Below are 115,343 nucleotides of genomic sequence, written 5' to 3' on the forward strand. Positions count from 1 at the left end.
GGGCTTATACGCTGAATATCTCGCTGATGAGATGGGGATTTATCGCACGCCTTATGAGAAATTTGGGCAGCTTACTTACGAGATGTGGCGGGCTTGCCTCTTGGTGGTAGACACGGGGATTCACGCTATGGGTTGGTCGCGCCAAGAGGTGGTAGATTATATGTCGCAAAATACCGCGCTTTCGATCCACGAGATCAATACGGAGACTGATCGTTATATCGGTTGGCCGGGGCAGGCGTTGAGTTATAAAATAGGCGAACTCAAAATACGCGAGCTACGCGAAAAAGCAAAAAACGAATTGGGAGAAGACTTTGATATACGTGCTTTTCACGAAGTGATTTTGGGTGAAGGTACGGTGACTTTACCCATTTTAGAAGAACAGGTTAATGCGTACATAAGCAAAGCAAAAGAAGCATTAGCAAAATAGAACATATAATACGTGAATTAAAGAATGGCTGTACACACTTTTGAATGTATAGATGCGCACACTTGTGGTAACCCTGTGCGTGTGGTAAAAACGGGTGGTCCTGCGTTAGCGGGTAAAACCATGAGCGAAAAACGCCAGCATTTTCTGAAAGAATATGACTGGATTCGCACCGGATTAATGTTTGAGCCGCGTGGTCACGATATGATGAGCGGGAGTATTTTGTTTCCGCCGCACGACCCGGAAAATGACTTTGCGATTCTGTTTATTGAAACCAGTGGCTGCCTTCCTATGTGCGGGCACGGCACCATAGGAACCATTACCATCGCCATTGAAGAAGGTCTTGTCATCCCTAAAACTCCCGGTAAAATCAGAATGGAAGCTCCTGCCGGATTGGTAGAGATTGAATATCAACAAACCGGTAAAAAGGTAGATTGGGTAAAACTGACCAATGTGAAAAGTTATCTGGCTGCGCGTGATTTGACGATAGATTGTGATGAGCTGGGCACCTTAAAATTTGATGTTTCTTACGGTGGGAACTATTATGCGATTGTAGATCCACAGGAGAATTTTAGTGGTGTACACGATTATAATGCTTCTAAGATCATTAGCCTGAGCAAGATTTTACGGGAAAAGATTAATGCAAAATACAAAGATCATTTTGTGCATCCTGAAAATGAAACCATACGCGACGTAAGCCACATGTTATGGACGGGTAATCCCCTAGATGCTACGTCATCAGGTCGCAATGCAGTTTTTTATGGAGATAAAGCCATCGATCGTTCGCCTTGCGGAACGGGAACTTCAGCGCGTATCGCACAATTGCATGCCAAAGGAATTATTCAGCCGCATACCGATTTTATTCACGAGAGTTTTATAGGTTCAAAATTTACAGGTCGGGTAGAAGAAGTCACCCGAGTAGGGGATTTTGAAGCAGTGATCCCGAGTATAAAAGGTTGGGCAAGAGTTTATGGTCACAATACGATGACTATTGATACTGAAGACCCTTACGCATTCGGTTTTCAAGTGTTGTAAGGGTACTAAATCAGAATATTAAATCTTATGGCGTTGCCAACAAATATGTAGCTTATGAAGTTTGTAAAATTCAGTTTATTCTTTGTTGTTGGGCTGTTGTTCAGCAGTTTTTCTGGTGTTGCGCAAGAGCAAATGACTTTAGCAGATTATGAGCAAGCAACTAGCTATACTTATGGTAATCTATGGAATAAACGAGTTTTTAATTTAAGCACTACCGTTCACGAATTTGAAGATCATTCGGGGATTTGGTTTGTGAACTATACCGAAGCAGGTAAGGAATATAAAACGCTTTCTTTCAAAGATTCAGAAGTTAAACCGCTTTTTGATCAATCAAAATTAGCAGAAGCTTTAAGTGAAATCTTAAATAAGAAACAGGATGCAGCTCAGCTTTCGGTTTCAAAAATTGAAAAGACAAATACTGGCCGAAGCTTTGATTTTGAAAATACACGCTTCACCTGGGATGGAACATCTTTAGAGGAAAGTAAAGAAAAAACTTCTAAAAATTCTCGTGATTGGCGCAATCAAATGGAGTCCACTTCGCCAGATGAAAAGTGGATCGCCTTTACCCGAGATCATAATTTATTTATTCGTGATGCTCAAACAGATGAGGAAATTCAGTTAACAACCGATGGTCAAAAAGGTTATGATTATGCGAGTAGTATTGGCTGGTTTGACATCATAGAAGGCGAAGGAACCGAGCGTCCCAAACACTTTGGCGTGCAATGGTCGCCAGACTCTAAGTATTTAGTGACACAAGTGGTAGACACGCGCAATGCAGAAAAAATGTATCTGCTGGATTACAGCATAGACAGTTTATACAAACCCAAATTATTAAGTTACTACCGCGGTTCTCCGGGAGACACGACGATGGTGACGTATAAACCGGTATTTTTTGATGTAGAAAGCCAAAAACAACTGGCAATCGATCTTCCTAAAAAAGTACACGTCAATGGGATTTGGTTGAAATTTCAAGATAAGGAGCCGCATAAAATGATCGCTTCCTATCGTTCACGCGGTTACAAAGAGCAGTTTTTAAAAGTGGTTGATCTTGATGAAGAAACCGTGCAGCCGCTTTATGAGGAATCTACCCAAACCAGTATTGATAATTTCAACTATCGCGAGATCGAAGGCTGGGATGATCTGGTGGTCCTTTCTGAACGTAGTGGATGGAAGCAGTTGTATTTAGTCAATAAAAATAGCGGGGAAATCACGCCGTTGACTAATGGTGAGTTTGTAGTAAACGACATTGTACACATCGATGAAAAGGACAAAGTGATTTACTGCTCCGCTTCGGGTGTTGATGCAACGATGAATCCGTACCATCAGAAATTGTATCGGGTTTCTCTAAAAGGAAAAATAAACGAACTAACCCCTGAAAATGCAAATCACGAGATCACATTTTTTGAGGATGCTGATTATTTTGTAGACGCGATCTCAGAGGTAGATCAACCTACAAAAACGGTATTGCGCAGCAAAAAGAATGGAAAGATCACGGCGACCCTAACTACAGCCAATACAGCACAAATTGAAGCGGAAGGCTGGCAGATGCCCGAAGTATTTACACTAACCGGTAAAGATGACAAAACACCTATTTATGGCGCCTTTTGGAAGCCGGTAAACTTCGACAGTTCAAAAAAATATCCGGTTATCGATGCGACTTATACCGGCCCACATACACAGCGTTTCCCCAAAAGTTTCAGTCAGGCGTTGAGCAATCAGGCGATGGCCAATTTAGGATTTATCGTGGTGGCTATTGATGGTCTGGGAACTGCCGGAAGGTCTAAAGCTTTTCGGGATGTTTCTTATATGAATATGGGAGATAACCTGCGCGATCACGTGAACGCGATTAAGTATTTGGGTGAAAAGTACGCCTATGTAGATGCTGAGCGTGTGGGGATTTTTGGGCATTCTGCAGGTGGTTTTGATGCGGCGCATGCGGTATTGGCTTTTCCTGATTTTTATAAAGTGGCAGTGGCGAGTAGCGGGGATCACGATTTTAGAATGGAAAAAGCCTGGTGGCCGGAGATGTATATGGGCTATCCTGTTGATGAGCGCTACGAGGAAGTGTCAAACATCACCATGGCGCCTAATTTAGAAGGCAAGTTATTGCTGGTTCATGGCGGGATCGACGATAACGTAAATCCTTCAGCGACGTTTAAATTGGCTGAAGCCTTGATCAAAGCCGATAAGCAATTTGATATGTTGATCATCCCGAGTCAGCGACACGGCTATACCGGGAAATACAATACTTATTTTCAGAAAAAAAGATGGAATTATTTCATCGAGAACTTACTAGACAAACAAACCCTTTGGGACTTTAATCTGGACTAATTATGAGCAAAAAATGTGTAATTATTGGAGGTGGAATTATAGGCTTATCTTCGGCTTATTATCTTCGAAAAGCGGGACACGAAGTAACGGTGATCGACCAAGGAAGTATGGATTCTGGCGCGTCGTACGTGAATGCAGGATATCTAACACCTAGCCATATTATTCCGTTAGCAGCTCCCGGTGTGATGCAACAAGGCATCAAATGGATGTTCAGCAGTAAGAGTCCATTGTATATTAAACCGCGCTTAAACGCCGATTTTCTCAAGTGGACGATGGCGTTCAACAATTCGTGTTCAGAAGAAAACGTTACTAAAGCCATTCCGGCGATTCGAGATATCAATTTGTTGTCCCGCGACTTGTATTCAGATATTAAAGAAGAAGAACATTTCAATTTTCAGCTTAAGAAAGACGGTTTGCTTATGCTGTGTAAAACCGAACATATGCTTGAGGAAGAGGCACACGTTTTGGCTTTAGCCAATAAAGAAGGTTTGCCGGCCCGTATGCTTTCAGCGGAAGAAGTTCAGCAAAAAATGCCTAATGCCAAATTAGATATCAAAGGTGCGGCGTTTTATGAATGTGATCATCATACCACTCCGGGCGAATTTATGGAAGAGTTTAAAACCCTTTTACAAGCCAAAGGGATCCAGTTTTTTAAGAACGAAAAAGTAACCGATTTTGATACATCAAGCGGTACCCTTTCTAATGTGAAAACCGCATCAGGTAAGACTTTTGTTGCTGACGAGGTTATTCTGGCTACAGGTGCCTGGACCGGCGAGTTGAATAAAAAATTAGGATTAAAAATCTTAATGCAGGCGGGTAAAGGCTACCGTATCAATTCTGAAAATGAAACCGGAATCACCTTACCGTCTATCTTGTGTGAAGCGAAAGTTGCGGTAACGCCTATGAATGGTTTTACACGTTTTGCGGGCACCATGGAAATCGCCGGAATCAATCATAATATTAATAGAGCTCGTGTTGAAGCGATCGCCGAGGCGGTGCCGCGGTATTTTAATAATGTGGTGATCTCTGAGCAGGAAAAAGACGAAGCCCAATGCGGTTTGAGACCGGTAACTCCAGATGGTTTGCCGTACATTGGCAGACCTTCAAAATGGAAAAACTTAACCATAGCAGCAGGTCACGCAATGATGGGATGGAGTTTAGGTCCGGGAACCGGGCTCTTAGTTTCAGAAATCATTGATGGTAAAAAAGCTTCTTTAGATTTAAGCGTTTACAATCCTGATCGTAAATTTTAAGTTGTGAAATTTGGGTAAAATAGAAAGCCTTCTCCAAAAGAGAAGGCTTTTTCATTAGGACTGTTAGAGTTTTTTTTTCAAGTAGTTTACTAAAGTAATTTACTCTGCCGCTTGTAAAAAGCATCTTGTTGCTTCTGCATCAGATCTCGAGCCATTTTCTTCTTGTAGTTGTAGAGTTCGTCTTCCTCAGTAAGGTCGCCGTAAACTTTATCATTAATCACGTTGTCTGCATCAATAAGGTTTTTACGCTGATTGGCTTTTTGCGTCGTCCACGATTTGAGTTCGCCTTCAGCATCTGCAAGTTTAAGATCGTATTCTCCTTTTGGAGAAATAAGCTTGGCAAAAATCGGTGTGGTTTCAATGGCTAGAAACAGTAAAAAGATGAAAAATGATGGGAGCCAAGGCAAGGTTTCTAAAGCGTCAATACGCGCCATTAAACCGTCAAAATTATCAATGATGGGCTGGGTTTCGGTTACTCGGGTTTCGTAATCAGCAGCTAGGTTGTCTTTCTCCAGTTCGAGTGCAGCGACCTTTTCAGCATTGGTTTGCTTCAACTGTTGCAGTTCTGCCAGAGCGGCATCGTGTTTTTCTCGTTTTTCCTGATAAACCGGACCTTTACCTAGTTTTCCGGTACCGGAAGTACCTTCGGCTTCGGTAATGTAAATGTCATAAAGCGCATTTACTTCCGATTCTTTGGTAGTGACTTCGCTTTTTAATTGTTCAATTTCGGTATCTAATGCAGCAACGGCCGGAGTAAATTGATCGGCGATCTGATTTTGATTGGCGAGGGTTAGATCGTTTTTCTGTTCTAACAACACACGATCAATTTCCTTCTCAAAAATTTTAAGCTCGAGCGGTTTTGAAATTACTACTGCGATAATCACAGCAAGAATCAATCGCGGCAAGGCTTGGAGAAATTCGTCTAAGAAATTATCCCGTTTTTTAATGGTGGAAACAATAAAGCGGTCCAAATTGAAAATGAGTAATCCCCAGACAAAGCCGAAACCTATCGCCATTGGGATCGAGTCAAAAACGGTATATAACGCATAGCCCGAAGCGATGAACGCCATTAGCGCAGTGAAAAATACGGTAGCGCCAATACCGGTATATTTATTTTGCTCGCCGGGAGCACAAGAATCTAGAAGCACATGGTCTGCTCCTGAGCAAAGAATAAAGAATTTTTTAAGCATGATATGATGATTGATGAGTGTTAAAAGTCGCGATTAGTAATTAAAATTCAAAGCAAATGGTGAAATGCTAAAACGTTGAAACGAAGGAAAGTATTGTGATAAAAAAAACTTACCCCTAGACGAGGTAAGTTTTTGATGCGACTGCGATGTGTTGAGCGCTTTAATTCTTGTCTTTGATGATCAATAAATGACTACCCTTGTTAGAATTGAACATTAAGTTATAAGCATCACTGTTCTCAATAAGTTCCTGAGCTTTTTCAGCCGAAATCTTTTTGTCGTTATAGTAAATGTTGTCTTTCGCTAAGCGTACCATTTCTTTAGGTGCAGGCGGTGGAGGTGGTGGTGCAGGAAGACCTTGTACGGTTACCTCTTCAAGACTAGAATTAGTTGCAGGCGGTGGTGGAGGCGCAGGAATAGAACCTGACTTTGGTGGTGCAGGTGCCGGTGGCGGCGGTGGCGGAACCAAACCTTTTGGATTGGCCTTATATAATGCAGTTGTTTCAAAAGCTTCTTGTAGTTTTTGCCAAAGATTAGCTGCAGGATTTGATGTTCTCACGTGTACGCTATAATTTTTCTTTTCGCTCAAGGTCCAGTTTTTACTCAAGGCATCAAGATCGTTTGCAAAAGTTTCAACGGTGGTTTCCTTTCCATTTAGATAAACATCAGAGCCTGTAACGGTGATGTTAAGGACTTTTTCAGTTTGAGCTAAATATGCTTTTATTGCCTCTTGCGAAGGTGGATTTTGAACTTGTTTATGGTCTTCATAATAAGACTGCGTCATTAGATTAACTTGGTAATAATGCGCGCCGTAATTTTTTGCATTTTTCTCAAGCTTGCTTATAAAATAATGACTGTACGCTTCAGCACTTTTTAAATCAGCATTTTTAATGCGTTTTCCGTCAACCCAAACACCGTATTGCGAAGCGTCTTTCCATTTATTTAGGTGAGAAGATGTAGGAGCTTTCTTTTCAAGGATGTGGTAGGTTGGATTTTTAGAAATGGCATCGAGGTCAGCTTGGGTGATGACTTTAGGCTTGTCGCTTTTGAAGAATGTGTCTGTTGATGTTGCAGAGGTTTGATCATTCTGATCTGTCACCTTTTCCGGTTCTTGCAGGTTTGCAGGCTTTGCCACAATTTCCTGATTAAAGAAATAGATGCAAAGCGCAAGAACGGGCACAAAGAGTGCGATACGGGCGGTCAGCTTTTTGACCGAACGGGTTTTTGATAACATAAGAATTCGTTTTTTAGTTAATGAATAATTGATCGGGCTACTTAACGCGGTGTGATGAGCACCTCCCGAATAGTTAAATAAAAGATTGGTATAATTAGTAAGATTATTATTTTGGTGTAAAGCAGCTTGATCAGCCAGAAATTCGTGATTGAGCGCCACACTTTTTTTGAGTAATATCAGTGCCGGATTGAACCAAAACACGACCTGAAGAAATTCGATAAGAAGAATATCCCAACTGTGTTTTTGAATCACGTGAGCTTGCTCGTGTTGTAAGACTTCGGCAGGAAGCGTGTTGTTTTTAAAGTCGGTCTTCGGTAGAAAAATATACTTTAGAAACGAATGCGGAACCACTTGTTCTAGCAGTAATACATTGATGTGTGAAGAAGCTTTGATGTGGTCGTTATGGCGCACCTTTTCGCGCAAGCGCAACAGATTACGCAAAAACCGGAAACCCAAAAGCAGCACACCTGCACCATAAACGAGTGCTAAACTAAGGAGTGGCCAATTTGTTGATTGGGCAGTTCGTGTGGTAATTGGAGCTTCTGTAAAAGCAGCCGGTTCAAAATGGGTCTCGGCGGCTACGGGTTGCGGTGCAACTTCCACTGTATAACTAAAACTGACCAAGGGTAATGCGATGGCTACAGCCAAAATTCCCAGTAAATAGAAGCGTTTAAAGTGGTGCGCAGCGGTTTGCTCTAGAGCTACTTTATAAAAGCCCCAAAAAACCAGAAGGCACAAGATAGATTTGATGAGGTAGGCTGCCATTACTTTTGAGATTTTAAGCGTTCATCAATCAGTTTTTTAAGTTCTTCTAATTCTTGCTGCGTCAAATCGGTTTCTTGTGTGAAGAATGAAGCAAACTGAGCGGCAGAGTCGTTGAAGAAATTTTTGATCATTCCATTGACTTGCTTTGAGAAATACTTGTTTTTCTTCACCAGCGGAAAATATTCTCGCGATCTCCCGTATTGCACATAATCTATAAAACCTTTGTCTTGCATTCGTTTGAGCAAGGTGGCCACAGTGGTAGTTGCTGGTTTTGGTTCGGGGTAGGCTTCTATGAGTTCCTTCATAAAGGCTTTATCCAATTTCCATAAAATTTGCATCAATTGTTCTTCGGCATTAGAAAGACTCATAGCTTCTACATTTTTAGAATATGTTCTACAAATGTAGAAATAAATTTTAATTCTACAAGTGTAGAGTAAAATATTTTATTGATTTACAGGGTTTTTACTTCTTGAAATTCGCAGAAGCTTAGGAAGTACAGGGGCTTGAATGCCAGAAAAGACTGATTTTATTTTGCCATTCTTAACGTAAGGGTTTAACGATTAAACGGATATTCATTGATCCAATGAAATCCGCGATTGGGTAACAGCATCTCATTTAGATCTTTTGCTTTCATCTGAATATCCAGAGAATCACGACCTAACTTTCCTTTTATATTTAAGCGATCATCATCTCGCGTAAAGGAGAAATTATCGTGCTGTTCATAATCATAGTTGTAGATTGATAGTTTTGATTGGCTGGTGTCAATTTCAAGATTTAGCCATTTTACTTCATTATTCATATACAGAATACTGCAGCGATTTTTATAATCAATGACAAAATACCGCCAGCGAGCATCATTTGTAATTAAGGGAGCCACCAGACTGTCATTGACTTTCATTTGCTGCACTTCCCAAATTCCGTAAAGTGGAGGTTTGGCTCGTTTATCGCCAAAACTACGTTCATTGGTATATCCCTGCCAAACCGAAACTCCTATAAACAAAATAACACTCGCGAGTTTAAGACCAGTTTTAATCTTTTGATACCGCTTATTTTTGATGGGATCATATTCAATAATACTAGAGGTGGCTTTGTTACGAAAGAACAGGTTATAAAGTCTTTTTCGGTCTGTGGCAATCAGAATAATAGCGATGGCTAAAAGATGCATAGAAAATAATTTTACCGGAATATCATAAGTGAAATTCATCACTACGACGTGACTCATCACTCCGGCGACAAGCAAAGCTCCTAATGTTGTAGTTCTTCGCCATATTAACAGTAAACCGCCTATAACTTCAAGCAATCCGGTGTATAGATTATAGGCTTCGCTAAAACCCATATACGTCCAAGCAAGTCCCATAGGTGAAAAACTGCCCAGTGGCTGTAATAACCGGATGAGGGATGGTTCTGGAAATTGAGTTTTGTAAACTTTTGCAAACCCGTAACTCAATAGCATCATCGCTAAAAAAATGCGTAATATGACCAGAAACCAGTAGAAAAGAGCATTGTAAGACGCTCGTTTTCGATCAGCTAGCGTCCATATAATTGTACCCAATAGCGTGATTAAAAAGTTTACAAATAAAAGCACATAAGCATAAGTAGAGTCGCCGCTACCTGTGGCAAAAAACTGTAATTCTTTTTCTACACCAAGGATGAGGTGACCTGCTAAACGCACTAGTGGTTCTGCAGGCTGAGACAAAAACTGTAAGAGAATGTAAGTTGTGAAATACAATAAAAGGAAGCGGACAAGTAATTTTTCAGAAGTATTCCAGTGAGGATGATATGCTCTAGCAAAATTCATAAAGTAATGATTTGATTGATGATAAGTTAATTTAAGACTTCTAGGTTAAAGACCAGTTCTCTTTTTTAGCGTTGCAAAGGGTAAAAATTTAGAAGAAACCTAACTTTACACCTCAATCAACAACAGTAGAATTATGAGCCTAGAACAAGACTTAAGAGACCGTAGTGGTAATGTATGTGAATTGAGTGGAAGCACCGAGGATCTTGATATTTATGCGGTTCCTAATTCGCCTGATCTACCCGAGGTGGAAACCCATATTTTTATTTCAGAAACCTGTCGCATGCAGCTTGAAGATAAAGCCGCAATAGACCCCAATCATTGGCGCTGTTTAAACGACAGTATGTGGAGCACGGTTCCGGCGGTACAAGTCGTAGCTTATCGTATGCTACACCAACTAAGAGCCGAAGGTTGGCCGCAAGATTTGCTAGATATGATGTATATGGAAGAAAGCGTAAAAGATTGGGCAAAAGCCGGAATTGCTGATGAAACGGAAACCAAAGGTTTGGTGCATCGCGACAGTAATGGTGTTGTTCTGGAAGCAGGCGATTCTGTGGTGTTGATTAAAGATCTTAAGGTGAAAGGCAGCAGTATGGTGGCTAAACAAGGTACCGCTGTACGCAGAATTTCTCTAGATCACGAAAATGAAAAATACATTGAAGGTAAAGTTGACGGACAGCAAATCGTCTTGGTGACAGATTATGTAAAGAAGATTTAGCACTTCGTTTAGTTTATTATAACATCGGGTTGGGAGCAGATATTGACGACAATCAATAGTTTGGCGGTAACTAACTAATTTCCAAATCGATGAATAATAAAAAAGAAAAACTTGCCCGAGCGGGGATGGTAGCAAAGGGTGCGGTGTATGCACTAATAGGTGTTTTAACTGCAATGGCCGCGTTTAATTTAGGCGGTTCTAAAAGTGGCAGTGATAATGCATTACAATTTCTTGCGGGGCAACCTTTTGGTCAGGTTTTATTGGGCGCTTTGGCGATTGGTTTATTTGGCTACGCGTTCTATCGTATTTATGAGGCGGTCAATGGTCCCGGAGCATCTTGGAGTGAAGCCAAAGGTTTTGTAAAACGCGCCGGTTTTATCGTAAGTGGAATTTTCTACGGTGCTTTAGGCTTTACAGCGACCAAAATGATTGTTTCCGGTAGTTCTGGATCTGGTGGTAATTCTGCGGTTTCCACCTTGATGTCAAAACCTTACGGAGCTTATGTAATTGGTTTTGTCGCGCTTTGTCTTTTAGGTAAAGCACTTTTTCAAATTTATAAAGCTTACTCGGGTAAATTTAGAGAAGACGTTAAAGAAAGCAGTCTTAGTCAAAAGGAGCGTAAAGCTTTAATTCGTGCCGGAAAAATCGGATTTACTTCAAGAGGAATTGTTTCCGGAATTTTAGCCTTTTTATTTTTCAAAGTAGCCTTAGGAAACGGAGCAGATGCCGGCGGAAAAGTGGCCGCTTTTGATTTTTTACAAGATAATTTTGGCGCTGCCGTGATGGGCATCGTAGCACTCGGTCTTGTTGCTTATGCCGTGTTTATGTTTATTCAGGCGAAATATGCACAGATTAGGATTTAAAATTCAAGGTTCAAAATTGAAAATTAAAAAACCCGTACATTATACGGGTTTTTTAGTTTAGAAATCTTATGTATTACAAGTTATTCAATGTCAGATCGAGCGCAGTCGAGATCCATTTTTATTTCAAGTCAAGGTTTAAAAGATCTGAGTGCCGAAAATTGAAAACCGACACTGATTACCGAAACCTTGCGTGAGGGATTGAGGCATTGTTGGAGCTCTTTTGCTTTTTTGCAAAAAGCGACTGCCAAAAGCCCGACCCCGCTTTTTTGCGGGGTCACGCCCAAATCTGTAGTTTACTTCTCTGCCATTTTAAGCTTGGTAAACTCGTGGTAAAAATGCGGAATCGTTTCAATGCCTTTAAAGAAATTCCATACGCCAAAATGCTCGTTAGGCGAGTGAATCGCATCGCTGTCCAGACCAAAGCCCATTAAGATTGTTTTGCTATTGAGTTCGCGCTCAAACAACGATACAATCGGGATGCTCCCGCCGCTACGTTGTGGGATAGGCGTTTTGCCAAAGGTTTTTTCGTACGCTTTCTCAGCAGCCTGATAGCCTAAACTGTCTATCGGGGTTACGTAGGCTTGTCCGCCGTGATGCGGCTTAACCTTTACGCGCACGCCTTTAGGTGCAATGCTCTCAAAATGCTTTTTGAAAAGTTCGGTGATTTCTTTCCAGTCCTGATCGGGAACCAGACGCATACTTATTTTTGCATATGCCTTACTGGCAATCACAGTTTTTGCACCTTCACCAATATAACCACCCCAAATACCATTCACATCGAGCGTAGGTCTGATGCTGTTACGTTCATTGGTGGAGTAGCCGGCTTCCCCATAAACCGAATCAATATCAAGCGCCTTCTGATAGTTTTCTAGAGAAAAAGGAGCTTCGGCCATTTTTGCACGTTCTTCGGTGCTTAGTTCTTCCACCTTATCATAAAACCCGGGAATGGTGATGTGGTTGTTCTCGTCGTGAAGTGACGCGATCATTTTGGTCAAAATATTTATAGGATTTGCCACCGCACCGCCGTAAAGTCCGCTATGTAAATCGCGGTTAGGGCCGGTAACCTCAACTTCCACATAACTGAGTCCGCGCAGGCCGGTGGTGATGCTTGGTGTATCTTTAGCGATCATTCCGGTGTCTGAAATTAGTATTACGTCGTTGGCCAGTTTTTCCTGATTGCGGGCAATAAACCAACCCAAGTTTTCGCTACCTACTTCTTCTTCGCCTTCGATCATAAACTTAACGTTACAAGGCAGGTCGTCGTTTTGCGTCATATATTCTAAAGCCTTGACGTGCATATACATCTGGCCTTTGTCATCACAGGCGCCACGGGCAAAAATAGCTCCGTCGGGATGCAGCTCTGTTTTTTTGATAACCGGCTCAAAAGGAGCGCTGTCCCACAAGTCTAATGGGTCTGGCGGTTGCACGTCATAATGCCCGTAAACCAAAACGGTAGGTAGGTTTTTATCTTTAATTAGCTCCCCATAGACAATGGGGTAACCGGGGGTTTCACAAATTTCTACAAGGTCACAACCCGCTTCTTTAAGGCGTTCTGCTACGGCGTCTGCAGTGTTGAATACGTCCTTTCTATAGGCTTTATCTGCGCTGATAGAAGGAATTTTAAGAAGCGCTATAAGTTCGTCGAGAAAACGTTTTTGATGTTTATCTACGTAAGTTTTTATGTCTTTCATATGTTTTATGTGCTTGTTTGCAAAAATACAGAATGGCTAAGGAATGATTTCCTAACAAATCTACAAAGCTTAATAAGGTCTTGAAGGTTGCTTAATAGGAGACTTCTAAAAATTATAGGAACAAAGCGTAAAAATTTATTTCAAAAATGATTTTCATATTCAAAATCTTTCCTATATTTGCACTCGCATTTTTAGAGATAAGGATGCAAGTTTTTAACGGGAGTCCTAAGTACGTTAAAAATAGTATGCAGGCGTGGTGGAATTGGTAGACACGCTAGACTTAGGATCTAGTGCCGCAAGGTGTGAGAGTTCGAGTCTCTCCGCCTGTACAAAGGAAAAACCTCTGATGAAAATCAGAGGTTTTTTTGTTTAGGATATTTTTAAAAGCTTACTGTCTGTACCTTGATTGGCGTTGTACCATCCAACCGGGATACAGCTTTGGTTTTGGACTTACCGCATCTATTTTTTCTAGATCTTCTTTGCTCAAATTGATTTCGGTAGACTTGATGTTTGATTGAAGTTGGTCTATGGTTTTTGCGCCAATGATCGTGCTGGTCACGCCTTGTTGATGGCGCACCCAAGCCAGCGCAATTTCTGCTACGGAAACCTGATGCACAGTTGCGAGTTCTTGCATCACATCAACCAAGTTAAACGCTTTGTCCTTATCAATAGGCGGAAAGTCAAAGTCGGCTCTTCGGGATCCTTTTTCACTGTTGCCTTCTCGAGAATATTTTCCGGTAAGGAAACCACCCGCTAACGGACTCCAAGGAAAAATGGCCAGATTATGATCTTGAGCCATCGGGACCAATTCGGTCTCAATATCTCTTGAAACAGCAGAATAATAATATTGCAGTCCGATGAATTTTTGCCAGCCTTTGTGCGCTGCGATGGCTTGTGCTTTAGCCACCATCCACGCCGGCCAGTTGCAAATGGCGATATAACGCACTTTTCCAGTGGCGACGATATCATTCAGCGATTGTAAAATTTGTTCTACCGGCACTTTGGCATCTACACCGTGCACATATAAAATATCAATGTGATCCAGCTGTAAACGCTTTAAACTCGCATCAACCGAATTGAAAATATGATAACGAGAAAGACCTACATCATTAGGACTTTCACTCATAGGTCCCAAAACTTTAGTAGCGACTACCACCTCATCGCGATTGATTCCTAAATCTTTTAATCCTTGTCCTAGTAATTGCTCTGATTGCCCAAAGGAATATACATTAGCCGTGTCAATAAAATTTATTCCGGCGTCAAATACTGCTTTAAGCATCTGGTTCACTTCCTTCTGAGGTACCGATGCGATTTGGCTCCACGTTCCGGCATCTACTCCGCCAAAGGTCATCGTCCCAAAACACAGCTCAGATACCATAAGACCGGTATCGCCTACATAATTAAATTTCATAAGTTTTCTTTTGTATTTAAAGTTATGCAGCCCGCAGTTGTTCTATTTTAAATTGAGGTTAAAGTTTGATGCCAACAAAAAAAGCCGGCGTTGCTGCCGACTTTTTAAATCTTAGTGTGTTGTTTATCTTAGTTTAGGTCGAGGGTTTGTTTTGGTACATTCCATCCTTCGATCTCAATTTTTGCGTCAGTATTTTTTAGTTGATCATAGCTTAGCGTGATTTTCTTTTCACCGCCGGGGGTTACAGATACATAATTATCACTAAAAAATGTGGGTAGCAAGCGCTCGCCTGTTTTAGCATCGATCAACGAAATTCTGTTAAAAAATGCTACCGGAAATTCTTCAGCAGCGGTAAGCGTTAATTCAATTTCGGTAGCTGAGATTTTCTTTGCTTTAGCTGAAAGTTGCACATTGTCCATATTTTGTAATCCGGAATAAGTTCCGTTAGCATCAGGTAGCCAGTAAAAATTATCACTCACCAATTCCTGATCTACATCAAGCAATTGAACCGATAAAAACATACCCTCTTCAGCCCCAAGTTCTTCGATATAATGCGCTATAGACATAATTTGGCGTACGCTAGAAGGTTCAATATAATTAAAAACTTGCGTGATCATTTTGCTGTTGCCTTCCATGTCATAGGCAGTTAAACGCAGCATAAGATCGTGCTGTTGCTCAAACGAGTTGTTGACGATCATTATGTTTTGCTCAACGGGATCATACATCGCGTGCACAGGTTCGCTGCCGCTGCGCAAACCGTACAAGCAGGCGTTAGGATCCAGATAATAATCATACATCTGACCGCGTAAGGCAGTCCATGGGTTTTGGGTTTTCCAAATGATCACACCGGTGTACCAATCCCACATATGAGAAGAAAAGCCTTCCATTAAACCGCGATATTGGTTGTAATTTACCAATTGTGCTTTGGTGGCAAAATCCTCCATATCTTTTGGACTTCCGTAAGGCTCCATAGCGTCGCCATAATCAATGTATTTATGGTAGCTCCATACTTCGTCTTCCACTTTTTCGGTACCTTCTAATTCCTGCGGAATCACTTGATGATCTTCCGGCAAAAAGCGTTTTAAAGAGACCGCGTCACCGGTTCCTACCGAGCCTACTTCAGAATTGAAAGGCCACGTGCGCTCACCCCAGAAGGTGTTGATGTTTTGAATACCGTAGGGTCCATCGCCATTACCACCTTTAAAATTGTAGGACATCTCATCAGAATTAGAATAGTCTATAAACCAACGGGTGTTGTCGTATTTTGGCAAGATCGAATCTTTAAGCGCGCTTAAAATATCAGCTGGCGGAGTGATCTCATTACCACCACACCAGATCGCTAATGAAGCGTGGTTGCGTAGCATTTTAACCGCATCTGCAGCCGACTCGATAAATAAATTGTGATCGTCAGGATATTGTCTGCGTGTCCACTGGTCTTCTTTTTTCATGGGGTCAACCCAGCGCCCGTTACAGTCGCCAGACATCCAGAAATCCTGAATCACCAGCAAGCCGTATTTGTCGCAAGCTTCATAAAATTCAGGGCGCTCCGGCAAAGCTCCACCCCAAATTCTGATCAAGTTTAAGTTCATATCTCTATGGAAACGAATCTCAGCATCATAACGTTCTTCAGAAAACCGAAGCATCGCATCTGAAATGATCCAGTTACCTCCTTTAATAAAGATTTTTTGTCCGTTGACGGCGATCTCTTTACTTCGGGTATGCGCATTCCAGCTCGTTTGTATTTCACGAACTCCAAATTTTACTTGTTCGCTATCAGAAACTTGATCTGCGACTACAAATTCAAGATTTAAGTCGTACAAGTTCTGAGCGCCATAACCACTGGGCCACCACAATTTTGGGTTTTCTAAACTGAAATCAGGAAGTGCGATTTCTTTAGTTTCCTTAGCGGAAAGCGTTACAAGTGTCTTAATGGTTTTACCGTTGAGTTGGTATTGTAATGTTCCGTTTATCGGTGTGTTTTGTGTGTTTTGCAATTCGGCAGAAACTTGTAGCGTTGCAGGTTCTTGCGATTCGCCCGGCAAGCGTTTTCCGGGAACCAAAGTCACAATATGTGGATTCTTAAGGTTTACCGATTTTGTTTTTTCGATAAACACTTTATCCCAAATCCCGGTGTTGCGATCCCGTATTGGTTGAATCCAGTCCCAGCCGGCGGTGTATTGCAGCGCTACACCTTTAGCAATGGTTCCGTCACCACCTTGACCTCCATTAGGATTTCCCACTTCATCTGCCGGATGCACCAAAACGGCAAGTCTGTTTTTTCCATTTTTATTGAGAAGGGAAGTGATATTAAATTCCCTACGCAGATACATTCCTTTAAAGGGCGTTTGATTTACTTTCTTACCATTTAAATATACATCAGCGCTGTAGTTGATTCCTCTGAATTTTAACCAGACTTGTTCGCCCGGAGCTGCGGTTTCCTCAAAATCTTTAGTGAACCAGTAGGTGTAATATTCCCGTCCGGTTTCATAAATATCCTTGATCTTGTTGTTGTTCATTCCGTAGAAAGGATCAGGAACTTTTTCATTATTAAGCAACGTAGTTAGCACTGTTCCCGGTACGGTCGCAGGCATCCATCTTTTTAGCTTAAAGTCAGGTTGAGATAGGGTAATGCCGTTTTCTTTGGTATCACTGATAGGATTGCAAAACCAATCTGTATTCAATTCATAGCGCTCTTGAGCACTTAAAACTTGAATACTTAAACAAAGGCAAAGAAAACAGGCTAAATACAGAAAGTTACGTCTCATGGGATGGTTGATTAGGATGCTGTAAATATTATAAAGCATCTTAAAACCTAAGAACTAATTCGACTAATAGCGCTTTTTGGCTAATAAATGGAAACGAAATCGTTTAAAATATGAGAAATAAGTAATTTCTGGTTTTTGTTCTTCTAAGACAAATGCTCTTTAAAAAAGGCTATTGTACGTTCCCAAGCCAGTTCAGCGGCTTCTTTGTCATAGCGCGGTGTGGTGTTGTTATGAAAACCGTGATTTACATCAGGATATAAGAACATCCCATATTCTTTATTGTGCTCTTTCAGTTTGCCTTCATAGTCTGGCCAACCGGCATTAATACGCTCGTCTAGCCCGGCATACTGTAGCAAAAGCGGCGCTTGAATCTGATCAATATCTTCTGTAGGTTGCCCGCCGTAAAAGGGCACCGAAGCTTTTAAAGTAGGCACTTTTACCGCCATCATATTAGAGATAGAACCGCCAAAACAAAAACCTACCACACCAACGTTTCCGTTGCAATCCTCATGATTTATCAGGTACTCATAAGCCGCAATAAAATCTTCAAGCATCTCTTTGCTGTCTCTTTTACGCTGCATCGCACGACCGTCATCATCATTGCCGGGATAGCCGCCAAGCGGACTCAACGCATCAGGTGCGATGGTTATAAATCCCTCTAGTGCGGCGATGCGGGCGGTATCTTCGATATACGGATTTAGACCGCGGTTTTCGTGCACAACTACAATTCCGCCTAATTTTTCAGTAGTGTTTTTAGGTTTCGAAAGCAGGGCTTTGATTTCTCCGCCGCCTTTTGGTGAATTGTAAGTAATGAATTTAGAATCCAGATTAGGATCGTCAGCAGCGATGCGTCTGGTGGTTTCATAATCAGGCATCAAAAAACTCAGTAAAGCAGGCACCGTGATGCTTCCTACGGCAAACATAGAAAGCCGTTCAACAAATTCTCTTCGCTCTAATTTATTGTGCGCATAAGCATCATAAAGATCAAAAACTTCTTGTTTAATGTCTTCTTTCTGCAGTTTTTTCATAGCCAGATTGTTTATTGTGTGATATACATTACCGCAGAATCTTCAATGTATTTTGAAGGATTAAATACTGCATTGAAGTTAGAATCTACTTGGTCAATACTGCTTTCCAGATCTCTTAGTTTGGTTCTAAACTCTTCGGCAAAACTGTCGTTTTTAGAAAAATGCGTGATCAGCTCTTGATATTTGCCAATATTACTTTTCATACGCAGGGTAAGTTGGCCAAAGCGTTGACGCAACGACTGCGTTTTTACCATAAAACGCTCTACTTCGGTTAGCCAGTCTTTATTGCCTTGCTTTTCCCATTCAGAGATTTTGTTATTGATAGATTTTCTGAATTTATTTTTAAGGGTTTCACGCTCGCTGTCTAGAGTCGCGTTCTGATACTGAGCTACCGCGCTCATATCTAGGCCGTAATATTTGGCTTGCTCTTCAAGTAAGCGGTTGTATTCATTTTCAAGCTTATTAAGCTCCTCGTTGATGCTTTTCCACTCGTTGTCTATAATGCTTTGTTGCTGGCTGAATTGACTTGCCGTGTTGAGCACGTTGAGCATTTCTGGAGTTTTATCACGTAAGTCTCTGCCTGTTCCGCCCACAATTTCCATTGCTGAAGTGATTCCGGTAGAAAACGTCTGAAAAAGAGATCCATAAAGCGGTACATTACTTGCCGGTTCGTTAAGCACAGTAATGCTTTTGTTGATCAGATCTAGCCAATTGTCTTTACCTTTTTTGCGCTCATACCATTCTTGATATTCTTTAAACCATGCTTCATAGGCAGGATAATTCATCGGGTTATTGATCGCCGCGATCTTGCTGAAAAATTCCTGAGAAGACAGTAGCAGGTTGCTAGGTTTTATATCGCGATGAATGCTCATTAATTCGGTAAAGGCCAATTGCCCATTCAGTTTTAGCTGAATTTTTCTAGAATTCTCAAGTAGAGTAATTCGGTTTTCCTGTTTAGAAATGATACTGTCTAAACTTCCCAGACGTTGACTGGTGCGGTTAGGGTTGAGGTCAGAAAACTCGCCTTGAAGCGATTTCAGTTTAATCGCATTATCTTCTAATTGCTTGTTGAGGTTAAGCAGTAACGAATCGCGCTCTTTTATAATTTGTAACGAAACTTGATCTTGTGCCTGCACGCCAAGCGCTGAAAATGTGCAGACTAGAATTAGATATAGTTTATTAAGGTTATTCATACGGTTAAAGTTTAAAACCAAAAATAGCGAAATAACCCTTGGCAGAATGTTAACTATTTTAACATCCTAAACCCTTTGAATTCTTTGCTTTAGCTTTAAAACTTTAACAATTTAATTGCCGGACTGATTGCGAAGTATGGCATTTTTTGCGTCTTCTAAATAATTGCGACCTATGGTATAACGCTTGTTTGCAATCTCAACACTGTTGCCTTCAACGGCATCAACTTTATTGATATTGGCGGTGTAGGAGCGGTGAATACGCACAAACTGAGCGCTAGGTAATTCGTCAGTAAAACTTCCCAATGTTTGATGGACCACGTAGTTGCCGTTAAGAGTAATTATTTTGATGTAATCCTTGAGGCTTTCTACTAGAAGAATGTCATCAAGGTATACTTTTTTCATCTTCTTCTTATCGACCTTCACAAAGATCGATTCGTTTTCTGTGGTGCTTTTAGGAGCCTCCTGAGTTTTTGCGATCGCCTTATTGGTAGCCTTTAAAAAGCGAGGCAAAGAGATGGGTTTTACGAGATAGTCAAGCACTTCAAGTTCAAACCCTTCAACGGCGTATTCCTCGTGTGCCGTGGTTAGGATCACCATAGGCTTGTTGTCTAAACTTTTTAAAAAGCTTAGTCCGTCAAGTACTGGCATATTGATGTCCAGAAACAGCAAATCGATCTCAGTGGTGCGTAAGAAGTCTAGACTCTCGATCGCATTGTCAAATGTTTTAATAATTTCCAGACCTTTAAGTTGTGCAATATGATTTTTAATCACATTGATGGCTAGGGGTTCATCGTCTATGATCACACATCTTAAACTCATAATAATCTTAATTTTAAATATACTTTATATTCGCCGTCTTCTTCGTAAATCTTCAGCGCGTAATCTTGAGCGCCGTAGCCCAATTTAAGACGTTTTTCAACATTTTCGATACCGATTCCGCCGGCATTTGGTATTTTGTTTTGCAACTCTTTTTGAGGCAGGGTATTACTCATTCTAAAATATAGAAAAGAACCTTCTATCTTGAGATCAATCGTGATCTTTACCTTGCCAATATTTTTACTTGCACCGTGCTTAAAGCCGTTTTCAATAAAATGAATGAGCAGCATGGGAGCAATTTTTTTGCCTTTAGGATTGCCTGTAACCTCAAACTTTAGATCCAGTTTTTTGTTGTATCTAATGCGCTCCAAGTCGAGATAATTTTGAATGAATTTGATCTCTTTGACCAGAGGCTGTCTTTTTTCTTTGGTCTCATACAGTAAATACCGCATCAAGTCAGAAAGCTTCAAGATAGTTTCGGGCGTGTTTTCAGACTTTTCAAGACTTAAAGAATAGATGTTATTTAAGGTGTTGAAGAAAAAATGTGGGGAGATCTGCGAGCGCAAAAAGCGCAGTTCGGTCTCCAGATTTGATTTGGCTAAACTTGCTGCAAGTTGTCTTTCGCGAAGCCAATCAATAGTGATCTTAATGGCGGCACCAAAGGAAATCACATACAGTTCTCCTAGCATCATCACCACCACATAATTAACACCCAGACTGGTAGTTTCTTCGGGACCTTCGGGCCACACGTTATTGCTGATCAAGAAGTAAGTAAGTTCGTATTTTATGATCACCATTATAAAAATAGCACTTATAAGGCTTAACGTAAAAAGCACATATTTACGCTTGTAGATAAACATCGGGATGAGTACATAGATCGTAAAATACGTGAGGCTTATGTGAATGGGAAAGCCTAGAAGATTCGCTTTAAACGAGTAGAAATAATCATTGTAATAACTTCCCCAGCGCAAAAAATTAAACAGGAAATAGACCAACCAAAAAATCACGTGATGCGTCAGGTTAATTTTATAACCTGTAGTGGCATTAAGCAAGAAGTTATTTTTGAAAGAATTGCGTAGGGGCATAAGTCAAAAGTTGGTTTTTAAGCTGTTTAGCTTTTGAGAACTGTCGTTAGTCTAATAAAAGTCAGAAACGGGGATAATATATCACATATTTATTAAAAATCTTAACAGATTAACCCATTGCAGGCTAAAAAACGTATTCAAATGTTAAAGAAATCCTTTTTCTTAATCGCAATTTTAACCCTTGCTTCATGTAAGAATGATGCAGAACCACAAACCGAACCTCAAACGGATTTGAATCTTACCGCGCAGGTAGATCCGTTTATCGGTACCGGCGGCCACGGGCACACGTATCCCGGTGCTACCGTACCTTTTGGGATGGTGCAGGTGAGTCCTGATAACGGTACTAACGGTTGGGATTGGTGTTCCGGTTATCACTATTCTGATTCTATTGTTTCGGGGTTTAGCAACTTGCATTTAAGCGGAACCGGAATTGGGGATCTTGCTGACATCTTGTTTATGCCTACTAACAAAGAGGTTGATCTTTCAGGAAGTTATGAGAAACCGGCAGACCGCCCGTATGCCTCGACCTATTCACACAAGCGTGAAAGCGCAGAACCGGGTTATTATTCGGTTTATCTTGAAGATCCACAGATTAAAGTAGGGCTTACTGCTACTAAACGCACCGGTTTTCAAAAATACAATTACGAAGGTGCTGGTGAAGCTTCGGTAGTGTTAGATCTTGGTTTTGCGATCAATTGGGACGCACCAACAGAAACCGCGATCACGATCGAAAATGAAACTACGATTAGCGGTTACCGCCATAGTACGGGTTGGGCAAAAAATCAAAAAGTGTTTTATGTAGCCCAATTCTCAAAACCTATTGCGCGACATATTTTAGTTGCAGATAAAAAAGTGGTTGACGCAGATAGCGTAAGCGGAAAAACTACTGCAGCACAGTTTTTCTTCAATATTGATGGAAGCCGCGATGTTACTGTTAAGGTTTCGGTTTCTTCTGTAAGTGTAGCTAACGCCAAAGAGAATTTTGCTGAAGCTGCCGATGTTGATTTTGAAATTGCAAAAACCGAAGCAAAAAAGATCTGGGAAAAGCAACTTGAGCATATCGTTGTTGAAACTCCAACCGATTCTTTAAAGACGATTTTTTATTCGGCCTTATATCATACGCAGATCGCTCCGGTAACGTTTAGCGATGTCAATGGGCAATTCCGTCAGGAAAATGACATTATCATCGATGCAGATTTTACCGCATATTCTACCTTATCACTTTGGGATACCTTCCGTGCTGAAAATCCATTGTTAAGTCTTTTAGAGCCAGAAAAAACTAGCGATATCATAAACTCTATGCTTACCTATTATGAGGTGCATAAAAGTTTACCGGTCTGGACGCTCTACGGAAACGAAACCAACACGATGACGGGTAATCACGCGATCCCCGTTATTGCTGATGCGTACTTTAAAGGGATCAAAGGTTTTGATGCGGAAAAGGCGTATGAGGCGATGAAAAACACCCAAATGCGTGATGAGCGCGGACTCGAATTCTTAAAAGAATACGGTTATATTCCTTTTGATAAAATTGATGAAAGCGTCACTTTTAATTTAGAATATGCGTATAACGACTGGTGCGTTGCGCAAATGGCCAAAGCTCTAGGTCACGAAGAAGATTATCAGTACTTCAACGAGCGTTCTAAGTCGTACGAAAAGCTATATGATCCTGAAACCGGCTTTATGCGCGGAAAATCTTCTACAGGACAGTGGCACGAGCCGTTTGATCCTAAGTTCTCAAGACACCGTGAAAACACAGATTATACCGAAGGTAACGCGTGGCAACATAGCTGGTTTGTGCTGCACGATACTGATAATTTTATAAAACTACACGGCGGCGCTGAGCCCTTTACCGGAATGCTTGAGCAGCTTTTTACCGAAAGCTCTGAGATTACAGGAGATTTTACTTCCGCAGATATTTCGGGATTAATTGGTCAATATGCACACGGTAACGAGCCTAGTCACCATATCGCGTATTTATTCAATCGTGCAGGCAAGCCCTGGAGAACACAATATTGGGTAAATCATATTCTTAAAACGCAATACAATACCACGCCTAATGGCTTAAGTGGTAATGAAGATGCCGGTCAAATGTCAGCTTGGTATGTGTGGAGTTCTATGGGATTATACCCTTTTAATCCTGCAAGTGCGGCTTATGAAATAGGTAGTCCGGTTTATGCAAAATCAACGATCAATCTTCCGTCAGGAAAAACCTTCACTATTACAGCCGAAGGCGTTTCTGAAGAAAATTTCTATATCCAGTTGGCTACTTTGAATGGCGAAGAATTTAATCAAACCAGCATTACGCACGAGCAGATCACCGCTGGTGGTGAGCTCAAATTAGTAATGGGAGCAACACCTAACAAATCTTGGGGTGTGACAGCAGACGCAGAATAATATGGAGAGTATTGATGTAATCATAATTGCGATATACCTGCTGCTCACCATTGGGATTGGAGTTTACGTGGCTAAAAAAGCTTCAAAAGGACTCGATTCTTATTTCTTGGGCGGAAAAAGCATCAAATGGTATTATCTGGGCTTGAGTAATGGCTCAGGAATGTTTGATGTTTCGGGTACGGCTTGGATGGTGGGAATCCTGTTTCTGTATGGCGTGAAGAGCTTCATGTTTATGTGGATGTGGCCCATTTTCAACCAGGTCTTTGTGATGATGTTCTTAGCGGTTTGGATTCGCAGATCTAATGTGATGACCGGTTCAGAATGGATTCTTTCTCGTTTTGGCGACGATAAAGCCGGCCGCGCTTCACACTTGATCGTGGCGATTTTTGCCGTGGTGGCTTCAGTAGGATTTATCGCCTATTTTTTTGAAGGTGCCGGTAAATTTATGACCGTGATCTTACCTTGGGATGTAAGCTTCGTTATTGGTGATCTCACGCTGTTGAATGCAGAACAAGTCTATGCGCTGATCCTGATCTTACTCACAACGATTTATACAATTAAAGGTGGAATGTTCTCTGTAGTTTCTACTGAAGTATTACAGTTTGGGATAATGGTTCTTGCAGGAATTTTGGTTGCAGGATACACTTTTTTCTCCTTTACCGATGCGGAAATCACTGCATTGATCCCAGCAGAATGGACCAAAGTTACTTTTGGTAGCCAACTCACCGGATTTTGGTCGGGCGACTTTGAAGAATTTAACCGACTTATAGATACGCAAGGTTATAAGATGTTTGGTGCTTTTGTGGGAATGAGTCTATTTAAAGGATTTTTTGCAAGTATCGCCGGGCCAACGCCTAGCTATGATATGCAGCGTATTTTATCTACGCGCACCGCAAAAGATGCAGCCTATATGAGCGGATTTACCAATCTGGTATTATTTATTCCTCGGTATTTAATGATCGCTGCGATTGTACTTTTAGGCTTGGTTTACATCGCTCCTGAACTTGCCAATGCAGGCGGCGTAACCAGCAATGATCTTGAAGTTATTCTTCCGCAGGTGATCAATAATCACGTGCCTGTGGGAATTAAAGGCTTGTTGCTTGCCGGCTTGTTAGCAGCCTTTATGTCAACTTTTTCGGCTTTTGTAAACGCTGGGCCTGCCTACATCGTTAATGATATTTATAAGAAATATTTTAAGCCTGAAGCGACTGATAAACACTATGTAAAAGCAAGTCATATCGCGTCTTTCGCTGTAGTAACTTTAGGAGTAATTATGGGCTTCTTTGCAGAATCGATCAACTCGATCACGTTGTGGATAACGAGTTCGCTGTATGGTGGTTACGTTGCGGCTAATTTCCTAAAATGGATTTGGTGGCGTTTTAACGGCTGGGGTTATTTCTGGGGAATGTTAAGCGGTCTGGTGATCGCAACGCTTCAGTTTATGATAGATCAGGGCGCATCAACCTATGCCGAAGGAAGCTTCCTATTCTGGTATTCGCATATTCCGGCGATTTATCTATTTCCCATAATTCTAGGATTTTCCCTTTTAGGCTCGTTCTTAGGAACCTATCTAACTCCGCCTACGGCATTAAAAACCTTAAAAAGTTTCTACACTTCTGTACATCCCTGGGGTTGGTGGAAACCGGTACGCGAGCAGCTAACCCAAGAAGAGCAAGTTGGCAAGAATACAGATTTTGGCCTGGATATGTTTAACTGTATCGTGGGGATCGTTTGGCAATCCAGTATGATCTTATTGCCTATTTATCTGGTGGTGCGCGACTATGAGAAGACTGCGATAAGCTTACTGGTTTTTGGAGTGACTACCCTTATTTTAAAATTTACTTGGCTGGATAAAGTCAAAAAACTGAACAATTAAAATCAATACAAAACACCCGCAACGGGTAAAAATATAGAATACAATATATGAGTACAACGCAAATTCCTTGGCAAGACAGACCGGCAAACAGCACTGATGTAATGTGGCGTTATGACGCAAATCCTATTATAGACAGGTATGCGATCCCCAGTTCTAACAGTATTTTCAATTCGGCTGTTGTGCCTTTTGAAGATGGCTATGCAGGAGTTTTTAGATGCGATAACAAAGCGGTGCAAATGAATATTTTTGCCGGCTTCAGTAAAGATGGAATTAACTGGGAGATCAATCACGACCCTATTGAATTTGGTGCTGGAAACACCGAGATGATCGATTCTGATTATAAATACGACCCACGCGTTTGTTTTATTGAAGACCGCTATTGGATCACGTGGTGCAACGGTTACCACGGACCAACTATTGGTATTGGGTACACTTTTGACTTTAAAGAATTCTTTCAGTGCGAAAATGCCTTTCTTCCTTTTAATAGAAACGGTGTGTTGCTTCCGCAGAAAATAGATGGGAAATACGCGATGTTGAGCCGTCCTAGTGATAATGGGCATACGCCTTTTGGAGACATTTATATCAGCTACAGTCCTGATATGAAATATTGGGGCGAGCACCGTTGTGTGATGAAAGTTGCACCGTTTACAGATAGCGCTTGGCAGTGTACAAAAATTGGTGCGGGACCTGTGCCTATTTTGACCGATGAAGGGTGGTTACTGTTCTATCACGGGGTGATCAACACCTGCAACGGATTTAGATATTCGGTAGGAGCGGCGCTCTTAGATAAAGATAGCCCAGATAAAGTATTGTACCGTAGTCAGCCGTATTTACTTGCACCGGCTGCACCGTATGAGTTGGTAGGTGATGTGCCTAATGTGTTGTTTCCGTGTGCGACCTTACATTCGGTAGAAGAAGATAAGGTGGCCTTGTATTATGGAGCGTCAGATACCGTAACTTCGGTGGCTTTTGGAAAACTGAGCGAGATCATTGATTTCGTTAAAAATAACAGCCTGTAAAAATGATTAAAACTGCCCTTTCTATATTCTTGCTTTTGATTACCTACGGAAGTTTCGCCCAAGTGAAACCTCGTTCTTATGTTGCACATCACATTGATGCACCGTTAACAATTGACGGAAAAGCAGAGGAAAAAGTTTGGGAAGCAGCCCCATTTTCAGAATCATTTATAGACATCGAAGGTGTCAAGATCCCAAAGTACGATACACGGGTAAAAATGCTTTGGGATGATGAAAATCTGTATTTCTACGCAGAGCTTAAAGAGCCTCATATTTGGGCGACCTTAAAGCAGCGCGACACTGTGATTTTTTACAATAATGACTTTGAGATTTTTATAGATCCTGATGGCGATACGCACAACTATTATGAGTTTGAGATGAATGCGCTCAACACGGTTTGGGATTTACTCTTAGTAAAACCTTACCGCGAGTCAGCTCCTGTAGTTGATAGTTGGGATATTCAAGGCTTGCAAACCGCGGTGTCGATTAATGGTACTTTAAACGACCCTACCGATACAGATAAGAGCTGGAGCGTTGAGATCGCAATGCCTTGGAAAGTATTGAAGGAAGCGAGCGGGAGTAACGATGTGCCGGCAGATAACTTCTGGCGTATAAACTTCTCCAGAGTCAACTGGGATCACGATTTAGATGGAAGTACTTACAGCCGTAAAAAAGATGCTTCCGGGAAATTTCTACCGGAATATAACTGGGTTTGGTCGCCACAAGGTGTGATCAATATGCACGAACCGGAGCATTGGGGGTATGTGTATTTTTCTACCAAGCCGGTTTCGGAAGAAATTGCGTTTACGATTCCGCAAGATGAGCAGATCCGCTGGAAGTTGTATGAATTTTATCGTGCTCAAAAAGCATATTTCTCTGAAAATAAAACGTGGGCAACTTCGCTTGATGCGCTAAATGCAGAAGCATTTCAGTTAGAGAATAAAACCATAACTCCGGTTTTAGAAAACCACACGTACGGCTGGTCAATTACTGTTGAAAGTCCGTTTTCAGATGCGGTTTACCGTATTCAGGAAGACGGCAAATATTTAAAACTTAATTAAGGAAACCTATGAAACTAAAACACCTCATTGTACTGCTGGTAGCGATAGTGGCTACTTCTTGTATTGACAATATGCATCCTGCGGGAAATAAAGATCAAGCTGAAAAAACACAAGATTCTTCAGCTTCTGAAGATTTTAAATTCTGGACCTGGACGACTGCAGATCCCAAACGCAGCGACGATTCTTATGTCGAGGAATTTAAAAATTATGCCGAAAATGGTCTCGATGCCGTTTTGATCAACACCAATGCAGATGCTGATTTATTGGCGCGCCTTACTCCTTTAGCAACTGCAGAAGGTCTCGAAGTACACGCGTGGATGTTCACGATGAACCGCCCCGGAGACACTGTTGCGCTAAAACACCCGGAATGGTATGCGGTAAGTAAAGAAGGAAAGTCAACGTTTGACCATCGCCCATATGTAGATTATTACCAGTTTTTATGTCCTACTCGTGAGGGATCGCGTAATCACATTTTAGGCTTGATCGATAAGCTGACCAAGGTAGAAGGAGTGAGCAGTTTTCATCTAGATTACATTCGCTATCCAGATGTGTTCTTGCCGATAGGTCTGTTACCAAAATACGACCTGGTTCAAGATACAGAGCTGCCAGAATATGATTTTTGCTATTGCGACGCTTGTATAGCGAAGTTTGAAGAAGAACATCATAAAAATCCGTTAGAATCACATAATACTGCAATTGATATGGAGTGGAAGCAATTCCGTTTAAATCAGATCAAAGCCGTAGTTGATGATGCTTATGAAGTAGCCCATAAAAATGGAAAATTATTAACAGGAGCAGTGTTTCCTTATCCTGAAATGGCAGATCATATGGTGCGTCAACGTTGGGATAAATGGAATATTGATGTGGTTTTACCAATGATCTACCACAACTTTTATAACGAAGAGATCGACTGGATCGGTTTTGCTACAGGTCAAGGTGTAAAAGATCTTGAAGGAACAGGTACCGAATTGCATACCGGTATTTATGTGCCTGAAATGAGCGCGGAAGACTTAGCAAAAGCGATTCAGCTAGCAAAAGAAAATGGTGCAAAAGGAGCGTCATTCTTTGATGGCAATGCGCTTACACCAGAGCTCCTTGCAGTAATTAAAGAAGCAAACAATATTTAATGAAATACCTTCTTTTAGGTTTTAGCCTATTTATTAGTGTGTATGGCTTTACACAGAAATCCCTAACTTCTAGTGTTAATCCATTTATAGGAACAGATGGTCCCGGGAATACTTATCCCGGGGCAACTGCGCCTTACGGAATGGTGCAACTGAGTCCGGATATTGGTACGCCGGGTTGGGACCGCATTGCAGGATATTTTTATCAAGACAGCATTATTAGCGGTTTTTCGCATACGCATTTAACAGGAACCGGGGCCGGAGATTTGTATGACATCCTGGTGATGCCGGTCAATAGTAAATCATCAAAACGCATTGAAGCAAACGGGTACCGCCCGTTTTCTGCATTTAATCACCAACAGGAATCAGCATCTGCGGGGTATTATCAGGTAGAACTGACCGATTATGAGATCAACGTCGAACTTACTGCAACGCCGCGTGTGGGAATTCAGCGGTATACGTTTCCAAAGGATAGCGCCTCGCAAGTGTATGTAGATCTGGGGTATGCGCTCAACTGGGATCGTGCCACAGACACCTATATCAAAGTAGTAAACAATACAACACTAGAAGGCTATCGCAAATCAACCGGATGGGCTAAAGATGAGCGTATTTATTTTGTGATGCAGTTTTCTAAACCTTTTGAGAGCTACACCCTTTTTGAAGGAAAAAATAAAATAGATCAAGAAGCAAAGGGAACCGATACTAAAATCATACTCAATTACGCTACCGCGGAAGCGGAGCAGCTGGTGGTAAAAACGGCTTTATCCACGGCAAATATCGCAGGAGCTTACGCTTCCATGAACACCGAAGCTTCGCATTTTGATTTTGATGCCTACCGAAAACAAACCGAAGCTGTTTGGGAAAACCAGCTGAGTAAGGTTAAGATCACTACTAAAGATCAAGATCAGAAGGCATTGTTCTATACCATGATGTATCAATCTATGTTGGCGCCTACACTTTTAAATGATCCAAAGGGTGCTTATAAAGGTGCAGATGATGAGGTGCATATCGCTCAAGGTTTTGACCGTTTTGATACCTTCAGCTTGTGGGATACTTTTCGCGCAGCGCACCCCTTATATACGATCATTCAGCAAGAGCGTCTGCCGGACTTTATTCAATCGCTATTGGCGCATTATAAAGAAACGGGTTTGCTTCCGGTTTGGTCGATGCAAGGCAACGAGACCAATATGATGCTGGGCTATCACGCCGTTCCTGTGGTTGTAGATGCCTATTTTAAAGGTTTTGATTTTGATGCGGAATTAGCTTACGAAGCCTGCAAAGCGAGTGCAACTGCCGCAGACCGAAGCATTCCTATTTATAGCAAATTGGGCTATGTCCCGGCAGCTGAGGAAAACGAAGACTGGAGTGTTTCTAAAACTTTAGAATATGCCTATGACGATTGGTGCATCGCACAATTTGCAAAGGCTTTAGGTAAAAAAGAAGAATATAAATACTTCAGTAAACGTGCGGAAAACTGGAAAAAATTACACGATAACAAAACCAATTTCTTCCGACCTAAAACAGTTGAAAACAAATTTGTTGAGCCCTTTGTAGCTAAAGAATATACCCGTTTTTACAGCGAGAGTAATGCGTGGCAGTACTACTGGTTTGTGCCTCAGGACATTCAAGGCTTGATTAAAAAAACCGGCGGAAGCACTGCTTTTGAGCAAAAGCTTGATTCAATGTTTAGCTTGTATCCCAAGCCTACTGATAAACTCCCAATTTTTAGCACCGGGATGATCGGGCAGTATAATCACGGTAATGAGCCCAGTCACCACGTGGCATATCTTTATAACTATGTAGGGAAGCCTTCAAAAGCGCAGGAACGCATTCGCGAAATCTTAAAAACGCAATATAAAAATGAGCCTTACGGGCACTGCGGAAATGAAGATTGTGGGCAGATGTCTTCGTGGTATGTTTTTAGCGCATTGGGTTTTTATCCTGTAAATCCGGCGCAGGGCGCATATATTTTGGGTATTCCGCTGTTTGAAAAAGCTGAGGTCAAGCTTCCTGGCAATAAGAAGTTTATAATTTCAGCACAAAACTTTTCTGATAAAAACACCTACGTAAAAAGGATTTTTCTCAACGGAAAACCTTTAAAACGTGGCTTTATCACGCATAGCGAAATAACCAATGGTGGCGAACTGCTTTTTGAAATGACCGCTGACGCTACAGACCAACGTTTAGAAATGCCAAAACCCGATCAGGACTATAAGTAGAATAGAACACTAAAATTCTTTTTGATGAAACTCATAAAAACGCTCTTTTTCTTTTTTAGTATCGCTTTACTAGGCTGCGCCGAAAGTAAAAATCCATCGTTCACCGAAGCTGATCTGGTTTTGATTCCACAGCCTAAATCTTTGGAGTTACATTCGGGCAGTTTTGAGATCACTCGAGAAACTCGCTTTGTAATCACAAATGATAGCCTAGAAGAACTGACGGGGATCATCAATGATTTACTCTCAAATTCTGCGGGCTTTAGCTTAGATATTGCCTCAGAAGAGACTGCTAACAGCATTCAGTTAAGTATTAATTCTGAATTGGAAGAGGAAGCGTATACACTTGATGTTACTGCTGATAAAGTGCTTTTAGAAGCCAATTCAAAATTGGGTTTTGTTTACGGGTTAGAAACCATCAGGCAATTGCTTCCGAAGGAGGTAGAAAGCAAAACGCAGGTTTCAGATTTAGCCTTGTATATTCCTAATGTTAACATTGACGACGCGCCACAATATTCCTATCGTGGAAGTCATTTAGATGTTTCTCGACATTTTTTTGGTAAAGAATACATCAAAAAGCATTTGGATCGTATGGCGTTTTTAAAACTGAATACGTTTCACTTTCACCTTGTAGACGATCAGGGGTGGCGCATTGAGATCAAAAAATATCCTAAGCTTACTGAAGTTGGTGCTTATCGCGTAGATCAAGAAGATAAACATTGGAATGCCCGTACTAAAAACGACCCTGAGGAAAAAGGAACTTACGGTGGTTTTTACACGCAAGAAGATATTAAAGAGATTGTCGCTTACGCGCAAGCAAAAGGAATTCGCGTAATTCCTGAAATTGAAATGCCGGCGCACGTGATGAGTGCGATCGCGGCGTACCCGTGGTTATCGTGCACCGATGAGCCTATTGCGGTTCCGTCTGGTGGCGTTTGGCCTATAACCGATATTTACTGTCCCGGTAAAGAAACCACTTTTGAATTTTTAGAAGATGTGCTAACCGAAGTGATGGCGCTTTTTCCGGGAGAGTACATTCACGCCGGCGGTGATGAAGCCACGAGAACCAATTGGGAAACTTGCCCTTCTTGTCAAAAATTAATGCGAGAAGAAGGTCTTGCTGACACCGGTGAACTTCAAAGCTATTTTATGAAGCGCATCGAGAAATTTCTCAGTGAGCATAATCGAACCTTGATCGGTTGGGATGAGATCCTGGAAGGTGGTTTGCCACAAAAGGCCACGGTGATGAGTTGGCGTGGTTTTCAAGGAGGCTGGGAAGCGACCAAGGCTGGTCACGATGTGATTATGACGCCGGTAAGCCACATGTATTTTGATTATTATCAGGGCAGTCCAGACCACGAACCAGTAGCCTTTAACGCATTTCTTCCGTTAGAGAAAGTATATGAGTTTAGTCCAGTTGTAGATTCGATGAGCGTCGAACAAAAGAAACACGTATTGGGCGGGCAAGCCAATTTATGGTCAGAATATATTCCTACTGAAGCACATTCAGAATATATGCTGTTTCCACGATTGACAGCTCTAGCAGAAGTGCTCTGGAGTCCTAAAGAGAAGATTGACTGGCAAAATTATACACACCGTGTGCGTAAAATGATGCAGCGTTTTGATGTGATGGAGATCAATTATGCTAAGAGTGCGTTTGCCGTTCAGCAAGAATCTGCCATAGATCTTAAAACCGGAGAGATCACCGTGGCTTTACATTCGGAATTCCCGGATACTGAAATTAGATATGTTTTGGGTGAAGCAGAGCTGACCCCAGAAGCAGAACTTTATCAAACACCTTTAAAAATTGATAGTACGACACGCGTAAAAGCGGCAGTTTTTGAAAACGGGAATCAAATGGGCGATACGATGAATAAGTTTTTTGACTTTCATCAAGCGGTTGCAAAGCCCGTAACCTATAAATTTGAATACAGCGCGAGTTACCCGTCAACGGGTGAGACGGCTTTGGTCGATGTGCTGCGCGGAAGCAAATACTTTAAAGATGGTCGCTGGCAGGGATGGATCAATAATCCTGCGGTGGTTATGATCGATCTGCAGGAATTGAAAGAGGTGCAGCAAGTGGTTGTAGGAACTTTAGAAGAGCAGGGAACCGGTATTTATTTTCCGGAGGAGCTGAAAGTTGAAGTGTCTCAGGATGGAACAAACTTTCAGCAAGTGGCTGTAACAACACGGGATTATCAGACGAATCCCGGTGCAAAAATTGAAAATTTCAAACTCGATTTTAAAAAGCAGCAGGCGCAGTATCTTCGAGTAACTATAAAACCATTGAGCGAAACTCCAAAAGGGGGCGGCGCGTGGTTATTTGTTGATGAAATTTTAGTGAATTAATAGAACATAGAATCCCATGATGTATTCAAGAGTAGCGTTGTTGCTCGCTTTATGCTTTAGTTTTTTAGCAACGGCCCAACAAAAAGACTACACACAATATGTAAACCCATTTATAGGAACTTCTAATTTTGGGGCGACGCATCCGGGAGCGATCGCTCCGCGTGGGATGGCGAGCGTTTCTCCGTTTAATGTCGCCGGAAGTCAAAATGTATTAGAGAAAGACAGCCGCTGGTTGTCTAATCCTTATGTAAATGAGAATACCTTCTTAACCGGTTTTAGCCACCTCAATATGAGCGGTGTGGGCTGTCCTGACTTAGGTGTGATTTTGAGTATGCCAACCACCGGCGAACTCAAAACACAACATTTGGAGTATGGGACCACCTATAAAAACGAAGAAGCAAAACCGGGATATTACTCGGTCGAATTAGATAAATATGATGTGAAAACGGAGCTGACCGCAAGCACCCGCGTGGGTGTGAGCAGGTATAGTTTTCCTGCCGGAAAGGCCAATCTTTTATTGAATTTAGGTCTCGGCCTTACTAATGAGCACGGTGCGATGCTTAAATTCAATTCATCTACAGAGATTGAAGGTTACCGAATGGTTGGAGCGTTTTGCTACAATAATGCTGAAAGTGCGTATCCGGTGTATTTCGTTGCGCGCATTTATGAAGCACCTGAGAATTTTGGAATTTGGGATAAACCGGCAAGCCATAAAGGTGTAGAAGCACAGTGGATGGGTTATAACGGAAAGACGCGTCTCAAAGAGCAATTTATGCGCGAAGTGGTGGGAGATAGTATTGGCGCTTATGTGCAGTATGATTTTGAAAAGCCTACGCAGGTCGTGATGAAAATAGGCGTTTCTTATGTGAGTATAGCAAACGCGCGAGAGAATCTTGATAAGGAAGTAGGTGATGCTACTTTTGATGAGGTATATCAACAAACCAAAAATGCATGGAATGATAAATTGAGCGTTGTAGAAGTAGAAGGGGATGATGCAGACGACAAAACCATTTTCTATACCGGCTTGTATCATACGCAGATAGCGCCAAGTATTTTGAATGACAGTAATGGCGAATACCCCGCGATGAAAACCCGAGCGACTAAAAAAACTGACGGTACCCGTTATACGGTGTTTTCGCTATGGGATACCTATCGTAATTACCACCAGTTGATGAGTTTGCTGTATCCGCGAGAGCAATTAGATATGGTAAATTCTATGCTTGAGATCTATGATCAAAATGACTGGCTGCCCAAGTGGGAGCTTAATGCAACCGAAACATTTACTATGGTTGGTGATCCGGCAGCAGTAGTTTTAGCAGATACATACCAAAGAGGAATTACTGATTTTGATGTGGAAAAGGCATACGCGGCAATGCTCAAAAGTGCTGACGCTAGAGAAAATAATCCGTTGCGCCCGGGTATAGCTGAGTACATTGAAAAGGGTTATGTAAGTGTCGACTCTGACGTTGCAGGTCCTGTTTCTACCACTCAGGAATATAATATTGCAGATTTTAGTATCGCTCAATTGGCTCAAGCGCTAGGCAAAAAAGAAGATGCTAAGCGTTTTACGAAGCGCGCACTTTCGTATAAAAAACTGTTCAATAAAACATCTGGTTTTTTGCAACCTAAAATGTCTGACGGCACTTGGTACGAACCTTTTGACCCTCTTGCCGGTGCTAATTTTACCGAAAATCCGGGCTTTATAGAAGGTAATGCGTGGCAATATTTATTTATGCAGCCACACGACATCAAGGGAATGATCAAAATGATGGGTGGTGCCAAAAAATTTGAGGCAAAACTCGATGCACTTTTTGCGGAAGATCAGTTTGATATGGCTAATGAGCCTGATATTGCGTATCCGTTTTTATACAATTATCTTCCGGGGAAGAGTTATAAGACCCGTGAAAAAGTAGCTGATTTGATCGATACGTATTTTACTGATAATCCTGCCGGGCTTCCGGGTAATGAAGATACAGGAACTATGAGCGCCTGGCTCATTTATGCGATGATGGGCTTTTACCCGATGACTCCGGGCGAAGCAACCTATACGCTTTCGGAACCGCAATTCAACAAGGTGACTATTCATTTGAATCCTGATTTTAATACTAACGACACCTTGGTGATACAAAATGTTTCAGAAAACCCATCAAAGGTCTCAGCTGGTTTTTCAATCAACGGAAAATCTATCAAAAAACAAGCAATCACGCATAAAGAATGGGTGAATGCCGGGGAGGTGATTTTTGAGTAAGATGCTCAATATATTTTGCAATTTGATAACAAATTGCAAATACCAGAGCCCTGCAATTGATGTTATTTAGCTTCTTACAGCCGTTGTCTATCGAATCTTTTTTGAAATAGTTAAGAAAATTGGGAATTTCATCCTTAGAAAGCTAGATATTGTAGCGCGGTGATGTAGAAATTTCAAAAAAAGTTAGCTTTTCTAAACATTTTTAAAGTCAGCAAAACTCATTCAGTAGATATGGATTTACAGGTTAAAGATTCAGCATTGATCAAATATGAACCCGCGGGAAAGTTTGAAGAAACGCGTTTTGAAAAGATACACAACATCAGCTTTCAGAATGCTACCGATGCTTCAGTGATTGTAGCGCAGGAAATTGCAGATTTAATAAAAAGCAAAGAAGCTGCCGGTGAAAAGTGTGTTTTAGGCCTTGCCACAGGTTCTTCCCCAATTAATGTTTACGCAGAACTTGTGCGTATGCATCAGGAAGAGGGCTTGAGCTTTAAAAATGTAATCACCTTTAATCTTGACGAATACTGGCCAATGGATAAGTCAGACGTGCAAAGTTATCATTACTTTATGCACGAGCATTTATTCAATCACGTGGATATTCCTGCAGATCAGGTGAATATCCCTGATGGGACGATCTCTCAAGAAGAGATCAAGCCGTTTTGTATCGCTTACGAAGAAAAAATAAAAGCTGCCGGCGGACTCGATTTTCAACTTTTGGGAATTGGTAGAACCGGTCATATTGGTTTTAACGAACCGGGCTCGCATTTTAATAGTGGAACCCGAATGATCACCTTAGATTATCTAACCCGTGCTGATGCTTCAGGAGCCTTTAGAGGTTTGTCTAATGTGCCTAAAAAAGCGATCACTATGGGGATCAATACGGTACTTGGCGCTAAGCGAATTGTACTTTTAGGATGGGGGCAAAATAAAGCTGAGATCTTAAAAGAGACCATTGAAGGTGAGATTTCTTCACACGTTCCGGCGACTTATCTTCAGGAACATGAGAATACCACATTTGTGCTTGACGACGCAGCTGCTTCAGAATTAACCCGAGTGAAAACTCCGTGGTTAGTGGGTACTTGTGATTGGACTAAAGAATTGACTGCAAAAGCGGTGTTTTGGCTTTGCCAAAAAGTAAATAAAACGATTTTAAGTCTTACCGATAAAGATTATAACGACAACGGGATGTCAGACCTATTGGCGCTTCAAGGTTCTGCGTATAATCTCAATATCGAAATGTTTAACAAGCTGCAGCATACCATTACCGGATGGCCGGGTGGTAAGCCGGGAGCTGATGATACTAACAGACCAGAGCGTGCAACCCCAGAGAAAAAACGCGTGATTATTTTTAGTCCGCACCCTGACGATGATGTGATTTCTATGGGAGGTACTTTTGACCGTCTGGTAGAGCAAGGGCACGAGGTGCATATCGCTTATCAAACTTCAGGAAATATCGCAGTTTCAGATCACGAAGCTTTGAAGTTTGCCGAAGTTGCTGCGCAAATTGGTAACGGAGATAAAGAAAAATTTGCTGCGATCGCAGAACAAATAAAAAACAAACAGCGTAACGAGATCGATCCGGTTGAAGTACGCCAGTTAAAAGGAATCATCAGACGCTGCGAATCACTAGGAGCGACCCGTTTTGAAGGAGTTCCTGATGAGCACGTTCACTTTTTAGATCTTCCGTTTTACGAAACAGGAGGAATTAAAAAGAATCCCATGTCGCAAGATGATGTAGATATTGTAAATGATCTAATCGCGACTGTTAAGCCTCATCAAATCTATGCTGCGGGAGATCTTGCAGATCCGCACGGAACGCATAAAGTATGTTTAAATATTATATTTGAATCGCTTGAGCAACTTAAGAGCGAGGCGTATATGAACGACTGCTGGGTGTGGTTATACCGCGGCGCGTGGCACGAGTTTGAAATGCACGAAATCGAGATGGCAGTTCCAATGAGCCCAGATCAGGTGCTGAAAAAGAGACAGGCCATTTTCTATCACCAATCACAAAAAGATGGTGTGATGTTTCAAGGAGAAGACCTGCGAGAATTTTGGGTGCGTGCAGAAGATCGAAATAAAGAAACTGCTAGTAAGTACAGAGCTTTAGGTCTTGCTGAATATGCAGCGATGGAAGCATTTATGCGTTATCATTTTTAAGTTGAAAATAGCCAAAAAAGAACTTTAACATAAACGAATATTCATCTATGGTAGCTTTAGAAACACTTGATTATGCCATTATCATTGGCTTTTTTGCAACAACCCTGATTGTCGGACTTCTCGTTGCAAAAAAATCAGGTAAAAGCTCTTCTGAATATTTTCTTTCAGGCCGAAACATGCCGTGGTGGTTGTTGGGGATCTCTATGGTGGCCACAACCTTCTCGACAGATACGCCTAACTTGGTTACTGATATTGTACGTAATCAAGGTGTAAGCGGTAACTGGGTTTGGTGGGCGTTCTTGATCACCGGCTTACTCACTGTTTTTGTCTATGCAAAACTCTGGAGAAAGTCTGAAGTCAACACCGATATCGAGTTTTATGAATTGCGCTACGGCGGAAAACCTGCGAAGTTTTTACGTGGTTTTCGAGCAGTATATTTAGGTGTGATTTTCAACGTAATGGCGATGAGTGCAGTAACGCTTGCTGCTATTAAAATCGGGCAAATTATGCTTGGCTTAACACCGTTAGAAACCATAGGTTATGCTGGATTGGTTACCGTGATCTTCAGTACGATCGGAGGGTTTAAAGGCGTTGTTTATACTGATTTTATTCTCTTTTTTGCTGCAATGGCAGGTGGTATTGGCGCAGCATATTATTGCGTAAATCTACCCGAAGTTGGTGGGATGGAAGGTCTAATGGCGAATGAAGCGGTTATTAACAAAATAAATATACTTCCTGATTTTAATGATACCACGACCCTGATCACACTATTGATTATTCCGCTTGCGGTACAGTGGTGGAGCGCTTGGTATCCAGGTGCAGAACCCGGAGGTGGTGGTTATATTGCGCAGCGTATGCTTGCGGCTAAAGATGAGAATCACGCAATTGGAGCAACCTTTTTCTTCAATGCTTTGCACTATGCGTTGCGTCCTTGGCCGTGGATCTTAGTAGCCTTAGCTTCAATTGTAGTATATCCTGATATTGCCAGCATTCACGAGGCATTCCCAAATATTGTGGAAAGTAAATTGGGTGATGATTTGGCGTATTCTGCTATGTTGACCAAACTACCAAGCGGATTGCTAGGTTTGGTAATGGCGTCACTGATTGCAGCCTATATGTCAACAATTTCAACGCATTTGAACTGGGGTTCATCGTACGTAGTAAATGACTTTTACGCACGCTATGTTAAACCGAAAGCCTCTCAAAAAGAACTGGTAAATGTAGGCCGAATTTCAACAGTATTGTTGATGGTAGTAAGTTCAGGGGTTGCGTTACTATTGACTAATGCATATCAACTCTTCAACATTATCTTGATGTTTGGAGCAGGTACCGGATTGATATTTATTCTACGCTGGTTTTGGTGGAGAATCAACGCGTGGAGTGAGATCTCTGCAATGTTTTCTTCAGGAATTATTTCCATTCTTTTCAACTTTACTTCTTTAGGAGTGGTGCTCTTTGGTACCGCCGAAGCAGATGGTGTATTGCCTAACTGGTCAACCTATCCTGTTGTAGTGCTTTTAACTACAATTGTTTGGTTAGCAGTTACCTTCTTGACGCGCCCTGAAAAGGATAAAACCTTATTTGATTTTTATAAACAAACACAACCCGGTGGTCCCGGTTGGGAGAAAATTATTATTAAAGCACGTGCCCAAGGTGTTGCTTTAGTTACGACCAATCAGAAATGGTCTGTTCCTGCGGGTATTTTAGCCACATTGGTAGGTTGTGTCACAATATATGGTGCGCTTTTTAGCACCGGATACTGGATTTACGGGTATTATACCCAAGCCAGCATCCTAACGTTACTCACGCTGATTGCAACCATAGCCCTGGTGAAGCTATGGCAGCGCATAAAAACGAGAGTTTTTTGAGTTTTTTTAAATTGTTTCTGGTGAAAAGGGTGCTCGCAAAAGCACCCTTTTTTTGTTTAAGCGAAGACCTGCTTTGGGATTAACTTTATACTAATTTAATATTTAATCTTTAAACCAAGTACAACGTTTTCAAAGGCTGGAGGCGATTACACCTACTTTACAAACATTTAAAAAAATCTTAATATTTAGCGTTACTAAGCTACGTTCAGCGGTTATTCAGCGATTATTTTTCAAATCTGTTGAATGTTCTTTTAGTTTTAAAAAGCTTATTGTTGAAATTCTAACGTAAAGTTTGCGTTTTTCACAAAGCGATACCAAAATTGATAAAGAACCTTATGTGTTATATTTATTTGAAGAAGTTGTTTGCCACTGTGTTCGTGCTTGTTTTCGCAGTGGCGCAGCTTTGCGCTCAAGAAGAAGTTCCTGTAAATGCAGTCTATAAGAATGCGCAGGCGCCAATAGAAGATCGCGTTACCGATCTCGTAGAGCGTATGACCATCGAAGAAAAGGTAGGACAACTCACTACACTTTTGGGATGGAAAATGTACACAAAAACTGGTAATTCGGTTAAAGCAAGCGAAGCGCTAAAAACGGCGATCGAAGAACAGAAAATTGGCGCCCTTTGGGGGGTGATGCGTGCCGATCCCTGGACGCAAAAAACCTTGTCAAATGGTCTGAATCCGGAACTCGCTGCAAAAGCGACTAACGCCATTCAAAAAGTTGCTATCGAAGAAAGCCGATTAGGAATCCCCTTATTTCTGGCGGAAGAAGCGATGCACGGCCATATGGCTATTGGGACTACCGAATTTCCATCAGCCATAGGTCAGGCGAGTACCTTTAATCCGCAATTGAATAAAAAAATGGGAGCCGCTGTAGCAAAAGAATTACGTGCTCAAGGGGCGCACATTGGTTACGGTCCTATTCTGGATCTTGCACGTGAACCGCGCTGGTCCCGTGTAGAAGAGACCTTCGGCGAAGATCCTTATTTGATTTCTGAAATGGGATTGGGCGTTATCGAAGGCTTTCAAGGTGAAGGAATAGAAAATCCTGAAAGTGTAATTTCTACTTTAAAGCATTTTGCTGCATACGGCGTTTCAGAAGGTGGTCACAACGGTGATGCAGTACATATTGGGCAACGCGAACTCATGCAAGATTATATGTATCCGTTTAAAAAAGCAATCGATGCTGGTGTGCTTTCTGTAATGACGGCGTACAGTTCGGTTGATGGAATTCCGAGTACTTCAAATAAAGCCTTGCTTACCGGTTTATTGCGCGAGCAATGGGGTTTTGAAGGATTTGTGGTTTCAGACTTGGCAAGCATCGAAGGTATTAAAGGTGATCATCACGCGGCTGCAACTTTTGAGGATGCTGCTGCCTTGGCGATGAACGCCGGTGTAGATTCAGATTTAGGTGGGAATGGCTTTGACGATGAATTACTCAACGCTTTTGAAAATGGAAAAGTTTCTGAAGCGCGCTTAGATGAAGCTGTAAAATATGTATTGCGTTTAAAGTTTAAAATGGGCCTTTTTGAAAATCCGTATGTAGAAGAAAAGGCGCCTAAAAAAGTTGTGCGAAGCGCGGCACATATTGCGATCGCAAAAGAAATGGCGCTGGAAGGCGTGACCTTACTTAAAAATGAGAACGGGTTGCTTCCGCTATCTAAAGATCTTAAAAAAATAGCAGTGATCGGTCCTAACGCTGATATGATGTATAATCAATTAGGCGACTATACTGCGCCTCAAGAACCCGAATTTATCGTAACGCCTCTGGAAGGAATTCGTGCCAAAATGCCAAAGGCTGAAATCACTTATGTAAAAGGAACAGCCATTCGCGATACCACTCAAACTGATATTCCTGCGGCGGTTGCAGCGGCCAAAAGCGCTGAAGTAGCTATTGTGGTGCTCGGTGGTTCTAGCGCACGTGATTTTAAAACAGAATACTTAGAGACGGGTGCAGCGACCGTTTCCTCAAAAGAGGATCAAGTTTTAAGTGATATGGAAAGTGGAGAAGGTTATGACCGTTCTACTTTAGATCTTATGGGAAAACAATTAGAGCTTTTACAGGCGGTAGAAGCGACAGGAACTCCCACAATATTAGTGTTGATTACCGGCAGACCTTTGTTGATCAATTGGCCTGCCAAACACATTCCTGCAATCATAGACACGTGGTATCCCGGCTCACAGGGTGGTCACGCGCTGGCAGATGTTTTATTTGGTGATTATAATCCGGCGGGGCGCTTGCCGGTCTCGATCCCAAAATCGGTTGGGCAATCTCCTGTGTATTATAACCACTGGTGGCCTAAACGGCGCGATTATGTTGAAGAAACTTCGGAACCATTATATGCTTTTGGTCACGGCTTGAGCTATACCACTTTTGACTATTCAGATTTGAAAATTTCGCAAAGCGGAAATGCTGCAAACACAACCATTGAAGTTTCGGTTGATGTGAAAAATACCGGAGATAGGGATGGAGACGAAGTCGTTCAGCTGTACCTAAGCGATGTGGTGAGTAGCGTGGTCACTCCGGTAAAACAATTACGCGGTTTTGAACGTATTCATTTAGCCAAAAGCGAAAGCAAAACAGTGACTTTTTCCTTAACACTGGCAGAATTAGCGCTTTATGATGCCGAAATGAATCACGTAGCCGAAGCCGGCGAATTTGAAGTTCAATTAGGAGCTTCTTCTCAAGATATTAGACTTAAAGAACGTTTTGAACTTTCAGAATCTATACAACTTTCAAACAACTAACGATACTTATGCGAGACCTTTCATACTCTAAGTTTTTTTATGTTTTAGCTGTGCTGCTGTGCTCCCTAGCCGGCAGCAACAGCTTATTTGCTCAAGGCGGCAACTTGCACGAGCAATCCAAAATATATCAAGCACCTATCGACCCTCAGGTAAAGGAAAAACTTGCTGTTTGGGGCGATCAAAAGTTTGGAATGCTTATTCACTGGGGCGTGTATGCAGTTCCCGGAATTATCGAGAGTTGGCAAATTTGCTCTGAGCCTTGGCTGGAGCGTCCTGAAGGAATCTCATACAACGACTATAAAAAATGGTATTGGAACTTGAGTTCAGTTTTCAATCCCGTGAATTTTGATCCGGATCAATGGGCCGAGGCTGCAGCTGATGCCGGAATGAAATATGTGGTTTTTACTACGAAGCACCACGACGGTTTCAATATGTTTGATACCCAGCAAACCGATTATAAAATCACCAACGGACCTTTCAAAAACCATCCAAAAGCCAATGTCGCCAAATATGTATTTGAGGCATTTAGAAAGAAAGATTTTATGATCGGCGCTTATTTTTCTAAACCAGACTGGCATTCGCAAGATTTCTGGTGGGATAAATATGCAACACCAGACCGTAATGTGAATTATGACATCAGAAAGTATCCTGAAAAATGGAAAAGCTTTCAGGATTTCACATTCAACCAGATCAGTGAGTTGATGCACGATTATGGGTCTATAGACATTTTATGGTTAGATGGTGGCTGGGTACGCCCGCGTGAGACTGTAACCGATGAAGTGCGTGCCTGGGGAGCTCCAATTCCGGAATTCAGTCAGGAGATCGATATGCCGCGTATCGCAAAAATGGCACGCGAAGCGCAGCCGGGAATCATCTTTGCAGACCGTACGGTTCACGGGCCTTACGAGAACTATCAAACTCCTGAGCGTTCGATCCCGGAAACCAAACTAGATCATCCTTGGGAAACCAATATGACCTTAGGAAACAACTGGGGTTATGTGCCTAATGATAACTTTAAAACTTCGGCAAAAGTGATTCATAGTTTAGTTGAAGTGGTAGCCAAAGGCGGAAACATGCTTTTAGGTGTTGGCCCGCAACCAGACGGTTTATTACCTCCTGATGCACTTCCTATTCTTACTGAAATAGGAAATTGGTTAGACACAAACGGTGAGGCAATTTACGGTACCCACGCGATCGATCATTATCACAGTGAGGCAACCTATTTTACGGCAAACGACACAAATACCTTTGCAATCACCTTATTGACCGAAGGTGAAGCGGTACCCAATACGGTGAGCTGGGAAGGAAATCTTCCTAAAAAAGGAACTAGCCTTAAACTGGTAAGTACTGGGAAAAAACTAAACTATATGATTAAAGATAATCTAGTAACCGTAAAGCTTCCTGCTTCGGTAAGAAACGCCGCAAAAGCAGCGCTTGCATTTTCTTATAAATCAGAATAAACGCTTTGTATGAATAGATTCTATATTCCTTTTTTAAGTTTTTTATTGTGTGGTCTTGTGGCTTGCGAATCTTCAAATGATGGTGTCCCTGAGCCTTATGGTGCAGTGCCTTCAGAAGATCAACTCGCTTGGTATGATATGGAAATGAATGCCTTTATTCATTTTACCATAAACACCTTTACCGATAAAGAATGGGGTTATGGAGATGAATCTCCAGCGCTTTTTAATCCGTCTGAATTGGACACAGATCAGTGGATGTCTGTTTTGGAAGAAACCGGTTTTAGCGGAACCATTCTAACTGCAAAACACCACGATGGTTTTGCTTTGTGGCCTTCAGCATACACAGAGCACGATATAGCTTCGAGTCCGTATAAAGATGGAAAAGGGGATTTAGTAAAAGAAGTTGCAGAAGCTGCTAAAGCGCACGGATTAGAGTTTGGGGTTTATTTATCGCCTTGGGATCGTAATCGTGCCGATTATGGTGAAGCATCTTACATCACGTATTACCGCAATCAACTTAAGGAATTGTTCACTGGTTACGGGCCTGTTTTTGAAATGTGGTTTGATGGCGCTAACGGAGGCGACGGCTACTATGGCGGCGCTAATGAAGAGCGCAAGATCGATCGTCAAAATTATTATGATTGGCCCACAACGTTGAAAATGGTTGACTCGATGCAGCCGCCGGTATTGTTTTTTAGCGATGCAGGACCAGATTTGCGTTGGGTAGGAAATGAGCGCGGAATAGGCGGCGAAACCCATTGGAACACGATTACAACAGATACGCTTTATGCCGGTAAAGCAGGAATCGAAGAACTCTTGCAAAGCGGAACCAAAGATGGGAAAAGCTGGATTCCGGCAGAGGTGAATACATCGATTCGTCCAGGGTGGTTTTATCACGCTTCAGAAGATTCGCTGGTACGCTCTCCAGAAAATTTATTTGAATTGTACCTGACTTCTGTAGGTCGAGGTTCAACCTTATTGTTGAATATTCCGCCAGACCGTCGCGGCTTATTTCACGAGAATGATGTTGCGTCACTTCGTGGATTCAGAAAAATATTAGATAGCGTTTTTGCTGAAAACTTAGCTGAAAAAGCTACTGCTATCGCAACTCCTGTGCGTGGCGATAAGCCAGTTTACGCTGCAGACAAAGTGCTTGATGGCGATGCAGAAACTTATTGGGCAACAAATGACGGTGTAACTACCGGAAGCATAGAATTGAACTGGGATGCGCCGCAAACACTGAATTATATTTCACTTCAGGAGTATATCAAACTCGGTCAGCGCGTGGCTGCATTTACGGTTTCTGTTTGGGAGGATAGTGCTTGGAAAGAAGTGCAAAACCAAACGACGATCGGGCATAAACGCATCCTGAAATTAAATGGTGTGGAAACGTCAAAACTTAAAATCGAGATCACCGAAGCATTAGCTTGCCCATTGATCTCTAACATCGAAGTATACTAGATTCTATGCAAGTTGTACGAACAAACTTTTTCGCTTTAGTCCTTATTATGCTGAGTTTTGGCTTTGCTCAAGCTCAGGATGATGCCCCATTCAAAATAGAAAATGGCTCTTTTGTATATAATGGAAAGCCAACGCCTATTTACTCCGGCGAGATGCATTACGAGCGTATTCCAAAGGAATATTGGCGTCATCGCATTCAGATGATGAAAGCGATGGGTTTGAATACCATTGCCACCTACGTATTCTGGAATTACCACAATCCGGCTCCCGGAGTTTGGGATTTTAAAACCGGAAATCGCAACGTAGCCGAGTTCATTAAAATCGCTAAGGAAGAAGAGATGTTTGTCATTTTACGTCCGGGACCCTATGCCTGTGGTGAGTGGGAATTTGGCGGCTATCCTTGGTTTTTACAAAACATTCCGGGGCTTAAAGTGCGCGAGAACAATGCGCAATTTTTAGCAGCTTGTAAAGAATACATCAACGAACTCGCTAAACAAGTTGCGGTTTTACAGGTTAATAATGGTGGAAATATCATTATGACGCAGGTAGAGAATGAGTTTGGTTCGTATGTGGCTCAGCGGGAAGATATCGCTCCTGAAGATCATAAAGCATATAAAGAAGCTATTTTCAAAATGCTGAAAGATGCCGGTTTTCAGGCACCATTTTTCACTTCTGATGGTGCGTGGCTCTTTGAAGGCGGAAGTCTTGAAGGTGTATTGCCTACAGCTAATGGAGAAGGAAATATCGATAACCTGAAAAAGGTGGTCAATAAATTTAATAATAACGAAGGGCCGTATATGGTTGCTGAGTTTTATCCCGGTTGGTTAGATCATTGGGCAGAGCCTTTTGTAAAAATTAGCGCTTCAGATATTGCAAAACAAACTGAAGTGTATCTCAAAAACGGTGTGAATTTCAATTTTTATATGGCCCACGGCGGAACCAATTTCGGTTTTACCTCAGGAGCCAATTATAATGATGAACACGATATTCAGCCGGATATTACCAGCTACGATTATGATGCGCCAATTTCTGAAGCTGGTTGGGTAACTCCTAAATATGACAGTATTCGCGCATTGATGCAAAAATATGCGCCCTATGATATTCCTGCGGTACCGGAGCAAATTCCGGTTATTGAAATTCCGCAGATTCAATTGACAAAAACAATTGATGCGCTTACCAATATCAAAAAGCAAAAACCGGTGACGAGTGATACTCCGCTTACATTTGAGCAACTCGAGCAAGGTTATGGTTATGTGTTGTATAAAAAACGCTTTACGCAGCCTATCAACGGAACGCTTAAAGTGCCCGGGTTACGCGATTTTGCAACCGTTTATGTAAATGGTAAGAAAGTAGGCGAACTCAACCGCGTCTTCAACTCGTATGAAATGCCGATTAAAATTCCATTTAATGGGAGTTTAGAGATCTTGGTAGAAAATATGGGCCGTATCAATTACGGTGCAGAGATCGTAAATAACCTTAAGGGAATTATCGCTCCCGTGAGCATCAACGATTATGAGATCACTGGTGGTTGGGAGATGTATAAAGCGCCCTTTGCTGAAGTGCCGGAAGTTGAAAGTTCAACGGAAATAAAAAGAGGAAGACCTGTTGTGTATTCCGGAAATTTTGATTTGAAAAAGCAGGGAGATACCTTTCTTAATATGAGCGAAATGGGTAAGGGAATCGTTTTTGTAAACGGACATAATTTAGGGCGTTATTGGAAAGTAGGCCCACAGCAAACGCTGTATGTTCCGGGGTGTTGGTTGAAGAAAAAGGACAATACCATTACCATTTTTGAACAGCTTAATGAAGTTGCGGCGACTTCTATTTCCGCACAAAAAACACCGATTCTCGAGGATCTAAAAAATTAAACAAAGCCCCTATGTCAAAAAAATATATCAAAGAAGCTTGCGTAGAAAGCCTAACTCAGGCCATTAAAGCCGAGGAAAAAGGAGCAGACCGCTTGGAGCTTTGTGCTTACCTTGCTTTTGACGGTTTAACGCCGGCTCCAGATCTAATTTCTGAAGTGATCAAGGCGGTTAAGATCCCGATCCGCGTGATGATCAGGCCGCGTAATGGCGACTTTAATTACAGTGAAGAAGAGCTTGAACATATGAAAGCCTGCATAGCCTTTTGTAAGAAAGAAGGCGCTGAGGGTGTAGTTTTTGGTGTTTTAAACGAATCTAAGAAACTCAATATTGAGGCTATTAAAATGCTTACAAAAGCAGCAAAGCCTTTAAGAGTGGTAATTCATAAAGCCATTGATGCAACACCAAATATTGACGCGGCATTAAAAGAGCTTTTGCAGGTTGAAGGTGTAGATACTATACTCACTTCAGGAGGGAAATCTAATGCGTTTGATGGAGCGGAAAATTTAAACCGACTAATAACAATGGCGGGAAATAAACTAGAGATTATGCCTGCCGGAAAAATCACTCAATTCAATTTAACCGAACTTCATCATCTCGTGGAAGCAGAAGCGTATCACGGACGATTGATCGTTGGAGAATTAGCCTAACCAATGCAATTAGAAAAGATCAAAGCACAAGTAGTCGTTTTATTTTTAGGTGTGTTTACTGCGTGTCAAACGAGCGAAACGCCTAAATTAAGTATCGTACAAGAAGGGTTTATTTACGAGAAAGCGCCATTTCCGCAGTGTCACGCTTCAACCTTGGTTGAGGTTCAGGACGGAAGTATTATCGCAGCTTGGTTTGGTGGGGAATACGAGCGGCATCCCGATGTAAGTATCTATCAAAGTAAACTTACAGATACCGTTTGGTCAACACCGCAAAAAATTGCTGACGGTAAGGTAGAAAACGATACACTGAGTTATCCTACGTGGAATCCCGTGCTATTTAAAAATGCCGAAAATACATTGATGCTGTATTACAAAGAAGGTCCGTCGCCATCTTCCTGGTGGGGAAAATTGAAAACTTCTGAAGATAACGGCGCTTCGTGGTCAGCAGCAGAGCAATTACCCGATGGAATTTTAGGTCCTATCAAGAATAAGCCCATCCAGCTTGCAAACGGAAGTATTGTAAGTCCGTCTAGCGTAGAGTCAGAAGATGGTGCAGTTTGGATATCGCATATTGAATTATCAAGCGATAACGGCTATACTTGGGAGCGTGTTGGGATTCCTTCAGCAGATACGGTTAAAGTCATTCAGCCTACTTTGATTCAGCTTAAAAATGGAAATCTGAAAGCTTTATTACGCAGCGATCAGAATTATATTTTAGAAAGTGAAAGTTCAGATCAAGGTAAAACCTGGTCTGAAGCTACCAAGGGAACGATGCTTAATCCCAATAGTGGGATTGATGCGGTTACGCTTGAGAGCGGAAATTTTCTTTTAGTTTACAATCCTACCGAAGCCGGGGCTGATTGGTCAGACGGGCGCAATAAACTCAATCTGGCGTATAGTACAGACGGTTCGCATTGGGAAGATGTGTTGCAGTTAGAAAATGAGGCTGAAGGCGAATTTAGCTATCCTGCGATCATCCAAGATTCAGAAGGTTTGGTGCATATTACATACACGCATAACCGGTCAAAAATAAAATACCTGCAACTTAAGCTGGAGTAATCTAGACCAAGGTTAATTTAATTCCCATCTCTCGAATGCGCTCTGCATCTGCGGCAGATAGGTCTTTGTCCGTAATGATCTCACTAATTTCATCAAGTTCGCAGATCTTAGCTAAACTGCGTTTTCCAAATTTTGAAGAATCTGCCAGAATGATCGTTTTCTGCGCAGCTTCCATCATTTTTTTATTCAAGATTGCCTCTTCAATATTAGTAGTAGTGCAGCCAAAATCGAGATCAATCCCATCAACTCCCATAAAAAATTGATGAGAAGAAATGTGTTGCAAAATATGCTCTGCATAATGCCCTGTAACCGAACCGGAGCGATGGCGAATGTTTCCGCCCAATTGAATAATATCTATATCGCGATGTTTCATCAACTCAATCGCAACGAGAAGCGAAGAGGTGATTACGTTGAGCTTGCCAATGGGTTTAATCGCTTTCGCCAGCTGTTGTACGGTTGTTCCGCTTGCGATAATGATAGAATCGTTTTCCTGGATGCGTTGAGCAGCCGCTTCTGCTATGAGCGATTTTTCTTCGGCAGATATTGAAGCTTTTTCGCTTACGTCGCGCTCGTTCATATAAGGATTTTCTAAAGAGGCACCACCGTGTGTTCTAAAAAGCAAGCCTTTATCTTCCAGAAGTTTCAAATCTTTTCTTATGGTTACGGCTGAGACATCGAGTCGCTCACAAAGGGTCGCAACTTTAACATGTTTCTCTTTTTTTAAAAGATCTAAAATTTCCTGATGACGTTCCATTACTATAAGGTTTGAGCGCATAAAAGCACTACAAATATAAGGTCTTAAAGCGTTTTTAAAAATGGTTTCTTTTAGTTTCGTTTTTAATCGATATTGTGTTTTTTAACAATTTAAACGAAACTTTAACTTTCAAATGAAATCGTTTTAGTATCATTTTATATATATTTGGCAGCATAAAGAAAAATTAAGAAACCAAACGATGGCGAATATATTTGCGCGTGAGCATTTGACAGGACAACTTTCACAAACCAAAAAATGGGATGTGATTGTGATTGGAGGAGGAGCAACAGGACTTGGAGTGGCTTTAGATAGTGCTACTCGAGGCTATAAAACCTTGTTGTTAGAGCAGGTAGATTATGCAAAGGGAACTTCTAGCCGAAGTACAAAATTAGTGCATGGTGGCGTGCGCTATCTTGCACAAGGAGATATTGACCTGGTTAAGGAAGCCTTATATGAGCGCGGATTATTGGCGCAAAACGCACCGCATCTGGTGAAGAACCAAAACTTCATCATTCCAAACTACAGATGGTGGGAAGGGGTTTATTACACCATCGGGTTAAAAGCTTATGATTTTCTAGCCGGAAAACTGAGTTTAGGAAAATCGAAGCATATCAACAAAACCAAGACCACAGAGCGTCTTTCAACCCTAAGACAAAAAGGACTTTATGGCGGAGTTGTATATAAAGATGGGCAGTTTGATGATTCGCGTTTGGCGACGAATATCGCACAAACCGCGATTGAAAATGGGGCTACTCTACTCAACCATTTTAAAGTCACTGATCTTTTACAAAACGATACCGGCAAAGTTATAGGTGTCGAAGCGAAAGATACCGAAACCGATGCACACTATACGTTTTCGAGTGATGTGGTGATCAATGCAACCGGAGTATTTACCGATGAAATCCTGCGTATGGAAAACGCCGAAGCTAAAAAATCGGTAGTGCCAAGTCAGGGGGTGCATTTGGTTTTTGATAAATCATTTTTGCCCGGAGACGATGCGATTATGATCCCTAAAACCAGTGACGGTCGGGTGTTGTTTGCTGTGCCTTGGCATGATAAAGTGTTAGTGGGTACTACAGATACCAATCTGGATGATCATAGTTTGGAGCCTCAGGCACAGGAGCAGGAAATTGAATTCATTCTGCAAACCTTCAATAATTATTTGAATAAAAAAGTGACGCGCGCTGATGTGCGAAGCATTTTTGCCGGTTTGCGTCCGCTTGCTGCGCCTAAAGACGATTCAGAAAAAACGAAAGAAATTTCGCGTAGCCATAAAGTGATCGTTTCAGAAACCGGTTTGATTACCATTACCGGCGGAAAGTGGACCACCTACCGTAGAATGGCACAAGACACCATAAATAAAGCGATTTCGCTTAAAAAACTTCCGAAGAAAGCCTGTGAAACAGCACATTTAGCAATTCACGGGGCACAACCTACTGAAGACCGTAGTAATCATTTGTACATCTATGGTAGTGATCAAAAAGGGATTGCGAGCCTTATAAAAGAACAACCGGAATTGGGTGAGAAATTGCACGAGCGTCTTCCGTTTTTAAAAGCGGAAGTGATCTGGGCCGTGCGTTATGAAATGGCGCGTACAGTTGAAGATGTGTTGGCTAGACGCGTGAGAGCCTTGTTTCTAGATGCGGCTGCTGCTCGTGAGATGACTGCTGAGGTAGCGCGATTGATCGCAGCTGAACTGAATCGTGATGAAGCCTGGAAACTTAACCAGATAGAAGAATTTACAAAATTGGCTAACCACTATTGCATTGAAGGCAATATGGTTACCGCATAAATAAAATCGGGCACTACGGCTTTAACGTCGCAGTGCCTTAATCTTTAAACCTATATTATACAACATGGACCAGTTTATATTATCCCTGGATCAGGGAACAACAAGTTCGCGCGCAATCGTTTTCGATAAGAAAGGTGGAATTGTGTCGATAGCTCAGAAAGAATTTAAACAATACTTCCCTAAACCGGGTTGGGTAGAGCACGATCCTCAGGAGATATGGTCCACACAAGCGGGTGTTGCTGCCGAAGCAACCGTTTCTAAGGGTTTAAACGGAAAAAACATAGCCGGGATCGGGATTACCAATCAGCGGGAAACAGTTGTTGTTTGGGATAAAAATACCGGCGAACCGGTGTATAATGCCATCGTTTGGCAAGACAAGCGTACAGCAGATTATTGCGAAGAGCTGAAAGAAAATGGCAAAGCCGAAATGATTCAGGAGAAAACCGGATTGGTGATCGACTCGTACTTCGCCGGAACCAAAGTAAAATGGATACTCGATAATGTAGAAGGTGCACGCGAAAAAGCCGAAGCCGGAGATTTGATTCTAGGAACCATAGATACGTGGTTGATCTGGAAATTCACCAAAGGAGAATTGCATGTGACCGATGTTACTAATGCGTGTAGAACCTTGCTTTTTAACATCAATACGATGGAATGGGATGAGGAGCTTCTTGAGCTTTTTGATGTTCCAAAAAGCATGCTTCCGGAAGTTAAAGATTCTAGTGAAGTATATGGGCATACCAAAACCACCATTTTTGCATCTAAAATTCCTATTGCCGGAATCGCGGGAGATCAGATGGCAGCATTGTTTGGTCAGATGTGTACCAAAAAAGGAATGGTTAAAAATACCTACGGAACGGGTTGCTTTATGTTGATGAACATTGGAGACAAACCTATTCTTTCTAAAAATAATTTATTGACCACGGTTGCCTGGAGAATTAACGGTAAAACCGAATATGCACTTGAAGGAAGCATTTTTATTGGTGGTGCAGTAGTACAATGGTTGCGTGACGGTTTAGGAATTATCAATAAATCTGAAGATGTAGAACCGCTGGCGGAGTCTGTAGAATCTACAGATGGCGTTTATTTTATTCCAGCATTTGCCGGTCTTGGTGCACCGTATTGGAATCAAAAAGCAAAAGGAACTATCTTCGGGGTTACCCGCGGAACCACCGATGCCCATATCGCACGTGCTTCGATAGAAGCGATCGCTTATCAAACGATGGATATTCTAAAATCTATGGAAGCTGATTCTGGAATTGATATTAAAGAATTGCGTGTTGATGGTGGCGCTTCAGTAAATGAAACCTTAATGCAATTTCAGGCAGATGTATTAGATTCAGTAACAGTGCGTCCTAAAATCACCGAAACTACTGCTTTGGGAGCTGCATATCTTGCAGGTCTTGCCGTAGGCTTCTGGGAAAGTAAAGAAGAGATTCAAGAGATATGGCAAGAAGATAAACGCTTTGAGCCCGTTAAACCTAAGGAGGATGTAGAAGCCGGAATCAAAGGTTGGTACCGCGCAGTTAAAGCACTAGAACACTGGACTAAATTATAAGAATTATGACACCATTTATAGCAGAAGTTTTAGGAACGGCTTTATTGATCCTTTTAGGAGGAGGAATTGTAGCTAATGATATTTTAAATAAAACCAAGGGGAAAGGTGGTGGTTGGATGACCATTACCACCGCTTGGGGACTTGCAGTTTTTGTAGGTGTTGTTGTTGCCGGCCCGTATAGTGGGGCGCATTTAAATCCGGCGGTGACCATAGGTCTCGCAGCCGGTGGATTGTTTTCGTGGGCAGATGTACCTACATATCTCGCAGCAGAATTTATTGGGGCGATGATAGGTTCTTTCTTGGTGTATGTGATGTACAAAGACCATTTTGATGCTACCGAAGACGGCGGACTCAAACGTGCGGTGTTTTGTACAGATCCGGCGATCCCAAACAATTTTAGAAATATAGTAAGTGAGATTTTAGGGACTTTCGTGTTGCTTATTTGTGTATTCTATTTTTCTGATGCAGAAATCGCTGACGGTACAGGAACTAAAGTGGGTCTGGGCTCTATTGGCGCGATTCCAGTGGCATTTGTTGTGTGGGGAGTAGGTCTTTCTTTAGGAGGAACAACCGGCTATGCGATCAACCCGGCGCGTGATTTAGGTCCGCGTATAGTTCACGCACTATTACCCATAAAAGGCAAAACCGATAGTGGATGGAGTTACGCCTGGATTCCTGTTTTGGGTCCCATCATTGGCGCTGTTTTAGCAGCCTTTCTATTTCTAGCCTTAAACTAATTTATATCTAAATCATTTTATGAAATTATTTCAAACGGCCTTAGCGCTGTGGTGCATTCTCGCACTTCAGCAGCTACAGGCACAGGAAGACTTACGCTCTTCAGATCTGCAAATTGAAGATTCTACAGCTACAAAATACAAGCCTTTCGCATTTAATCTGAAGGCTAAAAATATGCACCTCTGGAAGGGTTTACGCGTGACCGATGCTCCGGTTCTGGATGTAGATCTTAACTATACTTCACGCGATGGAAAATTCAAAGCCGGACTTTGGGGAGGCGCCGGAGTAACAGGTTATTATACTGAATTTGATTATTACGTTTCGTACAGTACAAACGGTTTTTCGTTAAGTGTATGGGATATTAACAACTATAGTGATTTCCCGGACGCCGGTATTTTTGACTACGACCGGAGCACTACTTCTCATTTTATCGATGTGACTTTAGGATATGAGTTTAAGCCTATTCCGTTGAAGCTTTCTTGGAGTACTATCGTGCAAGGGCGAGATACTTATGTTGCTAGTGATGGCGAACTGAAAAATGCGTTTTCTAATTATGTAGAGGTTAGTTACGGTTTGATTCAAAAGAAAGATTGGTCGATCAGCGCCTTTGTGGGTGGAGCGTTCTCTTTTGAAAATGAGGCTCACTTTTACGGCGATAAGCCTAATCTAACCAATATAGGTTTAATTTATGCCAGAGAAGTTCCTGTGCTTAAAAAATTCACGATCCCAATGGCAGCAACCGCAATGTGGAATCCAGAGCAAGAGTATGGAGCGATCGAAGTCGCAATAACCTTATTCTAAGAATTGATAAATTTTCGGATGTCTTTGTTGGCGCCGTAAAGAACTAAAATGTCTCCACGCTCTAATAACAATTGGGGTGTGGCGACACTTTGAACATCGATAATGGTTTTGGTTTTACCAATTTCGGTATCTACATAGGCATTCTTCAGCGTGGTTAAAACAAGAAGATTATAGCGTTCTCTAAATTGAACTTCTTCCACCGTTTTATTTTCATATTGCTTAGGTAATTTCACCTCTACAATACTGAAATACTCATTCAGCTCAAAGGAATCTACAACGCCGCGCATACACAGTTTTTTTGCCAGGCGTTCTGCGCTTTCTTGTTCCGGGTGTACGATCTCATCAACACCAATGGCGCTCAATACGTTCTCGTGCAAGGGATTTACCGCCCTGCTGATGAGTTTTTTTACTTTTAGATTTTTGAGCAGTGCAGTAACCATCACATTAGTACCTTGATTTTCCCCAATAGCGACAACTACAATGTCGGTATCCTTAAGCGGCAAACCAGTTACGGTAGATTCATCAGTCGCATCTAGACAAATGGTGTGCGTGATTTTTTCTTTTAAAGCATCTACACGATTCATTTTAATATCAATGCCTATAACTTCGTTGCCTTGAGCGGTAAGTTTTTCGGCTAAAGAAGCGCCAAAGCTTCCTAATCCCACAATGATATATTTCATAATCTAAACGTTTTAATTGATCAAAATTTCTTCGCTAGGGTAGCGGTAGGCTTTGTATTTCATCTTTCTGAAGATCGCAATAAGTATGGTAAGCATACTCACGCGCCCAATAAACATCACGATGATCAATACTCCTTTACTACCTGCTGAAAGACTTGAAGTAATGCCTAAACTGAGGCCTACGGTACTGTATGCAGAAAAGCATTCAAAGGCAATGCTGAGCAAGGTTTTATCAGGATCAAAAGCTGCAATAGCGATCACCGCAAAACCAATAACAACAAGCGATAACGAGATGATGGCAAATGCCCTTCTCACCGAAATATCGGCGATCTCTCTGCGATACACTTCTATGCGTTCTTTACCTTTAGCGAGGCTCAAAAAATTTAACGTGGCAATCGCAAAGGTGCTGGTCTTGATACCACCCCCTGTTGAAGCTGGCGAGGCGCCAACCCACATCAATAAGAAGATCATCATCAGTGTAGAAAAATGCAGCTGATTCATATCTAGCGTATTAAAACCGGCTGTTCTGGGCGTAGTGGCTCCAAAAAGTGCGGTTACAAATTTGCCAAAACCATTATGTTCAGCCAGCGTATTGTGGTACTCATTAGCATAAAAAACAGCGGTGCCTAAAAGCGATAATGCGGTAGTGGTAATTAGCGTAATACGGCTGCTAAGACTTAACACCCAAGGTTTGCTTAAAGTTCCGCGATCCCAATATTTAATGGGGTTCACGATCTTGTACTTTAAATATTTCAGAATATTGATGACAATAGGAAAACCCAATCCGCCAAAAACAAAAAGTCCGATTAGGGTGAGCTGTAAAAAATAGTTGTATCTAAAATTGATATCATAAATACCATTAGATAGGGTTGAAAAACCGGCATTACAAAAAGCCGAAATAGAGTGGAAAACCGAGAAAAAGAACCGATCTGTAAAGTCTTGAAAGTTTTCGGCTTTAAGGCTTAGAAAAATTAGAATTCCGCCAACAGCTTCGATCGAAAAGGTAATGATAAGAATACGTTTTAGCGTAGAAAAGACTTCACTGATCTTTTGCGAATTATTCATATCACTCAACACCACCTGATTTTCAAAGGTGGACATTCCCTTAAAAAAATAACTGAAATAACTGGCAAAAGTTAGAATGCCCAGACCTCCCAATTGAATGAGAAAAACGATGATGTTTTGGCCAAGCGGTGTAAAAAAAGTTCCCGTATCTACTACGATCAGACCGGTTACACAAACCGCACTTGTAGAAGTAAACAGGGCATCTAAAAATGAAATCCCGTCATAGGTAGCTTTGGGAAGCATCAGTAAAAAAGTGCCCAATAAAACGATCCCAACAAAACTGGCAATAAAGAGTTGCGCCGGGTTGAGGTGGCTCTTTTTGTAATTCACGCGCTGCTCTGCAAACTCTCTAATAAATGTGAGCAAGATCGCTGCCCTTACCCAACTGTCACTATAGAGAAAATTTAAATGCTTATGCGCTTCGGCACCAAAAAAATGAATGCCTATGATGTATAAAATGACCAGAATACTGGCCGCGTCAAAAAGAATGACCTGTGTGCTTAGTTTTTTTGATTGGGTAAAATAGCGTACTAGGGTAACGGCGATTCCCACAAAAAGAATAAACAGGTAATAGGCGTTGAGAAAGGTTTGCAATTTTGAAGATTGCTCGTAGCCAAAATCCAGGATAAAGGCAAAAACTCCAAGCAAACTAAGAATGAAAGCGGTGCGAAACAACGTCTTTAGCGTAAATACATTTGCTAATGTTTCTTTCAAACTTTTAAGATTTAAAATTGCTGTGCAAAGGTAGCGTATTCCTGATGTTGGCTTTTTTTTAAGTCTTAAAATATTTACAAAGTTCGAGCGATGTACTTCCAATGAAAGGATGACGGGGCAAAGGGTTTTAGCTGAATTTAAAGCCGTAGTTTTGCATAAAATTGAATATTGATGGAAGCAAAGGATATAGCGCGTTTAGAATTGTCTGAACAAGAAATGCGTGATTATGGGTATAAAGTGGTTGATGCTATTGTTGAGCATCACCTCAACCAACATAAAAAGAAACCGGTAGCGCAAGCAAGCCGTGAAGAAATGGATTCTTTGTTACGCGAGCACGCTCCAGAGGCGCCTACTGCCGCTAACGAGGTTTTTGATACTGTAATGGAAAAGGTGATGCCTTTTACAAACATTATGAGTCATCCTAAGTTTTATTCGTTTGTGCCCGGGCCCAGCAATTACGTGAGTGCGATGGCTGATGCATTGGCCACAGGGTTCAATGTGTTTTCAGGAGGCTGGGCAGCTTCGCCGGCAGCTGCAGAATTAGAGATCGTGACCATAAACTGGTTATTGAGTTTATATGGATTTCCTAAAAAACGCGGCGGCGGAATTTTCACTAGCGGTGGCTCGATGGCAAATCTTACGGCATTGATCACTGCGCGTAATATCAAATGCGGCGACGATTTTTCTAAAGCGGTGATTTATCTGTCTGATCAAGCGCATTCTTCAAATATCAAGGCGATACGCGTAATGGGCTTCAGAAAAGAACAAATACGTTTGATCCCAACCGATCTTGAATTTAAGTTCGCAATCAATAAGTTGAAAAATGCGATCAACAAAGATCGTCTTGCCGGGTGGAAACCTTTTTGCTTACTGGCTTCAGCGGGAACAACGAATACCGGTACTGTTGATCAATTGACCGAATTAGCTGCTATTGCGAAGGCTGAAGATTTATGGTTTCATATTGATGGTGCCTATGGTGGCGCAGCAATTCTGGCAAAGAATGGAAAGCAACTTTTAAAAGGAGTTGAAAAAGCCGACTCGCTAACGGTAGATCCGCACAAATGGTTCTATCAGCCTTATGAAATGGGGTGTTTGCTCGTGAGAAATCACAAATGGTTGAGCGGAACATTTACCGAAGTTCCTGAATATTTAAAAGATGTAGAAGGGAACAGTTCTGAGATCAATTTTTACGACCACGGAATCCAGTTAACCCGACGTTTTAGAGCGCTTAAATTTTATATGAGCATAAAAACTTTTGGTTTAAAAGCTTTTAGAGAAGCGGTGCAATACAATTTTGATCTGTGTGAAAAAGTAGAAAGCATTCTTCGGAAAAGTAAAAAGTGGGAAGTGGTTTCTCCGGCTACACTAGCCGTGATCAATTTTAGATACAACCCTATTGATCAAAACCTGTCTGAGCAAGAACTTGATGCGCTCAACTCAAAGATCTCAGAAGGAGTAGTAGATTCTCGAGAGGCGATGCTGGTGACGACCATTCTTAACGGGCAAACTGTATTGCGCATGTGTTTGATCAATCCCCGTACGACTTTGGCTGATGTAGAAGAAACAATCGCGCTATGCGAGAAAATGGCCGAATAATTACGCGATAATTGAGATTCAAAAACCTTGGGTTTACCCCAAGGTTGCTATTCTCTCATTTTTGCTTCTATTTGTTCTGAAGTAATGGGGGCGTTAGCACCTTTGGTTCCGGCTACTAAAGCACCCAACGCACAAGCAAAGGCCAAGGCTTTTTCCGGAGTATTTTCAACTTTAAAAAGTTGGTAGATCAGTCCGGCTAAAAAAGAATCGCCGGCACCCACGGTATCTATCACTTTTGTACTGTAACCGCTATTTTTGGCGATAGCTCCATTTTTATAAAGTAGAGCACCATCAGCGCCTAAAGTAATGCAAATAATATCGGTATTGGTTAGCTTACTTATGGTGGAAAGTTGCGCTTCGGTACTAAGATTTGAGATGTCTAAAAACTGAGCAACTTCTTCAAGTTCTTCATCATTCATTTTGATCATTTGCGCTTGCTTCATAAACTCAATAAGCGTTTCCATTTCATAATGCGGTGCGCGTAAATTCACATCAAAAATGGTATAACCAGCAAGCTGAAGCAGGCTGTTAAGCGTTTCGCTAGACTCGTTGCTGCGTGCTGCTAAGGAGCCAAAAATGAATAGATCGGCTTGTTGCACAGCATTTTTGTTTTTATCAGTCAATGCTATAGCATCCCACGCGACCGGTTTTTTGATGTTGTACGAGGCACTGCCCGAAGCATCAAGCGTGACTTCTACTTTTCCGGTTTCTAGAGCAGGATCTTCTTGAATCAGATTTTGATCAAGACGGAATTTTTGAATGGCTTCGCGGGTTTCTTCGGCTAAAGCATCTTGGCCCAATCTGCTGATCATTTGCATCGTGACGCCCAGACTTTTCATACGTAAGCATAAATTGAGCGGAGCGCCGCCTAAAGCTTTTCCGTCAGGAAAAACATCCCATAAAATCTCCCCGAAGCAAATAGCGTTTAAAGACTCTTTCATTATCCCAATATTTTTTCTTCTAATTCTTCAAGCGAAATCCCTTTTGTTTCGGGCATCATAAATTTGGTAAACAGTAATTGTAAAAACATCATAAACGCAAAGAATGCAAAAATGGGCCACGGATTGTCTTTAAAAATTCCGTTTTCTCCATCTAAGAAAACCGGAGTCAAAAGTGTGATTAATGCGGCAAAAACCCAATGCGTTCCTGTTCCCCAAGATTGCCCGTAAGCGCGCACCTTATTAGGGAAAACTTCAGAAATAAATACCCAGATCACAGCCCCTTGTCCAACAGCGTGTGATGCGATAAAGATCAGAATGAAAGTGAGTAACAACGCCGGACTCGCGCCGCTGTAAAAACACCAAGCTACCGTAACGAGGCTGATAATGTAACCAAACGAACCGATAAACATTAGCGTGCGGCGGCCCAGACGGTCGATCAAGCCAACACCAACAAAAGTAAAGATGAGGTTCACCACGCCTATTGAAATTGAATTTAACAAGGAATCTTCGGTGGCTAAACCGGCTTTTACTAAAATTTCAGGGGCATAGTACAGAATGAAATTGATCCCGGATACCTGATTAAAAAAGGCGATTAAAAAGGCTAGGATCAAGGGTTTTTTAAATCGTGCCGTAAAGAGTTTTACATCATCAGTCGTTTTTGCTAATTCGGTTTTAATGCTGTCAATTTTACGCTGTGTTTCCTGTTTGTCATAAACTTGATTGAGTACCGCAAAAGCACCTTGTTCATCCTTTTTCTTATGAAGCAGCCAGCGCGGACTTTCAGGAACGGTCATTACCAGAACCGTATATAAAAACGCCGGAATCGCTTCGACACCCATCATCCAGCGCCAGTCATTTTCACCTTGAAAACCTTCTAAAAGGTAATTTGAAAAGAATGCGATAAGAATACCTAAAACCAGATTAAATTGGTACAGTGCGACCAATTTACCGCGGTTAGAAGCAGTGGTAATTTCTGAAATATAGGTAGGCGCAGCTACGGAAGAAGCACCAACCCCTACACCGCCAATGAAGCGAAAAAAGGAAAATAAATACGGGTCTGGAGATAAGGCAGAACCTAAAGCCGAAGCAAAATAGAGAATCCCGATCCAGAACAAGGTTTTTTTGCGCCCAAATTTATCACAAGGAATACCGCCGGTCAGAGAGCCCAAAACGGTTCCCCACAGGGCCATTGACATGATGAACAGTCCGTGAAACCAAGGTGAGAGATTCCATAATTCTTTAACCGGTAAGTTGGCACCTGAAATTACTACGGTGTCAAAACCAAAAAGAAAACCGGCAAGTGCGACGGTTACAGACCATTTTTGTACTGCTTTCATATATTCAAATTCTAGTATTAGTTATTGTCCATCCAGATTGAAGGAATTGGGGTGATTTTTAAATTTTTCACTTCATCTTCGGTAGTGATGCTGAACTGGGTGTATGGCTTTTCTGGGAAAAACTGTGCGGTGATGGCATTAGCGCCGTTATCAGCAAAAAATTCCATCGAAGAAGCATCTAAGAAAATTTGAAATTCCGCTGAATCGCTGTCGATGAAGTCAGCAGGAGCTTCCATTATTGGGAGTGCGAATTTATCTGAAAAGTCGGTCAAACCACTTTTGCTTCGGTCCAAACTGTATTTTGCGGCTTGGGCGTCAAATAAAATCGTGAGCTTTTCGCCATCTGCATTTCCGACATTAATCTTAAAATCCTTAAGCGGTTTAGGTAATTTAAAAGAAACTACTGCTTGGTTGAGGTTTTTATGAGAAAATGATGAGGTGTTTTGCTCTTCTAAAATATCTATGGAAACATCGCTTAAACCTTCAGTAATTGAGGCTACCGGAGTATTGGCTAAAAAATAATCCTTGTTTTTATGTAAACTCACTTTTTGCGGAAGCGTCATCGCACTACGCCACTTTTCAGTAGGTGTTTTCTGGCCGTACTCCCAGTTGCTCATCCAAGCGATAAACGTACGCTCTTCATCAGGCAAGTTATTGTAGGTGATCCCGGCATAATTATCACGGCCGAGGTCAATCCATTTTTCGTCTGTTTGGGTTGTGGTAAATTGTTTTCCGTCAAAATCGCCAATAAAATATTGTGTTCCGGAGCCACCGTTAGGAGCGCCCGGATTGATGCTGATAAACAACACCCATTTGGTCTCGCCGGTTTCCTTTACCGTTAACGGAAAGAGATCAGGACATTCCCAAACGCCACCATGAGCGCCGATGTCCTTGCCAAATTCGCTGAGGTAGGCCCAGTCAATTAAATTATCAGAATTGTAAATCATCGCGCGATCGCCGGCAACTAGCACTAGAATCCATTTATTAGAGTCTTCGTGCCAGAAAACTTTCGGGTCTCTAAAATCTACAAGGTTTTCGTTATTCGGCACAACAGGATTGCCGGCATACTTTGTAAACGACTTTCCGTTGTCAAGACTGTAAGCAATTCCCTGATATTGATAATCTGAAGTTTTTGCCTCAGCACCTTTGGGTTCGTGATAGGTGAACATGGCGATCAGTGGCGGGTTTTCGGCAGTGCCTAAGCCAGAAGAATTGTTGTGATCAACCACGGCACTTCCTGAAAAAATGTAGCCTAATTCATCCGGCTCAAGTGCAATTGGCTCATTTTTCCAATTTTTTAAGTCCTCACTGGTCGCGTGCCCCCAATGCATAGGTCCCCAAACGGTAGAATCTGGGTAAAATTGATAGAAAAGATGATAGGTTCCGTCTTTGTAAACCAGACCGTTAGGGTCGTTCATCCAGTGTGCTTCGGGCGAAAAATGATATTGTGGGCGAAAATTTTCGTGATATGATTTAACTGCCGTATCTTTAGGGGTATCATTTGCGGTGTTTTCTTTTTTACAAGAACTCATAATTAGTGTGATTAACAGAATGGAATGTACATATTTCATGATAGACTACATTAATTAAACCTTTCGGTCAACAAGAGTCGAAATTTAAAACAAATTAAGAGAACTTAATCGATTTAGTCGCTTAAATTTGCCACAAGTAATAATTATCAATAGTCTTTCAAGATAGACAAAAAGAATTAAACCGATTTTTCAAATTATGAAAAGAAAGTTAACCCTAAAATCAATAGCAAAAGAGCTGGGTGTTTCGATCTCTACCGTTTCAAAAGCGCTTAGAGACAGCCCGGAAATCAGTGAAGAAACTCGTGAGAAAATCAAAGCTTTTGCGAAGCTCTATAACTACAAGCCTAACAATATTGCGCTGAGTTTAAAAAATCGTAAAACCAATACGATCGGGGTGATCATTCCTCAGATTGTACACCACTTTTTCACTACAGTAATCTATGGTATTGAGCAGGAAGCACGTGAGAATAATTACAACGTGATCATTTGTCTTTCGAACAATGCTTTTGATAAAGAGGTTCTGAATATGGAGCTTTTGGCCAATGGAAGTACAGACGGATTCATTCTTTCGGTTTCTAAAGAAACGATGATGAAAGAAGATTATCACCACTTAAATGAAGTGATCGATCAAGGAATGCCCGTGGTGATGTTTGACCGTGTGGTTGAAGGGATTCAGTGTGATCGAGTATTGATCGATGATAAAGCCGGCGCTAAAAAAGGGGTGACGCATATGATTCGCTCCGGGTGTCGTAAAATAGGTATTATTACCAGCGAAGATTACGTGAGTGTAGGACGCCTGCGTACCGAAGGTTATCTTGATGCTCTGGATGATTTTGGGATCAAAGCTGATGATAAACTTATTTTGAAGTTGGATAATATTGATGATCTTTCTGATAAATCTAAAAAGCGTATCGAAGATTTTATCACTAATAACGACCTTGATGGTGTGTTTACCGTAAACGAACTCTTTGCTGTTCATGCATCTCGAGTGATCAACGCGTTGGGTAAAAAGATTCCTGATGAGATTTCGCTGGTTTGCTTTACTGATGGTCAATTGTCTGAGCACGCAGTGCCTAGTTTAACGGCGGTGAGTCAGCACGGAGAAGAAATGGGGCGTAAAGCAGCTTCTATTCTTATCAATAAATTAGAAAGCCCTGAAGACGAGGAAGAAGAATATAGCACAACCTATATTGATACCAGTCTTGTAGAGCGTGAATCTACTAAAGAAGTAACGCGCAGATAAGGATGGGTAAAAAGGGTTTTATTTTTGACTTAGACGGAGTAATTGTAGATACGGCCGGATTTCACTACTTAGCGTGGCGAAATCTCGCTCATGAATTGGGTTTTGAATTTACCGAAAAGCAAAACGAGCGTTTTAAAGGGGTGAGTCGCGTACGATCTCTGGAAATCTTACTTGAAATAGGAGATGTAAAAGCCACTCAAGAACAAAAAGAGGGCTGGCTCGTTTCTAAAAATGAGGAATATCTGAGTTATATTTCAAAAATGACTTCAGATGATATTCTGCCGGGCGTACTAAAAGTGCTTGATTATTTGCAGGAAAAGCAAATACCAATGGCTCTTGGTTCTGCCAGTAAAAACGCGCAACCCATCTTAAAACGTGTTGGGCTTTTTGATCGTTTTGACAGTATTGTAGATGGCAATCACGTAACCAAAGCTAAGCCAGATCCCGAAGTTTTTACCATAGGCGCAGATGCTTTAGGTGTTGCCTATACTGATGCGATCGTTTTTGAAGACTCAATCGCTGGTATTCAGGCAGCAAACCGGGTCGATATGGTGAGCATAGGTATTGGCGACGCACAGGTCTTGCACGAAGCCGATCATAATTTTAAAGATTTTACCGAAATCGATACCGCATTTTTAGACCAACTAATCAACGCATAAACTATGAATCAAGATTATATCATTCCTGCTCCCTGGGCAGTAATAGAAGAAGGATTTGAAAAGGATCGCGTAAAGTCTTCAGAAAGTCTTTTTAGCATCGGGAACGGTGCTATGGGGCAACGTGCCAACTTTGAAGAAGCCTATAGCGGAAAAACTTTTCAGGGAAGTTATATAGGAGGTGTTTATTATCCTGATAAAACCCGAGTAGGCTGGTGGAAAAATGGCTATCCTGAATATTTTGCAAAGGTGCTTAATGCTCCAAGCTGGATCGGGATCAAAGTGACAGTTGATGGAGAAGCGCTTGATTTGAATACCGTAAAATCGGTGTCAAAATTTCGTCGCGAACTCAACATGAAAGAAGGTTGGTTAGGTCGCAGTTTTGAAGCCGAATTACAAAACGGAACGCAACTTAAGGTGAAAGCTAAACGCTTTTTGAGTTTAGAACACGATGAACTTGGCGCGATCAATTATGAGGTGACTCCGCTAAATAAAGATGTGAGTATAAGCTACGAGCCGTATTTAGACAGTGGGATTACCAATGAGGATACCAACTGGGATGATAAGTTCTGGAATACGCTTGACGTAGAAGAAGACGGCAATAAGGCTTATATCACAGCGCACACGATGAAAACGATGTTTTACGTGTGTACGGCGATGTCAAACACCTTTACTGTTGATGGGAAAGAGATTTCTTTAACCCTCAAAACCAATAAGGCAGAGACTTATATCGGTCACGTTTATGAGACTGATATCAGAGAAGGCGAGACTTTTGCTATTCAGAAATATGCAGGATATATCACCTCTTTCAATCACGATAAAGACGAATTAAAGCAAGCTGCTGAAGCTGTTTTAGACACTGCTCTTGAAGAAGGATTCACCCGATTGTTAGCTAAGCAAAAGGAAGACTGGGCAGCAATCTGGGCAATGGCAGACATCGTCATCGACGGAGATGTCAAAGCACAGCAAGGTATTCGTTTCAATATTTTTCAGCTGAATCAGACCTACTTGGGTAAAGATGCTCGTTTGAATATTGGGCCGAAAGGATTTACAGGTGAGAAATATGGTGGTTCTACCTATTGGGATACCGAAGCTTATTGCTTGCCTTTCTACATGGCGACCAAAGATCAGCAGGTAGCGCGTAATTTGCTAACCTATAGATATAACCATCTTGAGAAAGCTATTGAGAATGCCGAAAAACTCGGTTTCAAAAATGGCGCCGCGTTGTACCCTATGGTTACAATGAATGGGGAAGAGTGCCACAACGAGTGGGAGATCACTTTTGAAGAAATACACCGTAATGGCGCGATGATCTTCGCAATCAGAGATTATGTGAATTACACTGGTGACTTTAGCTATGTTCCGGAAAAGGGATTGGAAGTAATGATAGGTGTAGCGCGTTTCTGGAAACAACGAGCAACCTGGTCGAGCAAAAAAGAACAGTTCGTGATCCTTGGTGTGACCGGGCCTAATGAATACGAGAACAACGTAAACAATAATTTCTACACCAATTACCTGGCAAAATGGTGTTTGAATTATGCAGTTGAAAATACCAAGAAAGTGAGCAAGGAATTCGCATCAGATTATAAGCGAATTGCTGAAGCTACGGGTATTTCTAATGAAGAATTGAATTCGTGGACCGAAGTTGCTGAGAAGATGTATTTGCCTTTTTCAGAAGAAAACGGCGTGTACTTACAACAAGATGGCTTCTTAGATAAAGAATTAGTTACGGTAGCGGATTTGGATAAAGCAGATCGCCCCATCAATCAAAAATGGAGTTGGGACCGCATCTTGCGTTCACCTTACATAAAACAAGCCGATACATTACAAGGTTTTTATGTTTTTGAAGATGATTTTTCACAAGACGAACTCAAAAAGCATTTTGATTTTTATGAGCCGTTCACGGTTCATGAATCTTCGTTGAGTCCTTGTGTGCATTCGATTCAGGCGGCAAAACTCAATCAGATGGATCAAGCGTATGCGTTTTATTTGCGTACGGCACGTTTAGATCTTGACGATTACAACAAAGAAGTGCACGAAGGGCTACACATTACCAGTATGGCCGGAACTTGGTTGAGCATTGTTGCCGGTTTTGGCGGAATGCGTATCAAAGACGACAAGCTTTCTTTTGCACCAAAAATGCCAAAAGCCTGGGATGGTTTTTCTTTCAAATTAAATTTTAGAAATCAGATCGTAAAAGTAGCGGTAGCTAAGGATAAATATACTTTCAGCCTAGATGGTGGTGATGATCTTGATATTTTGGTAGACGGAAAAGAAATTACTATTTCGGCAGATGAGCCTACAGAAGTTTAGTCCTATACTATAGTTTTAATTGAAGCCTTTGTTCTCTGAAGAACAAAGGCTTTTTGTTTTATATGTCGATATGAATTTAAACCGACACAAAAATAGACCCGCACTTCAAGGAGAAGGTAAAGCATTTAAAAAGCAAAATAAGCTCAATATGCTTTTAGCCGAATTGGAAACACGCAACTTACCTGAATCTTTAAGCCATACCATAAATAAAAAGGTCGAAAAACTCAATGATCTAAAGGGGTCAGAGAAGGAATTGTATAAATCTTATATGAAATTTCAACATAGCATTTTACGATTGATCAAGGAGGAAACAGGCATTGTTAAAAAGGGTCATTATAAACATATGTGGACGGCTTTAGGGATGAGTGTTTTTGGTATCCCATTAGGTATAGCCTTTAGCTCAGCAGTCGGTAATATGGCATTTTTAGGGGTAGGATTACCTATTGGATTAGTAATAGGTGGCGCTGTAGGAACCAAAAAAGATAAAGCGGCGGCTGCAGAAGGTAAAGTGCTTGATGTTGAGATTTAGTTGTAATTTCGCTGCATCCTTAAATCTAACCTACACTATATGGATGAAATTTTAACCTACTCAATTTCGGTATTTACGGGCTTTTTTGCCATTATGAACCCGGTTTCTAATATTCCTATTTTTTTATCCTTAACCGAAGGTGCCAGTAAAACTGAAAAGCAAACGGTAAACAAAAAAGCCGTGATGGTAGCTTTTATCATCATCGCTATTTTTGTAGTGCTGGGTAAATTTATATTTGAGCTTTTTGGGATCACGATTCCTGCGTTTAAAATCACCGGAGGGATCTTAATTTTCTTTGTAGGTTTTGAAATGCTTCAGTCTAAAAAGTCAAATGTAAAGCATTTAAAGGAACCTAATTTTGATGAGAATATTGCGGTTTCGCCTTTGGCAATTCCTATTCTTGCCGGACCAGGAACTATCGTAACTGCGATGAACTTTGTGTCAAATGCTTCTTATGTAAATATAGGTTTGGTGATTTTAATCTTCGGTTTAATGTGCGCGCTAACCTATGTGGCTTTCAGTTTAAGCGACTTTATCGCTCGAAAATTGGGGAATAACGTGATCTCTGTGATTGGTAAAATTATGGGATTGATCATCGCCATTATAGGTACTACAATGGTGATTCAAGGGTTAAAGCTATCTTTTGATTTTCTAGCTTAGTCTTATTCCAGCGGAGAATCTTGTTTCAGTGGTAAGTAGATGTCAGCTTTCCAGTCGAGCTCGTTTCCCCCCATATTCGGGTTGTTGTAGAATATTTCGACCGGCTTCTTTTCAACTTCTAAATTATTGTTTTTAGCATATTCAAGTAACGCATACCATGCACGGTCTGATGTTATGTAGTTTCCATTATAAACCGCGTGAATGGCTTCTTTCTGAAACAGGCGCTTATACTTGATGTCTTTTGAAATGGGTAAGTTTTCAGACCTGATGATAGGAAAGCAAAAGTTATAGGCAATACTATCAGTTTCAGTATCCCAGTCTGTAACTTCAATGATCGGCGGGCCATTAAGCTCTACATTATTTTTAAGTAAAACATCGCCTATATAGCCGTAATATTGCATCATACCACGTGCTTTTTCTACCTGTAATCCTTTCAGCGGAACATAAGCTACATACGTTGATCGGGTTTGATCTAAGCCGGTAACTTCGATGTTGATCTGATCTAAATGTTCCCGAAGGATCTCAAAAAAAGTTTCAACATTTTCGGTACTACGTTTTCTAAATAGGGTGTTTTTAAATGGAGCGGTAAGCCTGTTGACCACACTATGATCAAGATCTTTTACTCCAACGCTTACTTGAGTAACAGAATCGTTAATCATTTTAGCCTCGTAACTATAATTCACTACTGAATCGCCAAAATGCCGCTGTTGCACCACTTTATTTAGTCCGTCTTGCGCTATGATCTCGCTGTCGGGCACATCATAATTCCAGCTTTTTACTGATTGTGTGACGGTACCCGGTGTGGTCACGACTTTAAAATTGATGATGTAATCGCTGGGTTTTATAAAAAGATACCAGATCAAGGCTACGGCAACTAGGATTAAGAAGCCAACTCCGATTTTTTTAAGCATAATCTTTAGTTAGAAGCTTGAGCAGTATTTGATTTCATTTGTAAATTTTGCGCAACAAACTGTCCTAATTGACGCCCTTGTTTAAGCCCTTCTTCAATTGCTGCACGATAGTGAATTCCACCATAAAGACGACTTAAAGCGGCTTCTGAAGAAGCATTTCTAAACGAATCAAAACTGCGTACAGGCAAGCCATAAGCGGTTTCTGTATCATCGTCAAACTGAAAATTATCTCCATAAATTTGGGTAAGCACCTCTGCTGCTGCTCCCGAAACTACAGAGTGACCGCTGCTGTATTCAGGAAATGGTGGAGTTTGTAAAACAGGCGCCCAGGCATCGTCAATATATTGATTGATAAGCGTCTCGGGACGGATGAGGTTACTGCGGTATTTCTCATCCCAACAGCTGATAAAGCCGTCAAAAAGGGCTACAGAAGTCTTGGTGTATACATAAACCGTTTCCATCAAGTCGGCATTGGCTTTTTTGGTTACGATTTTTACAATCCCGATCCAGTGGCCACCGGGCGTGATCTTTTTGGTAGCAAACATCAAGTGTCCTTTGTGCGTAGATACATAAGGATTACAGTCCCAAAATTTGGCAATTTCCATTTTTTCAGATTCATCACCTTCTTCGGTCATAGCGTTACGCACGTCATACACCTCCATCAATTGTTTGTGAAATTCAGATCCTTCTTCCATAGAAAATTCAGGTGGAGGAATCGGTTTAAATTGATCTGCAGAATCAATTACCAGCGTTCTGATTTTCATCCAGTGTGGCTCAATACCGTCCATGTATGCCGGAGGCGTAGGTTGCCAGCGTGAAGGATTGTCAGGATTTACCGAAAACTTCGGCATCGTGCGCGTTTGCTTATACATATCCCCATCCATCCAAGCTTTAATGTGATCTGCAACTTTGAGTCCGTAAGCTTTTGAAGCTTCCAACTCGGTTGGGTTTTGCTCTTCCCATTGCAAATACAAACTGTCGCGCATTTCGGTAATACGATCTTCAGAGAAGATAAGACTTTTAGCCATTTCCATCTGAGCAACAAGCGCAGCTACATCATAATTTACAGCAGCGTCAGCATCAGGTTTTGGCGTTTCTCCCAACTCGTGAATTTGACCTGCCAAACTTTTATAATCAGGATTATTTTGTACCAAAACTTCGTAAGCAGCCATATTGGAGTAGGCGTAAATTCGGCTGGCCACCGGTGGCGAAAAAATATCGTGAATGATCACCTCGGTAACTTTATCTACCGCATTGTTATAATCGTCTGGTGTAACTACAAGTGGTTTTTCTTCTTTGGAGCAAGAAGTAATCAAAACTGCAGAAAGAACCAGTAGGCTCAGTTTTTTAAGCATAATCTTCAAATTATTTTAGGGAAACCTTTATGAAAACGATTTCTACTTTAAATTGTTTTAAGGTGTTGTGTCACCCGGTTAATCTAGTTTGTATAGCTGGCTGGTGGCGTTGTTGGGAGTCGCAAGCAAATACTTTTGACCATTTAATGATAGTATCGAAAGATCTCTTATTGATTTTCGTGCAAAATCTAATCCGATTTGATCTCCCGGAATCACCGTATTTTCATCTTTGATCAAGGCGCCGTTAAAGCTGTCTAATCTTCCGTGAAAAGGCTGTACACCAAAGTAATTTCCGGCAGCAAGAACTTCTTCTTTACCATCATTATCGAAATCAAATTTACAAAAACTTAACACGGGTGCAACCTGAAAATCACGACCTAAAGCTACAAATTCAAATTTGCCACCGTCATTGCGCAGATAACCGGTTTCTAAGGTTTGTACTTCTAGTTTTGTACTTGTTTCTAACTGTTCTTTGCTAAGAATTTGCTCGATGGTTTGACCGGCAAAATCTCTGTAATTCTGATATTTTTTTCTGAACGACACCACTTGAGAAGCCAGCGCGTCAAGTCCCATTAAAGGATAATACTTGCCTTCTTTGGCTGTGGTGACAATAGTTTCCGTTTGACCATTATTGTCAAAATCATTGTAAAACATCACCATAGGAGCATCGGCCGAAGCTTTAAATTTGCTGTTCTCGCCCCAGTTTCCAACTAAATAATCTTCATCACCATCGCCGTCAATATCAAACGGAATCACGCTTTGCCAAAGCCCGTTAAGATTTCCAATTCCTAAATCGACTTTAGTTAATCTACCATTTTTATTCTCTAGAAAAGTGGGTGCCATCCATTCGCCAACGACCACAAGGTCTAACTTTCCGTCCAAGTTAAAATCGCTCCAAACAGCAGCGGTAACCATTCCGAGATCTTTAAATTCTTGCGCTACGCGGAAACTTCCGTTTTCATTTTCTAAAAGATAGGAAACCGGTGTTTTACCAAAACTTCCTGTTATGGCTTGTGTTCCGGCAAAAACATCAAGATCACCATCCCCGTCATAATCATAAGTTACAAGCACCGAAGTGTTATCAAAAAGCTCAGGCATTGCGGCTGAAGAAAAAGCCACGCCGTCGTTTAGGTAAAGTCCGTCAATCAAGGGTTTTGCTCTGTTGAAAAAGTCACCACCTGCAGTACCGGTCATCAAATCGTTTTTCCCGTCTTTGTTGAAATCAGCGATAACGGCGGTTACCTCTTCATTGATCGAATCTTTTTTAATAGTAGCAAATTCTGTTTTTACAAAAGCAGAATCCTGTTGAATAAACACCTGAGAAGGAATGTATTTCGATCCGCCGAAAAATACATCATCGTTACCGTCTCCATTAAGATCACCAACTGCCACCGCGGGACCGCGATCACCTATTTGATAAGGAATTAATTTCTCACGATCAAAGTCAGAGTAGGCATCTTCAATGTATGTGAAATCAAGTCCTAAAGAATCGGTTACTTTTGAGAAAAGCTTTTGCTGTTTTTGTTTTAAAAGGTTGTAATCAAAAGCCTGGGTGTTTTCTTGATTCACTACGAGACTTTGATTGGCTTGAAGGTCTCTAAGCACTTGGCTGGTTTTGTCTGGCCAAATGATTCTCACAGAGTCAACAACTTTGGCATCGCTCAATCCAAAATGGATCAAAGGCTCTGAAGAAGCCTGAAAGCCACGCACGGTAAACAACTCTTTAAACTGCTTGATTCCGTTAGCATACGCATACACTTTAGCGCCAATGGCATAAGTGTTTGGGCTTTGGGTTTTCAGTTTTAGCTTAAGATAATTGGCTTTCTCATCAGTTTTATTGATGTAAAAGGTAGGCGAAGCATTGATATTATTGGTAACCAAATCCAGGTCGCCGTCATTATCAAGATCGGCGTAGGCCGTCGCTCCTGAAACAATGGTGTCGTTTGCAATCCATTTGCCGGACTGATCTTTAAATTGTAAATCGGCGCTTCCTTCATACACATAATTATGTGTTACTCCAGAAGGCATCAGATCGAGCGCTTTAGTATCGATCAAGCCGGTGTTGTTGATCTTACTTTGAATCTGCTCGTTGGACACAAACTTGATGTAGTCAAGGTCATTCGGACGTTTTGGGATTCCGTTAGAGATAAAAAGATCCTGCTGCATATCTTGATTAAAATCGGCAAACAAAGCGCTCCAACTCCAGTCTGTAGCGGCAACTCCACTCAATAACGCGGTTTCTTGGTAATCCTTTCCGTCACGATTGATAAACAACATATTTCTGGTGAACTGATAGTGATATCCATATCGATCTGTACGCAGGCGCTGCGTCTGAATATTATCATCACCTTCTGAAGCTTTCAAAACATTCTCATCCTGCGGAAGCATATCTAGCGAAATCAGATCGGGCCAACCGTCGTGATTGAGATCAGCCACGTCGCTTCCCATCGAAAAACGGCTGGTGTGGCCAAAATGATTTTTTAAATCTTCAGTAAAAGTACCATCACCGTTATTGATGTAGTAGTAATCATCTTCGTGAAAATCATTACCAATATACAGATCTGGATATCCGTCAAGGTTAAAGTCGGCAACCGCAATTCCTAATCCGTAGCCGTTGATTCCACCGTAAATCCCTGCTTCTTCACTAACATCGGTAAACACACCGTTATCGTTACGCATTAGGCGATCTCCGGTTTGTTGATTGCGTTCGTAACGTAAATCTGCCTTTCCAAATGAACTCTGCGTATGCACCGCGTGATTGAGAATGTAGATGTCCAGATCGCCATCCAGGTCATAATCTAAAAATGCAGCAGAAGAAGAATAGGTGTCCAGATCAAGGCCGTATGCTGCAGCGCGTTCGGTAAAAGTACCATCGCCGTTATTGATAAAAAGTTCGTTGTAGCCGTCCAATCCATTGAGGCCAACCACCGCACATACATAGATGTCTAGAAAGCCATCACCGTTTACGTCACCCATAACGGCACCGGTGTTCCAATCGCTGTTTCCTGCGACTCCGGCTTTTTCGGTTATATCTTCAAATTTTAGATTTCCTTTATTGAGATACAACTGATTTTTAACCTGATTTCCTGAAAAGTAAATATCTGGCAAGCCGTCATTATTGATATCGCCAATTGTGAGTCCTCCGCCATTATAAAAATAGAGGTAGTCCAGAATATTCATATCGTCTGTTGCCTCGAGCGTATTTTTAAAGGTCACTCCTGTTTTTTCAGGACTTGGATTTAAAAATAACTCGGGCTCATTTTTACAAGAAACGATCGATAAACCTAAAATGAGCAGTGAGAAAAACTTATTCATTGAGCACAAAGGTTTTTGGTTTTTGATCATTAACCGAAGCGATTAAATAGGTAGTTCCATTTTTATCTTTGAAGGTCGCAAGATGCTTCACTTCTCCTTTTACGAAAAAGCCGCTCTTGTCATAATTCTGCCAAGCATAAGACGCATCACCTTCATTGAGTAATACGTTACCAAAGCTGGCATCAAGCTGAGAATATTGCGGTTTGAACTCAAAGTTGTTGCCCGCCATAATCAAATCGGCTAAACCATCTTTATTAATATCGGTCGCGACAATATCGCAAACGCATGACAATTGCGTTTGATAGGGAAGTGGCTTTAAGCTGAAATTACCCTTACCATCATTCACAGCGATCATAGATTGGGCATATTTTACCGATTTTTTAATCGCATTCTGGAGGCTTTCTTTAGAGAAAATCACGTCGATATAGCGGTTCGCATAATCTGAAGCTTTGAGGTTTTGCTTTTTAAGCGAACTCATTTGCGCGGTGATCTCTTTCTTTTGATGTAATGGGTAATCCTTCCCATTTTTATGCATCGTAGTGATTTGCTCGATCGTTCCGTTGTTGTCAAAATCGTTGATGTACATAGACATTGGGCGTTGCTCAGAAGGCAGATAGTGTAGATTTTCTCCTTCGTTACCCAATACTAAATCCATATCGCCGTCATTGTCGATGTCAACCGCTGCGATAGTATTCCACCAGCCGGTTTTATCGCTTAAACTTGTTTCTTTTAGCGAAAGTCGTCTTCCCGAATTTTTATACACAAGCGGTGCACCCCATTCTGAAACCGTGATCAAATCAGCTTTTCCATCTTCGTCAATATCCAGCCAAAGTGCGTCAGTTACCATTCCTGCATCTTTGGTGTCGTAAGCCAAACGCTCTGTTGCGTCTACAAAAACACCATTGCCGGTATTTTCTAAGAAGAGTTGTTTAGGGTCTATACCATAAACGCCAACCACGCTGCGCGAACCTATAAACACATCCATATCGCCGTCGCCATCAAAATCATAAGGCGCAACAACGCTCATATTTTGAAATGCTGAAGGAAGTTCTTCAGGAGCTTTGCTAAAGTTTCCTTTACCGTCGTTTAAATACAATCTAGGTTTTAACTGTTCTTTTTTACCTACTTCATTTCCGCCGGAAGCAACCATTAAATCCAGATCGCCATCACCGTCTGCATCAAAAAGAGCTGCGGCGGTATCCTCATAAAAAGCATCTTCGGTAAAAGCCGACTGGTTTTTGTTATTCAATTTTCCTTTGCCTTGATGTAAATACAGCGTTCCTGCGCTTCCGCTAGGTGCTCCCACATAAACATCTTCATTTCCATCACCATCAACATCTCCCGTAGCTAGCGCCGGACCCTCCTGCGAAAGTTTTTTGGCGATCAAACCTTCATAATCAAAGTCGTTATAATTGTTTTCGGTATTTGCTTTGAGCTTCTCGTTGCTTAATTCGGTAAGCAATTGAGATTGTGGCTGTCGCTTTTTCGGAATATAGGTTTCCGTAGCATCAGCTTGAGCTAAAGCTAAGGTTTGATCGGTCGCAACTTGGGTTAAAAGCTGTGTTTTATCATTAGGCCATAAAACGCGAAGCGAATCAATAGTTTGCGTAGTGCCTAAACCAATTGTCATTTTATAATCTACAGAAGACTGAAACCCTCGTACCGGGTACAATTCCTGAAAAATCTCTTGATCATCAAAATACAAACGCACCGAAGCTCCAACGGCAAATGGGTTTTGCTCGCCACCTTTAAAGGTTAGGCTTAAATAATGATTTTGGTTTTGTTGTGCAGCTTCATTGCGGTAAATGAAGGTTTGCATATTTACGTTGTTCACAACCAGATCCAGATCCCCATCATTATCCAAATCCCCGTATGCTGAACCGTTGGACATACTCGGCATATCAAGTCCCCATTTTTTACCAGCATCTTCAAAAGTCAAGTCTTTTTTATTGCGATACACCGCATTAGGTAGCGGCTTTTTCGGCATTTTATCAATGATCGAATCTATCGCTTGACGCTTACCGGTCATCGCCATATTTTGAATGATCTCGTTAGCAAAAAAGTCAACAAAGTCAAGATCAGTTAAATCGTGGTTGATTCCGTTGGTCACATAAATATCACGATATCCATCATTATCAAGGTCGACAAGCAATCCGGCCCAACTCCAGTCGGTAGCATCTACGCCACTATAATAGGCGGTTTCAGAAAAGGTGCCGTTTCCATTGTTCACCTGAAGCGTATTCTGAATAAACTGCTGATAAAAATCTTTACTCTGCTTGAGTTTATACACATTATAATTGTCAAACTCCATTACCGATTTTACGCGCTCTTCCGGCTCGGGAAGCATATCGGTAATAAAAATATCTTGCAGCCCATCGTTGTTGATGTCTGCCATATCAACTCCCATTGCAGAAAGTGATAGGTGGGAAGTCCATTCTTTTATTTCTTCTTTAAAAGTGCCATCTTTTTGGTTGATGTAGAGATAATCGCGCTCGTAGAAATCATTTGAAATATAGATATCCGGATACAGATCATTATTGATGTCTGTGATCATCACGCCAAGGCCAAAACCAATTAAGCTACCGTAAATTCCTGCTTCTTCACTAACATCTGTAAAGGTTCCGCCGTCGTTACGCATAAGTAGATCGCCCACACCTTTAAAAACATCAGGAACATTTTCCCAGTTTTCTGCCCGCGTATCGCGTTGCTCAGCATATCCTAATCCGCTTACAGGAACGTTGCTGTTATTTAAGATGTACACATCAAGATCGCCATCTTTATCATAATCGAAGAAACTCGCTTGCGTAGAAAATCCTGATTTTGCCAGATTGTATTCCTGTGCTTTTTCGGTAAAGGTTAGATCGCCGTTGTTGATGTACAGATCATTGTCGTGATTGTTGCCTTTCATATTTCCGGCATTGCTCACATAAATATCCAGCAAGCCGTCAGCATTTACATCAGCCATCACCACACCGGTAGACCAAGGTTTGTTTCCGCCCACACCGGCTTTTTCGGTAATGTCTTCAAACTGAAAATTTCCTTTATTGAGGTACAGTTTGTTTTGCTCCATATTAGCGGTCAAGTAGATATCTGCAAGGCCATCATTGTTAATGTCACCAATAGCGACACCACCACCATTATAGAAGTTTCGGTATTTAAAAATGTTGAAATCGCTCTGATTTTTAATGGCGTTCACAAAGTCGATGCCCGTTTCTTCGGTGGACATTGTGGTAAACAAAGTGGGCTCTTGATCTATTGCAGCATCTTTTTGTTGCTTGTCCTGATCACAAGAAACGAATGCTAGGCAAATGCCAATGAAGTATATTTTCTTAAAACTAATCATGTGCAGTCTCTTTTCTAATAAAAAGCGGTTTATCATTATTACGACCTATGATGTAAAAAAGGTCGTCTTTAATTTTCAGCTTTGAGTTGCTGCGTACAGCGCCTCTAATATCAATAGTGTGGTTGCCGGTATAGTTGAAACCCGATCCTGTATTTAATAAAAACACACCGTGCGAAGCATCAAGGCGGCTCAACTGGGTGCTGATCTCGCTGTCGTTTCCTAAGAGCAAGATGTCTAGTAAACCATCGGCATTGAAATCTTCGGTTATGATTGATTTTACACTCGAAATCTGTGCCATTTGCGGTAACGCAGTTGCTTTAAACGCTAAATTTTCTTGGTTTTCAAAATACGTGGTCTCAAGCGTAAATACTTGCTTTTTTTCCGCTTTTTCAAGTTTTTCTTCGGAAAGTAAATCGGTAATGCCGGCTTTTGCAAAATCGTGATAACTCAAGAATTTCTTATTCAAGAACGGAAGTTGCTTAACCAACTCATCTTTTGTCGCCAAAACGGTTTCGGTTCCTTTATAGAAATAGGTAGTGATCGGGTCAATCTTTCCGTTATCATCAAAGTCGAAACGATACAGATTCAAGGGTTTTTCAACCGAAGCGGTTAGGCGGGTGTTCAAGCCCCAATTACCCGCAATCAAATCCACATCGCCGTCGCCATCAAAATCTTCAGCACAAATGCTATTCCAGAGTCCGTTTGTGTTTTTGAGGTCATCCAAATTTAGAAGCCTTAGCTTTTCGCCCGAATTCATAAAGATTTTGACAGGCATCCAGTGACCGCAGACAATCGCATCTTTAAAACCGTTGTTGTCAAGATCGACCCAGATAAGATCTTTTACATTTCCTGCGGAAGAAAAGTCGGGAGCGTAGCTTAAGGTAACATCAGTGAATTTTCCTGTACCGTCATTTTTTAGAAGGAATTGCTGCGGAGTAGCGCCAAATTGTTGAGGAATCAAATCACTGGTTATAGCGAGATCAGTATGGCCATCATTATCAAAATCAACAGCAGTTAGCGCCGAAGCATTAAGCGTCACGCCTTCAAAAGCTTTATTCACTTTTGTAAAACCTTCCTCAGAATTTAGGTAGAGGCGAGGCGTGAGTTGTCTTCCGGAGGTGAATTCATTCCCGCCGCTCGCGATGACAATATCGAGCAAACCGTCATTATTGACATCAATAAGTGTCGCTGCGGTATCTTCATTGATCGCGTCTTCTTCACTTTCCGGGAGAAAATCTTCAGTAAAACTTCCGTTTTCTTGTTGAAGATAAATACTTGTTTGTTGCGCCTTGGCTCCCAGAATTAATATATCATCAAGACCGTCATTGTTCAAATCTCCCGTTTCAATTGCCGGACCGGTGTTAGTGTTTGCATAGGGAACTAAAGGATCGCGACTAAATTCAATAGAATTCCCGTCGTTATGCTGAAAATTTATTGCCGTACTGTCTTGAACCCAAACAAGATCTGATTGAGCTTGAGTTTTAAAAGCGGTTTGTGAGGCGTCTTTTTCATCCAGAAACAGCTCGGTCTTAACATTTGTGATCACTTGAGATTTTCCGGAAGGCCAGAGTACTTTTAACGAGTCTAATTGTGTGGCGTTGCCCAATCCTACACCAATAGAAGGAGCGACCGCAGACATAAAGCCACGTGTGCTATAGTTCTCAAAAATCTGAGTATGGTTTGGTGTATACGCTGTGATTTTGGCACCAACCCCAAAAGTATTGGGCTTAGTACCTATAAGATGAACTGTAATTCCATTTGAACGTTGTGAGGTTTCAATAGTGGTGTTTTTTAAAATAGATGCCGGCTGGTTGACGTTATTTACCACCAGATCAAGATCGCCGTCATTGTCCAGATCTCCATAAGCAGCACCATTGCTGAAGGTTTTTTCATTAGAAGTCCATTGTGCGGTAACATCTTCAAATATGCCGTTACCCAAATTTTTATAGGCATAATTGGTCGCCTTGATTTCCGGAAGTTTGTTGATGAATTCCATTTCGGTTTCGGACATATTTTTGCCTAAACGCTTTTGAATACTCTCGTTGGAGATGAAATTCACAAAATCCATATCATTAGTAGCGCCCAGAATTCCGTTAGCGATATAAATGTCTTTATAACCATCGTTATCCAAATCAGCTATTAAAGGGCTCCAAGACCATTCAGTTGCGGCGACACCACTTTGAAACGCAGTTTCTGCAAATCTGCCATTACCTAGATTAAGTTGTAAGGTGTTTTGCATAAACTGATAATCATAGCCGTTTCTGAGTTGGTTTTGATAAATAGGGTAGGCGTATTCATTTCCCGAAGCTTTTAAAACTTCAAGATTTTCAGGCAACATATCTAAGCTTAAAATGTCTGTATTGCCATCATTGTTGAGGTCAGCAATATCACTTCCCATCGAAAAATGCGAGGTGTGCCCCAGTAGATTTTGTGTGGTATTTACTTCAGAAAATGTGCCGTCCTGATTATTGATGTAAACGTAGTCATTCTCAAAAAAATCGTTAGCAATATAAATATCTGGGTAGCCATCGTTATTTAAATCTGATATGGAAACGCCTAGGCCATAGCCTATTTTACTATTAAAGATCCCGGCTTGCTCGGTTACGTCGGTGAACTTATTACCATCATTACGATAGAGTTTGTCACCGCCTCGCGGATCAGGGATCTTGCGGATCGCTGCTCTGCCGTAGCTGGCATTAGGATGCACGGAGTGATTGAGGAGATACATATCTAGATCTCCATCTTTATCATAATCAAAAAAACTAGCCTGTGTAGAGAGTCCGGAATAATCTAAGCCGTAAGCAGCGGCAGACTCAATAAACATGGGCACCGTGCCGTGCACTCCCTGATTGATATAAAGTTTGTTACTTCCGGTTAGATCAAGATGACCACTTACCGTACATACATAGATATCGAGGAGTCCGTCTGCATTAATATCTACAGTGGTAACGCCGGTATTCCAGGAATCTGCAGCGGTGTATATGGCAGCTTTGTCAGTAATATCAATAAATTTTAAATCTCCTTGATTCAGATATAATTGATCTGCGACTTGATTTCCGGTGAAATAAATATCCAGCAGTCCATCATTATTAAAATCGGCAACGGCTGTACCTGCACCATTATTGAAGTACAAGTAGTTAAGAATGTTGAGTTGGGGTGTATTTGTTAATTCGTTGCTGAAGGTAATGCCTGTATTTTGAGCCTCAATGAATTTAGATTCTGTGGTCTCTTTACTGCAAGAAAAACTCATAGCAAGTAATACGCTCAAAAAGAAAGGGTATAATCTTGTCATTGATTTTTTTACAGTTTAGGGAAAAGTAGCTTGTGTTTAAAACTAGGAGTCTTTTTCTAAAGTTGAAACAATTTAGAAGGTAAAGTTTGAGAAATCTTTCAATTTAAAAGGAGGGCCAATGCTGACCCTCCTTTTTATAAATCTAGTACTAAAGTTTTCTAATTAGTACCCTGGATTTTGAGTCAAATTAGGGTTAAGAATTATCTGACTAGCAGGAATTGGGAACAAGTTTCTGTTTTCATTTCCTATTTGAGAATCTGCTTTTAATTCCCATCCTCTGGTATATTGACCAAAACGAATCATATCATTACGTCTCCAGAACTCAGCATAAAGTTCGCGACCTCTTTCATCTAGTATGTCTTGCTCAGTAACCGAGGTAAAAGGAGTAGCCTCACGAAGACCACGTAGCACATTCATCATTGCAGTTGGGTCTTGACCAGCTCTAAACATTGCTTCAGCTTTCATCAAATACGCATCAGAATAGCGGAAGAAAATTTCGTGCTCCACAAATCCGCCGTAACGGGCGTTGTACTTTTGTACACGAATACCAGTTGTTTCACTGTTATTGATAAGGCTAACATTACCATTCCCGTCAGTAAATTGTCTCTTAAAAGTAAGTGGGTTACCACCACGATCATTTAATGGAGTGCCATCATAATCGTATTGCTGTCCTACTAAGAAACCAAAACCAATGTTTGATCCATCTGCAAAACCATCATCATTAGAATCTGACGAACCTTCAAACGAACCTGCAGCAAGACCTTCGGTAGGAACAAAACCACGACGTTCTTCTTGACCAGATCCTGGTGTATTTACATTAGGATCTCCCTCAAACATATCGTAGTATTCTGCTAGCGTAGCAAAACCATTCCAACCACCACCTGCAATTTCAGGAGCACTGTTGTAGTGTAGACCATTCCAGATTCGGTTACCTACAGAAGTAGGGATAAACCAGATCGTTTCATCATCTAATTCATTTCTAAAAATATCAAAGTAATCATCTTCAATTCCATAGCCATCAGCATCAATAGCATCTACCAGCTCAATAATTTGTTGCATATCTGCAGTAGCAGGCTCGCCACCTACATAAATATGCTTGTTAAGAAGCACTTTAGCTAATAAATAACGTGCGGCAGCCTTAGAAGCTCTAGCGTGATCAGAGGTTGCAGTTCCTACGCCAGATCCAGGTCCTAAAGTAGGTAAACCGGCGATTGCAGTATTCAAGTCTGAAATGATGTAATCAACAGCTTCTTGCCCGGTGATCACTTCAGGATTGTCTAATAAAGATGCTTCAGGATCACGAATAGGCACTTGACCAAAGTTATCAAGAACAAAGAATACACCTAATGCTCTTAAGAAAGAGGCTTGAGCGCGTTGCACTTCATTAGGGCTTGATAAGTCAGACAAAGCTTGAGACGCAGCAAACTGCGTTTGGTTCCACTGGTTGAATGTGTTTGTGATATACTGGTGATCAGTTCTCCAATCGTGCTGGTGTAACTGTCTCCAGATCCCGTTATCACCCCAGTCAGAACCTCTGGTAGGAACCAGTGCAGCATCTGTAGTCACTTCACTAAGCGCAAAGAAATCTGCCTGATTACCAATGATTCCATTTAAACTGTTGTAGATACCATCAATAAACAAATCTACATCACCTACCCCTTGAAAGTCTGGTGACTGTCTTGAATCTGTTTCTTCAATCTCTAGGTCTGTACAAGAGATAGCCAATCCTAAGGATAGGACTCCTACTAAAAACCTAGAAGTTTTAAAATGTTGTTTTAAATATTTCATAGTTATTTTTTTTAAAATCTTGCGTTAACACCAAATGAGAATGTACGAGGTCTTGGGAATGCTGCGTATTCAATACCTGCGGTAGGAATGTTAGAAGCATTAAGACTACCTGTGTTTGTTGAAACTTCAGGATCAAGCCCAGAGTAACCAGTGATTAAGAATACGTTTTGACCTGTTACTGAAAAACGAAGTGAGTCAAATAATCCTTCACCGCTCATAGGTACATTATATCCTACGCTTAAAGTTTGTAAGCGTACAAAATCTCCTTTCTCTAAGAAACGTGTAGAAACTGCTACTGAAGAACCTGGAGCTTCACCACTAGTTAATACATCAGTGGTTACGTTTTTAGCGATTGTGATACCACCTGCATTAAAGAATGCATTGTCTGTTGCGTTATAAACTGAGAATCCAAACTGCCCATTAAAATATGCAGCAAAATCAAAGTTCTTATACGTTGCGTTTAAGGAAAGACCGGCAGTCCAATCTGGCTGAGCATCTTCGCCTACAAATTTCTTATCTGCATCTGGATCTCCTTCACCATTACCATCGACATCTACATATGTTGGATTTCCGTTTTCATCAAAACCTGTGAATTCAGCCATATAGAAAGAGAATAAAGGATACCCTGCTTGTAAGCGTTGCGCAAAAGCACCAGTTAAACCATTACCATTAATTGGTCCTGTATCAATGATACGATCAGTATCTAACACCTCATTATGGTTATAAGCAATGTTGAAAGAAGAAGAGAAAGTAAAATCTTCTGTTTGTACAAAGTCGTAATTAAGCGCAAGTTCAACCCCTTGGTTCACTACTTTACCATCAGTCAAGTTTTGGAAAATAGTTTCGATACCCGGAACCTGTGGAGCTGCAAGCGTACTTAATAATAGTAAGTCTGTAGTTTCTTTACGGTACAGGTTGAAAGACCCATTAAAGCGATCGTTGTTGAAACCAAAGTCAACACCAATGTTTACGTCCAAAGTAGACTCCCATTGAAGCGCTTCGTTATTGTTACCTACAAACTGAGTTCCTGAGTTAGTTACCGTCAAGTTATCGGTAATTCCGATATCAGAGAAACGTGTTCTTCTGATGAAATTAGCGTATCCTAAACCTTCTTGGTTACCAACAACCCCTGCACCTAATCTTAACTTAAGTGTAGATACATTGTCTCCAATAAAGTCTTCTTCGTGAATTTGCCAAGCAAATGCACCAGAAGGGAAATAACCATATTGATTTTCAGGTCCGAAAGTTGAAGAACCGTCAGCTCTGAATGTTCCTGTAAATAAGTATTTATCAGCAAGCGTATAGTTTACTCGAGCGAAATACGATTGTAATTCGTCTGTGTTATCAAAAGTATTTGCGAAATACGCAGTAAAAAGCTGTGAGTAACTTGTACCGATGGGTTCAGAAACGAATGCAGAGTCAAATGGAGCTCCAAAATCAATTCGGTTTACATAATCTCTGTCTTGGTCGTAAGCAAAGTTTTGGAACGAACCAGAGATCGTATTGGCGATCAAATCATACTGATCTTCAAGTTGGCTAGCAGCTAAGCCCATATCTGGACCAAAGCCAATACCACCAGCGTTAATTCCTTCGCGAGCAAATTCTTGATAAGAATAACCAGCAACTACGTCAATTTTTGAGTTTTCAAACTGCTTGTTGTAGCTTAAAGTAGCTTCAAAGAGCTTGTTAGTCTGATCAAAAGTTCCGTAGGTTCCTTGACCGTTACCAGACACACGGTTGATACCAGCTACTTCAGGGGAGAAAAGCGCGATAGTTTTTGCATCACTTTTGTCATAACCTCCGGTTACTTTAGCGCTAATTGCATCTGTAATTTTATACTCCGCAGAAAGGTTTGCTAAAAAACGATTGGTATTAGACTCACTTTGATAATAACGTAATAAGTTAACCGGGTTTAATAAGTTACTTCCCGGAGAAAAGTCAGCGTCAACTGGCCAAGTAGGGTTTGCTGTAATTGATGAACCAATTAAGTCACCTGTTGAACCAGCCTGGCCACTAATAGGAGCGTTTTGATCATTTACACGAGATAAAGTGGTCTGTAAGCTTAAGGTAAGTTTATCATCAAACAAACGCTGCGTAGCATTTAAACGACCAGTAATTCTTTCTTGACCTGTGTTTCTGATAACACCCTGCTGATCTGAATAACCAAATGACGCACGCACGTTACCAGAAGTGTAGCTGTGTGCATAGCTCAAGTTATTTTGAGTAGAGATCGCATTTCTGGTATAAAAATCTTGAAAGTCAGAAGCGAAACCAAAGTCTAATAATGAAGGGTCTCCTCCGTAATCTGGTAAAGCATTAAGGTATTGATCTGCTGTTAGTAGATCATATTCTCTTGCCGGAGAAGAGAAGCTTACGTTACTGCTTACTTCCCAAACACCTCCAGAGCTACCACGTCCACTCTTGGTTTGTACGATGATTACACCATTAGCACCACGAGAACCGTAGATAGCAGTTGCTGATGCATCTTTAAGAATAGAGATACTTTCTATATCGGTTGGGTTTAAGAAACTTAATGGGTTTCTTGAAGAACCACCACCTACACCTAGGTCACCTGCAGCAGGAGCTCCTGAGGTTGTTAATGGCACACCATCAACAACGATAAGCGGGTTGTTCCCAGAACGAATAGAGTTTGAACCCCTAATACGCACATTGATACCTGCTCCCGGCTCACCAGAAGACTGTGATATTTGTACCCCGGCAGTTTTACCTTGAATTAATTGTTCTGGGGAAGCAATTACCCCTTGGTTGAAATCTTCTGAAGTTACCGAAGCAACGGTTCCCGTCGCATCTTTAACTGTAGTTGACCCATAACCAATAAGAACTACTTCATCTAAAGCTGCAGCATCCTCTTGAAGTGTTACGTTAACAGTAGATCTACCGTTTACAGCAACTTCTTGAGGAGCAAAGCCTACATAGCTAAAAACCAGAACACTTCCGGTAGCTACATCGTTTAAGGTGTAATTTCCATCAAAATCAGTAGTTGTACCATTAGTAGTTCCTTTTACGAGAACGTTTGCGCCCGGAAGCGGACCATTAGGTTCAGATACTGTTCCGGATACTGTTTGTGCTTGCGCCATACCTGCCAGTAAAAGCGAAGCGAAAAACAACATACTTCTAAGTATTACTTGCTTCATAAGTTTTGAATTTTAATTGAATTATTTGGTTTTCCAATAATGTTTCTTGGTATCCAAATTTATATAAATAATTGAATAAACAAGGGCAACTACAACGTTTAAGTAACGAAATCGATATAGTTTTGAAAACTGTATTTTGTACGCTTATTCGCAATATTTTATCAAATAACTAATAATTTGCTAAGAATTACTGTTTTCATTGTGAAATATTCATAGCTAATAAAATTACGCAAGAAAGAGTGCATCAATTACACGTTTGTTTAAATGATGAATATTTTTTGAAGAAGTAGGGCTAAATTGGGTGAAAATCGTCGTTTTTACCTGCAAAAAACACCTACTTTTTTCGGCAAAACGTCAATTCATGCATTTTGTTAATTAAAGGTTAATTTGACGTTTAATGTCCTTATCTAAATCGATTAAGTAGCGAAATTGATTTTTAATGTCAAATCTCAAATTTTAGAATTCCCTCTATATTTGCTCTATGATATATGACTGTATTATTATAGGTGGTGGGGCAGCAGGTTTTTTTACTGCGATCAATCTGGCGCGCCAGCGGCAAGATCTCAATATTCTAATTTTAGAACGTGGGGCTCAAGTGTTAGAAAAGGTGCGTGTTTCTGGAGGTGGTCGCTGTAATGTAACGCACGCTATTTTTGAACCCAAACCACTGACAGGGCATTATCCCAGAGGGAACAAAGAATTATTAGGTCCGTTTCACAGCTTTATGAGCGGGGATACCATGGCTTGGTTTGACGAGCTGGGTGTCGCGCTTAAAATTGAAGAAGATGGAAGAATCTTTCCGGAGTCAGATAGTTCGCAAACCATTATAGATTGTTTTCTTGATCAAGCTAAAAAACTAGGTGTTGAGGTGAGCACTAAAATGCCGGTAGCAGCTATTAACAAAGTAGATGACGTCTTTCAAGTTGAAACTAAAACGCACACCTTCAGCAGTGCTTCTGTGGTGGTTGCGACTGGGAGTAACGCAAAAATGATTAGGCAACTGGCGAGTAATGGATTGGCGGTAATTCCGGCGGTTCCGTCTTTATTTACCTTTAATATAGATGACGAGCGTATTACAGACCTTGCAGGCTTAGCTACCCCGGCAAATGTGCGCCTTTTTGATACAAATAACCAACAGCTTATAACAGGGCAATATGCGATAGATCAAGAAGGTGTTGACGGCCCTGTGCTGATAACGCATTGGGGTATGAGCGGACCGGGGATTTTAAAACTTTCGGCTTGGGCGACGCGAGAATTGCACGCTTGTGACTATCAATTTTCTATAAGAATTGATTGGCTTCCGGAGTATGACCGAGCGACTTTTGGAGCGCATCTCAGATCTCTAAAATTTGACCTAGCCAAACAGCAAGTCTTTAAGCGTAGTCCATTTAATATACCGAAACGCCTATGGCAGCAACTGGTTCTAGCTTCAACTATTTCTGAAGCCTTAAAATGGGCAGATCTTTCTAAAGTAATGCTTCAAAATCTGGAACTTCAATTACGCGAAGCTCAATTTGAAGTTCGTGGTAAAAGCACCTTTAAAGAGGAATTTGTAACCGCAGGTGGAATTGACCTGAAAGAAATTGATTTTAAAACATATCAAGCCAAAAAAATAAACGGACTTTATCTGGTTGGAGAAATTCTTGATATTGATGCGGTAACCGGCGGATTTAATTTTCAAAATGCCTGGACCGGTGGGTATATTGCCGCGAAAGCTTTAGCGCAAACGCTTTAATTAAGGCGCCAGATCTCAAAATTGAGTGCAGAGGCATAGGCTACCCAAATTATATAAGGAAATAAGAGATAGGCTGCTTCGGGTTTCACTACTTTAAACCATTTAAACGTGAAAAGAAGCAGGATCAATAAGCTTATGATGATAAGGAGTGCCGGTAAAACGAGATGCATTCCAAAGAAAACAATAGACCAGGCTGCATTTAAAATAAGCTGAAATCCAAAATGATAGAGCGCTGTTTTGACCCATTTGTGGTAATAGCCTTTGTTCCATACCAGGCCTGCGGCGATTCCCATTAAAATATAAAGTACGGTCCATACAGGCGCGAAAAGCCAATTAGGTGGTGTAAAAGCAGGTTTTGCTAATTGCGGATACCACGTGAGCACACTGCTTTGCGTGGCAATAGCACTTAAGAAGCCTACGAGTAGGCATACCGTAATCGGGATCAGAATATGAAAGGTTTTTTGTGTATTCATATTAAGGGCATTGCTGTCTAAATTAGAAAATTTTTATGAGTTTCAGACCTCAAAAAAAAGCTAGCGGGCTTTCAAAACTTTTTAGAGAGGTTATATTTGCAGTATGACAACTACCAAATTTCATCCTGAACCATACACTCAGGCATTGACGACAAAATCAGTGAGTTATGAATCTCCTAGTAATATTGCCTTAATTAAATACTGGGGAAAGCACGGCATTCAAATTCCTAAGAACCCTTCAATAAGTTTTACTTTAAATAATTGCAAGACCACAACTACTCTAAGTTATGAGAAACGCTCTGAGCCGGGTGATGCTTATGAATTAAAAGTAATTTTAGACGGAAAGCATAAACCGGGGTTTGAGCCTAAAATCCATCAGTTTTTTGGGCGCATTGAAGCATATTTACCTTTTATAAAAGACTATGCCTTTACCATTGAGACTTCTAATAGTTTTCCGCACAGTTCGGGGATCGCGTCTTCTGCAAGTGGATTAAGCGCATTAGCCTTGTGTTTGATGGAGATGGAGCGTGAGATGCAACCAGATATGACGCTTAAACACTTTAAGCAAAAAGCTTCTTTTATCGCACGTTTAGGTTCGGGTAGCGGTTGCCGGTCATTAGAAGGGCCTATTATGGTTTGGGGAGAGCACGCAGATGTAGATGGAAGTAGTGATGTGTATGGTGTGCAATACCCTTATCAGATCCATTCGGTTTTTGATCACTATCAAGACACGATTCTTTTAGTAGATAAAGGCGAAAAGCCGGTAAGCAGCACCGTGGGACATAATCTAATGCATAACCACGCTTATGCCGCGAGCAGATTTGATCAGGCGGTAGAAAATTTATCACGTATGATTCCTATTCTTCAGGAAGGTGATTTAGATGGCTTTGTGGCTTTAGTAGAGAGCGAAGCACTTACGCTACACGCAATGATGCTAACGAGTAATCCGTATTTTATACTGATGAAACCTAACACCTTGCATATCATTGATAAGATCTGGGAATACCGACGAGAGACCGGTGTGCCTGTATGTTTTACGCTTGATGCCGGGGCCAATGTGCACGTTTTATATCCAGAAAAAGATAAAGAAGCTGTACAAGAATTTATTAAGAATGATTTAAGTAAATATTGTCAAGATAATCGGTATATTTTTGACAATGTGGGAAATGGAGCAATTAAATTGTAAATTTGCTTCGGTTTAAAAACCTGTACGCTTTATGAAAGGACCTTTATTTTATTCTAAAATTTTACTTTTTGGTGAGTACGGAATCATCAAAGATTCTAAAGGCTTATCAATACCTTATAATTTTTATAAAGGTGCTTTAAAGGTTGATGAGCATCCTGATGAAGTCGCGGTCAAGTCTAATGAAAGCTTAGGTAGATTTGCGGTTTATTTAAAAGAATTGCAAGAAGATCAGCCTGATTTAGTTCAGTTTGATATTGAAGCGCTTCAAGAAGATGTTGCCAAAGGAATGTACTTTGACAGCACAATTCCACAAGGATATGGTGTAGGAAGTAGTGGTGCGCTGGTTGCTTCGATCTATGATAAATATGCTTTTGATAAAATCACGATTCTCGAGAATTTAACACGTGAAAAATTGTTGAAGCTGAAGCATATTTTTGGTCAAATGGAATCGTTTTTCCACGGAAAATCTTCAGGTCTTGATCCGCTTAACAGCTACTTGAGTCTTCCTATTCTTATTAATAGTAAAGACGATATCGAGCCTGCCGGAATTCCTTCTCAAACTCCTGATGGAAAGGGTGCTGTGTTTTTATTAGACAGCGGGATTGTTGGCGAAACTGCCCCAATGATCAATATCTTTATGGAAAGCATGAAGAAAGAAGGTTTCCGTAAAATGTTGAAGACACAATTTGTAAAGCATACTGATGCGTGTATTGATGACTTTTTAAAAGGGGATGTCAAGTCACTTTTTGGGAATGTAAAGCAATTGTCTAAAACTGTGCTGCGCAACTTTAAACCTATGATTCCTGCAAGTTTTCACGATCTCTGGAAACAAGGTATTGAGACTAACGATTATTACCTGAAACTTTGCGGTTCTGGTGGTGGCGGTTATATTCTTGGCTTCACGCAGGATATTGATAAAGCCCGTAAAGCACTCGCCGGCCATAAGGTTGAGGTGGTTTATAATTTCTAAGAATTTCCTGGTATTAAATATCTGTTTATGTCACGCATAAGCCGTAGAAACAAACTGTTGCTTTTAAAATTTCTGAGTTTGTTTTCGGTGGTGCGCGGGTACAACATTCTCATTATAGTTATAGCACAATACCTGGCTTCGATCTATATTCTTTCGCCAGATTTACCGCTTAGAGAAGTACTGTTTGATGTTAATCTCTTTCTTATTGTGGTTTCTACCTCTGTAGTGATCGCCGGCGGTTATATTATCAATAGTTTTTATGACAGCGAAAAAGACTGGATTAACAGGCCTAATAAAACCAAGTTGGATCATCTGGTGAGTCAGAAAAAGATGCTCTCGCTTTATTTTGTACTCAATTTTATTGCAATCATCGTCGCCAGTTATGTCTCGTTTTTTGCTGTGCTGTTTTTTTCTGCCTATATCTTCGGTATTTGGATCTACTCTCATAAACTCAAAAAAGTTTTATTCTTAGGAAACCTTGTTTCGGCTTCTTTGGCGCTTACACCCTTTTTTGCAGTCTTTATCTACTATCGCAATTTTGAAAAAGTGATTTTTGTTCACGCCGTTTTTTTGGGTCTCATCATTTTGATGCGCGAACTCATAAAAGACCTTGAAAACATTAAAGGAGACATTGCGCTTAATTACCATACTTTTCCTGTGGTCTATGGAGAAAAATCTACAAAAGCATTGATCTCCTTACTTATTGGAGTGATTGTGATTCCTGCTTTTTTATTGATTAATAAATTTGATATAGGGTTAATGCGCTACTACTTTTATGTCAGCACCTTGCTGCTTATAGTGTTTTTATACCTGCTGTGGTGGTCAGATGCTAAGCTTCATTATCTATTGCTGCATAATATTTTAAAATTCATTTTAGTACTTGGAGTTTTTAGCATTCTACTTATTGATCCTGATATAGTACTTAATCGAATTGTATAAAAAAAGGTCATCGCATTGATGACCTTCTGGCTAATAAAATAAACGAGACCGATTAAATTTCTTTTACGATCTTATAACTTAGGTTGAAGAACTTGTTTTTACCAACAGCTACCTTTGCTTCTTTATAATTGAGTCTGTTTTTGATGTAATTCTCGATTGCAGGATTTTCGGTGGTTACATTGAGAACCACAATGCTGCCTTGCGCAGTTACCATAAACTCAATTTCATTTTCTAAAACATCCTGCTGCAACTCAAGATCTGGAGTTCCTAAAAGCTCGATGATTTGTGTACGCAATTGCATACTTGCGGTTTCTGGTTTTGGGTCTGTGTTAGCCAATAAGCTTGATGTAGATAATACTAAGGCTACGACTAGAATTTGTAATTTTTTCATTGTTCTTTTTTTTACTGATTGATGTGTCAAATGTAGCTGTTAAGATTGCGTAGCAGAGCATTTGATGTGTTATCAAACTAGGGCTAAACCTTTCATTTTGTGTAAAATTCAAAACAGGAAACTATTTCTAAACATTTCCATTTTATGCAAATAAAACCGAAGTTTTCTATGAGTTTAAGGCTGTTTAACTAAGTTTTGGTACAAAGTTTTGAGCGATGCATACGATTAGGTATTCAGCTGAATAATTTGAAATTGAGATTTGTGAACTTAAGGTTATGCCAACTTAAATTTAAGCCGGAATACTGGTTGGTTGATTTTGATTTTTTAGATCAAAAAGCACATTTAAAATAGGAGCTGTTCATTAAGAATCACGTGCATTAGTAATTTATTTGTTTCGATTTTTAAATATGTATCTTTGCGCCAAATTTTAGAAGTATGAGCAGACATCAAGAGAGTAAGAAGGGCGGGAAAGCGTCTGGTCGTGGGGCAAATAACAATCGTGCTAAAAGTCATGCACGAGGTAATGCTCCAATTAAAAAGAACACAACCGGTAGTAGTCGAACTGCGACTGCAAGTACCGGAAAAGGCGGTATACGTCTTAATAAATATATCGCAAACAGCGGAATCTGTTCGCGTCGAGAAGCAGACCTTTATATAAGTACCGGACAGGTTTCGGTTAACGGCGAGATCGTTAATGAGATGGGCTATAAAGTCAATATTGATGATGATGTGCGCTTTGATGGGCGTCGCATAAATCCGGAAGCTAAGGCCTATGTATTGCTTAATAAGCCCAAAGGTTTTTCGGTTACGACCAGTAATTCTAAAGGAATGACTGTAATGGATCTTGTGGCGAGCTCAACAAAATCTCGTATTCAGCCGGTAGGGCGTTTGGGGCGCAATGCAACCGGCTTGTTGCTTTTTACTAATGACGATAAGGTGATGAAAAAACTCACCAATTCTAAAACGGGACTTCCGCGGCTATTTCATATTGAACTCGATAAAAACCTAAAGGCCGAAGATCTTGAAAAAATTAAAAAAGGACTTACTGTTGACGGTAAGCGTTTAGAGATTGAAGATCTAAGTTACGTTGACGGAGCGCCTAAAAAAGAGGTGGGGCTTAAAATGCGTAATGTAGGTAATAGTATTATCCGTTCTATTTTTGAGCATTTAGGCTATCAAGTGGTGCGCGTAGATTGTGTAATTCTAGGTACGTTGACTAAAAAAGATTTGCCACGCGGTAAATATCGTCACTTAAAGGAGCAAGAAGTGCATAACTTGATGATGCTTTAAGTGTTTGTTTGAGTGGTTTTTAGTGTGAAATAGGTGGTGTTTTTAATATTTTTTACATTACCTTAAGAGTTGAGTGTATCGTATCTCAATTTCTTTTTTTACATTTCACGCTTTAAATTATTTGATGAATACTAAGTATATAGATCTTATAGATCAATCTTTCTACTTTCCTCAAGAAGAATTCAAACTTGAGGGCAATCAGCTCGAATTTCACGATATAGATTTAATGGCGCTTGTAAAAGAATACGGAGCTCCATTAAAATTCAGTTATCTGCCAAAAATTTCTGAGAACATAAACAGAGCAAAAGGCTGGTTTGCTGATGCCATTGCAAAACACAATTACAAAGGCTCTTACAATTACTGCTATTGTACAAAAAGTTCGCACTTTAAACACGTGCTTGACGAGGCTTTAAAAAACGATATTCATATTGAGACTTCATCAGCTTTTGATATCAATATTGTAAATAAGCTGAAAGAGAACGGTAAGATCACCGAAGATACATTTGTGATCTGTAATGGTTTTAAACGCGATCAATACATTAACAATATTGCAGATTTGATCAATGGTGGTCAAAAAAACTGTATCCCTATTATTGATAACTACGAAGAGATCAACCTGCTTACCGAAGGTATAAAAGGAGATTTCAAAATAGGAATCCGTATTGCTTCGGAAGAAGAGCCTAAGTTTGAGTTTTATACCTCTAGGTTAGGAATTGGGTATAAAAATATCGTTCCGTTTTACGAAGAGCAAATCAAGAATAACGATCAGGTAGATTTAAAGATGTTGCATTTCTTCATCAATACCGGAATTCGCGATAATGCGTATTACTGGAACGAGTTGAACAAATGTCTTAAAGTATATATTCGCTTAAAGAAAATATGTCCTTCGCTTGACAGCTTGAATATTGGTGGAGGATTTCCTATTAAAAACTCGCTGGCTTTTGATTATGATTACGCCTATATGGTAGACGAGATCATCAATCAGATCAAGATCACCTGCGATGAGGCTGATGTTCCTGTTCCTAATATTTTTACTGAATTTGGAAGTTTTACCGTTGGCGAAAGCGGCGGTGCGATCTATGAAGTGTTGTACCAAAAGCAACAAAACGATCGTGAAAAATGGAATATGATCAACTCATCATTCATCACCACATTGCCAGATACTTGGGCGATAAGCAAGCGTTTTATTATGCTTCCGGTAAATCGTTGGGATGAAGAGTATGAGCGTGTTTTGCTAGGCGGTCTTACTTGCGATAGTGATGATTATTACAATAGTGAGCAGCACAGCAACGCGATTTATTTACCTAGATATAAAAAAGATAAACCGTTATACATCGGCTTTTTTAATACCGGTGCATATCAAGAAACCATTGGAGGCTATGGCGGACTTCAACACTGTTTAATCCCACAACCTAAACATATTCTTATAGATAGGGATGAAAATGGTAACTTAACAACCCGTATATTTAATGAACAACAAAAAGCAGAACAATTGCTTAAGATTTTAGGTTATGAGTACAACTAAAAATTATGCTGGCATTCCTGATGAGTTTGCCAAACTTGAAACTTCAAAAATTGTACTAATCCCGGTACCCTATGATGGGACAAGTACCTGGGGAAAAGGAGCTGATAAAGGTCCGCAGGCGTTTTTAGACGCATCAGAGAATATGGAGACTTACGACATAGAGACTGATACTGAAGTGTATCAACAAGGGATCTATCTCGCTCCTGCAATAACCGAAGCAAGTTCGCCAGAAGCAATGGTGGCCGAGGTGCATAAAACGACCAAAGATTTTATCAAGCGTAACAAGTTTGTGACGCTTTTTGGTGGTGAGCATTCGGTTTCTATTGGTGCGATTAGAGCGTTTAACGAGTTGTTTGATGACTTAACAGTATTGCAAATTGATGCGCATGCTGATCTACGTCAAGAATATATGGGTAGCAAGTGTAACCACGCGTGTGCGATGTACGAAGCTAGCCAAACCACAAACCTTATTCAAGTAGGAATCCGCAGTATGGATGCGCTTGAAAAAACTGTGATGGATGAAGATAAAACCTTCTTCGCTCACGAGATGGTTCAGGATGAATATTGGGTTGATAACGTGATTGATCTTTGTACAGATAATGTATTTATTACCTTTGACCTTGATGGGTTAGACCCTTCAATTATGCCTTCTACAGGAACTCCTGAGCCGGGCGGATTGTTCTGGTATGAGACTATGGATTTCCTGAAACGTGTTTTTGCTGAAAAAAATGTGGTAGGGTTTGACCTTATGGAACTTTGCCCCAACGAGCACGATAAATCTTCAGACTTTTTAGCGGCAAAACTGTACTACAAGATGCTTAGCTTCAAATTTGAAGGTGAGGATGTAGAAGACAATTATGATAATACTTACGTGGCAAATCCTGCAAAAGGAGGCGTTAATAAATTTGATTTAAATGACGATGAAGACTAAGGGAGCAATCTCTCAATTTATAGAAAAATACTATTTACATTTTAATGCTGCTTCTGTAGTTGATGCTGCAAAGGCATACGAAGAGCAGTTAAACAATGGCGCTAAGATGTTAGTGTCATTAGCAGGCGCAATGAGTACCGCAGAGTTGGGTAAGATCTTTGCAGAAATGATCCGTCAGGATAAAGTGCAGATCATTTCGTGTACCGGAGCTAACCTTGAAGAAGATATCATGAATTTGGTAGCGCACTCGCATTATAAGCGCGTGCCTAACTATCGTGACTTGACACCACAAGAAGAATGGGATTTACTTGAAAACGGTCTCAACCGTGTGACCGATACGTGTATTCCTGAGGAGGAAGCGTTCCGTAGATTACAGCAGCATATTTATAAAATTTGGAAAGAAGCAGATGACGCCGGTGAGCGTTACCTTCCACACGAGTTTATGTATAAAATGTTGTTGAGCGGTGTTCTAGAAGAATACTATGAGATCGACTTAAAAGACTCTTGGATGTACGCTGCGGCAGAGAAAAATTTACCAATTATTTGCCCGGGATGGGAAGACAGTACGATGGGAAATATCTTTGCTTCTTATGTATTGAAAGGCGAACTGAAAGCCTCTACAATGAAGTCTGGAATTGAATATATGACCTTCCTTGCAGATTGGTATACTAACAATTCTGAAAACGGAATCGGGTTCTTCCAGATCGGCGGTGGTATCGCAGGAGATTTTCCAATTTGTGTAGTGCCGATGCTTTACCAAGATATGGAACGTGAAGACACACCATTCTGGAGCTATTTCTGCCAGATCTCTGATTCTACAACCAGTTATGGTTCGTATTCAGGAGCGGTACCTAACGAGAAAATTACTTGGGGTAAACTGGATATCAATACCCCTAAGTTTATCATTGAGAGTGATGCAACCATTGTTGCGCCGCTTGTTTTTGCCTATCTATTAGATATGTAATCTTTGAGATTTAACGCTATAAAAAAGCCTCCTAATTCAATTTGGGAGGCTTTTTTATTTTAAGTCTTACTCTTTGATCGCTTTGTTTTGCGTTTTCCAATCTATTAAAGGAGAAGGGTAGTAATTGACGTCCATAGACTCTAAAAATGGAGCCTGATTGCCTAAACGCACCTTGTAGTTTTCCCAATCCCTTTGTTCGGGAAGTGACCAATTTAATTCAGCATAGCCAATGGCTCTGGGGAACGCTAGGTATTCAAGTTCGCTAATCGTACTTATTGTTTCAGACCAAAGTGGCGCTTCGATACCTAAAATATTTTCTCGAGGAATATTTTCATAGGCTTCCGGTTTCCAGACATACGCTGTGTCAACGGGAACATAACCGGCCCAATTCAGTCCATATTCAGATTTTAAATCGTATTTCATATCTAAATAGGCTTTTTTGGCAGGAGACATAATCACCTTTAAATTCTTGGTGACAGCCAGTTCTGCGTTTTCTTTGCTTTGCCAGAATTGCACCACAGAAGAAGTATCAATATCAGCAGTAGCAACTTCGTCCCAGCCAATCATTTTCTTATCATATTTCTGAACGATTTGCTCCACCTTATTTACAAAATAGATGTAATCGTCCTTTTGAGTCACGTGACTTTCATCACCACCAATGTGAAAATAAGGCCCGGGAGTGATCGCTGAAATTTCTCGCACAACATCATCTATAAATTGATAAACCGTGTCTTTTCGCGTGTCAAAGGTGCTGAAACCTACGTGAGTTCCGCGGTAGATTTCAGGGGTTTTACCATTTCCATTTAAAATAGGATAAGCTACAGAAGCGGCGTTGGTATGGCCCGGCATATCTACCTCAGGCACGATGGTCATATGATTTTTAGCGGCGTAGGCCACGATAGCTTTGTAATCATCTTGCGTATAGAATCCGCCGGGTTCTGTGCCCACTTCGGTTGCACCACCAATTTCGGTAAGTTTTGGCCAAGATTTAATTTCAATACGCCAGCCTTGATCATCGGTTAAGTGCAAATGCAGCACATTGTATTTGTAATAAGCGAGAAGGTCGATGTATTTTTTCACATCTTCTACTGTAAAGAAGTGTCTGGCAACGTCAAGCATAGCACCGCGATATTCAAAAAACGGGGAGTCATTAATAGTTCCGGAAGCGATGGGCCACACCGGATAATTAATGATAGAATCACTGGCCTTCATAGGCATTAACTGTCTCAAGGTTTGCACTCCTCTAAACGCAGCCGATGCACTCGCAGCACTCAGAATAATAGAATCTTTATTGATTTTGAGCGCGTAACTCTCATTATTAATTTTTGATAAACTGTCTGATTGCTGAATGTAGATCACACTTTCCTGCTCGGGAAATTCGGTATTAACTGAAATTTGTAATTGGGTGCGATCTTTTATTTTTTCTGAAAGAAAAATCCCAACTTCCTCAAAGCCTAAAGAGTCTGGCGCTGTCTGAATAGCGGTAAATTGATCTAGCGGAAACGCACTATAACTGGCATTAAGCAAAGCCGGTTTAGGGATTAAATCCGCCTGAGATAAATCGGTTTTTGGAAGGTTTAAAACGCGGGGTTCTTTTTCAGGTTTACACGAGAAGAATAAAAAAAGCATAAGACTGAACGCAAATACGGAAGGGCATATTTTATGCATGAGAATTAGGTAAAAAGAACTCTGAAAACGACAGAGATTGTTTGGTTGGTAAAAGGTTTTAGTTGTGTAGTATGATGCGTAAAAGCAAGCAATGCTACACTATGCAAATTAAGGTATTGTAATGAATTTAATTACTAATCTCAAGCAATTTCAACGCAATTAACAGGAGTTCGCAGCAACAAAATGGGACTTCTGCAAATTTCCTTTAGAACAAATGCTTATTTTCGCAGCCTTATTTGTTAGTATGTCATACCGTCTTACAGTAGTCGTTCCTGTTTACAATGAGCAAGATAACTTGCTTCGCGTCGAGAAAGTTTTCCAAGATTATTTTGAAATTGCCGCCGTACCTACTCAGGTGCTGTTTGTAAACGATGGTTCTAAAGACCGCAGTCAAGAACTCATTGAAGAGATCTGTGCGCGTAGCGAAGGGTTTCAGTATATATCATTTGCACAAAATTGCGGGTTGAGCGCTGCGATTAAAGCCGGATTTGATTATACAACCACACCACTTGTGGGCTATATTGATAGTGATTTACAAACCACTCCTGAAGATTTCAATATCTTGATAAAATACATCGGCGAGTATGATCTGGTGACCGGTCATCGTGCAGATCGTAAAGACTCTTTCGTTAAGAATATGTCGAGCGCTATTGCTAACAACATCCGTCGTGCTTTTACGCACGATGGAATGGACGACACGGGTTGCCCGCTGAAAATTATCAAAACCGACTATGCGAAGCGTATTCCTATGTTTAGAGGGTTGCACCGCTTTTTGCCGGCGATGATTATGTTACAAAACGGTAAGACTATTCAAGTTCCTATACGTCATTTTCCTCGTATTGCGGGTACGGCAAAATTCGGTCTCTGGAACCGTCTTTTAGGTCCGTTAATGGATTGCTTTGCCTACCTATGGATGAAGAAAAAATATATCAATTATGATGTAGCAAAGAAATCTAATGGATAGTCCGTTTTGGATATATAGCGTTGGATTTTTAGCCCAATTGATGTTCTCTGGCCGCTTGGTAATCCAGTGGTTTTTAAGTGAAAAGCAGAAACGCGTATTAACGCCTTCAACCTTCTGGTGGTTGAGTTTAGGGGCATCTTTTTTACTTTTTGTTTATGGATATTTGAGAGAAGATTTTGCCATCATGTTAGGGCAATCTCTCACGTATTTCTTGTATATACGCAATTTGCAATTACAGGGGCAATGGGTGAAAACTCCAAAAATATTACGTTGGTTCTTGCTTATTTTTCCGGTTTTACTGGTGATCTACGGGTATAATAACGGGGATTACGATGTGGAAAAACTTTTTAAAAATGAAGATATTCCACTTTGGCTTTTGATTCTAGGAAGTGTTGCGCAAGTGATTTTTACACTGCGTTTTATCTATCAATGGATTTATTCTGAGCGAAAGAAAAAATCAAGCTTACCTTTAGGATTTTGGTTACTGAGTTTAATAGGCGGTTTACTCATTCTTACTTATGCAATACTCAGAAAAGATCCCGTTTTATTCGTAGGACATCTTATGGGAGTTTTCATATATTTTAGAAATATGCGACTTTCAATAGGTATTGATAAAGAATGAAAATTTCAGAAAAACATTATCCCTATATTTTATTAGCAGCTTGTTTGCTGTTGTTTTTTCCACATCTAGATGTGCTGTATGCAAATATTATGGAAGCGCGCAATTTTAATACCGCGCGTGAAATGCTGGAGCATAACAATTGGGTGCTGACCACGATGAATGGTGAAGCGCGTTACGAAAAACCACCTTTGCCTACGTGGCTGGCGGCGCTTTCTGCAGCATTATTTGGAATTACCAAGCTGTGGGCTTTACGTTTGCCTTCGGCGATAATTAGTACGGTTCTAGTGCTTTTTAGTTTTTCGTTTTCGCGGAAGCGTTTACAGCTGAGTGCAAAGCAAAGTCTGTATGCAAGTTTGATTCTTGCCACTTCTTTTTATATCCTCTTTTCCGGAAGAAATGGTACTTGGGATATTTTTGCACACGCATTTATGCTCGGCGGAATTTATTTTCTTTTTCAATTTTTTAGCAGTACTGATCAAAAATATGGCAACGCTGCACTAGCCGGGTTGTTTATCGGACTTTCATTTATGAGCAAAGGTCCTGTAAGTCATTTTGCACTATTGCTTCCTTTTTTGATCGCGTATATCTGGGTGTTTAAATTACGCACCTACAAAACCCGAATAGCACCATTTACCCTTATGATCTTGATAGCTCTAGGCTTGAGTTCGTGGTGGGCGCTAGCGATTTACTTTGGGGATAGCGACACAGCGACAGCGATCGCAGATAAAGAGGCTACGGCTTGGGCAAATCGCAATACCAGACCTTTTTACTATTACTGGAGTTTTTTTACACAAAGCGGAATTTGGACCATTCCGGCATTTGTGAGTTTGCTTTATCCGTATTTAAAAACTCGAGTTGCTAATCTCAAAGCCTATCGCTTCAGTCTGATCTGGACGCTTGCTGCGGTGGTACTTTTGTCCTGTATTCCTGAAAAAAAATCAAGATATCTGCTGCCAGTGCTTATTCCGTTGGCTTTGAATACCAGCTTCTATATTGAATATTTAGTACGGAGATTCCCAGCCTTGAGTGACAAGCGCGAGACGATCCCTGTATATTTTTATTTTAGTGTAATCACTATTGCTGCGGTGTTAGCTGCGCCTGCTGCGCTTTTTCTGTTTGCAGATCAGTTAGAAGGAAGCTTATGGTTCTGGTATGCATCGCTTCAGACAAGTAGTCTGTTTATTGTAATAATTTTGGTTAAAAGTCTTCAGCAAAAAAGAATAGAGCGTGCATTTTTTGCGGTAGTCGTTTTTGCTTGTGCGATCGTGAGTTTTGCCTTTCCGCTAGTAGATGTGAGTTATACCAACGAAGATTACGAGCAGATCGCTCCTAAAGTAGCAGACCTATTGCACGAGGAAACACCTCTGTATTTATTTGAAAATTCTTCTCCAGAACTTATCTGGGATCTAGGGCAGCGAGTTCTGGTTTTAAAGACACGTGATGGATTGCAACTTCCGAAGCAGGCTTCATTCTATTTAATTGTAGAAGAAGAGCGTACTCAAGAGGTAGAAGAGCTACTTGCAGACTATACACTGCAGCGTGTGCACTGCTACGATGGTAATATCACAACCAAAGCAGACCGTAATTATAAAAGCAGAAGAATAGGGTGTTTGTATCTGGTGAAAAGGATTGATCAATAATTATAGCCTTTGCCAAAACGGTAGCTCAAGATCAATCCGTGTGTTGCAGGTAAAGGTGATTCTTGAAGTGGCATAGCGTAATTGTAAATAAACCTAAAGCTCTTAAAGAAATAAAATCCGGCGAAGATATTCACAGCAGATGACGTTCTGTAACCAAGACCTCCTTCAATTTTATTCTTGTAATTTACAATAGTGTTCAAATCAAGGTTTAACGGTGCGCCTTCGGTATAGCGCAATAATAGATTTGGTTTTATTTCAAATTCGTCAAAAACTCCGGCATACAAACGATAGCCGGCGTATGCATAACCGATTGTATTAATTTTTAACGACTTGTCTGTGGCAAGGCTGTTACCCAAAACGTTGGGAACTGAAAGCCCTGCATAGAGTTGATTGCGATTATACATTACCCCTAAACCTAATGTAGGTACAGTGCCTTGTATGTTGTTTTGAAAATTAGGATCATCTGTTATGCTGAGTTCGCGTAAATTTTCAGTGTAGTTGTAAACTCCAGCTTGAATACCAAACGACAACACATTTGGATTAAAATTATGAAATCGCGGAGCACGTGCTTGAACGCCAAAATGCAATTTATACGCATAAGCGATAAAAGCACTATTAGTAGAAGTGACGCCAATTTCATCACGCATTATACCACCTCCTAAACCTACATTGTCGTTATTGAGCGTTAGGTTCAAGGTTGCGTTTAAAGTTGATGGTGCGCCTTCGATGCCTGAGAATGAAGATAGGTTGGCTATTGTTACTTCAGAATTCTCATAGTACCCGGCGTGGGCGGGATTTATTAAAATCGTATTGTAGTTGTACTCTGCAAAGGCTGGCTGTTGCTGGGCAGAGCCGATAAGATAGCTTCCGGTTAGTAAAACGGTAAAAAGATATTTTAGCATTGCTTACTGTTTAACGCTTGAGAACTAAGAAGCCTTCAGCAGGAGGTTGATTGTTGGTTCCAGTTAAAATAATTCTGAAGAAATAGGTGCCTTCTGGCAATTTACCGGCACCAATATTTACTTTACGATTTGCAATTCCGTTAAAAGAGTGCGTTGCGTTGTCATAATTTTCCATTTCAAAAACAAGATCTCCCCAACGGTTAAAAATCTGAACCAGATTATCTGGATGATCCGTGATATTAGGAATAAACCACGATTCATTAATGCCGTCTCCGTCTGGTGAGAAACCATATTTTTTATCAAAAGTCGCAGTTTCTTCTGCGGTTGCAGTAGTAAAATAAAACTGTTCACAGTTTGAAGCTGTGCCATTGGTATTGTATGGTGTAATAGAAATATATAAAACTGTTTCCTCTGGTAAAAGATCATTTAAGGTATAGGAGGTGACATTCCCTACATCAAGATTATTTACAATATCTTGAGTGTTTGGATTTGAACCGATATTTAGAATATAACCAGTGACATTTTCTACGGAAGCCCAGTTAAACCGAAGGTCTGTAGGATTATCAGCGCTTTCTGGCACTGGGTTTAACAGTTCTGTGCACAACGGAGGTAGTGGTTCTGCCTGAGTTATAAAACTAAAAATTTCACAAGAAGTTGCCTCACCTCCATTATTATATGGTGTGATCTTCACATAGATTCTAGTATCGTAGGGCAGGTTATCCTGCAGGTAATAGGTGGTTGAGTTACCCACATCAAAAGCATCAATATAGGATGTGGCATCAGGATTAGTACCTATAGAAAGGTAATAGCCACTTGCTTCTGAAACAGGTAACCAGCTAAAGGAAGTGTTTATAAATGCTCCATTAGCATTAGGGGAAGGGTTGCTCAACGTTGTGCAGGGCGGAGGATCTATGGCTGAAACTGTACTAAAAGATTCCTCGCTACAGCCTAAAGTTTCTCCAGCTTCATTATACGGAGTAATCGTTACATAAATTGTTTGATCATTAAAGAATTCTAGAGCATAATCAAAGGTTAAAGTGTTACCCGCATCTACCTGATTGGCAATATTGCTTAAGCCTGAGGATGTCCCAGCATTTATAATGTAGCCTGCTGCACTATCAGCAGGAGCCCAAGAAATAGTTGCATCAAGAGCCACATCAGTCGCGCCATCCACCGGACTGGTTAAAGTCGTACAAGCTGGAGGGGTGATGAGTGTTTCGGTTGTGAAGGATGCTTCGGTGCAGCCGGCGGCGTTTCCTGCGGAATTGTACGGGATGATGCTTACGAAAATCTCTGTGTTTTCGGGTAAATTTTCAGTGAGGTTATAAACCGTCTGATTGCCTACATCTAGATTATCTATTATTTGAGTGCCACCACTTAAAGTGCCAACGTTCAGCAAATATCCTAATGCTTCTGCCGAAGCATTCCAACTTAGTTCAACATCAAGAGCCACATCAGTCGCACCATTCACCGGACTCGTTAAAGTGGTACAAGCTGGTGGTGTGATGAGTGTTTCGGTTGTGAAGGATGCTTCGGTGCAGCCGGCGGCGTTTCCTGCGGAATTGTACGGGATGATACTTACGAAAATTTCAGTGTTTTCGGGTAAATTTTCAGTGAGGTTATACACCGTCTGATTTCCTACATCTAGATTATCTATTATTTGAGTGCCACCACTTGAAGTACCAACATTTAGCAAATATCCTGTTGCCTCAGCGGAAGCATTCCAGCTTAGTTCAACATCAAGAGCCGCATCAATCGCACCATCCACCGGACTCGTTAAAGTCGTACAAGCTGGTGGGGTGATGAGTGTTTCGGTCGTGAAAGATGTTTCAGTGCAGCCGGAAGCGTTTCCTGCGGCATTGTACGGGATGATGCTTACGAAAATTTCTGTGTTTTCGGGTAAATTATCGGTGAGGTTAAAAACCGTCTGATTGCCAACATCTAGATTATCTATTATTTGAGTGCCACCACTTGAAGTGCCAACGTTTAGTAAATATCCTGTTGCCTCAGCGGAAGCATTCCAGCTTAATTTAACATCAAGAGCTACATCAATCGCACCATCCACCGGACTCGTAAAAGTGGTACAAGCTGGTGGTGTAATGAGTGTTTCAGTTGTGAAGGATGTTTCAGTGCAGCCTGTAGCGTTTCCAAGCGTATTAGTAGGTATTATAGTCACAAAATATTCAGTTCCTGCTTCAAAGGTGTCTTCAGGAACTTCATAATACGTTGAAGCAACAGTTTGATTTAAAACATTGTCAGTTCCTGATGAAGTGCCTACCTGTACAATATAATTATCAGCAGCATTTGCCGGTTCCCAATACAGGTCAGAAGTTAAAGCTACCTCTTGAGCACCATTTAAAGGGCGGCTCAATTGTGTGCAATCTGGCGGAATCACTAGAGTACTTGTAGTAAACATTTCTTCTGTACAGCCCGAAATCTCACCATCAGAAAAATAAGGGGTTATAGTAACATATATCTCTTGGTTAGCAGGTAGGTCATTTTCAAAATTGTAGAGCTCAAGATCACCAACATCTAAGTTGTTCACTAGATCTACTCCTCCAGAACTAGTGCCTACACTTAAAATATATCCGCAGGCACCATTAGTATTTTCCCAAGCGATCCCAGTATTTATTGCAACATCAGTTGCTGTGTTTACTGGGTTTGTTAAGTTGACGCAAGTCTTATTTGCGGTAACATCAACTGTAATGTCATTACGCTGGAGTAATAGATTTTTCCCACCCGATCCCGGAGCGTTTGAATTTTCAAACGGAACCAAATCACTAGTGATTTCACTATGATAAATACCGCTATCGCAATCATTCACATCGTTTAGAATAAGTTCTGGAGCATCTGGAGCATCAATTAATTCTATCCCATCCTTAAACCATTTATAATGATTTTGATTACCACGTACCGTAGTAGTAAGCGTGATATTTTCACCTGCATTGGGCGCAATAGTTTCAACCTCGTTAACTTTTGCCTGAGGAGCATAAGTGTATGCTCTAAACAAAACAAGTGAAGAGGATGAAGACCAATAGGTGCTCAAGAGATCAACATAGCTGAGGTGCTCGGCTTCAAAATCGCCAAAATGAAAATAATTGTCGTTAAACCTTAATTCAAAGTAGTTAGTTCGTCTATCTACAGCAAGATTTGCAAAATCTGGAATTCTGCCAGATAAAAGATTATAGCTTACATCAAGTTCATCAGAAGCTCCCAAAGCACCATTTGCGTTCCATATATCATAATATTGATCTATAATATCTGTACCCGAGAATAGATTATGATGCAAGATTAAAGAACCCAATTTAATATTCTGAGTAATGTCTAAGGATTCAATTTGATTGTTTGACGCATCGAGATAGTGTAGTTCAGGGTTTTCAGTAAGATCAAGTCCTGTATTAGAAAACAGATTGTCATCTATGTATAACATTCTTAACTCGTTATTAGATGATACATCTAATGTGGGGATTTTGTTAGTTCCCAAATTCAAATTTTCGAGAAAAATATTGGCCTGAAGATCTATGCCAGGCAGTTCATTGTTATTTAAGATAAGTCTTTCAAGAATCGTGTTTGTAGAAAGATCAAGACTCGAGATTAAATTATAAGAGGCATCCAGATAAACCAAGTTAAGGTTCTGGCTTGTTTCTAAGGTTGCAAATGAGTTATGAGCTAATCGTAGGTCGCTTAAATTTGTATTTTGACTTAGATCAAGGGCATCCATATAGTTATGACTAGCGTTTAGGGTTGTTAATGCCTCATTTTGCGTTATGTCAAGTTGTAAGCCGGGACTTTCTTGTTTTCTGGTAATAGTTAAGTTTTGCAGCATACTTGCATCAGCAAAGGAAGCAGAAGCAATATTGTGGTCGCTAATACTTATGGTGGTCAAGGTTGACGTTTGGGGTATATCGATAGTTTCGGTATTTGTGCTTTGAAGTGAAATAGCTTCAAGTGCCAAAAAATTTGACAAATCAACATCTATAATATTCCCACCTTGAATAGCAACTGTTTTGAGTGTGTTTTGCTCACTTGGAAGCGTGGCGGTGATGGGATAATTATTATTGAAATTTGTGCTTAGCGACAAAGTCTCCAGACTGCTATAACCCGAAAAATCAACCGTAATATCATTGTGCATCAACAAGTAAATGGAAATCACAGTATTGGTGTCTGGGAAAATCACATTTTGAAGATTTCTAAAATTATAGATATTGATATCTTCGAGTTGCAGGTTATTGCTGAGGTCTATAACGGAAATAGGCCCAGAATTTGATCCTCCATTTGCTCTCGCTTGAAATCGTTTAAGATTGGGATTACCGCTTAGATCTAAACTAGCCAACACCATATTTTGGTTAAAAACGAGTTCCTCCAATAAAGAGAGCGTTGTTAATGGTAACGTAGCAAACTGATTAGTCCCGGCGTCTAGAGTAACTAGATTTACAAAAGCTTCAAGGCCGGTAAAATCTGTGATGGTGTTTATTGAAATGCTGAGGGCTTTTACCGCTTGAGCATCTGCATTAAGGATGTTGCCATTAAGTCCGTTAGAATCAATACCTTGATCAACAAGAAATTGTTCAAAATTAGCATCAGGTATTGTAGTGGTTTGAGAATTTGCACAAAAGAAACACAAAGCAAATAAGCAACCTACAAAAAGAGTTTTCATTTAAGTGGTTTAGAGGGCACTAGAACTAGTAAAGTTATCTTATTCTTGAAAAATTGAAGCTTGTTTTAGCGTGTTTTCTCCAACAGATTATTTGTGTAGAACTCCCAGATAAAAAATCCTAGTACTACCAAATATTCTACGGCGACCAACCAAAAGTTTTCTTCTACGCGATCTATTTTGTAAGCCGAATAGCTGAGGAAAACGACTAAACTCCATACAATCGCAAAACGAAATCTTGTAAAGACTGAAAGCAATAAAGGGGTTGCGATATACCAAGGATGAACCGTTGTGGTACATAGAAAATAAAGCGAAGTACCTAAAAGTAAGGTGCTCATTAAATGTTGCTTACGATCACTTTTTCTGAATAAAGCAAGAAGCATTAGTCCTGCAATAACTACAATTGGCAACAATGTTCCTGCAGTGGCGATGATATTGTATCCTTTCACTTGAAAACCAATCCATCGTATGATATAATACACACTGGCATTAAACTCAAATTTTTGAAACCAAAGTCCGATGGTTTGTGAAAAATGAGCCACTAATTCTTCGGTAAAAAAGGGTGTGAAGCTGAGTATAAAAACACCGATTACCACCACGTAGTACCGAAATAACTTCCATAGGGATTGCAGCGGTTTTTCAGCTAAAATTGTAAAAGGTTTTGAGTTTTCTTTGGTTTTTGAATGCGCTGTGATCAAATACTGAAAAAGCAAAGGAAGCATTAGCAAGGGCAACAACTTTACAGCAATGGAAAGTCCCATCAAGAGTGCAGACCAGAACCAGTTTCCTCTGAATAAAAGATAGAGAGAAGCCAGCAAGAAAAATAACATCACCCCTTCAAAATGCAAATTCCCGGTGAGCTCGATGATGATAAACGGATTTAAAAAATACCAGAAGATCTGATGCTCGGGCAGTTTTAGTTTTTTTAATAATTTTCTTCCTATCCAGAAGATTCCTAAGTCTGCAGCAATACAGCAGATACGCAAAACGATCACACCTCCTAGAATAGAGTTTCCGCTTAAAATTCCCGAAAGCCAAAAGAAGAATTGATTTACAGGTGGATAATTTGAGTAGTGTTGCCGGCTGAGAGCGCCCATTCCGTTTAATAAATCCTGAGCTTGTGCAATGGGTATTTCGCCCAAAGCAACCCACTGATCAGGTGTGTTTAAATATGGGTTGAGGCCTTCTGCAAGCAACCTTCCATCCCATAAAAACCTAAAATAATCTTGAGAAAGATTGGGCAGTGCGATTAGCAAAACCAGCCGTGCAGCAATACCAAGGATCAGCAAGATCTTAACGTTGAATTTAAAGGACTGAATGAGCTTAAAGCTTAGGAAGAATGCTCCGGCATAAAGACTGATCAACCGTATAAAATCATAACGCTCCAGATCATAAGCAAATGCTGCATAGAAGCCTAAAAGCGTTACCGCCATTACTATCTGAATTTTATAAGCTTTTAAGGTTTCAAGCATTAAGAAGTAGTTGAGAGCCTAAAAATACAGAATCTATTTTGCTTGAGAATCTCAATTAGATTCGGCTAAAGATGGACTTGAAAGCGACAAATCCGAATCCCGCAAAAAGCATCAGATGAAAAAGGATCAACCCGAAGTCATTCACCTTAAAAGCGCTGTAGATGGCAAAACCAAAATAAAGAAACAGTATACTTTCTAATAGCATACCTGAAGAAAGATTCTTTTTGAGATAAATATTGCCGCTCCATTGTTCGCCTAATTTGCTGATATTAAATTTTGGCGTGCGTATAAATTCTGATTTTTTACCAAAATGCCCCTCTAAAACAGCAAGAGAGTTGTGCACGCTAAAGCCCATCGCCACTGAAAAGAACGTAAAAAACATCCCGATATACTTAAAGAAGTTTTTGATTCCACCGCCGTGAATACGCTTATAGGTCACCCAATAACAACCAAAGAAAATGACCGTGCTTACTGCAAAAGCAGCGATCACATTAAAATACCAGCTGTAGGCAGGATTGTTGTTTTTGATGTACAAAATAGGAACGCTTAAAATGGCTACTAGTAGTACTAAAAGGAACATACTGCTGTTAAGCAGATGAAAAAAACTATGAAATTTAGTCTTAAAACTTACCGAAGGATCTTTGAGCAAGCGCCCATAAAGCTTCTGAAAATTCTCTGCTGCGCCTTTATTCCATCTAAATTGTTGCGAGCGGGCTGCGCTAATAGCAACCGGTAATTCTGCCGGGGTTTCAACATCTTCCAGATACTTGAAATCCCATTTTTTTAGCTGCGCACGATAGCTAAGATCAAGGTCTTCGGTTAGGGTGTCACCCTGCCAGTTACCTGCATCTAGAATACACGTCTTGCGCCAGATACCCGCTGTGCCATTAAAGTTGATAAAATGATGTCCAAAATTGCGACCTACTTGTTCCAGCACAAAGTGAAAGTCTAGTGCAAAAGCCTGAATCTTGGTAAGCAATGAATAATCTCGGTTGAGGTGCGCCCAGCGCGTTTGTACCACACCTATTTTTTCATCTTTGAAGTAAGGCACAGTCTTTTGCAACCAATCAGGATTAGGCACAAAGTCTGAATCAAAAATGGCGATAAATTCGCCTTTTGCGATTGCAAGTCCTTCTTTCAATGCACCAGCTTTAAAACCTTGGCGGTTGGTGCGGGTGATGTGTTTTATTGGGATTCCTGCTGCCTGTAAAGCTTCAATTTTACGTTGCGTGGTTTGCAGACTTTCATCGGTAGAATCATCTAAAACCTGAATCTCGAGTTTGTCTAGCGGGTAATCTATTTGCGCAATATTGTCAAGCAGCCGTTCTACCACATACAATTCATTATAAAGTGGCAATTGAATGGTCACAAACGGAATTTCTTCAGCTTTAGAAAAGTCAAAAACCGGAGCGTCATCTTTCTTTTTTTTCGCTTTTAAATAATTCAAAAGCAGATTCAGTTGTGCCAGGCTATACAGAAAGATCACTGTTAGCGCCAACGTATAAATGATGACAATCGCGGTTTGCATTACTTAAAACTGTACTTAAAAATCCAGCCTAGAATTTTTACACCGGCAAATATAGCACCTTTGACGGTTCCTGAAACTTTAGAAACTCCTATGCGGTTTCGGTATTTTACGGGTATTTCTACATAGCTTAATTTTTGCTTTAAGGCCTTAAGCTGCATTTCTACCGTCCATCCGTAGGTTTGATCTTGCATATTTAAAGCGAGCAACTTATCATATTTGATCGCTCTAAACGGACCAAGATCTGTAAATGTCGAATCAAAGATCCAGCGCATTAGTGTTGTTGCGAGCCAATTGCCAAAACGCTGCGGAAAGGTCATGCTCCCGCTTTCGCGAAAGCGTTTTACGCGAGCGCCAATCACAAAGTCAATACCTTCGTGAATAATAGGAGTTACGAGTTCGTCTAATTGCTCTGGGTAATCGCTGTAATCGCCATCCAGAAAGACTACGATATCGGGCTTTTGCTCTTGCGCAGCAATGTATTGCATCCCTTTGAGGCAGGCCAAACCATAGCCGGGTCTGTTTTCCCTGAGCACAACAGCTCCCGCTTCTTGCGCCCGTGCTTCAGTTTGATCGGTAGAATTGTTATTCACTACAATGATCTCGTCGACATGATTTGGGATGTCTTTGATCACCAGACCTATCGAATCTTCTTCGTTAAAAGCAGGAATAATTACCTTAATCAAGGTCATGAACGCAGGGGTTTTGTAAAATTCTAATCGTATTAGACAGTAGTCGGTTTTTCAAAAATAGCTTACGGCAGCACTTCTTTGTAAACAGGTTATTTGTGTAAGCTTCAACATTTTAACATTGATGTTGAAAACCGAACGCTCAAACCTAACGTATATGTAAGTGATTGATGTTAAAAACTATACTGACAGTATTGATCTTTAAATAGAACTCATGTTGTATTGATTAGCCTTAATACCAAAAACTAAAGATTGTTTGTTTGTTATATGATTTGTTTAAAGGTGGAAGTGGAGACTTCCGCCTTTTTTTGTTTTAAATGGAAAGCGATTGCTACGGTACTTTTAGCCTTTCAGCAGAAGTACATCGAAAAATTTAGCGTCGATTTTTAATTTATGCGCTGTTTACGCCCAACTAAAAAGTAAAGTATTGATCCCAGAAAATTGAAGAATAATACAATGAGCACCCAGATAATTTTGTTGCTCCCGGAAAACTCGTGGCGCACAATATCAACCAACGCGATGATAGGCAAGATTAAGCCGAATACGCCAAAAAATAAAATCAAAAGTACTTGCCAGGGTCCTACCATTCCGAGAATCATAATGTAAAAGATTTTAGGAGTTTAATATACAGTAATAAATCTAATTTTGATTTAGATAATCCATTAAATCAACATCGTTTCCTAGAAGCACTTCGCGGCTGTTGATGCGTTTTTCGGTAGAAGCATTTTCTAATTTTAAAACCCCACGCGGGCAAACTGCAGAGCAAATTCCACAACCAACACAGCTGGCGCGAACAATGTTTTCACCTTTCTGAGCGTAAGCGCGTACATCAATTCCCATTTCACAATAGCTTGAGCAATTTCCGCAAGAAATGCATTGACCACCATTTGTTGTGATTCTGAATTTTGAAAATAAACGTTGCTGAAGCCCCAGGATCGCCGCCATTGGGCAACCAAAACGACACCACACCCGGTTTCCGAAAATAGGGTAGAAGCCGGTGCCGATCACTCCACTAAAAATACTACCAATTAAAAATCCGTAAGTGGTACGCAGGGTTTCTGCCGGAATTAAAAAAAGTGTGCTTCCGCTGGAGAAATGGATTCCTATTAAAGCGAGCACGATGACCAAATAACCAATCGCACCGTACCGTGCGTCTTCCTTTAATTCTTCCTTTTTAAAAAGCCAGATCAAACCGAAAAGCGCCGTGAGAAAAACAGCAACGCCAATGAGAAACACATCTTTGGTTAGCCAGTATTTTTCAGAATCGTAGCCCAGATAGGTGGCAACTACGGCTGTGGTCATCACCACTACAAAAACCAGAACACTGTGTACCACCCAGCGTTCTACCTTCCAGGCAAATTCGCTTTTATCACTTAAATGTCTAAAAGGATCTCCCGCAGTTTCTGCGAGTCCGCCGCAACCACACACCCAACTGCAATACCAGCGTTTTCCATATTTATATGTCAAAATAGGAGTGATCACAAAGATCGAAGCGATCCCAAAAATCAACAGCGCCAGACCGATGCTTCCTGAGGAGATGAAGCCATCAACGCGGTACTGCTCAAAATTGTAGTAATTGAGCGGCCAGATGTTCTTTAGATCGTAATATGGCAGATTAAAATCATCACTATTCAGTCGCGCCATAAACTCCGGAATCAGAAAAGCAAAAGCGGTTTGAAAGAACATCACGCTTAGTGTACGTAGACGCTCATAGCGATTATGGCGGTATTTCCATAAAAACTTTATGCCAAAACCAAGTATGGCGATGGTATAAAGTGTGCCGTACACAAACCACTGGCTGGCGGGATTTCCGCTCAATATTTTACTCAGCGGATCAAATAAAGCGATGAGTCCGCTGTTTTCACCTTCGGTATTGAGACCTAAAAGTTCTGCTTTAAAGTAGAGTACAATGTAAAAACCGGTCAATGCCAGCCCGGCAACCCAAGCTAGAAATCCGCGATTAGAAATTGATTTAAACCAGAGGCCGTCGTTTTTAATTCCAGCTTGCTTATCTGCATAAGCTCCGTAGGAAAACAAAACGATTCCAACAAAAATCGAAGTGAGCGCTGTGGTGAGCCATAGGCTTTGGTTCATTAACCGCACATTAAAAATGGCGAGTACAAGTAGTAACAAACCGCCTACGCCCAATGCCGTTGCCAATTTTTGAATCGTGTTTAATGCAGCCGGTGGTTGCCCGGTGAGCGACATATCGCGTTGTACAGAACTCATGCTTTACTATTTGCGCCACTAAATGCAGCGTTAATGTTTGAATAATAGGATTTAAAAAACTCAGGATCAAAATTGGCTTGCGCTAAATTGTGAACTACTTCGTCAACAGATTTTCGGGTATTGAGCCAGTGGTCTAAAACGTCGTGTCGCATTCTAATGCCAAAGGTGTTGATGCCCAGAAATGCTCGGGTTTCCTTGTGATAGGCAATAGTGATGCATTTAGTATTGTCAGGATGCTTCCAATGAAAATGCGCCTCGTAAGGTTTTTTGTTTTTATCGCTAAAGACCCAACCATAGGTTTGATATTCAATATCAAAGAATTTTGCGCTGTTAAACCAATTGCCGGGATTGTATTCAAAAGGCGTCCCGCAGATGGTTTGCGCCACCGTTTCTCCCATCATTCTGCCGGTGTACCAAACCGCCTCAACCGGTTTGCGTAAACCTATCGCTTCGTGCTGCTGAGCACAATCGCCAATGGCATAAACGTGCGCTTGATTGGTTTGAAGCAGTCGATTGACCAGGATGCCTTTGTCTGTGGCGATGCCACTCTCTTCTAAAAAATCAATTTTAGGTTTAACACCGGTAGTGATCCCTACTAAATTGCAGCTGATTTCTTTGCCGCTCTTTGTGCGTATGGCTCGTACGTTACCCTGCGCATCGCCAAGAATTTCATCTAATTCTTCTTCGTGAAGTAGATTAATGTGATGACTTTTTATGTGCTCAGAAATCATTTGCGCATCAGCTTCAGGCAAAACGCTAGACCAAAATCCTTTTTCGCGTACCAGCATCGTAACTTCGATCTTACGCGTATGCAGCATTTCGGCGAGTTCAACGCCTATGAGTCCGCCGCCTACAATCACCGCCTTTGGGCAGACTTTGTTGTTAGGGGCATTTTTCTCGAGTAATTCAAGATCTTGTTTAGAGACTAAACCTTGAACGCCTTGCAGCTCAAGACCTTTCCAGCCATAAGTTGCAGGAACAGATCCGGTAGCGAGAATCAAGGTGTCATAAGTCATCGTATCGCCTTCTGCAAGTAGGAGCGTCTTGTTTGCAGTGTCAACTTTTTTGACGTAGGCTTGTTTGAGGTCGATTCGGTTTTTTGACCAAAAATGATCTTCATAAGGTTTGAGATCTTTAAAGCGCATATGGCCCATATAGACATACATCAAGGCCGTGCGCGAAAAAAAATGCTCACTTTCCGCAGAAATAATAGTGATTTTTTTATCAGAATTTTTGCGAATATGTCGCGCCGCGGTTACCCCGGCGATCCCATTACCCACAATGACCACGTGCTCCATAAATGTCAAGGTTGTTTTTACAAGATAAGAACTTAGCTTCCTCTTAAATACATTTTAACGGCAATTTTAGACGAAAGAAAACCGGGAAGCTATCTTAAATTTCCAGTATTTTTAGAGCAATGAAAAAACTAACCTTTCTCATCACCTTCTGTATTCTGGCAATCTGCCTGTTAGGCTGCTCGGCTACTACAGTGGTGAAAGACAAAATCAACGGAGTAAGTTTTGTGGCTTCGCGCGACACGCTTCAGCAAAAAAATATTGATCCCATTCTAAATATCGGAGCTAATGCTGCGGCAATTATGCCCTTTGGTTTTATTCGGGATAAGAATCATCCGCAGTTGCAGTTCAACTCAGAGCGGCAATGGTATGGCGAGCGCTATGAAGGGGTGAAACAGTATATTGAATTGCTGCATCAAAACGCAATTGATGTAATGCTGAAGCCGCACATCTGGATCTGGCATGGTGAATTTACCGGAGATATGCAGATGAATTCTGAAGCCGATTGGAAGCTTTTTGAAAACAGCTATGAAGAATTTATTTTATTGTACGCGCAACTTGCCGAAGAAACGCAAACTGAGATTTTATGCATAGGTACCGAATTGTTCAACTTTGTTGACCAACGACCAGAGTTTTGGCAGCAGCTGATCAAGAATGTTAGAGCTATCTATTCCGGTAAAATCACGTATGCCGAAAATTGGGATAAAGTAGATCGCGTGCCGTTTTGGTCAGATCTCGATTTTATAGGTGTTGATGCGTATTTTCCAGTGGCTGAAGCGCAAACCCCAACGGTAAAAGAGGCCATTGCAGGCTGGATTCCACATAAAAAAGTAATAGCATCTCTTTCAAAACAAAACAACATCCCTGTACTTTTTACTGAATTTGGATACCGAAGCGCAGACTATGCCGGGAAAGAACCGTGGGCTAGCGATCGCCACGAAGGCGCGATGAATACTAAAGCGCAAGTTAATTTGTATCAGGCTTTATTTGAAACGTTTTGGGACGAACCTTGGTTTGCCGGTGGCTATGCGTGGAAATGGTTTCACGATCACGAGCGGGCTACGGCTACCGGAAATAATAGGTTTACACCTCAAGGCAAGGAGGCTGAGATGCTTTTAAAAAAGTGGTATTTAAATTCTGTTAACTAATGCCTTAAATATGTCAAACTCTTGCTAATTGGTAAGAGTTTAAGAGGTTAACTTTTTGGTTGTTTTTAGTTTAGCTGTACTAACTAAAAAATAACCTATTATGTCCATTTTAACCATTATACTTTCTATTCTACTTCCACCATTGGGAGTTGCGCTAAGCAAAGGTTTAGGTAAAGATTTTATCATCAATGTGATCTTAACGCTTTTGGGCTGGTTGCCCGGTGTGATTCACGCATTCTATGTGAATAGCAGAGGGTGATTTCTGAGGAATAATTTAAATAAGGGTTTTGCATTTGTTGTGTGAAGCCCTTTTTTTATTGGCGCCGCTAAAGAATTTATACCCTGTGTCGAAATCAGTTTTACTTAATTAATTATGATCTAAGCCACTGGTTTTTTTAGGTGTTTACAGTAATAAGCGAGTAATTCTTCGGCGGAAGCGCCAAACCACTTTTTCACGTAGATCGCCCAAAAATGGTACTGTACATACCATACGCCATACTTTTCATACATACGTGCTGAAGATTGTATTGGCTGCTGGATCACGACAAAACTGTTTCGGGCGTAGAGTTCGTTGATCAAGATATTGTCTTCATAAATGATATAGCTTTCATCAAAACCGCCAATTTCATCAAAAAGTTCACGCGTGATAAACTGACTTTGATCACCACCTCTGCACGCTCTCCAACTGAATTTAGTCAACCAACTGGCTAAACGCAACCACCAATGTTTACTGTCAAAACGCATTTTAAAGCAGCCTGCGGGATTACCTTTTGCAACTTCTTTCTCAATCAATACATCAAAATGCTTTGGAGGAAATGAATCTGCATGTAAGAAATAGAGGATCTCTCCTTTTGCAGCTTGGGCGCCGGCATTCATTTGTTTTGCACGACCTCGCTGAGAAGTTATAAGGCT

The 115,343-nt window shown here is 40.9% G+C and carries 80 protein-coding genes, 1 tRNA gene and 1 pseudogene (1 of these 82 running past the window's edge); 46 read left to right on the plus strand and 36 right to left on the minus strand.

Annotation, left to right across the window (positions count from 1 at the left end):
• Nucleotide 1: 1 nt before the first annotated feature.
• From HCN54_RS17435 to HCN54_RS00020, 4 genes and pseudogenes are all read left to right on the plus strand, one after another.
• Nucleotides 2-427, plus strand: a pseudogene (locus HCN54_RS17435) (DUF885 domain-containing protein); the annotation flags it as partial.
• 24 nt (nucleotides 428-451) lie between these two features.
• Complete coding sequence (locus tag HCN54_RS00010; protein WP_167596063.1) at nucleotides 452-1,459, plus strand: 4-hydroxyproline epimerase; 1,008 nt, start codon at nucleotides 452-454, stop codon at nucleotides 1,457-1,459.
• 54 nt (nucleotides 1,460-1,513) lie between these two features.
• Complete coding sequence (locus HCN54_RS00015; protein ID WP_167596064.1) at nucleotides 1,514-3,790, plus strand: S9 family peptidase; 2,277 nt, start codon at nucleotides 1,514-1,516, stop codon at nucleotides 3,788-3,790.
• A 2-nt stretch (nucleotides 3,791-3,792) separates the two neighbouring features.
• A complete protein-coding gene (locus HCN54_RS00020) occupies nucleotides 3,793-5,043 on the plus strand; it encodes an NAD(P)/FAD-dependent oxidoreductase (protein WP_167596065.1) in 1,251 nt (416 codons plus the stop codon).
• An 89-nt stretch (nucleotides 5,044-5,132) separates the two neighbouring features.
• Here HCN54_RS00020 and HCN54_RS00025 read toward each other — a convergent pair whose 3' ends face one another.
• From HCN54_RS00025 to HCN54_RS00040, 4 genes are all read right to left on the minus strand, one after another.
• Nucleotides 5,133-6,233, minus strand: coding sequence for a DUF4407 domain-containing protein (locus HCN54_RS00025; RefSeq protein ID WP_167596066.1), 1,101 nt, complete (start codon nucleotides 6,231-6,233; stop codon nucleotides 5,133-5,135).
• A 160-nt stretch (nucleotides 6,234-6,393) separates the two neighbouring features.
• The gene (locus HCN54_RS00030; protein ID WP_167596067.1) at nucleotides 6,394-8,229 is read right to left on the minus strand and encodes a M56 family metallopeptidase; all 1,836 of its coding nucleotides are present in this window, start codon (nucleotides 8,227-8,229) and stop codon (nucleotides 6,394-6,396) included.
• On the minus strand, nucleotides 8,229-8,597 hold the full coding sequence (locus HCN54_RS00035) for a BlaI/MecI/CopY family transcriptional regulator (protein ID WP_167596068.1): 369 nt from the start codon (nucleotides 8,595-8,597) through the stop codon (nucleotides 8,229-8,231). Before HCN54_RS00035 ends, HCN54_RS00030 begins: the two co-directional genes overlap by 1 nt.
• 185 nt (nucleotides 8,598-8,782) lie before the next feature.
• A complete protein-coding gene (locus HCN54_RS00040) occupies nucleotides 8,783-10,027 on the minus strand; it encodes a DoxX family protein (protein ID WP_167596069.1) in 1,245 nt (414 codons plus the stop codon).
• Nucleotides 10,028-10,160: 133 nt separating this feature from the next.
• Between HCN54_RS00040 and HCN54_RS00045 the strand changes: the two genes are divergently transcribed.
• Both HCN54_RS00045 and HCN54_RS00050 read left to right on the plus strand, forming a co-directional pair.
• A complete protein-coding gene (locus HCN54_RS00045) occupies nucleotides 10,161-10,742 on the plus strand; it encodes a PhnA domain-containing protein (RefSeq protein ID WP_167596070.1) in 582 nt (193 codons plus the stop codon).
• 89 nt (nucleotides 10,743-10,831) lie between these two features.
• Nucleotides 10,832-11,605 (plus strand): DUF1206 domain-containing protein, encoded by a 774-nt coding sequence (locus tag HCN54_RS00050; protein WP_167596071.1) that lies wholly within the window; start codon nucleotides 10,832-10,834, stop codon nucleotides 11,603-11,605.
• Between the two features lie 293 nt (nucleotides 11,606-11,898).
• Here HCN54_RS00050 and HCN54_RS00055 read toward each other — a convergent pair whose 3' ends face one another.
• Nucleotides 11,899-13,296, minus strand: coding sequence for a dipeptidase (locus HCN54_RS00055; RefSeq protein ID WP_167596072.1), 1,398 nt, complete (start codon nucleotides 13,294-13,296; stop codon nucleotides 11,899-11,901).
• 247 nt (nucleotides 13,297-13,543) lie between these two features.
• On the opposite strand from HCN54_RS00055, the gene HCN54_RS00060 reads away from it, so the two are divergent.
• Nucleotides 13,544-13,625 (plus strand) — tRNA-Leu (locus HCN54_RS00060).
• 59 nt (nucleotides 13,626-13,684) lie between these two features.
• Here HCN54_RS00060 and HCN54_RS00065 read toward each other — a convergent pair.
• From HCN54_RS00065 to HCN54_RS00090, 6 genes are all read right to left on the minus strand, one after another.
• Complete coding sequence (locus HCN54_RS00065; protein WP_167596073.1) at nucleotides 13,685-14,707, minus strand: aldo/keto reductase; 1,023 nt, start codon at nucleotides 14,705-14,707, stop codon at nucleotides 13,685-13,687.
• Nucleotides 14,708-14,835: 128 nt separating this feature from the next.
• Nucleotides 14,836-17,472 carry a glycoside hydrolase family 2 protein gene (locus tag HCN54_RS00070; protein ID WP_167596074.1) on the minus strand — a complete coding sequence of 879 codons (2,637 nt, stop codon included), beginning with the start codon at nucleotides 17,470-17,472 and terminating at the stop codon, nucleotides 14,836-14,838.
• Between the two features lie 143 nt (nucleotides 17,473-17,615).
• Nucleotides 17,616-18,500 carry a dienelactone hydrolase family protein gene (locus HCN54_RS00075; protein ID WP_167596075.1) on the minus strand — a complete coding sequence of 295 codons (885 nt, stop codon included), beginning with the start codon at nucleotides 18,498-18,500 and terminating at the stop codon, nucleotides 17,616-17,618.
• An 11-nt stretch (nucleotides 18,501-18,511) separates the two neighbouring features.
• On the minus strand, nucleotides 18,512-19,693 hold the full coding sequence (locus HCN54_RS00080) for a hypothetical protein (RefSeq protein ID WP_072981712.1): 1,182 nt from the start codon (nucleotides 19,691-19,693) through the stop codon (nucleotides 18,512-18,514).
• A 111-nt stretch (nucleotides 19,694-19,804) separates the two neighbouring features.
• On the minus strand, nucleotides 19,805-20,512 hold the full coding sequence (locus HCN54_RS00085; RefSeq protein ID WP_167596076.1) for a LytR/AlgR family response regulator transcription factor: 708 nt from the start codon (nucleotides 20,510-20,512) through the stop codon (nucleotides 19,805-19,807).
• Nucleotides 20,509-21,594, minus strand: coding sequence for a sensor histidine kinase (locus HCN54_RS00090; protein WP_167596077.1), 1,086 nt, complete (start codon nucleotides 21,592-21,594; stop codon nucleotides 20,509-20,511). The genes HCN54_RS00085 and HCN54_RS00090 overlap by 4 nt, the downstream gene beginning before the upstream one ends.
• 141 nt (nucleotides 21,595-21,735) lie before the next feature.
• Here HCN54_RS00090 and HCN54_RS00095 point away from each other — a divergent pair, with 141 nt between their 5' ends.
• The 16 genes from HCN54_RS00095 to HCN54_RS00170 all read left to right on the plus strand — a co-directional run bounded on the left by HCN54_RS00095 (nucleotide 21,736) and on the right by HCN54_RS00170 (nucleotide 49,154).
• Nucleotides 21,736-23,991: a GH92 family glycosyl hydrolase gene (locus HCN54_RS00095; RefSeq protein ID WP_167596078.1), complete on the plus strand. Its 2,256-nt coding sequence runs from the start codon at nucleotides 21,736-21,738 to the stop codon at nucleotides 23,989-23,991.
• A gap of 1 nt (nucleotide 23,992) precedes the next feature.
• On the plus strand, nucleotides 23,993-25,867 hold the full coding sequence (locus HCN54_RS00100) for a sodium:solute symporter family protein (protein ID WP_167596079.1): 1,875 nt from the start codon (nucleotides 23,993-23,995) through the stop codon (nucleotides 25,865-25,867).
• Nucleotides 25,868-25,914: 47 nt separating this feature from the next.
• Nucleotides 25,915-26,886: a glycoside hydrolase family 130 protein gene (locus HCN54_RS00105; protein WP_167596080.1), complete on the plus strand. Its 972-nt coding sequence runs from the start codon at nucleotides 25,915-25,917 to the stop codon at nucleotides 26,884-26,886.
• A 2-nt stretch (nucleotides 26,887-26,888) separates the two neighbouring features.
• Nucleotides 26,889-27,944, plus strand: a complete 1,056-nt coding sequence (locus tag HCN54_RS00110) for a carbohydrate-binding family 9-like protein (RefSeq protein ID WP_167596081.1) — start codon at nucleotides 26,889-26,891, stop codon at nucleotides 27,942-27,944.
• Between the two features lie 8 nt (nucleotides 27,945-27,952).
• The gene (locus HCN54_RS00115; RefSeq protein ID WP_167596082.1) at nucleotides 27,953-29,071 is read left to right on the plus strand and encodes a hypothetical protein; all 1,119 of its coding nucleotides are present in this window, start codon (nucleotides 27,953-27,955) and stop codon (nucleotides 29,069-29,071) included.
• Nucleotides 29,071-31,287: a GH92 family glycosyl hydrolase gene (locus HCN54_RS00120; protein WP_167596083.1), complete on the plus strand. Its 2,217-nt coding sequence runs from the start codon at nucleotides 29,071-29,073 to the stop codon at nucleotides 31,285-31,287. The genes HCN54_RS00115 and HCN54_RS00120 overlap by 1 nt, the downstream gene beginning before the upstream one ends.
• Nucleotides 31,288-31,311: 24 nt before the next feature.
• The gene (locus HCN54_RS00125; RefSeq protein ID WP_167596084.1) at nucleotides 31,312-33,633 is read left to right on the plus strand and encodes a family 20 glycosylhydrolase; all 2,322 of its coding nucleotides are present in this window, start codon (nucleotides 31,312-31,314) and stop codon (nucleotides 33,631-33,633) included.
• 16 nt (nucleotides 33,634-33,649) lie between these two features.
• Nucleotides 33,650-35,881, plus strand: coding sequence for a GH92 family glycosyl hydrolase (locus tag HCN54_RS00130; protein ID WP_167596085.1), 2,232 nt, complete (start codon nucleotides 33,650-33,652; stop codon nucleotides 35,879-35,881).
• A 231-nt stretch (nucleotides 35,882-36,112) separates the two neighbouring features.
• Complete coding sequence (gene nagB / locus HCN54_RS00135) at nucleotides 36,113-38,044, plus strand: glucosamine-6-phosphate deaminase (RefSeq protein ID WP_167596086.1); 1,932 nt, start codon at nucleotides 36,113-36,115, stop codon at nucleotides 38,042-38,044.
• A 47-nt stretch (nucleotides 38,045-38,091) separates the two neighbouring features.
• Nucleotides 38,092-39,912: a sodium:solute symporter family protein gene (locus tag HCN54_RS00140; protein WP_167596087.1), complete on the plus strand. Its 1,821-nt coding sequence runs from the start codon at nucleotides 38,092-38,094 to the stop codon at nucleotides 39,910-39,912.
• Between the two features lie 335 nt (nucleotides 39,913-40,247).
• Nucleotides 40,248-42,659, plus strand: coding sequence for a glycoside hydrolase family 3 N-terminal domain-containing protein (locus tag HCN54_RS00145; RefSeq protein ID WP_205881695.1), 2,412 nt, complete (start codon nucleotides 40,248-40,250; stop codon nucleotides 42,657-42,659).
• Between the two features lie 8 nt (nucleotides 42,660-42,667).
• Nucleotides 42,668-44,119, plus strand: a complete 1,452-nt coding sequence (locus HCN54_RS00150; RefSeq protein WP_167596088.1) for an alpha-L-fucosidase — start codon at nucleotides 42,668-42,670, stop codon at nucleotides 44,117-44,119.
• A 9-nt stretch (nucleotides 44,120-44,128) separates the two neighbouring features.
• Nucleotides 44,129-45,580 (plus strand): alpha-L-fucosidase, encoded by a 1,452-nt coding sequence (locus HCN54_RS00155; protein ID WP_167596089.1) that lies wholly within the window; start codon nucleotides 44,129-44,131, stop codon nucleotides 45,578-45,580.
• 5 nt (nucleotides 45,581-45,585) lie between these two features.
• A complete protein-coding gene (locus tag HCN54_RS00160; RefSeq protein ID WP_167596090.1) occupies nucleotides 45,586-47,448 on the plus strand; it encodes a glycoside hydrolase family 35 protein in 1,863 nt (620 codons plus the stop codon).
• A gap of 11 nt (nucleotides 47,449-47,459) precedes the next feature.
• Nucleotides 47,460-48,095: a copper homeostasis protein CutC gene (locus HCN54_RS00165; protein ID WP_167596091.1), complete on the plus strand. Its 636-nt coding sequence runs from the start codon at nucleotides 47,460-47,462 to the stop codon at nucleotides 48,093-48,095.
• A 3-nt stretch (nucleotides 48,096-48,098) separates the two neighbouring features.
• Nucleotides 48,099-49,154 carry a sialidase family protein gene (locus HCN54_RS00170; RefSeq protein ID WP_167596092.1) on the plus strand — a complete coding sequence of 352 codons (1,056 nt, stop codon included), beginning with the start codon at nucleotides 48,099-48,101 and terminating at the stop codon, nucleotides 49,152-49,154.
• 1 nt (nucleotide 49,155) lies between these two features.
• On the opposite strand, the gene HCN54_RS00175 is transcribed toward HCN54_RS00170, so the two are convergent.
• A complete protein-coding gene (locus HCN54_RS00175; RefSeq protein ID WP_072985093.1) occupies nucleotides 49,156-49,908 on the minus strand; it encodes a DeoR/GlpR family DNA-binding transcription regulator in 753 nt (250 codons plus the stop codon).
• Between the two features lie 199 nt (nucleotides 49,909-50,107).
• Between HCN54_RS00175 and HCN54_RS00180 the strand changes: the two genes are divergently transcribed.
• The 4 genes from HCN54_RS00180 (at nucleotide 50,108) to HCN54_RS00195 (ending at nucleotide 54,794) form a co-directional block, all read left to right on the plus strand.
• Nucleotides 50,108-51,700, plus strand: a complete 1,593-nt coding sequence (locus HCN54_RS00180; protein ID WP_167596093.1) for a glycerol-3-phosphate dehydrogenase/oxidase — start codon at nucleotides 50,108-50,110, stop codon at nucleotides 51,698-51,700.
• A 64-nt stretch (nucleotides 51,701-51,764) separates the two neighbouring features.
• Nucleotides 51,765-53,258 carry a glycerol kinase GlpK gene (gene glpK, locus HCN54_RS00185; RefSeq protein ID WP_167596094.1) on the plus strand — a complete coding sequence of 498 codons (1,494 nt, stop codon included), beginning with the start codon at nucleotides 51,765-51,767 and terminating at the stop codon, nucleotides 53,256-53,258.
• A gap of 5 nt (nucleotides 53,259-53,263) precedes the next feature.
• Nucleotides 53,264-53,995 carry an MIP/aquaporin family protein gene (locus tag HCN54_RS00190; protein WP_167596095.1) on the plus strand — a complete coding sequence of 244 codons (732 nt, stop codon included), beginning with the start codon at nucleotides 53,264-53,266 and terminating at the stop codon, nucleotides 53,993-53,995.
• 19 nt (nucleotides 53,996-54,014) lie between these two features.
• Entirely contained in the window at nucleotides 54,015-54,794 is a 780-nt protein-coding gene (locus HCN54_RS00195) for a hypothetical protein (RefSeq protein WP_167596096.1), read from the plus strand.
• Here HCN54_RS00195 and HCN54_RS00200 read toward each other — a convergent pair.
• Both HCN54_RS00200 and HCN54_RS00205 read right to left on the minus strand, forming a co-directional pair.
• The gene (locus tag HCN54_RS00200) at nucleotides 54,791-55,474 is read right to left on the minus strand and encodes a potassium channel family protein (RefSeq protein ID WP_167596097.1); all 684 of its coding nucleotides are present in this window, start codon (nucleotides 55,472-55,474) and stop codon (nucleotides 54,791-54,793) included. The genes HCN54_RS00195 and HCN54_RS00200 overlap by 4 nt on opposite strands.
• A 12-nt stretch (nucleotides 55,475-55,486) precedes the next feature.
• The gene (locus HCN54_RS00205; protein ID WP_167596098.1) at nucleotides 55,487-57,253 is read right to left on the minus strand and encodes a TrkH family potassium uptake protein; all 1,767 of its coding nucleotides are present in this window, start codon (nucleotides 57,251-57,253) and stop codon (nucleotides 55,487-55,489) included.
• Nucleotides 57,254-57,424: 171 nt separating this feature from the next.
• Here HCN54_RS00205 and HCN54_RS00210 point away from each other — a divergent pair, with 171 nt between their 5' ends.
• A complete protein-coding gene (locus HCN54_RS00210; protein ID WP_167596099.1) occupies nucleotides 57,425-58,849 on the plus strand; it encodes a pyridoxal phosphate-dependent decarboxylase family protein in 1,425 nt (474 codons plus the stop codon).
• A 47-nt stretch (nucleotides 58,850-58,896) separates the two neighbouring features.
• Here the strand turns inward: HCN54_RS00210 and HCN54_RS00215 are convergent, their stop codons facing one another.
• The 3 genes from HCN54_RS00215 to HCN54_RS00225 are packed head-to-tail and all read right to left on the minus strand — an operon-like array spanning nucleotide 58,897 to nucleotide 62,659.
• Nucleotides 58,897-59,790 carry a carbohydrate kinase family protein gene (locus HCN54_RS00215; protein WP_167596100.1) on the minus strand — a complete coding sequence of 298 codons (894 nt, stop codon included), beginning with the start codon at nucleotides 59,788-59,790 and terminating at the stop codon, nucleotides 58,897-58,899.
• Complete coding sequence (locus HCN54_RS00220; protein WP_167596101.1) at nucleotides 59,790-61,127, minus strand: sugar porter family MFS transporter; 1,338 nt, start codon at nucleotides 61,125-61,127, stop codon at nucleotides 59,790-59,792. Before HCN54_RS00220 ends, HCN54_RS00215 begins: the two co-directional genes overlap by 1 nt.
• 17 nt (nucleotides 61,128-61,144) lie before the next feature.
• On the minus strand, nucleotides 61,145-62,659 hold the full coding sequence (locus tag HCN54_RS00225; RefSeq protein WP_167596102.1) for a glycoside hydrolase family 32 protein: 1,515 nt from the start codon (nucleotides 62,657-62,659) through the stop codon (nucleotides 61,145-61,147).
• A gap of 196 nt (nucleotides 62,660-62,855) precedes the next feature.
• Between HCN54_RS00225 and HCN54_RS00230 the strand changes: the two genes are divergently transcribed.
• The 5 genes from HCN54_RS00230 to HCN54_RS00250 all read left to right on the plus strand — a co-directional run bounded on the left by HCN54_RS00230 (nucleotide 62,856) and on the right by HCN54_RS00250 (nucleotide 68,060).
• Nucleotides 62,856-63,902: a LacI family DNA-binding transcriptional regulator gene (locus tag HCN54_RS00230; protein WP_167596103.1), complete on the plus strand. Its 1,047-nt coding sequence runs from the start codon at nucleotides 62,856-62,858 to the stop codon at nucleotides 63,900-63,902.
• Nucleotides 63,903-63,904: 2 nt separating this feature from the next.
• Nucleotides 63,905-64,561 carry a beta-phosphoglucomutase gene (gene pgmB, locus HCN54_RS00235; protein ID WP_167596104.1) on the plus strand — a complete coding sequence of 219 codons (657 nt, stop codon included), beginning with the start codon at nucleotides 63,905-63,907 and terminating at the stop codon, nucleotides 64,559-64,561.
• Nucleotides 64,562-64,564: 3 nt separating this feature from the next.
• Nucleotides 64,565-66,871: a glycoside hydrolase family 65 protein gene (locus HCN54_RS00240; RefSeq protein WP_167596105.1), complete on the plus strand. Its 2,307-nt coding sequence runs from the start codon at nucleotides 64,565-64,567 to the stop codon at nucleotides 66,869-66,871.
• A 70-nt stretch (nucleotides 66,872-66,941) separates the two neighbouring features.
• Nucleotides 66,942-67,400: a hypothetical protein gene (locus HCN54_RS00245; RefSeq protein ID WP_167596106.1), complete on the plus strand. Its 459-nt coding sequence runs from the start codon at nucleotides 66,942-66,944 to the stop codon at nucleotides 67,398-67,400.
• A 39-nt stretch (nucleotides 67,401-67,439) separates the two neighbouring features.
• On the plus strand, nucleotides 67,440-68,060 hold the full coding sequence (locus HCN54_RS00250) for a MarC family protein (protein WP_167596107.1): 621 nt from the start codon (nucleotides 67,440-67,442) through the stop codon (nucleotides 68,058-68,060).
• Nucleotides 68,061-68,062: 2 nt separating this feature from the next.
• On the opposite strand, the gene HCN54_RS00255 is transcribed toward HCN54_RS00250, so the two are convergent.
• From HCN54_RS00255 to HCN54_RS00285, 7 genes are all read right to left on the minus strand, one after another.
• Entirely contained in the window at nucleotides 68,063-68,971 is a 909-nt protein-coding gene (locus HCN54_RS00255; RefSeq protein WP_167596108.1) for a GyrI-like domain-containing protein, read from the minus strand.
• Between the two features lie 5 nt (nucleotides 68,972-68,976).
• Nucleotides 68,977-70,326, minus strand: a complete 1,350-nt coding sequence (locus HCN54_RS00260) for a vanadium-dependent haloperoxidase (RefSeq protein WP_167596109.1) — start codon at nucleotides 70,324-70,326, stop codon at nucleotides 68,977-68,979.
• A 78-nt stretch (nucleotides 70,327-70,404) separates the two neighbouring features.
• Nucleotides 70,405-73,641, minus strand: a complete 3,237-nt coding sequence (locus HCN54_RS00265) for a VCBS repeat-containing protein (RefSeq protein WP_167596110.1) — start codon at nucleotides 73,639-73,641, stop codon at nucleotides 70,405-70,407.
• Nucleotides 73,634-76,984, minus strand: coding sequence for an FG-GAP-like repeat-containing protein (locus HCN54_RS00270; RefSeq protein ID WP_167596111.1), 3,351 nt, complete (start codon nucleotides 76,982-76,984; stop codon nucleotides 73,634-73,636). Before HCN54_RS00270 ends, HCN54_RS00265 begins: the two co-directional genes overlap by 8 nt.
• Nucleotides 76,977-80,276, minus strand: coding sequence for a VCBS repeat-containing protein (locus tag HCN54_RS00275; RefSeq protein WP_167596112.1), 3,300 nt, complete (start codon nucleotides 80,274-80,276; stop codon nucleotides 76,977-76,979). Before HCN54_RS00275 ends, HCN54_RS00270 begins: the two co-directional genes overlap by 8 nt.
• 162 nt (nucleotides 80,277-80,438) lie before the next feature.
• On the minus strand, nucleotides 80,439-82,064 hold the full coding sequence (locus HCN54_RS00280; RefSeq protein WP_167596113.1) for a RagB/SusD family nutrient uptake outer membrane protein: 1,626 nt from the start codon (nucleotides 82,062-82,064) through the stop codon (nucleotides 80,439-80,441).
• An 11-nt stretch (nucleotides 82,065-82,075) separates the two neighbouring features.
• A complete protein-coding gene (locus HCN54_RS00285) occupies nucleotides 82,076-85,219 on the minus strand; it encodes a SusC/RagA family TonB-linked outer membrane protein (RefSeq protein ID WP_072985036.1) in 3,144 nt (1,047 codons plus the stop codon).
• 481 nt (nucleotides 85,220-85,700) lie between these two features.
• Here HCN54_RS00285 and HCN54_RS00290 point away from each other — a divergent pair, with 481 nt between their 5' ends.
• On the plus strand, nucleotides 85,701-86,954 hold the full coding sequence (locus HCN54_RS00290) for an NAD(P)/FAD-dependent oxidoreductase (protein WP_167596114.1): 1,254 nt from the start codon (nucleotides 85,701-85,703) through the stop codon (nucleotides 86,952-86,954).
• On the opposite strand, the gene HCN54_RS00295 is transcribed toward HCN54_RS00290, so the two are convergent.
• Entirely contained in the window at nucleotides 86,951-87,427 is a 477-nt protein-coding gene (locus HCN54_RS00295; RefSeq protein ID WP_167596115.1) for a TspO/MBR family protein, read from the minus strand. The two genes, HCN54_RS00290 and HCN54_RS00295, sit on opposite strands and share 4 nt — an antisense overlap.
• Before the next feature lie 103 nt (nucleotides 87,428-87,530).
• On the opposite strand from HCN54_RS00295, the gene HCN54_RS00300 reads away from it, so the two are divergent.
• Genes HCN54_RS00300 through HCN54_RS00310 form a run of 3 tightly spaced genes read left to right on the plus strand, consistent with a single transcriptional unit; the run spans nucleotide 87,531 to nucleotide 90,522 of the window.
• The gene (locus HCN54_RS00300) at nucleotides 87,531-88,613 is read left to right on the plus strand and encodes a diphosphomevalonate/mevalonate 3,5-bisphosphate decarboxylase family protein (protein ID WP_167596116.1); all 1,083 of its coding nucleotides are present in this window, start codon (nucleotides 87,531-87,533) and stop codon (nucleotides 88,611-88,613) included.
• 31 nt (nucleotides 88,614-88,644) lie between these two features.
• Complete coding sequence (locus tag HCN54_RS00305; RefSeq protein ID WP_167596117.1) at nucleotides 88,645-89,583, plus strand: mevalonate kinase; 939 nt, start codon at nucleotides 88,645-88,647, stop codon at nucleotides 89,581-89,583.
• Between the two features lie 27 nt (nucleotides 89,584-89,610).
• The gene (locus HCN54_RS00310; RefSeq protein ID WP_072985026.1) at nucleotides 89,611-90,522 is read left to right on the plus strand and encodes a geranylgeranylglycerol-phosphate geranylgeranyltransferase; all 912 of its coding nucleotides are present in this window, start codon (nucleotides 89,611-89,613) and stop codon (nucleotides 90,520-90,522) included.
• A 52-nt stretch (nucleotides 90,523-90,574) separates the two neighbouring features.
• On the opposite strand, the gene HCN54_RS00315 is transcribed toward HCN54_RS00310, so the two are convergent.
• Nucleotides 90,575-90,913 carry a hypothetical protein gene (locus tag HCN54_RS00315; protein ID WP_167596118.1) on the minus strand — a complete coding sequence of 113 codons (339 nt, stop codon included), beginning with the start codon at nucleotides 90,911-90,913 and terminating at the stop codon, nucleotides 90,575-90,577.
• 435 nt (nucleotides 90,914-91,348) lie between these two features.
• Between HCN54_RS00315 and HCN54_RS00320 the strand changes: the two genes are divergently transcribed.
• From HCN54_RS00320 to HCN54_RS00335, 4 genes are all read left to right on the plus strand, one after another.
• Nucleotides 91,349-92,203, plus strand: coding sequence for a pseudouridine synthase (locus HCN54_RS00320; RefSeq protein ID WP_167596119.1), 855 nt, complete (start codon nucleotides 91,349-91,351; stop codon nucleotides 92,201-92,203).
• Between the two features lie 124 nt (nucleotides 92,204-92,327).
• Nucleotides 92,328-93,728: an arginine decarboxylase gene (locus tag HCN54_RS00325; protein ID WP_072985019.1), complete on the plus strand. Its 1,401-nt coding sequence runs from the start codon at nucleotides 92,328-92,330 to the stop codon at nucleotides 93,726-93,728.
• Complete coding sequence (speB, locus tag HCN54_RS00330; RefSeq protein WP_167596120.1) at nucleotides 93,715-94,659, plus strand: agmatinase; 945 nt, start codon at nucleotides 93,715-93,717, stop codon at nucleotides 94,657-94,659. The genes HCN54_RS00325 and speB overlap by 14 nt, the downstream gene beginning before the upstream one ends.
• A complete protein-coding gene (locus HCN54_RS00335) occupies nucleotides 94,649-95,623 on the plus strand; it encodes a deoxyhypusine synthase family protein (protein ID WP_009778996.1) in 975 nt (324 codons plus the stop codon). The genes speB and HCN54_RS00335 overlap by 11 nt, the downstream gene beginning before the upstream one ends.
• A 66-nt stretch (nucleotides 95,624-95,689) precedes the next feature.
• On the opposite strand, the gene HCN54_RS00340 is transcribed toward HCN54_RS00335, so the two are convergent.
• A complete protein-coding gene (locus tag HCN54_RS00340; RefSeq protein ID WP_240924916.1) occupies nucleotides 95,690-97,291 on the minus strand; it encodes a family 20 glycosylhydrolase in 1,602 nt (533 codons plus the stop codon).
• Between the two features lie 244 nt (nucleotides 97,292-97,535).
• Between HCN54_RS00340 and HCN54_RS00345 the strand changes: the two genes are divergently transcribed.
• The 3 genes from HCN54_RS00345 to HCN54_RS00355 are packed head-to-tail and all read left to right on the plus strand — an operon-like array spanning nucleotide 97,536 to nucleotide 100,517.
• Nucleotides 97,536-98,255 carry a glycosyltransferase gene (locus HCN54_RS00345; RefSeq protein WP_167598801.1) on the plus strand — a complete coding sequence of 240 codons (720 nt, stop codon included), beginning with the start codon at nucleotides 97,536-97,538 and terminating at the stop codon, nucleotides 98,253-98,255.
• On the plus strand, nucleotides 98,248-98,877 hold the full coding sequence (locus HCN54_RS00350) for a lipid-A-disaccharide synthase N-terminal domain-containing protein (RefSeq protein ID WP_167596121.1): 630 nt from the start codon (nucleotides 98,248-98,250) through the stop codon (nucleotides 98,875-98,877). Before HCN54_RS00345 ends, HCN54_RS00350 begins: the two co-directional genes overlap by 8 nt.
• A complete protein-coding gene (locus tag HCN54_RS00355) occupies nucleotides 98,874-100,517 on the plus strand; it encodes an ArnT family glycosyltransferase (RefSeq protein WP_167596122.1) in 1,644 nt (547 codons plus the stop codon). Before HCN54_RS00350 ends, HCN54_RS00355 begins: the two co-directional genes overlap by 4 nt.
• Here HCN54_RS00355 and HCN54_RS00360 read toward each other — a convergent pair.
• The 8 genes from HCN54_RS00360 to HCN54_RS00395 form a co-directional block, all read right to left on the minus strand.
• Nucleotides 100,511-101,419 carry a PorP/SprF family type IX secretion system membrane protein gene (locus tag HCN54_RS00360; RefSeq protein ID WP_167596123.1) on the minus strand — a complete coding sequence of 303 codons (909 nt, stop codon included), beginning with the start codon at nucleotides 101,417-101,419 and terminating at the stop codon, nucleotides 100,511-100,513. The genes HCN54_RS00355 and HCN54_RS00360 overlap by 7 nt on opposite strands.
• A gap of 10 nt (nucleotides 101,420-101,429) precedes the next feature.
• Entirely contained in the window at nucleotides 101,430-106,076 is a 4,647-nt protein-coding gene (locus tag HCN54_RS00365) for a gliding motility-associated C-terminal domain-containing protein (protein ID WP_167596124.1), read from the minus strand.
• 65 nt (nucleotides 106,077-106,141) lie between these two features.
• Nucleotides 106,142-107,545, minus strand: a complete 1,404-nt coding sequence (mptB, locus tag HCN54_RS00370; protein ID WP_167596125.1) for a polyprenol phosphomannose-dependent alpha 1,6 mannosyltransferase MptB — start codon at nucleotides 107,543-107,545, stop codon at nucleotides 106,142-106,144.
• A 55-nt stretch (nucleotides 107,546-107,600) separates the two neighbouring features.
• A complete protein-coding gene (locus HCN54_RS00375; RefSeq protein ID WP_167596126.1) occupies nucleotides 107,601-109,073 on the minus strand; it encodes a cellulose synthase family protein in 1,473 nt (490 codons plus the stop codon).
• A complete protein-coding gene (locus HCN54_RS00380; protein ID WP_167596127.1) occupies nucleotides 109,073-109,762 on the minus strand; it encodes a glycosyltransferase family 2 protein in 690 nt (229 codons plus the stop codon). The genes HCN54_RS00375 and HCN54_RS00380 overlap by 1 nt, the downstream gene beginning before the upstream one ends.
• Nucleotides 109,763-110,145: 383 nt before the next feature.
• Complete coding sequence (locus HCN54_RS00385) at nucleotides 110,146-110,358, minus strand: PLDc N-terminal domain-containing protein (RefSeq protein WP_167596128.1); 213 nt, start codon at nucleotides 110,356-110,358, stop codon at nucleotides 110,146-110,148.
• Nucleotides 110,359-110,398: 40 nt separating this feature from the next.
• Nucleotides 110,399-111,988 (minus strand): 4Fe-4S binding protein, encoded by a 1,590-nt coding sequence (locus tag HCN54_RS00390; RefSeq protein WP_167596129.1) that lies wholly within the window; start codon nucleotides 111,986-111,988, stop codon nucleotides 110,399-110,401.
• The gene (locus HCN54_RS00395) at nucleotides 111,985-113,286 is read right to left on the minus strand and encodes an NAD(P)/FAD-dependent oxidoreductase (RefSeq protein WP_167596130.1); all 1,302 of its coding nucleotides are present in this window, start codon (nucleotides 113,284-113,286) and stop codon (nucleotides 111,985-111,987) included. The genes HCN54_RS00390 and HCN54_RS00395 overlap by 4 nt, the downstream gene beginning before the upstream one ends.
• A gap of 119 nt (nucleotides 113,287-113,405) precedes the next feature.
• On the opposite strand from HCN54_RS00395, the gene HCN54_RS00400 reads away from it, so the two are divergent.
• Together HCN54_RS00400 and HCN54_RS00405 are read left to right on the plus strand one after the other, a co-directional pair.
• Nucleotides 113,406-114,431, plus strand: coding sequence for a glycoside hydrolase family 113 (locus HCN54_RS00400; RefSeq protein ID WP_167596131.1), 1,026 nt, complete (start codon nucleotides 113,406-113,408; stop codon nucleotides 114,429-114,431).
• 100 nt (nucleotides 114,432-114,531) lie between these two features.
• Entirely contained in the window at nucleotides 114,532-114,690 is a 159-nt protein-coding gene (locus tag HCN54_RS00405; RefSeq protein ID WP_072984991.1) for a YqaE/Pmp3 family membrane protein, read from the plus strand.
• A gap of 119 nt (nucleotides 114,691-114,809) precedes the next feature.
• Here the strand turns inward: HCN54_RS00405 and HCN54_RS00410 are convergent, their stop codons facing one another.
• Nucleotides 114,810-115,343: the 3' portion of a TIGR04283 family arsenosugar biosynthesis glycosyltransferase gene (locus HCN54_RS00410; protein WP_167596132.1), read on the minus strand. It continues 180 nt past the right edge of the window; only the last 534 of its 714 coding nucleotides appear in the window; its start codon lies beyond the right edge, outside the window; the stop codon is at nucleotides 114,810-114,812.

It is taken from the genome of Leeuwenhoekiella sp. ZYFB001, assembly GCF_011784865.1.
GTDB classification, from domain to species: Bacteria; Bacteroidota; Bacteroidia; order Flavobacteriales; family Flavobacteriaceae; genus Leeuwenhoekiella; species Leeuwenhoekiella palythoae.

Bases quoted from the DNA above. Each gene is read 5' to 3' on its own strand.
- HCN54_RS00220 (WP_167596101.1), bottom strand. From the start codon at position 61,127: ATGAAAGCAGTACAAAAATGGTCTGTAACCGTCGCACTTGCCGGTTTT.
- HCN54_RS00280 (WP_167596113.1), bottom strand. From the start codon at position 82,064: ATGAAATATTTAAAACAACATTTTAAAACTTCTAGGTTTTTAGTAGGA.
- HCN54_RS00025 (WP_167596066.1), bottom strand. From the start codon at position 6,233: ATGCTTAAAAAATTCTTTATTCTTTGCTCAGGAGCAGACCATGTGCTT.
- HCN54_RS00120 (WP_167596083.1), top strand. From the start codon at position 29,071: ATGAAATACCTTCTTTTAGGTTTTAGCCTATTTATTAGTGTGTATGGC.
- nagB (WP_167596086.1), top strand. From the start codon at position 36,113: ATGGATTTACAGGTTAAAGATTCAGCATTGATCAAATATGAACCCGCG.
- HCN54_RS00315 (WP_167596118.1), bottom strand. From the start codon at position 90,913: ATGAAAAAATTACAAATTCTAGTCGTAGCCTTAGTATTATCTACATCA.
- HCN54_RS00140 (WP_167596087.1), top strand. From the start codon at position 38,092: ATGGTAGCTTTAGAAACACTTGATTATGCCATTATCATTGGCTTTTTT.
- HCN54_RS00245 (WP_167596106.1), top strand. From the start codon at position 66,942: ATGAATTTAAACCGACACAAAAATAGACCCGCACTTCAAGGAGAAGGT.
- glpK (WP_167596094.1), top strand. From the start codon at position 51,765: ATGGACCAGTTTATATTATCCCTGGATCAGGGAACAACAAGTTCGCGC.
- HCN54_RS00310 (WP_072985026.1), top strand. From the start codon at position 89,611: ATGTCACGCATAAGCCGTAGAAACAAACTGTTGCTTTTAAAATTTCTG.
- HCN54_RS00215 (WP_167596100.1), bottom strand. From the start codon at position 59,790: ATGAAAGAGTCTTTAAACGCTATTTGCTTCGGGGAGATTTTATGGGAT.
- HCN54_RS00065 (WP_167596073.1), bottom strand. From the start codon at position 14,707: ATGAAATTTAATTATGTAGGCGATACCGGTCTTATGGTATCTGAGCTG.
- HCN54_RS00355 (WP_167596122.1), top strand. From the start codon at position 98,874: ATGAAAATTTCAGAAAAACATTATCCCTATATTTTATTAGCAGCTTGT.
- HCN54_RS00260 (WP_167596109.1), bottom strand. From the start codon at position 70,326: ATGCTTAAAAAACTGAGCCTACTGGTTCTTTCTGCAGTTTTGATTACT.
- HCN54_RS00270 (WP_167596111.1), bottom strand. From the start codon at position 76,984: ATGATTAGTTTTAAGAAAATATACTTCATTGGCATTTGCCTAGCATTC.
- HCN54_RS00190 (WP_167596095.1), top strand. From the start codon at position 53,264: ATGACACCATTTATAGCAGAAGTTTTAGGAACGGCTTTATTGATCCTT.
- HCN54_RS00345 (WP_167598801.1), top strand. From the start codon at position 97,536: ATGTCATACCGTCTTACAGTAGTCGTTCCTGTTTACAATGAGCAAGAT.
- HCN54_RS00100 (WP_167596079.1), top strand. From the start codon at position 23,993: ATGGAGAGTATTGATGTAATCATAATTGCGATATACCTGCTGCTCACC.
- HCN54_RS00380 (WP_167596127.1), bottom strand. From the start codon at position 109,762: ATGACCTTGATTAAGGTAATTATTCCTGCTTTTAACGAAGAAGATTCG.
- HCN54_RS00320 (WP_167596119.1), top strand. From the start codon at position 91,349: ATGAGCAGACATCAAGAGAGTAAGAAGGGCGGGAAAGCGTCTGGTCGT.
- HCN54_RS00125 (WP_167596084.1), top strand. From the start codon at position 31,312: ATGAAACTCATAAAAACGCTCTTTTTCTTTTTTAGTATCGCTTTACTA.
- HCN54_RS00080 (WP_072981712.1), bottom strand. From the start codon at position 19,693: ATGAATAACCTTAATAAACTATATCTAATTCTAGTCTGCACATTTTCA.
- HCN54_RS00255 (WP_167596108.1), bottom strand. From the start codon at position 68,971: ATGCTTAAAAAAATCGGAGTTGGCTTCTTAATCCTAGTTGCCGTAGCC.
- HCN54_RS00285 (WP_072985036.1), bottom strand. From the start codon at position 85,219: ATGAAGCAAGTAATACTTAGAAGTATGTTGTTTTTCGCTTCGCTTTTA.
- speB (WP_167596120.1), top strand. From the start codon at position 93,715: ATGAGTACAACTAAAAATTATGCTGGCATTCCTGATGAGTTTGCCAAA.
- HCN54_RS00400 (WP_167596131.1), top strand. From the start codon at position 113,406: ATGAAAAAACTAACCTTTCTCATCACCTTCTGTATTCTGGCAATCTGC.
- HCN54_RS00180 (WP_167596093.1), top strand. From the start codon at position 50,108: ATGGCGAATATATTTGCGCGTGAGCATTTGACAGGACAACTTTCACAA.
- HCN54_RS00250 (WP_167596107.1), top strand. From the start codon at position 67,440: ATGGATGAAATTTTAACCTACTCAATTTCGGTATTTACGGGCTTTTTT.
- HCN54_RS00155 (WP_167596089.1), top strand. From the start codon at position 44,129: ATGAATAGATTCTATATTCCTTTTTTAAGTTTTTTATTGTGTGGTCTT.
- HCN54_RS00130 (WP_167596085.1), top strand. From the start codon at position 33,650: ATGATGTATTCAAGAGTAGCGTTGTTGCTCGCTTTATGCTTTAGTTTT.
- HCN54_RS00085 (WP_167596076.1), bottom strand. From the start codon at position 20,512: ATGAGTTTAAGATGTGTGATCATAGACGATGAACCCCTAGCCATCAAT.
- HCN54_RS00175 (WP_072985093.1), bottom strand. From the start codon at position 49,908: ATGGAACGTCATCAGGAAATTTTAGATCTTTTAAAAAAAGAGAAACAT.
- HCN54_RS00030 (WP_167596067.1), bottom strand. From the start codon at position 8,229: ATGGCAGCCTACCTCATCAAATCTATCTTGTGCCTTCTGGTTTTTTGG.
- HCN54_RS00105 (WP_167596080.1), top strand. From the start codon at position 25,915: ATGAGTACAACGCAAATTCCTTGGCAAGACAGACCGGCAAACAGCACT.
- HCN54_RS00350 (WP_167596121.1), top strand. From the start codon at position 98,248: ATGGATAGTCCGTTTTGGATATATAGCGTTGGATTTTTAGCCCAATTG.
- HCN54_RS00145 (WP_205881695.1), top strand. From the start codon at position 40,248: ATGTGTTATATTTATTTGAAGAAGTTGTTTGCCACTGTGTTCGTGCTT.
- HCN54_RS00365 (WP_167596124.1), bottom strand. From the start codon at position 106,076: ATGAAAACTCTTTTTGTAGGTTGCTTATTTGCTTTGTGTTTCTTTTGT.
- HCN54_RS00275 (WP_167596112.1), bottom strand. From the start codon at position 80,276: ATGACAAGATTATACCCTTTCTTTTTGAGCGTATTACTTGCTATGAGT.
- HCN54_RS00395 (WP_167596130.1), bottom strand. From the start codon at position 113,286: ATGGAGCACGTGGTCATTGTGGGTAATGGGATCGCCGGGGTAACCGCG.
- HCN54_RS00010 (WP_167596063.1), top strand. From the start codon at position 452: ATGGCTGTACACACTTTTGAATGTATAGATGCGCACACTTGTGGTAAC.
- HCN54_RS00040 (WP_167596069.1), bottom strand. From the start codon at position 10,027: ATGAATTTTGCTAGAGCATATCATCCTCACTGGAATACTTCTGAAAAA.
- HCN54_RS00020 (WP_167596065.1), top strand. From the start codon at position 3,793: ATGAGCAAAAAATGTGTAATTATTGGAGGTGGAATTATAGGCTTATCT.
- HCN54_RS00290 (WP_167596114.1), top strand. From the start codon at position 85,701: ATGATATATGACTGTATTATTATAGGTGGTGGGGCAGCAGGTTTTTTT.
- HCN54_RS00210 (WP_167596099.1), top strand. From the start codon at position 57,425: ATGGAAGCAAAGGATATAGCGCGTTTAGAATTGTCTGAACAAGAAATG.
- HCN54_RS00195 (WP_167596096.1), top strand. From the start codon at position 54,015: ATGAAATTATTTCAAACGGCCTTAGCGCTGTGGTGCATTCTCGCACTT.
- HCN54_RS00405 (WP_072984991.1), top strand. From the start codon at position 114,532: ATGTCCATTTTAACCATTATACTTTCTATTCTACTTCCACCATTGGGA.
- HCN54_RS00050 (WP_167596071.1), top strand. From the start codon at position 10,832: ATGAATAATAAAAAAGAAAAACTTGCCCGAGCGGGGATGGTAGCAAAG.
- HCN54_RS00070 (WP_167596074.1), bottom strand. From the start codon at position 17,472: ATGAGACGTAACTTTCTGTATTTAGCCTGTTTTCTTTGCCTTTGTTTA.
- HCN54_RS00325 (WP_072985019.1), top strand. From the start codon at position 92,328: ATGAATACTAAGTATATAGATCTTATAGATCAATCTTTCTACTTTCCT.
- mptB (WP_167596125.1), bottom strand. From the start codon at position 107,545: ATGCTTGAAACCTTAAAAGCTTATAAAATTCAGATAGTAATGGCGGTA.
- HCN54_RS00340 (WP_240924916.1), bottom strand. From the start codon at position 97,291: ATGCATAAAATATGCCCTTCCGTATTTGCGTTCAGTCTTATGCTTTTT.
- HCN54_RS00035 (WP_167596068.1), bottom strand. From the start codon at position 8,597: ATGAGTCTTTCTAATGCCGAAGAACAATTGATGCAAATTTTATGGAAA.
- HCN54_RS00335 (WP_009778996.1), top strand. From the start codon at position 94,649: ATGAAGACTAAGGGAGCAATCTCTCAATTTATAGAAAAATACTATTTA.
- HCN54_RS00015 (WP_167596064.1), top strand. From the start codon at position 1,514: ATGAAGTTTGTAAAATTCAGTTTATTCTTTGTTGTTGGGCTGTTGTTC.
- HCN54_RS00115 (WP_167596082.1), top strand. From the start codon at position 27,953: ATGAAACTAAAACACCTCATTGTACTGCTGGTAGCGATAGTGGCTACT.
- HCN54_RS00090 (WP_167596077.1), bottom strand. From the start codon at position 21,594: ATGCCCCTACGCAATTCTTTCAAAAATAACTTCTTGCTTAATGCCACT.
- HCN54_RS00095 (WP_167596078.1), top strand. From the start codon at position 21,736: ATGTTAAAGAAATCCTTTTTCTTAATCGCAATTTTAACCCTTGCTTCA.
- pgmB (WP_167596104.1), top strand. From the start codon at position 63,905: ATGGGTAAAAAGGGTTTTATTTTTGACTTAGACGGAGTAATTGTAGAT.
- HCN54_RS00295 (WP_167596115.1), bottom strand. From the start codon at position 87,427: ATGAATACACAAAAAACCTTTCATATTCTGATCCCGATTACGGTATGC.
- HCN54_RS00265 (WP_167596110.1), bottom strand. From the start codon at position 73,641: ATGAATAAGTTTTTCTCACTGCTCATTTTAGGTTTATCGATCGTTTCT.
- HCN54_RS00165 (WP_167596091.1), top strand. From the start codon at position 47,460: ATGTCAAAAAAATATATCAAAGAAGCTTGCGTAGAAAGCCTAACTCAG.
- HCN54_RS00200 (WP_167596097.1), bottom strand. From the start codon at position 55,474: ATGAAATATATCATTGTGGGATTAGGAAGCTTTGGCGCTTCTTTAGCC.
- HCN54_RS00160 (WP_167596090.1), top strand. From the start codon at position 45,586: ATGCAAGTTGTACGAACAAACTTTTTCGCTTTAGTCCTTATTATGCTG.
- HCN54_RS00305 (WP_167596117.1), top strand. From the start codon at position 88,645: ATGAAAGGACCTTTATTTTATTCTAAAATTTTACTTTTTGGTGAGTAC.
- HCN54_RS00045 (WP_167596070.1), top strand. From the start codon at position 10,161: ATGAGCCTAGAACAAGACTTAAGAGACCGTAGTGGTAATGTATGTGAA.
- HCN54_RS00360 (WP_167596123.1), bottom strand. From the start codon at position 101,419: ATGCTAAAATATCTTTTTACCGTTTTACTAACCGGAAGCTATCTTATC.
- HCN54_RS00300 (WP_167596116.1), top strand. From the start codon at position 87,531: ATGACAACTACCAAATTTCATCCTGAACCATACACTCAGGCATTGACG.
- HCN54_RS00240 (WP_167596105.1), top strand. From the start codon at position 64,565: ATGAATCAAGATTATATCATTCCTGCTCCCTGGGCAGTAATAGAAGAA.
- HCN54_RS00075 (WP_167596075.1), bottom strand. From the start codon at position 18,500: ATGAAAAAACTGCAGAAAGAAGACATTAAACAAGAAGTTTTTGATCTT.
- HCN54_RS00375 (WP_167596126.1), bottom strand. From the start codon at position 109,073: ATGCAAACCGCGATTGTCATCATTTATACGTTGGCGCTAACAGTGATC.
- HCN54_RS00170 (WP_167596092.1), top strand. From the start codon at position 48,099: ATGCAATTAGAAAAGATCAAAGCACAAGTAGTCGTTTTATTTTTAGGT.
- HCN54_RS00385 (WP_167596128.1), bottom strand. From the start codon at position 110,358: ATGATTCTCGGAATGGTAGGACCCTGGCAAGTACTTTTGATTTTATTT.
- HCN54_RS00225 (WP_167596102.1), bottom strand. From the start codon at position 62,659: ATGAGTTCTTGTAAAAAAGAAAACACCGCAAATGATACCCCTAAAGAT.
- HCN54_RS00150 (WP_167596088.1), top strand. From the start codon at position 42,668: ATGCGAGACCTTTCATACTCTAAGTTTTTTTATGTTTTAGCTGTGCTG.
- HCN54_RS00055 (WP_167596072.1), bottom strand. From the start codon at position 13,296: ATGAAAGACATAAAAACTTACGTAGATAAACATCAAAAACGTTTTCTC.
- HCN54_RS00390 (WP_167596129.1), bottom strand. From the start codon at position 111,988: ATGAGTTCTGTACAACGCGATATGTCGCTCACCGGGCAACCACCGGCT.
- HCN54_RS00230 (WP_167596103.1), top strand. From the start codon at position 62,856: ATGAAAAGAAAGTTAACCCTAAAATCAATAGCAAAAGAGCTGGGTGTT.
- HCN54_RS00110 (WP_167596081.1), top strand. From the start codon at position 26,889: ATGATTAAAACTGCCCTTTCTATATTCTTGCTTTTGATTACCTACGGA.